Below are 115,343 nucleotides of genomic sequence, written 5' to 3'. Positions count from 1 at the left end.
CACCTTGCCCACTTCCACGGCCTGGCCGGCGTACATCACGCACACGCGCTGGGCGGTTTCGGCGACCACGGCCAGGTCGTGGGTGATCAGCACCAGGCCCATGTCCTGTTCTTTTTGCAAGGCCAGCAGCAGGTCCATGATCTGCGCCTGGATGGTCACGTCCAGGGCGGTGGTCGGTTCGTCGGCGATCAGCAGTTTCGGCTCGCCGGCAATGGCCATGGCAATCGCCACGCGCTGGCTCATGCCTCCGGACAATTGGTGGGGGTAAGCGTCCATGCGGCTTGCGGCGCCGGGGATCTCGACTTTTTCCAGCAGTTCGATGGCGCGCTTGCGGGCGGCCTTGCCGGACATCTTCAGGTGCAGGCGCAGCACTTCTTCGATCTGGAAGCCCACGGTGTAGCTGGGGTTGAGCGCGGTCATCGGGTCCTGGAAGACCATCGCCAAGTCCTTGCCGACGATCTGCCGACGCTGGCGGTTGCTCAGCTTGAGCATGTTCTTGCCGTCGAAGTTCAGCGCGTCGGCGGTGACGATGCCGGGGTGCTCGATCAGGCCCATCAGCGCCATCATGGTCACGGATTTACCCGAGCCCGATTCGCCGACGATGGCCAGCACTTCGCCTTTTTCCACGGTCAGGTCGAGGCCGTCGACCACCGGGACGGCGGTGGCGTCGCCGAAGCGAACGTTGAGATTCTTGATTTCTAGCAGTGACATGGGAATCTCCTCAGGCGGCATTCTTGAGTTTCGGGTCCAGCGCATCGCGCAAACCGTCGCCCATCAGGTTGATTGCCAGCACGCTGAGCAAAATGGTCAAGCCAGGCAGGCTCACCACCCACCAGGCGCGTTCGATGTAGTCGCGGGCCGAGGCCAGCATGGTGCCCCACTCAGGGGTCGGCGGCTGCACGCCCAGGCCGAGGAAACCCAGGGCGGCGGCGTCGAGGATCGCCGAGGAAAAGCTCAGGGTCGCCTGGACGATCAGCGGTGCCATGCAGTTGGGCAGCACGGTGATGAACATCAGGCGCGGCAGGCCGGCACCGGCCAGGCGGGCGGCGGTCACGTAGTCACGGTTCAGCTCACCCATCACCGCGGCGCGGGTCAGGCGCACGTAGGACGGCAGCGAGACGATGGCGATGGCGATCACGGTGTTGATCAGGCCAGGGCCGAGGATGGCGACAATCGCCACGGCCAGCAGCAGCGAAGGCAGGGCCAGCATGATGTCCATCAGGCGCATGATGGTCGGGCCGAGGATGCGCGGGAAGAACCCGGCGAACAGCCCCAGCAGGATGCCCGGGATCAGCGACATCACCACCGACGACAAGCCGATCAGCAGCGACAGGCGCGAACCCTGGATCAGCCGTGACAGCAAATCGCGGCCCAGTTCGTCGGTGCCCAGCAGGAACTGGATCTGCCCGCCTTCAAGCCAGGCCGGCGGCGTCAGCAGAAAGTCGCGGTACTGCTCGCTCGGGTCGTGAGGCGCGACCCACGGCGCGAAGAGCGCGCAGAACACGATCAGGATCATGAACAGCAACCCGGCCACGGCGCCCTTGTTGCGGGAAAACGCGTGCCAGAATTCTTTGTACGGGGATGGGTACAGCAGGCTTTGATCGACTGCTACCGCGGTAGTTGGAGTACTCATGGTTTTGATCTCAGCGCTGGTGACGGATGCGTGGGTTGGCAAAGCCGTAGAGGATGTCCACGACGAAGTTGACCAGAATCACCAGGCAGGCGATTAACAGGATGCCGTTCTGCACCACGGGATAGTCCCGGGCGCCGATGGCTTCGATCAGCCACTTGCCGATGCCCGGCCAGGAGAAGATCGTTTCGGTCAGGACCGCACCGGCCAGCAGCGTGCCGACCTGCAGGCCGACCACGGTCAGCACCGGGATCAGCGCATTGCGCAGGCCATGCACGAACACCACGCGCGACGGCGACAGGCCTTTGGCCTTGGCGGTGCGGATGTAGTCTTCGCGCAGCACTTCGAGCATCGAGGAGCGGGTCATGCGGGCGATCACCGCCAGCGGAATGGTGCCCAGTACGATGGCCGGCAGGATCAGGTGGTGCAGGGCATCGAGGAACGCGCCTGGCTCGTCGGCCAACAGCGTGTCGATCAGCATGAAGCCGGTTTTCGGCTCGATGTCGTAGAGCAGGTCGATCCGCCCGGACACCGGGGTCCAGCCCAGGGACACCGAGAAGAACATGATCAGGATCAGGCCCCACCAGAAGATTGGCATCGAGTAACCCGCCAGGGAGACGCCCATTACCCCATGGTCGAACAGGGATCCTCGCTTGAGTGCCGCGATCACCCCGGCCAGCAGGCCCAGGATACCGGCGAACAACAGGGCGGCCATGGACAGTTCCAGGGTCGCGGGAAACAGGGAGCTGAACTCGGTCCATACGCTTTCACGGGTACGCAGCGATTCGCCGAGATCGCCCTGGGCCAGTTTGCCGATGTAGTCCAGGTACTGGGCATACAGCGGTTTATTGAGGCCAAGGCGTTCCATTGCCTGAGCATGCATTTCGGGATCGACCCGACGTTCGCCCATCATCACTTCCACCGGGTCGCCGGGGATCATGCGAATCAACGCGAAGGTCAGCAAGGTGATGCCGAAGAACGTGGGGATCAACAATCCCAGTCGGCGGGCAATAAAACTAAACATCTTCAGGTGTACCTCATCAGCCGGTTAGGCGTGCCCGGCATCCCTCGATAAAGGATGCCGGGCGTTTTCTTATCTACTTCACCTGGGTGGTGGCGAAGTTGTTGGTGGTGAGCGGGCTAATCACATAACCCTCTACGTTGTTGCGCATTGCCGTGAACATGCGGGTGTGGGCCATGCTGATCCACGGTTGGTCCTGGTTGAAAATCACCTGGGCCTGTTCATAGAGCTTCGCGCGCTCCTCGGGGTTCACGGTGGCGCGGGCCTGGTCGATCAGCGCCTGGAATTTCTCGTTGCACCAGCGCGCGTAGTTTTCGCCGTTCTTGGCGGCCTCGCAACTGAGCATAGGCGTCAGGAAGTTATCCGGGTCGCCGTTGTCGCCCGCCCATCCGGCGGACACCATGTCGTGCTCGCCGTTTTTCGCGCGCTTGAGCATTTCGCCCCATTCCATCACGCGGATGTCGACCTTGATCCCGACCTTGGCCAGGTCCGCCTGCATCATCTGCGCGCCGAGCATCGGGTTGGGGTTGGTCGGGCCGCCGCCGTTGCGGGTGAACAGGGTGAACACGGTGCCTTCCGGCACGCCGGCTTCCTTGAGCAACTGGCGGGCTTTGTCCAGATCGCGGGTCGGATTCTTCAGATCATGGTTGAAGCCCAGCAGTGTCGGTGGGTACGGGTTGACCGCCACGGTGGCGTTGCCCTTGCCGAACAGCGCGTTGACGTAGGCTTCCTTGTCGAAGGCCAGGTCGATGGCTTTGCGCACCCGCACGTCGCTCATGTATTTGTGGCTGGTGTTCAGGGCCGTGTAGGAAACGGTCATCGCGTCCAGCTCGGTGACCTTCAGGTTCGGGTCTTTCTTGATGCTGGGGATGTCGTCGGGCTTGGGGTACAGCGCGATCTGGCACTCGTTGGTCTTGAGTTTCTGCATGCGCACGTTGTTGTCGGTGGCGATGGCCAATACCAGCGCATCGGCCGGCGGCTTGCCACGGAAGTAGTCCGGGTTGGCCTTGAAGCGAACCTGGGCGTCCTTGTTGTAGCGCTGGAAGACGAACGGGCCGGTGCCGACTGGCTTGCTGTTGAGATCGCCGGCCTTGCCGGCCTTGAGCAACTGGTCGGCGTATTCGGCCGGGTAGATCGAGGAGAAGGCCATGGCGATGTCGGCCAGGAACGGCGCTTCGCGGCGGGTCAGGCTGAACTTGACCGTGTGTTCGTCGACTTTCTCCACGCTTTTGAGCAGTTCCTTGAAGCCCATGCTCTCAAAGTAAGGGAAGCCCACGCTCGACAGTTTGTGCCACGGGTGATTCGGGTCCAGCTGGCGCTGGAAGCTCCAGACCACATCGTCGGCGTTCATGTCGCGGGTCGGCTTGAAGTATTCGGTGGTGTGGAACTTGACGCCCTTGCGCAGGTGGAAGGTGTACGTCAGGCCATCGTCACTGATGTCCCAGGATTCGGCCAGGGCCGGAATCACTTCGGTGGTGCCGGGCTTGAAATCGGCCAGGCGATTGAAAATGGTTTCCGCCACGGCGTCGGCGGTGACTGCAGTCGTGTATTGGACCATGTCGAAGCCTTCCGGGCTGGCTTCTGTGCAAACCACCAGGGGTTTGGCCGTGGCGCCAACGGCGACGCTCAGCAATGCGGCGGCGATGGCGGCGCGTAGGGGGTTCATGTTCATCGTCAATCCTCTGCAATCGGGTCAATGGCAAAAGACCGGGCGGTCAACCTTGTGAGTCGACCGCCCGGTGGCAGTTTAGAGAATGTTGAACGGGATGGTGGTGACCAGGCGGAACTCGTTGAGGTTGCCATCAGCCTGGTTTTCGCTGGCGCGGTGCGTGGTGTAGGTCGCGCGTACCGCGGTGGCTTTCAGCGGGCCGCTTTGTACGGCGTAAGACGCACCGATGCCGTATTCGTAATGATGTTCACCGTCCATGGCTCTCACATCGGTATAGCCGGTGCTGTTGTAATGCGTACCGTCGATACCCCAGCCGCGAGCCTGGTAGATGTTGAACTTCAGGCCAGGCACGCCGTATTCGGCCATGTTCAGGCCGTAGGCGATCTGGAAGGATTTCTCGTTCGGGCCGTTGAAGTCCGACAGCAGGGAGTTGGCCAGATAGATGCCGTTGGTTTCGTGCAGGTAGTCGAAGTACTCGTTACCGTCCACTTCCTGATACGAGAACGTCAGGCTGTGGGCCTGGTGAGTCAGACCAAACGACAGGGAGTAGGTGTTGTTGTCGATATCACCCAGTTTGCTTTTGCCCGAATCCACAGTCCTGTAGTAGTTCAGGCCGGTGGTCAGGCTCAGCACCGAGCTGTCGCCCAATACGTGGCTGGCGCCGAAGTAGTATTGGTTCCACAGGTCTTCGGCCTGGGTGCCCCACAGACTGGTGGTGAGGCTGGCGAACGGCTGGTAGGTGATACCGGCGGTGTTCACATGATCAGCTTCGGCCGAGGAGCTGCCGTATTCGGAGCGGAACTTGTTGAGGCTTTGCTCGGTACGGGGAGAGTTGCGGTCGAAGGTCGCGACGTCGAATGCCAGGTTTTCGAGTTCTTCGCTGTGCAGGCTCACGCCCTGGAAGCTCGAAGGCAGGGCACGGTTACCGATGACGTCGACCATCGGGCTGCTGAAGTTTTGACGACCGGCGGTCAGGGTGGTGTTGGAAACGCGTGCCTTGACGTTCGCCAGGCCCAGTTTGCTCCACTGGTCGACGGCGTCGCCGTCGGAGTGCGCCAGGGTACGGTTGGAACCGCCCATGATGTCATCGTGGTCGCCGAGCAACGCGATCGCGTTATAGGCTGCGACTTCAGTGCTGAAGCCAACGGTACCTTGGGTGAAGCCGGAGGTGTAGTTCAGGATGGTGCCCTGAACCCAGTTGGTCCGGCGCGAATCGCTGCGTGTAACGCCGTCACGTGTGTAGCTGAAGGTGCTACCGCGGCGTCGCAATTCGTTGGAATACCAGTTGCGAGTGCTGCCACTGACCGACTGGCCTTCTACGAAACCGGTGGCTTCGGATTGAGCGCTGGTGGTCTTGACGGTCACTGGATTGAACGCCTGGCTCTGCGATTCTGCGTACGCCGTGGCGGTAACGCTGCTGATGGCCAAGGCCAGTATTGCGGTGCTGCTCAGTTTCATCCGTAACGCTCCTTTTCTTGCTTTTTTATGCCGGTCTTTTTGGGTGATCCGGCTATCGGTTTACAACTCATTCACAGCTTGCAAACGTTTGCTTGGCGCCTGATCGGCGAATTGCGGCAAGACGTCGGCACGGGGCTTCCAAAGGAAGCCCGCGCTGTGTGGCTAACGGTTATGGGTTCAGGCTGACGCCCGAAAAGACATTGCGACCGAAGGGGCTGACTTTGAACCCTTCGACTTTGGCACTCAGCGGCTGGTTGACCGTCGAATGGGCAACAGGGGTGATCGGCACTTGCTGCTTGAGCAACTGCTGGGCCTGTTTGTAGAGCACGGTGCGCTGGTCGCGGTCGGTGACGACCTTGGCCTGCTTGATCAGCTTGTCGTAATCCTGGTCGCACCACATGGAGTAGTTGTTGCCGCCAATGGCATCGCAGCTGTACAGCGTGCCCAGCCAGTTGTCCGGATCACCGTTGTCGCCGGTCCAACCGATCAGGCTGACGTCATGCTCGCCGTTCTTGGTGCGCTTGATGTACTCGCCCCATTCGTAGCTGACGATCTTCACCTTCAGGCCGATCTTGGCCCAGTCGGCCTGGAGCATCTCGGCCATCAACTTGGCGTTGGGGTTGTACGGGCGCTGCACGGGCATGGCCCAGAGGGTGATTTCGGTGCCTTCCTTGACCCCGGCGGCCTTGAGCAATTCCTTGGCTTTTTCCGGGTTGTAGGGAGCGTCCTTGATGGTGTCATCGTAGGACCATTGGGTCGGCGGCATAGCGTTCTGCGCCAGTTGCCCCGCGCCCTGGTACACGGCGTTGAGAATGCCTTGCTTGTTTACCGCCATGTCCAGTGCCTGGCGCACTTCGACCTGGTCGAACGGCTTGTGGCGGGTGTTATAGGCGATGTAGCCGAGGTTGAAACCGGGCTTCTCGATCAGTTGCAACTTGGGGTCGTTCTTCAAGGCTGGTACGTCGGCCGGACGCGGATGCAGGGTGACCTGGCATTCGTTGGCCTTGAGCTTCTGCACCCGCACCGAGGCGTCGGTGTTGATGGAGAAGATCAGGTTGTTCAGCTTGACCCGCTCCGGCGCCCAGTACTGCTGGTTGGCGACGTAGCGGATGTTGGAGTCTTTCTGGTAGCTCTTGAACTCGAACGGCCCGGTGCCGATCGGCTTCTGGTTGATGTCGCTCGGCTTGCCGTTCTTGAGCAGTTGGTCGGCGTATTCGGCCGAGAGGATCGCGGCAAAACTCATGGCGATGTTCTGGATGAACGCGGCGTCCACGCTGTTGAGGGTCATGACCACGGTCAACGGCCCGGTCGCTTCCACCTTGGCGATGTTCTTGTTCAGGCTCATGCCGTTGAAGTACGGGAACTCGGTGGGGTAGGCCTTGCGGAACGGATGCTGCGGATCGAGCATGCGGTTGAAGGTGAACAGGACGTCGTCGGCGTTGAAGTCCCGGGTCGGCGTGAAGTAGTCGGTGGTGTGAAATTTCACCCCTTCGCGCAGGTGGAAGGTGTACTTCAAGCCGTCTTCGGAAATGTCCCAGCTGGTTGCCAGGCCGGGGACGACATTGGTCGCGCCTTTTTCAAACTCGGCCAGGCGGTTGTACAGCGGCTCGGCGGCATCGTTGTCGGTGGCCGTGGTGTATTGCGCGGTGTCGAAACCGGCAGGGCTGCCTTCGGAACAGAACACCAGGCTGCCGCCGGCGGCCTGGGCTGCGGATGTGGCGGCCAACAGGCCGGTGCCCAGCAATGCGGATAAAACCAAGGTATGGCGCATGACGCTCCCTCTCTCGTTCGGGGTGTTTTAACAGTGAACCGCTGTCCTTCCAGGGACCCGGAACACTGAGCTCATTCCATTGCGTCGCGATGCCGCAGGATCAGCAAGCCGTCCAGGCCCCGACGGTAGGAGTCGTGGGCCAGGCGGTAAATGCGTAATGCCTGAAAGACTTGTGGGAAAAGGCGATACGTCCTAAACCAACTGCTGTGGTATGCAGTGCTTTTGGATGTAGGCGATTTCCTGAGTCTTGGCTTAAAGCAACGGCATGCCGTGGGAGCGAGTCCTGCTCGCGATGGCGTTGTGGGTACATTGCCATCGCGCTTGCAAAAGGGGCTGCTACGCAGCCCAGCGGGAGCAAGCTCCCTCGCCACGGGTCACCTTATTTGCTGACGCTGACGCCGTAGAAGGAGTTCAAGCCAAATGGGCTGATCTTGAAGTCCTGCACGTTGGCGCGCATGGGTTGATACACCGTCGAGTGAGCGATAGGTGTCATGGGCACGGCATCCTTGAGGACGTGTTGTGCCTGTTTGTACAGTTCGGTGCGCTTGGCCTGGTCGGTGGTGCGCTTGGCTTCCTTGACCAGACCGTCGAATTTCTTGTCGCACCATTTGGAGAAGTTGTTGCCGGCCAGCGAGTCGCAGCCGAACAGCACGTTGAGCCAGTTGTCCGGGTCACCGTTGTCACCGCTCCAGCCGATGATCATCGCCTGGTTCTCACCGCCTTTGGAGCGCTTGATGTACTCGCCCCATTCGTAGCTGACGATGTTGACGTTCAGGCCGATTTTCTTCCAGTCGGACTGCAGCATCTCGGCCATCAGCTTGGCGTTCGGGTTGTACGGACGCTGGACCGGCATCGCCCACAGGGTGATGTTGGTGCCTTCCTTGACGCCGGCCTCCTTGAGCAGCTCCTTGGCTTTCTCAGGGTCGTACTTGGCGTCCTTGATGGTGGTGTCGTAGGACCATTGGGTCGGCGGCATGGCGTTGACCGCCAACTGTCCGGCGCCCTGGTAGACGGAGTCGATGATCTGTGGCTTGTTGACCGCCATGTCCAGCGCCTGGCGGACTTTCAGGTTGGCCAGCACGTTCGGCTCGTTGCTGCCCTTGATCTTGTCCATCACGTTATAGGCGATGTAGCCCAGGTTGAAGCCAGCCTGGTCAGGCATCTTCAGCGCCTTGTCTTCCTTCAGCGCCTTGAGGTCGGCCGGACGTGGGAAGAGGGTGATCTGACACTCGTTCTTCTTCAGCTTCTGCATGCGCACCGACGGGTCGGTGGTGATGGCGAAGATCAGGTTGTCGATCTTCACGTCGTCAGGCTTCCAGTAGTCCTTGTTCCCGGTGTAGCGGATGTTGGAGTCTTTCTGGTAGCTCTTGAACACGAACGGGCCAGTGCCGACCGGCTTCTGGTTGATGTCGGGGGCCTTGCCTTCCTTGAGCAACTGGGCGGCGTATTCGGCGGACTGGATCGAGGCGAAGCTCATGGCCATGTTCTGGATGAACGCGGCGTCGACATCCTTGAGGGTGAACTTGACGGTGTGGTCGTCGACTTTATCGATCTGGGTGATGTTGGTGTCCATCCCCATGTCGGTGAAGTACGGGAATTCGGTCGGGTACGCCTTACGGAACGGGTCGTCCTTGTTGATCATGCGATTGAAGGTGAACAGCACGTCGTCGGCGTTGAATTCGCGGGTCGGCTTGAAGTACGGGGTGGTGTGGAACTTGACGCCTTCACGCAGGTGGAAGGTGTAGGTCAGGCCGTCGTCGGAAATATCCCACTTGGTCGCCAGGCCAGGAATCACAGCGGTGCCGCCGCGTTCGAACTGGGTCAGGCGGTTGAACATGGTCTCTGCGGAGGCGTCGAAGTCGGTTCCGGTGGTGTACTGACCCGGGTCAAAACCGGCCGGGCTCCCTTCGGAGCAGAACACCAGGTTAGTCGCGGCTTGGGCGAAAGGTGCGCTGGCTAATAAGCTCGCGCCGACTAAAAACGGAATGACCGCTTGTTTAAGCATGTTGGCCTCATGATTTGTTGTCATTTTTGGATTTGAGGGCGACCTCGTGAGTCGTCCTGCGGATACTTATGCAGGCCCCATACCCAATGCAAGATCCAGAGCGGTTGCAAGTCTGAAACAGTGGCACGAACGTACCTTAATGTCGCATTCGTGTAACTTCTGACGCAGTTGACCGTTTGCGGGTGTTTTTTTGGCGCCAAAATCGCCCTTTGTCGGTGCGTCGCGCAGCCGCGGCGCACCGGTTTGGCTCGGGTGTTACTTCGTCAAACCCACGCCGTAGAAGGGTGTCAGGCCGAATGGGCTGAGTTTGAAATCCACCACTTTCCTGTTTACTGGCTGGAAGACCGTGGAGTTGGCGATGGGCGTGATCGGCACCTGTTGCTTGAGGATTTTCTGCGCTTGCCGGTATAAATCGATCCGTTGCTGGCGGTCGGTCGAGACTTTGGCCTGCTGGATCAGTTGGTCATACGCCGGGTCGCACCACTTGGCGTAGTTACTGCCCTTGACCGCCGCGCAGCTGTACAGCACACCCAGCCAGTTGTCCGGGTCGCCGTTGTCGCCGGTCCAGCCGTAAATCATTGCGTCATGTTCGCCATTTTTTGCGCGCTTGATGTATTCGCCCCATTCATAGCTGACGATGTTGGCTTTGATGCCGATCTTGGCCCAGTCCTGCTGGATCATCTGCGCAGACATTCGCGCATTGGGGTTGGAGGCGCGCTGCACCGTCATCGCCCATAAATCGATGGTTGTACCGGGCGCAACTCCGGCCTCCTTGAGTAGCGCCTTGGCCTTGGTCACGTCATGGGGCGCGTCCTTGATATTGGGATCGAACGACCACTGGGCCGGTGGCAAGGCGTTTTGCGCCAGTTGCCCGGCACTTTGGTAAACGGCCTTGATGATCGCCGGCTTGTCGATGGCCATGTCCAACGCCTGACGGACCTTGAGCTGATCCAGGGGCGGGTGCGTGACGTTGTAGGCCAGGAAACCCAGGTTGAACCCCGGTTGCTTGAGCACTTGCAGGTTCGGGTCTTGCTCCATCACTTCGATGTCGGCCGGGCGCGGGTAACCACTGACCTGGCATTCGCCGCGCTTGAGCTTTTGCAGGCGCACGGCGGCGTCCGGGGTGATGGAAAAAATCAGGTTGTCGAGCTTCACGTCCTCGGGTTTCCAGTACGTCGTGTTGCCGGCGTAGCGGATCTGCGAGTCCTTCTGGTAGCGCTTGAACACGAACGGCCCGGTGCCGATGGGTTTCTGGTTGAGGTCGCCGGCCTTGCCTTCCTTCAACAACTGCGCCGCGTATTCGGCGGACTGCACGGAGGCAAAACTCATCGCCAGGTTCTGCACGAAGGCCGCGTCGACGTTGTTCAGGTTGAAGCGCACGGTGTGCTCGTCGATTTTCTCGACGCTTTTGATCGTGGTGTTCAGGCCCATGTCGGTGAAGTACGGCGACTCGGTGGGGTAGGCCTGGCGGAACGGGTGCTGTGGGTCGAGCAGGCGCTGGAAGGTGAACAGCACGTCGTCGGCGTTGAAGTCGCGGCTGGGGCTGAAGTAGTCGGTGGTGTGGAATTTTACGCCTTCGCGCAGGTGGAAGGTGTAGACCAGGCCATCGGCGGATACGTCCCAACGGGTGGCCAACCCGGGTTCGACTTCGGTGCCGCCGCGCTTGAATTGGGTGAGACGGTTGAAGACGGTTTCGGCCGAGGCGTCGAAGTCGGTGCCGCTGGTGTATTGGCTGGGGTCGAACCCGGCGGGGCTGGCTTCGGAGCAGTAGACCAGGGTGGTGGCGGCTTGGGCCATTGGGGTGCTGCTGATCAGGGCTAGGGTGAGCAGGAGGGGCTTGAAGGTGGTTCTGTCCATGAAATCCCTTGGGGGTGGTGACGGTTTTCAGGAGAGTAGCGTTGCGGGTGGGGGTGTTGGAAATATCGAAAAGTGAGGGGGACCGTTGGGTTTGGGTATAGCGTTTTTGGACGAGGCGGTCTGGTTCTCCCGGTTGTACTTCGATCAAACTGTGGGAGCTTGCTCGCGAAGGCGGCCTAAATGAGATAATTGTTAGGCCCGGACTGCACAACTATCCAGGAGACGTCATCATCGACATGGAGGGGCTCAAGCATCTCGACTTCCAGTAACTTGGCCTGTGTCGCATCACTCAAGTCAGCCCAGAAGCCATCGGTTGCAAAAACCAGTTGTTCACCTTCGATGACCATCCTTGTGACTATCTCGGGATCCGGTCTATTCCGTGCTTTGAAACACCGGCTTATCCGATGTCTGCCTGGATCTTCTGCCAGTTGTCTGTGGTCGCGATCGCGCTTCCAGTTGGCAAGACAGTGCGGTGCTGTGAACCAGGTGATCGGGCCGTTTGAAAAAGCCACGCCAGCGCAGCAGTCGCCTTCGTATGCGATTGTGAGAAGTCCTGCCGCGGCTACACCGACCAGATAGCTCGCCGACCCTGTGAAGGCTGTCGAGAAGAGCAGGTCGTGTACGTCTTTCAACACCTCCTTGAGTAATGCGGCCGTTTCTTCATGGCTGTTATCTGAACAACCCTCCGCTATTTTCTCGCAATACAGTGTGAGTATTTGGTCGGCCAACGCCTGTGCAAGTTGGCCGCTACCTGGTCTTGATGTGCCATCTACGACGACAAAAAGCCCTCGTATCCCGTCAAACCTGGCTCCTACACTGTCTCGGTTCTCATCCCTTGCCCGCCCTTTGACAGACCTGGCTGAGTAAATCATTTGATGTCGCCCAGTTGTTTCAGGCGCTGATAAATCAGTCTGTCTCGGCCTGGGTTGGCGCGCACGGAATGGAAGCTTTGTATTACATAATCCAGTGAATCGAGTGCCAGCAGCCCGGTGATGCCCGCCGCAATGTACGTTCGTAGTGCCTGATCTGCCTGGCTAACCTCCTCTAGTAAACTCTCTCGGCCGTCTACAACGAGAACGATATCCTCGACATCTTTATGGTAGGCATCGCCGTTGCCGCGGCCTTTAAATGCTTCGAGTTTTGTTGCGACAAAGTAGGCGGGTTTGAACATTTTGATCGCAATCCCGCAGGGCAGGGTGAGCGTGTCTGCGTTCGCGAGGCCATCCACAAACCAGCGGTTTTCATAGCCGAGCACTTCTTTCACGGATGGCATCACGTCGACAATCACATCGTTGAACTTGAACCGGCACGTTACGTCGCTGTACTCGGCGGTAATCTTGAACCCCTTATCGGCCAGGCGCTCAGTCAGTCTTTGCCAGTCAGCGATGCCACCTAGCTCAATCACCAGGTCGACGTCGTCAGTGCTGCGGATATCGTCCAGCACAATGTCGTCTGTGCACAGAAGCCAGGTGGTAGAGCCGCCAACGAAGGCGACCTCCTTTAACAGCTCGTCACCCAATCCCTGTGCGACGGCACTCAACATCTCGTAATTGTGATCTGAGGCGATGCTCAAAGGCCCATACCTTTTTTAAGCAGTTGGATGGCGACGCTGGTTTCGCGAGGGCCGCCCAACCGTATCGAGTCCACCAAGGCTAAGTAGTGATAGAGGGTTCGATCCTTCTTCACGGCCTCAGGTACTGTTTTGTAAATCGGTTCTACGGTCTGGCCGCGCTCGGTGCCGTGCGGGTCGGGCCAGACATGGATGTTTCCTCCGGCGCTTTTAAGGTGTTTGGAAAGCACCGGCGATGCAAACCCGGTCGGAATTCCTCGTGCCAGGGCGCCAGGCTTGACGGGGAAAAAGTACTTCAGCGCGTGCTCGGTGATCTTTAAAAGCGCGAGGCGATTCACTTTGGGCAAGGAGGTTTCATAGTCGTTTGTTACCAGTCCTGCCTCCCGGCACCGGGTGATCGAGTTCGATATTTCGCTTTTGCTCAAGCCCAGGGACTCAGCCAGGGCTCGGAGGGTGTAGCGGTCTTCCCATTTGGCAGCGGCTCTTTTCTGGGAGGTATCATCGTCGGCGTCCCAGCCTTCCCACTGGAACGAGTCTGCGTCGATGATGCGTTTTATGGCGACCTCTAAGTTGTCCCAGGATTTTTCAGGCGGCGGGGAGGTGATCAATTCTGGCTCGGGGCTGTAGTCATCCGGCAGCAAGTCAATCTGAGATAAGCCGCCCCATGCCACTGTTTGGCTGCCGGTCGGAGACACTTCTTCCTGCGCGTGAAGGCTGGTCATTTTGTACATGAGTAAAATATCTTGACTTTTCATGTCCGATGAATCTCTATCTGTCCACATTCCATGAAACGTGGACAAGTGTTGCGCGCTGTTTTTTGTGATGTCAAAACTTATTTTTAGAGTCCGTTCTGAAGAAACTCCTGCGGAGGTCAAAGCACGCGCCGCCGGACACCAACCCCGTGGCGAGGGAGCTTGCTCCCGCTGGGGCGCGAAGCGGCCCTAAAAGCAGCGACTCCATTTATCTGACACAGCGCGGCGCTTGGGTTGGGTCTGCTGCGCAGCCCAGCGGGAGCAAGCTCCCTCGCCACGGGGTTTGCGGTGGGGCGGAAGGCTGCATAAATCATTCAGGTGCGTCGGAAGGATCCGCTCCTCAGAACGAAAGATCCGACAAGCTTTTAAGGTTGTCCCTCGGAAGTGGGCTCTCTAACCTTTTGCGTGTCGCTGCGAAACAGCGGCCGGGAGTGGAAACCCGAAATTAACAGGTCGTAAGCCTCACGACCGTAACGGCAAGTGATGGCTCCAATTTCATCAGGAGCATTCGCATGAACGAAGGAAAGACTGAACCGAATTTCAACAGAACACATCCATTGGCGGATTTCGACGGCATCGAAGACCTCTTAAAAGACCGCGCCGCCGCCGAGCGCGCCCTCGATCATTACCTGAATCCAAAAAAACCAGAACCAAGCACCGATCCACGCATCGAAAGCCTGTTCTCCGTCACCGCCAAAGCCGACACCGATACGCTGCTCACCAGTACCTCGGAAACCCTTGCCTCGATAAAAGCCATGGCCGAGGATCTGGCTTTCGAAGTGGAGGGCACGCGCCGGAGCGTGGCGTTGGGGATTCATCAGTTGGTGGAGCTGTGCCAGTTGCTGGTGGACAAGGCGTTGGATCAGGTCGAGGCGCCGGCCAGTTCGGCCTGCCCGCCCACCTAAGGTCGGGCACCGTCCCCGTGGCGAGGGAGCTTGCTCCCGCTGGGCTGCGAAGCGGCCCCAAAAGCAGCGACTGCATTTATCTGACACCCCGCGGTGCCAGGGTTTGGGTCTGCTGCGCAGCCCAGCGGGAGCAAGCTCCCTCGCCACGGGGAGCGCCGATGCTGGAGGTTAGCGTTCAGCCAGCAGAGAACTGGCTGAGCCGCTGCCCATCATTACTACATCGACACCTCAACCACCCCATCCGCCGTCATGGTCACCTTGCTGGTACCCGCTTCCACTTCCGGCGTCACGGATTCAGCGTCCATGGACGCGCCTTTCATCATCATTTGCGGGCGCATGAACGGTTGTGGATAACCGTTGGTATTGAAGTTCAGGTTGACGATCTTGTAACCCTTGCCGCCCAGGGCCTCGGTGGCCAACTTGGCGCGGGCCTTGAAGGCGTTGACCGCATCCTTGAGCAGGGCGTCTTCGCTGCCCTGGCGGGTGGCGGTGGCGATGGCGAAGTCCATGCCGCCCATTTTCATGTCGCCCAGCAGCTCGCCGGTGAGTTTGGACAGGGCGGCGAAGTCGGCGCTTTCCAGGCGCAGTTCGGCGCGTTCACGCCAGCCGGTGATTTTCTGGCCCTTGTTGTCGTAGATTGGGTAGCTGTTACGGCTGCCTTGGCGCAGGGTAATGCCCTTGACCTCTTTGGCCTGGCCGATGGCTTTGTTCACCGTAGTGCTGACAGCGGCGGCGAGTTTGGCCGGGTCGGTGTTCTGTTCTTCGGTGTAGAGGGTGACGATCATCAGGTCGCGGGCCACTTCCTGGCTGACTTCGGCGCGCAGGGATATCTGGTTGTAGTGCAGCTCATCGGCGGCCAGGGCCGGCAGGCTGGCGAGGGTGCCGAGGCTGAGGGCAAGCAGGGCTGCGTGGCGACTGAACGTGTGCATGAAAGCTCCTTGGGATGATGCGCAGGGGTGATGTCCGGACCTGCGTGAAGGATAAGACTCTAGCTTTAATGGGTGGGTTCGCACAGTTACAACTTCTATACAGATACCTGAAGCCAATGAAGATCCCCTGTGGCGAGGGAGCTTGCTCCCGCTGGGCTGCGCAGCAGACCCAAACCTGACACCTCGGTGTGTCAGACAGATTGAGTCGCTGCTGTTGGGGCCGCTTTGCGGCCCAGCGGGAACAAGCTCCCTCGCCACAGGGGGTATATGTAGTATTGAGAGCTGTGGCGCTTTGCCGCATAGCTGCCGCTGCAAGCCGCGCCTTGGTTATACTCCGTGCGATTCGCCTGGAGCGCTCATCAGGAGAGCTCATGCTCGCCCCTTTGCAAATGACATCCGCCTCTCGCCAGAACCTCTGGCGCCTGACATTCATCCGCATTCTGGTCCTGGCGGCCCAGGCCGGCTCGGTGGGGCTCGCCTATTGGTTCGACCTGCTGCCGCTGCCCTGGCTGCAACTGGCGATCACCCTGGTCTGTTCCAGTGTGCTCTGCGCGCTGACGGCCGTCCGCCTGCGCACCTCGTGGCCAGTGACCGAGCTTGAATACGCCGTGCAACTGGCCTGTGACCTGTTTATCCACAGCGCGCTGCTGTATTTTTCCGGCGGCTCCACCAACCCCTTCGTCTCTTATTACCTGGTGCCGCTGACCATCGCCGCGGTGACGTTGCCGTGGCGGTTTTCGCTGATTCTTTCCGGCATCGCCCTGGCGCTGTACACCTTGCTGCTGGCGCGTTTCTACCCGCTGGAAACCTTTCCCATCGCTCGGGAAAACCTGCAGATCTACGGCATGTGGCTGAGTTTCGCCCTGGCTGCGGCAGTCATTACGTTTTTTGCCGCGCGCATGGCCGAGGAACTGCGCCGCCAGGAACAACTGCGCGCCATTCGCCGTGAAGAGGGCCTGCGGGACGAGCAATTGCTGGCCGTGGCGACCCAGGCCGCCGGTGCCGCCCATGAATTGGGCACGCCGCTGGCGACCATGAGCGTGCTGCTCAAGGAGATGCGCCAGGATCATCATGATCCAGCATTGCAGGAAGATCTCAGCGTGTTGCAGGATCAGGTCAAGCTCTGCAAGGAAACGCTGCAATACTTGGTACGCGCCGCCGAGGCTAACCGCCGGCTGGACATCGACATGCAAGCAGTCACCTTCTGGCTCGACGATGCCCTGAACCGCTGGCACCTGATGCGCCCGGAAGCCAGTTATCGCTTCCAATGCCTGGGCAAGGGCGTGGTACCGCGCATGGCGCCGCCGCCGGACCTGACCCAGGCGCTGCTGAACCTGCTGAACAACGCCGCCGACGCTTGCCCCGAAGGGCTGGAAGTGGCGTTGGATTGGAATGCCTATGAGCTGACCATCAGTATTCGCGACCACGGCGCCGGTGTGCCGCTGGCGATTGCCGAGCAGATCGGCAAGCCGTTCTATACCACCAAGGGCAAAGGTTTCGGCCTGGGCCTGTTTTTGAGCAAAGCCAGCGTGACACGCGCCGGCGGCTCGGTGAAACTCTACCCCCATGAGGAAGGCGGCACGCTCACCGAGCTGCGCCTGCCCCATGCCGACCGAGGAGACGAATATGAGTGACGAGATCCAAGTCGACGGCGAAGAACTGCCGCACCTGTTGCTGGTGGATGACGACGCCACGTTCACCCGCGTGATGGCCCGGGCCATGTCCCGTCGCGGTTTTCGCGTCAGCACCGCAGGTTCTGCCGAAGAAGGCCTGACCATCGCCCAGGCCGACCTGCCGGACTACGCCGCCCTGGACTTGAAAATGGACGGCGATTCGGGATTGGTGCTGCTGCCCAAGCTGCTGGAGCTGGACCCGGAGATGCGCGTGGTGATTCTCACCGGTTATTCGAGCATCGCCACGGCAGTCGAAGCCATCAAGCGCGGCGCCTGCAATTACCTGTGCAAACCGGCGGACGCCGATGACGTACTGGCGGCGCTGTTGTCCGAGCACGCCGACCTCGACACCCTGGTGCCGGAAAACCCCATGTCGGTGGATCGCCTGCAATGGGAGCATATCCAGCGGGTGCTGACCGAACACGAAGGCAATATCTCCGCGACGGCCCGCGCCCTGGGCATGCACCGGCGGACGTTGCAGCGCAAATTGCAAAAGCGTCCTGTGCGTCGCTGAACCTGCGCTGAACGAATGCTGTCCACCCTCGCGACACATCGGGCCGTTGCTTTATGATCGGCCCCAGCGTCATGTATCACAAATACTGTTCCTTTTTGACGGCGTCTGTTGCCGTCATGCTGCGTTGCCGCTCCTCGCCATAGCGGGCTATGACTCGTCGCGGCGCCTTGCCTGACGACAACAGCCACTCGTCAAAAAGAAACGTATTTGCGAAACATGACACTAGTTCTTTTCCCTATTGAGCCTTAACCATGAATCAGAACGCTGAATATTCCGCGGTCAATGACGCGGTGCGCGGCCAGTTTTTCCGCCGTGTCTGGCAAATGACCACGCCGTACTGGCGCAGTGAGGAGAAGGGCAAGGCCTGGACGCTGTTAATTGCCGTCATCGCACTCTCGCTGTTCAGCGTGGCGATCTCGGTGTGGGTCAACAGTTGGTACAAGGATTTCTACAACGCCCTGCAGGAGAAGAACAGCGCGGCGTTCTGGCAGTTGATCCTGTACTTCTGTGGTATCGCGGCGGTGGCGATCCTGGGCGCCGTTTATCGCTTGTACCTCACGCAGATGCTCACTATCCGCTGGCGGGCCTGGCTCACCGAGCAGCATTTCGCCCGTTGGCTCAGTGACAAGAACTATTACCGGCTGGAGCAGGGCGGCTACACCGATAACCCGGACCAGCGGATTTCCGAAGACCTCAACAGTTTCACCACCAACACCCTGAGCCTGGGCTTGGGATTGCTGCGCACCGTGGTCAGCCTGGTGTCGTTCTCGATCATTTTGTGGGGCGTGTCGGGCAGCATCGAGGTGCTCGGCTACACCATCCCGGGCTACATGTTCTGGTGTGCCCTGGTGTATGCGGCGGTGGGCAGTTGGTTGACGCACCTGATCGGCCGACGCCTGATCGGTCTGAACAACAACCAGCAACGTTTCGAAGCCGACCTGCGTTTCTCCATGGTGCGGGTGCGAGAGAACGCCGAGAGCATTGCGTTGTACAACGGCGAACCGAACGAGAACCGTCGCCTGAGCGGGCGTTTCGGCCTGGTCTGGCACAACTTCTGGGACATCATGCGGGTGTCCAAGCGCTTGACGTTCTTCACCTCCGGCTACGGCCAGATCGCGATCATCTTCCCGTTCATCGTCGCCGCGCCGCGTTATTTCGCCGGTAAGATCCAATTGGGCGAGCTCATGCAGATCAACTCGGCGTTCGGCAATGTGCAGGAGAACTTCAGCTGGTTCATCAGCGCCTACGCCGACCTCGCCGCGTGGCGCGCCACCTGCGATCGTCTGCTGAGTTTCCGCCAGGCCATGAGCGACAACGAAGACCGCGTGCCGGCCATTGACGTACAAAACCAGGGCGATGGGTTGAAGGTTCAGCACTTGGGGTTGGACTTGGCCGATGGTCGCCATCTGCTCGATAACGCCGACATGACCGTGGAACCGGGCGAGCGGGTGATGCTCAGTGGCCGTTCGGGCAGCGGTAAATCGACCCTGCTGCGGGCGATGGGGCATTTGTGGCCGGCGGGGCACGGGACGATCCGGCTTCCGGCCGCGCGTTACCTGTTCCTGCCGCAGAAGCCTTATCTACCGATTGGCAGCCTGCGTGAGGTATTGAGTTATCCACAGGCCGGCGATATCTATCCCAACGAACGTTATGTCCAGGTGCTGGAAACCTGCCGCCTGCCGCACCTGATTGCGCGGCTGGATGAAAGCAACCACTGGCAGCGCATGCTCTCGCCCGGCGAGCAACAACGCCTGGCCTTTGCCCGTGCATTGCTTTATGCACCGCAATGGTTGTACATGGACGAAGCCACGTCGGCGATGGATGAAGAAGACGAAGCCACGCTGTACCAGGCGCTGATCGACCAGTTGCCGGGTTTGAGCATCGTCAGCGTTGGCCACCGAAGCAGTTTGAAACGTTTCCATCCGCGACATGTGCGTATCGAAAATGGCCAACTGGTGGAGCGCACTGTGACCGCTTGATGACCATCGCCGAACATTGTTGTGGCGAGGGGATTTATCCCCGCTGGGCTGCGTAGCAGCCCCTTGATTGGTCTGGATTGGGGCCTGTGATTTGATGGGGCGTTTTGCACCCAACGGGGATAAATCCCCTCGCCACAACGGTCATCCTCAACGAGGGCTGTCCGGTGGGACGGTGATCGTACAACCACGTTGCGCTATGATGTTGCCATTCAGCCGTTTACCGAGACACAGCCCCATGGAAAACCCGATCGAAGTACCACGCTTTCCCCGCAAGCGCCGCAGCCTGGCGCAGGAGCTGGTGACGGTGTTGACCGAGCAGATTCGCGACGGCCTGCTCAAGCGCGGCGATAAATTGCCCACCGAGTCGGCGATCATGGAAGCCCATGGCGTCAGCCGAACCGTGGTGCGCGAGGCGATTTCCCGCTTGCAGGCGGCCGGCCAGGTGGAAACCCGCCATGGCATCGGCACTTTCGTGCTGGACACGCCGAGCCCGAGCGGTTTTCGCATCGACCCGGCCACCGTGGTCACCTTGCGTGACGTGCTGGCGATCCTGGAGTTGCGCATCAGCCTGGAAGTGGAATCCGCCGGGTTGGCGGCGCAGCGACGCAGCGACGAGCAACTGGCCGCCATGCGCGCCGCCCTCGACGCCTTGAACGAAAGCGCCGCCCACGCCAGCGATGCGGTGGCCTCGGACTTCGCCTTCCACCTGGAAATCGCCCTGTCCACCGGCAACCGCTACTTCACCGACATCATGACCCACCTGGGCACCAGCATCATTCCGCGTACCCGGGTGAACTCGGCGCGCCTGGCCCACGATGACCAGCAGCGCTACATGAACCGCCTGAGCCGTGAGCACGAGGAGATCTACGACGCCATCGCCCGCCAGGACTCCGAGGCGGCGCGTGCGGCCATGCGTTTGCACCTGACCAACAGCCGTGAAAGGCTGCGCCAGGCCCATGAAGAGGCGCAGGCGCAGGGCTGAAGACGCTGGTGACAGGATGCTTTTGTGGCGAGGGAGCTTGCTCCCGCTGGGCTGCGCAGCAGCCCCTCTCAAGCCCACCCAATCAACCTGATCCACCGCGTCGCCGGGTTCTAGGGCCGCTGCGCGCCCCAGCGGGAGCAAGCTCCCTCGCCACGGGGAATTGGGCACGGTGCGGGTTAAGGGAATGCCTCGAATCAGTGTCAGTTTCAAGAGCAAATCGGTTGGTCGACCGGGATGTTTTTGTGGAGAGGGGGCTTGCTCCCGCTGGGCTGTGTAGCAGCCCCCTTTCCAAGCTCACTCAATCAACCTGATCCACCGCGTTGCCAGGTTCTAGGGCCGCTTCGCGGCCCAGCGGGAGCAAGCTCCCTCGCCACATGAAGCATCCCCTCGGCAAAGAGAGCGGTGTCCGGTTTCCGATCTGTGTGCCTGTCTGACAAATCGTCGGCGCCAGTCCTACGCGCTGATCCGCAACATTTGCGGCTCGGATATATCGCTGTCCCTACCGCTCTCGTAACTCACCACGTAACGAAGCTCAACCAATTGGCCGACGTAAGCTGTCAAGTCGGCATGGGTTAGCGTCACTGTCACACCCTTGCGTGGCGTACCTTCCTCGCCTTCGGTCAGAGATCTAAACGCGCCTACCGAAGTTGGATGTGTCGAGCCAACGCCCACAGTCAGTTGGGCGTTCGAGTACGGGGCGAAATCTGCATCCGGAATTTTCACGGTTAACGTCTTTGTCTTTGACAAGCTGACCGTGACTTCCCCGGTGGCTGGAAAATCCTTGAGCGTTGGTTTCGCATACGTCTTCGCCATGATGTCACTCCTTGTGAGACGGCCCTGATTGTCGCTTACGGGCGACTCACTTTAAAGGTTTCGGAAAAGGACCACGGCCGGGCGTCGCACGGCCACACTGCCGTTATGCCTTCGTCCCGTAACGTCGCCTACTGACAGAGTTGACAGTCGCGATGAGCGGTCCTGGGCACTCGCTCGCAAGTTTCATTGGCTTTCCAATTCCGCCAGATGGCCTGATTTACAAGGCTTTGCGAGCGCTCCCTGTGCTCTCACACCTGACAAAAGACGAAATGCAGTTGACGTGTGTATTTTAAGTTGTACGATGACCTACAACTTCTGGCCGAAGCTTAACCATTTCATACACATTTTGCGTCCCAGGGTGTTCGAATAATGAATCCACAAGAACTGAAGTCCATCCTCTCGTCTGGCCTGCTGTCTTTCCCGGTCACCGATTTCACTGCCCAAGGCGATTTCAATCGCGCCAGCTACATCAAGCGTCTCGAGTGGCTGGCTCCGTACGGCGCTTCTGCGCTGTTCGCAGCAGGCGGCACCGGTGAATTCTTCTCCCTGGCCGCCAGCGAGTATTCGCAAGTCATCAAGACCGCCGTCGATACCTGCGCCACCAGCGTGCCAATTCTTGCCGGTGTTGGCGGTGCCACTCGCCAGGCCATCGAATACGCTCAAGAAGCCGAGCGCCTGGGTGCCAAGGGCCTGTTGCTGCTGCCGCACTACCTGACCGAAGCCAGCCAGGACGGCGTCGCCGCCCACGTTGAAGCCGTGTGCAAATCGGTGAAAATCGGCGTGGTGGTGTACAACCGCAACGTCTGCCGCCTGAACGCCACTCAGCTGGAGCAACTGGCCGAGCGCTGCCCGAACCTGATCGGCTACAAGGATGGCCTGGGTGATATCGAGCTGATGGTGTCGATCCGTCGTCGCCTCGGCGATCGTTTCAGCTACCTGGGCGGCCTGCCGACCGCTGAAGTCTACGCCGCGGCCTACAAGGCCCTGGGCGTTCCGGTCTACTCCTCGGCGGTATTCAACTTCATTCCGAAAACCGCGATGGACTTCTACCACGCCATTGCCCGCGACGATCACGAGACCGTCGGCAAAATCATCGACGACTTCTTCCTGCCTTACCTGGACATCCGCAACCGCAAGGCCGGTTACGCGGTGAGCATCGTCAAGGCCGGCGCGAAAATCGTCGGCTACGACGCAGGTCCTGTGCGCACGCCGCTGACCGATCTGCTGCCAGAAGAATACGAAGCCCTGGCCGCGCTGATCGACAAGCAAGGCAAGCAATAACAGACCCGACAAGGCCGCTGAGCAATCAGCGGCTTTTGCGTAAGGCTTGATCGTTCCCACGCTCTGCGTGGGAACGCAGCCAGGGACGCTCTGCGTCCCTTAAGCCGAACGCGGAGTGTCCGTTGAGGCGTTCCCGCGCAACGCGTGGGAATGATCTTGGGACTAGACAGGCTTTTTGTTAGGAGGAGCATCCGTGGCAGATTCAAAGCGTTTCGATAACTACATCAACGGTCAGTGGGTGGCCGGTGCTGACTATTGCACCAACATCAACCCGTCTGACCTGTCCGATGTCATCGGTGAATACGCCAAGGCTGACGCAGCGCAAGTCAATGCCGCCATCGAAGCCGCCCGCGCCGCGTTTCCGGCCTGGTCGACCTCAGGCATCCAGGCCCGTCACGATGCGCTGGACAAAGTCGGTAGCGAGATCCTCGCCCGCCGTGAAGAACTCGGCCAATTGCTGGCCCGGGAAGAGGGCAAGACCCTGCCCGAAGCCATCGGCGAAGTGACCCGCGCCGGTAACATTTTCAAATTCTTCGCCGGTGAATGCCTGCGCCTGTCCGGCGATTACGTGCCGTCGGTGCGTCCGGGCGTCAACGTCGAAGTCACCCGCGAAGCCCTGGGTGTGGTCGGCCTGATCACCCCCTGGAACTTCCCGATTGCCATTCCCGCGTGGAAAATCGCCCCGGCCCTGGCCTACGGCAACTGCGTGGTGATCAAACCCGCCGAATTGGTGCCGGGCTGTGCCTGGGCCTTGGCCGAGATCATTTCCCGCGCCGGTTTCCCGGCCGGTGCGTTCAACCTGGTGATGGGTAGCGGCCGTGTGGTCGGCGACATTCTGGTCAACAGCCCGAAAGTCGACGGCATCAGCTTCACCGGCTCCGTCGGTGTAGGCCGGCAGATCGCGGTCAACTGCGTGTCGCGCCAGGCCAAGGTCCAGTTGGAAATGGGCGGCAAGAACCCGCAGATCATCCTCGACGACGCCGACCTCAAGCAGGCCGTCGAGCTGGCAGTACAGAGTGCGTTCTACTCCACCGGCCAGCGTTGCACGGCCTCGAGTCGCCTGATCGTCACCGCCGGCATCCATGACAAGTTCGTCGCGGCGATGGCCGAGCGCATGCAGTCGATCAAGGTCGGCCATGCGTTGAAGGCCGGCACCGATATCGGCCCGGTGGTTTCCGAAGCCCAGCTCAACCAGGACTTGAAGTACATCGACATCGGCCAGAGCGAAGGTGCGCGGCTGGTGAGCGGTGGTGGCTTGGTGACGTGCGACACCGAAGGTTATTTCCTGGCGCCGACCCTGTTCGCCGACAGCGAAGCCTCGATGCGCATCAGCCGCGAAGAGATCTTCGGCCCGGTGGCCAACGTCGTGCGCGTGGCCGACTACGAGGCGGCGCTGGCGATGGCCAACGACACCGAGTTCGGCTTGTCGGCCGGTATCGCCACCACCTCGCTGAAGTATGCCAACCACTTCAAGCGCCATTCCCAGGCGGGCATGGTGATGGTCAACCTGCCGACTGCCGGCGTGGATTACCACGTGCCGTTCGGCGGGCGCAAAGGTTCGTCCTATGGTTCGCGTGAGCAAGGTCGCTACGCGCAAGAGTTCTACACCGTGGTTAAAACTTCTTACATCGGATCGTAAGTGCGACACCGCCAGGGCCGGCCTTCCGGCCCTGGCGTCACAATCTGCTGACCCGCATAAAAATAAATAGTGGGAGTACCTCTACATGCAAGCGACCAAGCCGACACACGTCCGCTATTTGATCCTGCTCATGCTGTTTTTGGTGACGACGATCAACTATGCCGACCGTGCCACCATCGCCATCGCAGGCTCCAGCCTGCAAAAAGACCTCGGCATCGATGCCGTTACCCTCGGTTATATCTTCTCCGCTTTCGGCTGGGCATACGTGGCTGGGCAGATTCCTGGCGGCTGGCTGCTCGACCGTTTCGGGTCGAAAAAAATCTATGCCTTGAGCATTTTCACTTGGTCGCTGTTCACCGTGCTGCAAGGCTATGTCGGTGAATTCGGCATGTCCACGGCCGTGGTTGCGCTGTTCATGTTGCGCTTCCTGGTGGGGTTGGCCGAAGCGCCGTCCTTCCCGGGCAACGCACGGATCGTCGCCGCCTGGTTCCCCACCGCAGAACGCGGCACCGCCTCGGCGATTTTCAACTCGGCGCAGTATTTCGCCACCGTGTTGTTCGCACCGCTGATGGGCTGGATCGTCTACCGTTTCGGCTGGCAGCACGTGTTCATCGTGATGGGCGTGATCGGTATCGTGTTCTCGCTGATCTGGCTGAAAGTGATCTACAGCCCGCGCCAGCACCCGATGATCAACGAAGCCGAGTTCAATCACATCGCCGCCAACGGCGCGATGGTCGACATGGACCAGGACAAGGGCAAGGAAAAGAAAGCCGACGGTCCGAAGTGGGATTACATCCGTCAACTGCTGACCAACCGCATGATGCTCGGCGTGTACCTGGGCCAATACTGCATCAACGGCATCACGTACTTCTTCCTGACCTGGTTCCCGGTGTACCTGGTGCAGGAACGCGGCATGACCATCCTCAAGGCCGGTTTCATCGCGTCCTTGCCGGCGATCTGCGGTTTCATCGGCGGTGTCCTTGGCGGGGTGATTTCCGATTACCTGCTGCGCAAGGGCCACTCGCTGACCTTCGCCCGCAAGACGCCGATCATCGCCGGCCTGCTGGTTTCCAGCAGCATCGTGGCCTGCAACTACGTGGACATCGAATGGATGGTGGTGGGCTTCATGGCCCTGGCCTTCTTCGGTAAAGGCGTGGGCGCGCTGGGCTGGGCCGTGGTGTCCGACACCTCGCCAAAACAGATCGCCGGTCTGAGCGGTGGCCTGTTCAACACCTTCGGCAACCTGGCGTCGATCACCACGCCAATCGTCATCGGCTACATCATCAGCTCCACCGGTTCGTTCAAATGGGCATTGGTGTTCGTCGGTTGCAACGCGCTGATGGCGGTGTTCAGCTACCTGGTCATCGTTGGGCCGATCAAGCGTGTGGTGCTCAAGGAACCAACGGCCAAGGATGCCGGCATCTCCAGCCTGTCTGAAGCTAAATCCTGAAGGAGCGGCATCAATGCAACTGATTGAACATGCCGATTCGCCGCGTTACATCCGCCTGCACGAGCGGGACAATGTGGTGATCGTCGTCAATGACCAAGGCGTACCGGCCGGGACCGAGTTCCCGGACGGCCTGGTTACCGTGGACTTTGTCCCCCAGAGCCACAAGGTCACCCTGGAAGATATTCCCCAGGGTGGCGAGGTGATTCGCTACGGCCAGGTCATTGGCTACGCGTTGCAACCGATTCCCCGTGGCAGCTGGGTCAAGGAAGACCAGTTGCGCATGCCCACCGCGCCGCCGCTGGACAGCCTGCCGCTGTCCACCGATGTGCCGGTGGCCGATGCGCCGCTGGAGGGCTACACCTTCGAGGGTTATCGCAACGCCGACGGCACCGTCGGTACGCGCAATATCCTGGGTATCACCACCACGGTGCAGTGCGTGACCGGGGTGCTGGACCACGCGGTCAAGCGCATCAAGGATGAGCTGCTGCCCAAGTACCCGAACGTCGATGACGTGGTGGCGCTGACCCACAGTTACGGCTGTGGCGTGGCGATCACCGCCACCGATGCGTACATCCCGATCCGCACCGTGCGCAACCTGGCGCGCAACCCGAACCTGGGCGGCGAGGCACTGGTGATCAGCCTGGGCTGCGAGAAATTGCAGGCCGGGCAGGTGATGCACGAAAACGACAGTTCAGTGGATCTCAGCGAGCCGTGGTTGTATCGCTTGCAAGATTCCAGTCACGGTTTCACCGAAATGATCGAGCAGATCATGGAGCTGGCCGAAACCCGCCTGAAGAAACTCGACCAGCGCCGCCGCGAAACCGTGCCGGCGTCGGAGCTGATCCTGGGCATGCAGTGCGGTGGCAGCGATGCGTTTTCCGGCATCACCGCCAACCCGGCGCTGGGCTACGCTTCGGACTTGCTGCTGCGGGCCGGGGCGACGGTGATGTTTTCCGAAGTCACCGAAGTGCGCGATGCGATCTACCTGCTGACCTCCCGGGCGCAAACCCAGGAAGTCGCCCAGGAGCTGGTGCGGGAAATGGATTGGTACGACCGTTACCTGGCCAAGGGCGAAGCCGATCGCAGTGCCAACACCACGCCAGGCAACAAGAAGGGCGGGCTGTCGAACATCGTCGAAAAATCCCTGGGCTCGATCGTCAAGTCTGGCAGCAGCGCGATCAACGGCGTGCTCGGCCCGGGCGAACGCTTCAAGCAAAAGGGCCTGATCTTCTGCGCCACACCGGCCAGCGATTTTGTCTGCGGCACGTTGCAACTGGCGGCGGGGATGAACCTGCACGTGTTCACCACCGGCCGAGGCACGCCGTACGGCTTGGCGATGGCCCCGGTAGTGAAAGTCTCGACCCGCACCGAACTGGCCCAGCGCTGGCCGGACCTGATCGACATCGATGCCGGTCGCATCGCCACTGGACGCGCGACCATCGAGGAACTGGGTTGGGAGCTGTTCCACTACTACCTGGACGTGGCCAGCGGCAAGAAGCAGACCTGGGCCGAGCGGCACAAGTTGCACAACGACATCACCTTGTTCAACCCGGCGCCGATTACCTGACCTAGCGTTGTCGTTGATCGTTCCCACGCTCCGCGGGGGAATGCCTCTGCGGACGTTCCGCGTTCGGATCTTGGGACGCGGAGTGTCCTTGGCTGTATTCTCACGCAGAGCGTGGGAACGATCAGTTCACCAGACGCCAGTGCCGTGAGTGGCTTATCATTAGCCACCTAACGACACCCTTCTCAAGGTCCCCGGCATGCTGGCAATTTTCCTCGAAACCCTGAACATCACCGCACCGGTGTTTGCCATGCTGTTTCTGGGGGTGTTGCTCAAGCGCATCTATTGGATCAACGACAACTTCATCCACATCGCCTCGTCCCTGGTGTTCAACGTCACCATGCCGGCGCTGTTGTTCCTCGGCATCCTCCATGCCGACCTGCATGCGGCGTTGCAGCCCGACCTGCTGATCTATTTCTCCGTCGCTACCCTGGCAAGTTTCGCCATGGCCTGGGGCTGGGCGATCTGGCGTTGCCCGCGGGAGGATCGCGGCATCTATACCCAGGGTGCGTTTCGCGGCAACAACGGCGTGATTGGCTTGGCGTTGGCGGCGAGCATGTACGGCGACTACGGGATTTCCCTGGGGGCGATCCTCGCGGCGTTAGTGATCCTGTTCTACAACACCTTGTCGACCATCGTGCTGGCGGTCTATAGCCCGGTGATCAAGTCCGATCCGTGGAGTATCTGCAAAAGCGTGGTCAGCAACCCGCTGATCATCAGCGTGTTTGTCGCCGCGCCGTTCGCCTATTGGCAGATCGGGGTGCCGAACTGGTTCGAGACCTCGGCCAAGTACCTTTCGCAAATGACCTTGCCCCTGGCGCTGATCTGCATCGGCGGCACGCTGTCGCTGGCGGCGCTGCGCAAGAGCGGCAAGATGGCCCTGAGTTCGAGCCTGGTGAAAATGGTCGGCCTGCCGCTGCTGACCACCCTCGGTGCCTGGCTCTGGGGCTTTCGCGGCGCGGAGTTGGGCATCCTGTTCCTGTATTTCGGCAGCCCCACCGCCGCCGCGAGCTTCGTCATGGCCCGGGCGGCCGATGGCAATCATGAACTGGCGGCGGCGATCATCGTGATTACCACCTTGATGGCGGCGATTACCACCAACCTGGGGATTTTTGTGTTGCAGTGGGGGGGGTGGATCTAGACCCTCGCCTGTTCAGTGGCCAGCCAACGTCTTGCAGGCTGGCTCGATCACGGGTGGAGCGACCGTAGGGTAGCTGTCCGGCGTAATGATGACGGGTGTGGTCGAGACGAACCCATCGGCAAATGTCGCTTCGACAAACGTGGCGCTCCAACCGCTGTCTGGTGTGGCGAGCGGTACTTGCAGATGTAGCGGTTCACCGGGCTGCAATGGTTTCGATACGTAGCGGATGCCACAAGAATGGCGGAAGTCGCGGGCTAGCGGATTATGTGCCGTCCATTGAACGACCTTTGACGGTGCCTCGGAAAACTTCACATCAAGCATCGGCTTCTGCGCCACCCTAAGCTGTTCCATGCGCACGATAGGCAAGGGGCGGCCACTCTGCCAGTGTCTCAGCACTGTGATCAAGGTCTGTTTGGTGAATGCTGAAATGCCGTAGTGGCTGCTATTCGGAACCACGCGAAGGGCGGTCGGCGTGGGCAGCTTTTCGAGGTAGAAACGGGCGTTGTCCGGGACGAAGAAGTCGTCGCCGCTGGCATTGACGATGTACTTGTCGATCGACAGGCGCTCGGCATACGCGCTGTCTAGATAGGCCAGCGGGTCTTCGATTTGCCGCAGTTGGGCAAAGGCGGTGGTGTGTCGTTGCCGGGTGATGCCTTGCTCGTGATAGTCACGAAACGCCAGCGGCCAATGTTTGCCGTACGTGCGCCAAGTGTGTTCGAGGACCTGATCCATGTTCAGTATGTCTATCACGAACGGGACAATGCCGTTGATCCGTGAGTCGACGATCGCGGCCAACCATACTGCCCAGGCACGCTTCGAAGTGCCGGTGGCAACAAACGTATCTATTTGCCAGTCCTTCAGTTCCGCCTGGGCCAGGTTCATGGTCTTGACCACCGTCGCGGCCATGGGCAAATGCAGGGGCATGAATGGATTGGATTCCGGCGCCTTGAGAAAGAGTTGCCAACTGTGCGCGACACTGGAGTCCTCACGGCGAGGAACCTGGTCATCGGAGTAGGTCAGGTATTGGCTGGGCACGTCGCTGACCGAAATCACGATGGTGCGACTCTTGCGGGCAATTTCCAGCAGCGTCGCTTCCGTGAAGTCCGTCGCAGGACCGGATATCTTGCCTGAGGCGGGGATGCTGATGCCGTTATTGGCTACCAGGAGTGCGCGGTGCTTGATCGCGTCGTTGGGAATGTAGATGTCTACCGTGTGCCGCCAACGTGCGGGGCTGACCAGCTCGCGGGGGGACCAGTCCTGCGAGTTCAGGCGAAAGCTACGTTTCTCCTGGTCAGGCAAGCGCTGGGTTTCAACAAGATGGTAGTTGAGTGGGTAGCTGTCCTGAGTCTTCTTGTAACAGGCCAGTACCTCACTGAAATCTGCGGATTCTGCCCCGGGGCAGTGCTGAAAAGGTTGCGCGGCAGCAGCGCAGGCAAGCGAAGCAAGCGCTATGACGATGGCCGATACGAGGCGTAGTGGGAATTTCCACATGTGGGGCTCCTTGTGGATAGGCGTCCATGAACTGAGTCGCCAGTTTGGTCCACGACACTCCGCTAGGCACGTTCGATTGATGCCGCTATGTTGTCCGGATATGTCGTTGTCTCGTGCAGGTGTCTCTTCGCGGGCTCGGGCGGATTGAGCTCCTGCCTAATGTTCTATAGAGGAAAAATTGGTCTGAGTGATGGCATATTGATATTGTTGTGGCAGGACTTGACCGCACCGCCACAAGGATCCGTAGACGTGATGACCTTCGAAGAAGCTTTTTCATCAATCGGCGATGACAGCCGATCCATTCTCCTGGCCAATGGATTTTCCCAGGCCTGGAACAAAAATATATTCAGTTATAAAAGTCTGTTTTCAAGCGCTGAATTTGGCGAAAGGGAACAGGTTATTCGACGCATTTTCGATAATTTCAAAACGTATGACTTTGAAAAGATCATGAAGAAGCTGATTGCGACTGAAGATGTTCTCAAAATATATAATGCCGATCCTGGGCTTATACAGAAGGTTCAAACAGATCAGGAGGTCATAAAGAACGCCTTGATCGAAGTTATCTCAAAAACTCATCCCGAGTTGCCCCACGAAGTCACCGATTCGCAGTACGTATCGGTCAGGAAGTTTCTCAAGCCATTCGATGACGTGTTTACCCTCAATTACGACCTGTTGTTCTATTGGGCCAGGAATAAGGATCGTCTCGAACCCGATTATGAGACAGATGATGGTTTTCGAGCCGGCCGGATATGGGAAGGGCCCCCTACGCAGAATGTGCATTTTCTTCACGGTGGCCTGCATATCTACGACACGCAGGCCGGTGTCAAGAAACACGCTTTTAACGACCAAGGCGAGTCGATTATCGAGCAAGTGAAGTGGAACATGGAAAACAAGAGGTTCCCCACTTTCGTTTCGGAACCTTCCCATGAACGCAAGCGCGTGAGGATTCAGCATAACCCCTACCTTAGCTATTGTTTTGATCGGCTGGGCGGCTTGGATGGCGTGTTATTCATTTATGGGCATTCGTTCGACGCCAACGACAGGCATATCTTCGATCAAATAAGATGGAGCAGGGTGTATCGGGTCTTCGTGAGCGTCTATGGTGACGAGGACAGCGAAGAAAATACCTTGATGAAGGGACGGGCCCAGGCTTATCTGGGCGCTCACAAGGTCGAGTTTTTCAAAGCTGAAAGTGCTCGAATCTGGCGTTGAGCCGGATAGGTCCGGACAGGCGTGACACGTTCACGCCTGTGGTCGATTTCCCATCTATGCCGAAGGCTCGTACGCCTCGATCACTTCCTGCGCCGCCCGAAACGCATCAATCGCCGCCGGTACGCCGGCGTACACCGCGCAATGCAGCAACGCCTCGCGAATCTCTTCCACCGTGCAACCATTGTTCAGCGCGCCACGCACGTGGCCTTTCAATTCCTGCGGGCATTTGAGGGCGGTGAGGGCGGCGAGGGTGATCAAGCTGCGGGTTTTCAGCGGCAGGCCTTCGCGGCTCCAGACGCTGCCCCAGGCATGTTCGTTGACGAAGTCCTGCAACGGCTGGGTGAAGTCGGTGGCGTTGCCTAGGGCGCGGTCGACGAAGGCGTCGCCCATGACCTGGCGACGCATGTCCAGGCCGGTCTTTGGAGTGTCGGTCATGGCAAATCCCTCTTGTGGTGTTGGCGGCGCCAGGCGCGCAAGGAGGTGAACAGCAAAAACGCGAGCAAGGCCGGCAGCACATAAAACAGCATCAGCCGTTCTAACTGGCCGGCCAAGGGCATGCCGGTGGTGAACGACATCACGTGCAGCCCGTAGGCCAGGTACAAGCCCAAAAACAACAGGCCTTCGGCGCGGGTGACACGATAGCCGGAATAAAACACCGGCAGGCACAGCACGGCCACGCCGAGCATGACCGGCAGGTCGAAATCCAGAGCGTTGGGCGAGACCGAGAGTGGCGTTGGCGCAACGAGGGCCGTCACCCCCAGCACACCCAGCAAATTGAACAGGTTGCTGCCGATGACGTTGCCCACCGCGATGTCCCGTTGGCCCCGCAGGGCGGCGATCAGTGAGGTGGCGAGTTCCGGCAGCGAGGTGCTGACAGCGACGATGGTCAGGCCGATGATGCGCTCTGAAAGCCCGAGATCCGTCGCCACTTCCACCGCCGCCCCCAGCAGCAGGTGTCCGGCAAAAATCAGCATTGCCAGGCCCAGCACGATCATCGACAGGCTCGTGAACCAGGACACCTGGGCCACGTCGACGCCCACCGGATGCGGTCGTCCTGAGTGCCGCGATTGACGCAGCAACAAGCCCAGGTACACCGCCAGGGCGATGAGCAGCAGCACGCCGTCCAGTCGCGTCAGTTCCTCGTTCCAGGCCAGCACGAACACCAGCAGGGCGGCGCCGATCATCAGCGGGATATCCAAGCGCACCAACTGGCGTGAAACACGCAGCGGAATGATCAGCGCTGACAACCCGAGGGTGACGAGGATGTTGAAGATGCTGCTGCCGATTACGCTGCCCACCGCGATGTCGGCGTTCTGCGCCAGGGTCGCCTGCAGGCTGACGGCCATTTGTGGGGCGCTGCTGCCGAAGGCGACGACGCTCAGGCCGATGATCAGCGGCCGCACGTGCAAGCGTGCTGACAGGCCCACAGCGGCGCGCACCAGCAGCTCGGCGCCGGTGATCAGCAACAGCAGGCCACCGAGCAATTCGATCAGGCTGAGCAGCGGTAGGGCAGTGAGTAGGGAAATGGCCGGGCTCCGTCTATCAATCGTCGAGGGCTTGCACGCGTACCCGTGCGGTGCCGGAGCGCAGCATGCCCAGTTGCTCGGCGGCTTCGCGGGATACGTCGATCAAACGGCCTCGAGTATACGGACCGCGGTCGTTGATACGGACCACGACGCTGTCGTTGTTTTTCAGGTTGGTGACTTTCACCCGTGTGCCGAACGGCAACTGGCGGTGGGCGGCGGTCAGGCTGTGTTGGTCGAAACGCTCGCCGCTGGCGGTGCGCTTGCCATGGTGCCTGGCACCGTAATAGGAGGCGACGCCGGTCTGGTCGTAGCCGTGTGGATCGACCGTCCCGCTCTGGCTGGCGCAACCGGCCAGCAGGGACAGCAGGGCGCAGGCGCCGAGGAGACGCTTCATCAAAGGGTTTCCCACATCAGTGTGGTTGTGAGGATCATTGTGGCGAGGGAGCTTGCTCCCGCTGGGGCGCGAAGCGGCCCCCAACAATCTGCTGCCAGATACGGGGGGCTGCTGCGCAGCCCAGCGGGAGCAAGCTCCCTCGCCACAGGGGAATGAGCCAGATACAGGTACTGGCTCCATGTCCATCAGCCCTCGAGCTTGCTTTTGAGCAGTTCGTTGACCTGTTGCGGGTTGGCCTTGCCCTTGGAGGCTTTCATGGCCTGGCCGACGAAGAAGCCGAACATCTTGCCGCGCTTGGCTTCGTCTGCCGCGCGGTACTGTTCGACCTGCTCGGCGTTGGCCGCGAGCATTTCATCGAGCACGGCGGAAATGGCGCCGGTATCGGTGACCTGCTTCAGGCCGCGCTTCTCGATGATCTCGTCGGCGCTGCCCTCGCCATTGGCCATGGCTTCGAACACCATCTTGGCGATCTTGCCGGAAATGGTGTTGTCCTTGATCCGCAGCAGCATGCCGCCCAGTTGCTCGGCCGAGACCGGTGACTGGTCGATTTCCAGGCCCTGTTTGTTCAACAGGCTGCCCAGTTCCACCATCACCCAGTTGGCCGCCAGCTTGGCGTCGCCGCCGATGCTCACGACTTTCTCGAAGTAATCGGCCTGTTCGCGGCTGGTGGCCAGGACGTTGGCGTCATAGCTCGACAGCCCGAACTGGGCCTGGAAGCGCTCGCGCTTTTGCGGCGGCAGTTCCGGCAGGGTGGCGCGCACCTCGTCGAGGAACGCGTTCTCGATGACCACCGGCAGCAGGTCCGGGTCGGGGAAGTAACGGTAGTCGTTGGCTTCTTCCTTACTGCGCATCGGACGGGTCTCGTCCTTGTTCGGGTCGTACAGGCGGGTCTGCTGGATGACCTTGCCACCGTCCTCGATCAGTTCGATCTGGCGCTGGATCTCGCTGTTGATCGCCTTCTCGATGAAGCGGAACGAGTTGACGTTCTTGATCTCGCAGCGCGTGCCGAACTCAACCTGGCCTTTAGGCCGGATCGACACGTTGCAGTCGCAGCGCAGCGAGCCTTCGGCCATGTTGCCATCGCAGATGCCCAGGTAGCGCACCAGCGCATGGATCGCCTTGACGTAGGCCACGGCTTCCTTGGCGCTGCGCATGTCCGGTTCGGAGACGATCTCCAGCAGCGGCGTGCCAGCACGGTTCAGGTCGATGCCGGTGGCACCGTTGAACTCTTCGTGCAGGCTCTTGCCGGCGTCTTCTTCCAGGTGCGCCCGGGTGATGCCGACGCGCTTGACCGTGCCGTCTTCCAGGGCGATGTCCAGGTGGCCCTTGCCAACGATCGGCAGTTCCATCTGGCTGATCTGGTAGCCCTTGGGCAGGTCCGGGTAGAAGTAGTTCTTGCGGGCGAACACGTTGTGCTGGCCGATCTCGGCGTCAATCGCCAGGCCGAACATCACCGCCATGCGCACCGCTTCGGCGTTGAGCACCGGCAGCACGCCGGGCATGCCCAGGTCGACCAGGCTGGCCTGGGTGTTGGGCTCGGAGCCGAACGTGGTGGAGCTACCGGAAAAGATTTTCGACCGGGTGGTGAGCTGGGTATGAATCTCCAGCCCGATCACGACTTCCCATTGCATGTGTTTCTCCTCAGAAGCCGGTTGGGGTGCGGGTGTGCCAGTCAGTGTTCAACTGATACTGGTGAGCCACGTTGAGCAGGCGGCCTTCCTGGAAATACGGCGCGAGCAACTGCACGCCCACCGGCAGGCCATCGACGAAACCGGCCGGCATGGACAGGCCCGGCAAGCCGGCGAGGTTGGCAGTGATGGTGTAGACGTCTTCCAGGTACTCGGCGACCGGGTCGCTGTTCTTGGCGCCGAGCTTCCAGGCCGGGTTCGGCGTGGTCGGGCCGAGGATGATGTCGACCTCGTTGAAGGCCGCCATGAAGTCGTTCTTCACCAGGCGGCGGATTTTCTGCGCCTTGAGGTAGTAGGCGTCGTAGTAGCCGGCGGACAGCGCATAGGCGCCGACCATGATCCGGCGCTGCACTTCGGCACCGAAGCCTTCGCCACGGGAGCGCTTGTACAGGTCGATCAGGTTTTCCGGGTTCTCGCAGCGATAGCCGAAGCGCACGCCGTCGAAGCGTGACAGGTTCGAGGACGCTTCCGCCGGGGCGATCACGTAGTACGCGGGAATCGCGTGCTGCATGTTCGGCAGGCTGATTTCCTTGATGACCGCGCCGAGCTTCTCCAGCTCTTTGACGCTGTTATGGACCAGCTCGGCGATGCGCGGGTCGAGGCCGGCGCTGAAGTACTCCTTCGGCACACCGATGCGCAGGCCCTGCAGCGAGCCGTTGAGGCTGGCGCTGTAGTCAGGCACGGGCTCATCGATGCTGGTGGAGTCGTTCGGGTCGAAGCCGGCCATGCCTTGCAGCAGGATCGCGCAGTCTTCGGCGGTGCGGGCCAGCGGGCCGCCCTGGTCGAGGCTGGAGGCGTAGGCGATCATGCCCCAGCGCGAGACGCGACCGTAGGTCGGCTTCAGGCCGGTGAGGTTGGTAAACGCCGCTGGTTGGCGAATCGAACCGCCGGTGTCGGTGGCGGTGGCGGCCGGCAACAGGCGTGCGGCCACGGCGGCGGCGGAACCACCGGACGAACCGCCCGGTACGTGTTCCAGGTTCCACGGGTTTTTCACCGCGCCGTAGTAGCTCGACTCGTTGGCCGAGCCCATGGCGAATTCGTCCATGTTGGTCTTGCCCAGGGTCACGGTGCCGGCGGCGGCCAGCTTGGCGACCACCGTGGCATCGTACGGGGCTTTGAAGTTGTCGAGCATCTTCGAACCGCAGCTGGTGCGGATGCCCTGGGTGCAGAACAAGTCCTTGTGGGCAATCGGCGCACCGAGCAGGGCACCGGTTTCACCATTGGCGCGCCGGGCATCGGCGGCCCTGGCCTGGCTCAGGGCCAGCTCCTGGGTGAGGCTGATGAAGCTGTTGAGCTGCGGGTCAAGCTGGGCGATGCGCGCCAGCAGGACCTGGGTCAGCTCTTCGGAAGAAAACTTTTTATCGGCGAGTCCGCGGGCGATCTCGGCCAGGGTCATGTGATGCATGAGAGGCTCTTTCCCTTTAGTCGATGACTTTCGGAACCAGGTACAGGCCGTTTTCGACCGCTGGTGCGATGGACTGGTAGGCCTCGCGGTGATTGGACTCGGTCACGACGTCGGCGCGTAGGCGCTGGCTGGCTTCCAGTGGGTGTGCCAGTGGTTCGATGCCGTCGGTATTGACCGCCTGCATCTCGTCGACCAGCCCCAGAATGCTGTTCAGGGCAGAAGTGATGTGTGGAAGATCGGCTTCATTGAGGCCCAGACAGGCCAGATGAGCGATTTTTTCCACGTCGGAGCGTTCAAGCGCCATGGGATTCTCCAGTGGAAAACAAAACGGACGCAGTCTGTCCGTGTGTTAGATTGTCGGAACACTACCGCATTTCTACGGCCCTAGTGCCCTGTATCACAAGTGCTGTTCCTTTTTGACGGCGTCTATTGCCGTCATGCTGCGTTGCCGCTTCTCGCCATAGCAGGCTATGACTCGTCGCGGCGCCTTGCCTGACGACAATAGCCACTCGTCAAAGAAGGAGCGCACTTATGACACAGGGCACTGGCCGCGATTGTGGGGTTTGGTGCACAGAAAAGCGGCCAATTTAACATATTGGCGCCTTGCCCAAAATCCCTGTCGTTGTTAGAGTTTGCCGCACTTTTTTACCCACGCGTTGCCTAGGGTCCCTTTCCCATGTTCAAGAAACTGCGTGGCATGTTTTCCAGCGATCTTTCCATTGACCTGGGCACTGCCAACACCCTTATTTACGTGCGCGAGCGCGGTATCGTCCTGAATGAACCCTCGGTCGTGGCCATCCGCACCCACGGTAACCAGAAAAGTGTCGTGGCTGTCGGTACGGAAGCCAAGCGCATGCTGGGCCGTACACCGGGCAACATCGCGGCCATTCGCCCAATGAAGGATGGCGTGATCGCCGACTTCAGCGTCTGCGAAAAGATGCTGCAGTACTTCATCAACAAGGTTCACGAAAACAGCTTCCTGCAGCCCAGCCCTCGTGTGCTGATCTGCGTTCCATGCAAGTCCACCCAGGTAGAGCGACGCGCTATCCGTGAATCGGCCCTCGGCGCCGGTGCCCGTGAAGTGTTCCTGATCGAAGAGCCAATGGCCGCTGCCATCGGTGCCGGCCTGCCGGTGGAAGAAGCCCGCGGCTCGATGGTCGTCGACATCGGTGGTGGTACCACTGAAATCGCGCTGATCTCCCTCAATGGTGTGGTCTACGCCGAATCCGTACGTGTGGGCGGCGACCGTTTCGACGAAGCGATCATCACTTATGTGCGTCGCAACTACGGCAGCCTGATTGGCGAATCCACCGCCGAGCGCATCAAGCAGGAAATCGGCACGGCCTACCCGGGCGGTGAAGTGCGTGAAGTCGACGTACGTGGTCGCAACCTGGCTGAAGGCGTTCCACGGGCCTTCACCCTCAACTCCAACGAAGTGCTCGAAGCGCTGCAAGAGTCGCTGGCGACCATCGTCCAGGCGGTCAAGAGCGCCCTGGAGCAGTCGCCGCCGGAGCTGGCGTCGGACATCGCCGAGCGCGGCCTGGTGCTGACCGGTGGTGGCGCACTGTTGCGTGACCTTGACAAGTTGTTGGCCCAGGAAACCGGCCTGCCGGTGATCGTTGCCGAAGACCCGTTGACCTGCGTTGCCCGCGGCGGTGGCCGAGCATTGGAAATGATGGACAAGCACACCATGGACCTGCTCTCCAGCGAATAAGTTTTGCTGAAGTGGTCTATGTTGTTCGCTCCCGGGCAGCACTTTGCAGTGCTGCCCGTTGGCGTTTATCTTCTGTCATTCGTATCCAGGCCGGTTTGATGCCGTATGAATAAAGAAAACATTTGCCTGGGAGGAGCGGCCTATTAAACCGCTTTTCGCCAAAGGCCCCTCATTGGGTGTGCGCCTGCTGGTGCTGACCGTGCTATCGGTCGCGCTGATGGTGGTCGATGCCCGCTTCACGCTGCTCAAGCCTGTACGCAGCCAGATGTCGCTGGTGTTGATGGAATCCTACTGGATCACCGACCTGCCGCAGCGCCTGTGGCAAGGTGTCGCCAGCCAGTTTGGCAGCCGGACCGAACTGGTCGCCGAAAACGAAAAACTCAAGACCGAAAACCTGCTGTTGCAGGGGCGCATGCAGAAGCTGGCGGCCCTCACCGAGCAGAACGTTCGGCTGCGCGAGTTGCTCAATTCTTCGGCGCTGGTCAACGAGAAGGTCGAAGTGGCCGAGTTGATCGGCATGGACCCCAACCCCTTCACCCACCGTATCATCATCAACAAGGGCGAGCGCGACGGCGTGGTCCTCGGCCAGCCGGTGCTCGACGCCCGTGGCCTGATGGGCCAGGTGGTGGAGTTGATGCCCTACACGTCCCGCGTGTTGTTGCTGACCGATACCACCCACAGCATTCCGGTGCAGGTCAACCGCAACGGCCTGCGGGCGATCGCCAGCGGCACCGGTAACCCGGAACGCCTGGAGCTGCGGCATGTGGCCGATACCGCCGATATCAAGGAAGGCGACCTGCTGGTCAGTTCCGGCCTCGGCCAGCGCTTCCCGGCCGGGTATCCGGTGGCGACGGTCAAGGAAGTCATCCATGACTCCGGCCAGCCGTTTGCCATCGTTCGCGCGGTGCCGACGGCGGCATTGAATCGCAGCCGCTACCTGCTGCTGGTATTCAGCGACAACCGCACGCCCGAAGAACGTGCCAACGATGCCGCCGTGGCCCAGGAAGCCCAGGACCGCCAGGGCGGCGAGTCGGCCGCCCCAGTGACCGCAGCGCCGGCGCCTGTCCCGGCCGCGGTGCCAAAACCACCAGTGCCAGCACCCGCGACGGCGGCTCCGGCCACCGCGCCGGCGGCAACCCCGGCCACCGCGCCCGCCGCGCCTGCTGTGAAACCGACCCGCTCGGCCACCCACGCGCCCGCCGCGCAGCCTGCTCAACCAGCCCGGCCCGCCGCCAAACCGCCAGCCTCCACGCCGGCCACCGCGCCAGCCCCCAGGGGAGCACGAGAAGAATGAGCAGTACCCAATCCGGTAACGGCTGGATGGTCTGGCTGACCTTCGCCATCGGCCTGTTGCTCAGCGTTTCACCGCTGCCGCAGTTCATGGAAATCCTGCGCCCCCTGTGGCTGGCCCTGTTGCTGGCCTTCTGGGCGCTGGCCTTGCCGCACAAGGTCGGCATGGTCACCGCCTGGTGCCTGGGCCTGGCCGAGGACGTGCTTTATGGCACGTTGCTGGGGCAGAACGCGCTGATCCTGACGTTGATCACCTTCTTGGTGCTGTCGCTGCAACAACGCCTGCGGATGTTCCCTATGTGGCAGCAGTGCCTGGTGATCCTGGTGATCTTCGGCCTGGCGCAACTGGTGCAGTTGTGGCTCAGCGCGCTGACTGGCAACCGCCAGCCGACCCTGGCGCTGGTCTTGCCAGCCCTGGTCAGCGCCTTGCTCTGGCCCTGGGTCAGCTTCGGTTTGCGTGGCCTGCGCCTGCGTTTCAAAATCAACTGATTCGGTCAGGATACCTACACTTTTTCTAATGACTTACATCCCTGTGGCGAGGGAGCTTGCTCCCGCTGGGCTGCGCAGCGGCCCCAACTTTTACGGTCGCTACGCAACCGAGCGGGAGCAAGCTCCCTCGCCACAAAAGCTGTTTTTGGCTGGATGGCTGTGCTTTGAGAGGGAGATGTCTTGATGAAACCGCTTTACCTCGCCTCAGGTTCGCCGCGTCGGCGTGAACTGCTCACGCAGATCGGCGTGCCCTTTACCGCCGTCGGCGCTGACATCGACGAAACTCCCCTGGACCACGAAACCCCTTCGGCCTATGTCGAGCGCCTGGCGCGCGGCAAGGCCGAGGCGGGTCGGCGAGCCCTGGACGCCGGCATGGATGGCTGCGTGTTGGGCGCCGATACGGCTGTGGTACTGGACGGGCGAATTCTCGGCAAACCCGTGGACCAGGCCGATTCCATGGCGATGCTCTTGAGCCTGTCCGGTCGCGAACATGAAGTATTGACCGCCATTGCCATACTGGGAGGGCAGCGTTGTGAATCCCGCGTTGTGCGCAGCCTGGTGCGCTTTCGGTCGATCACGGAACAGGAAGCGGCGGCCTACTGGGCCAGCGGTGAACCCCGGGACAAGGCCGGCGGCTATGGCATTCAAGGGCTGGGTGCGGTATTCGTCTCCGGGCTTGAAGGCAGTTATTCAGCCGTGGTCGGCCTGCCGCTGTGCGAAACCGCAGAACTACTGGGCCATTTCGGCATACCCTGTTGGCAAACCTTGAGCGCGCGCTGAGCGCCGTCTGACTTGATGCGGCCATAATCGTGAACATGCCTGAACGAGACCCTGCCATGAGTGAAGAGATCCTGATCAACATCACGCCGATGGAATCGCGCGTGGCGGTGGTTGAAAACGGTGTTCTGCAAGAGGTCCACGTCGAGCGCACGCAAAAGCGTGGCATCGTCGGCAATATCTATAAAGGCAAGGTGGTGCGGGTGCTGCCGGGCATGCAGGCGGCCTTCGTCGACATCGGCCTGGACCGCGCGGCATTCATCCATGCGTCGGAAATTTCCATGCGCGAAGGGCCGGCCGTGGAGAGCATCAGCGCGCTGGTGCATGAAGGCCAGAGCCTGGTGGTGCAGGTCACCAAGGACCCCATCGGCTCCAAGGGCGCGCGCCTGACCACGCAACTGTCGATTCCGTCGCGCTACCTGGTGTACATGCCGCGCACCGCCCATGTCGGCATTTCCCTGAAGATCGAAGACGAGGCCGAGCGCGAGCGTCTCAAGCAGGTGGTCAGCGACTGCGTGGAAAAAGAAGGCATCAAGGAAGCCGGTGGGTTCATCCTGCGCACCGCCGCCGAAGGGGCCGGGGCCGATGAGATCCTCATGGACATCCGCTACCTGCGCAGGCTTTGGGACCAGATCGCCGCGCAGATCAAGACCATCGCCACCCCCAGCGTGATCTACGAAGACCTGGGCCTGGCGCTGCGGACCTTGCGCGATCTGGTCAGCCCCAAGATCGAGAAAATCCGAATCGACTCCCGGGAGACCTTTCAGAAAACCACGCAGTTCGTCGCCGAACTGATGCCGGAAATCGCCGACCGCCTCGAGCATTACCCTGGCGAACGGCCGATTTTCGACCTGTACGGCGTCGAAGACGAAATCCAGAAAGCCCTTGAACGCAAGGTCCCGCTCAAGTCCGGCGGCTACCTGGTGGTGGATCCGGCCGAGGCCATGAGCACCATCGACGTCAACACCGGGGCGTTCGTCGGCCATCGCAACCTGGAAGAAACCATCTTCAAGACCAACCTGGAAGCCGCCACCGCCATTGCCCGGCAACTGCGCCTGCGCAACCTGGGTGGGATCATCATCATCGACTTCATCGACATGGAAGATGAAGAGCACCAGCGCCAGGTGCTGCGGACCCTGGAAAAACAACTCGAACGCGACCACGCCAAGACCAACATCATCGGTATCACCGAGCTGGGCCTGGTGCAGATGACCCGCAAGCGCACCCGCGAAAGCCTCGAACAGGTGCTGTGCGAGCCGTGCAGCAGTTGCCAGGGCCGCGGCAAGCTCAAGACCCCGGAAACCGTGTGTTACGAAATCTTCCGGGAAATTCTCCGGGAGGCGCGCGCCTACCAGGCGACCGGCTATAGAGTGTTGGCGAACCAGAAAGTCGTGGACCGCCTGCTCGACGAGGAGTCAGGCAATGTCGCAGAGCTGGAAGCGTTTATTGGACGCACGATTCGCTTCCAGGTGGAAACCATGTATTCCCAGGAACAATACGACGTGGTGTTGCTCTGAAGAGCTTGGGAAGCGGCGGGCCCGCGGATTTGATTGTCTTTGCCAGGGGAGCCCACTGACATGGAGCGTCTGACACGCTTGATCGCGACGCTGACCCGTTGGGGGCTGGGGCTGTGCGCCCTGTTGCTGGTGTTGCTGGCGTTGTACGTCAGCCTCGGTCGCGAGCTGGTCCCGCTGGTGGCCGAGTACCGCGCCGAGGTCGAGACCCGCGCGGGTGCCGCCTTGGGCATGCCTGTGCACATCGGTAGCCTCGACGGCAGTTGGGACGCTTTGGCACCGATCCTGGCGGCGCGCGACGTGGTGGTCGGCGAAGGCCCCAACGCCTTGCACCTGGATCAGGTGCGAGCCGTGCCTGACCTATGGGACAGCCTGCTGGCACGTCAGGTGCGTATTGCCCACCTGGAAGTCAGCGGCCTGAAGATCAGCCTCAAGGAGGGCGCCGACGGCAAGTGGGCCCTGGAAGGCCTGCCGGTGAAGGACGAGCAGCCCCTCGATCCGCAGCAATTGCTCGAACGCATGCAGGTGGTCTCCAGGTTCTCGCTGCTCGATAGCCAGGTGACGTTGCAACCTGTCGAGCAACCACCGCTGACCCTCACCTACGTCGGTTTGAGCTTGCGCACCGGCGCCATCCGTCAACGGCTGGACGTGCGCTTGACCCTGCCTGACGGTCAGCCGGTGGCGATCAACCTGCGCACCCGTATCCGCGCCAGTGACTGGAAGAACGGCCAGGCCGATGCGTACCTGAGCCTGCCGCAAAGCGACTGGGCCAAATGGCTGCCCAAACGCCTGACCCAGCAATGGAATTTTTCCCGGATCAAGGCCGGTGGCGAGTTCTGGCTGAGTTGGGGCGGCGGTACGGTGCAAAGCGCGGCCATGCGCTTGAACGCTCCTGACATCCTGGGGGCCTACGCCGAGCGCAAGCCGGTGCAGATCCATAACCTGGCGCTCAATGGATATTTCCAGCGTGGTGACCAGGGATTTACCGCGACCTTCGATTCCCTGGCGATGAACCTGGGCGAAACCCGCTGGGAATCGCGCCTGCAACTGCAACAGAGTGCTGCCACCGAAAAGGCCGAGGAGCGCTGGCACCTGCAGGCCGATCGCCTCGACCTGACCCCGCTTACGCCTTTGCTCAACGCCCTGGCACCGTTGCCTGAAGGCCTGGCGACGACCATCGACCGTCTCAAGGTGACCGGTGGGCTGCGCAACGTGCTGCTGGACTACCGGCCGCAGAACACCGGTGACCAGAAAATCAGCTTCGCCACCAACCTGGACACCGTGGGCTTTGATGCCTATCGCGGCGCCCCGGCTGCGCGCAATGTATCGGGGAGTCTGAGCGGCGACCTCGGTGGCGGCGAGCTGCGCATGGACAGCAAGGATTTTTCCCTGCACCTGGACCCGATTTTCGCCAAGCCCTGGCAGTATCTGCAGGCCAACGCCCGGTTGACCTGGAAGCTCGACAAGCAAGGCTTCACCCTGATCGCGCCATATTTGAAGGTGCTGGGCGAGGAGGGGCGGATTGCCGGCGATTTCCTGATCCGCCTGCATTTCGACCACAGCCAGGAAGACTACATGGACCTGCGGGTTGGCCTGGTGGACGGTGACGGACGCTACACCGCCAAGTACCTGCCGGCGGTCCTCAGCCCGGCGCTGGATGAGTGGCTGCGCACGGCCATCGTCAAGGGCGCGGTGGACGAGGGTTTCTTCCAGTATCAAGGCTCGCTCAATCACGGTGCCGAAGACGCGGCACGCAGTATCAGCCTGTTTTTCAAGGTGCATGACGCCGAACTGGCGTTCCAGCCGGGCTGGCCTTCGGTCAGCAAGGTCAGCGGCGATGTCTTCGTCGAAGACAGCGGCGTGCGCATCTTCGCCAGCCAAGGACAATTGCTCGATACCCAGGTCAAGGATGTTTCGGTGAACATTCCCCATGTCCCCAGCGGGCAGAGCGTTCATCTGTTTCTGGACGGCGGGTTCGCTGGAGGACTGGGGGACGGTCTGAAAATCCTCCAGACCGCACCGATCGGGACCGCCGAGACATTTGCCGGCTGGGAAGGCGAGGGCGACCTGCAAGGCAGCGTGAAGCTCGACATCCCCCTGGTCAAAGGCGAGCAACCGAAGATCCTGGTGGATTTCGCCACCGACAAGGCCCGTCTCAAGCTCAGCGAGCCGGTACTGGAACTGACCCAACTCAAGGGCGATTTCCGCTTCGACAGCAACAAGGGCTTGAGCGGCAAGGGCATCAGTGCCCGGGCATTCGACCGGCCCGTGACCGCACAGATTTTCGCCGAAGGCCACGCCGGAGCGCTCAACACACGAGTCACGGCGTTCGGGCAGGTGGAGATCAAGAAACTCACCAGTTGGCTGAATGTCACCCAGCCGTTGCCGGTATCCGGTGTCGTGCCGTACCAGTTGCAAGTGATCCTCGACGGCGCCGACAGCCAATTGTCGGTCAGTTCCAACCTCAAGGGCGTGGCGGTGGACCTGCCGGCACCCTTCGGCATGGCCGCCGATGTCGGGCGCGACACGGTGTTTCGCATGACCCTGCAAGGGCCGGAGCGGCGTTATTGGCTCGATTATGGCGATTTGGCCAATTTCACTTACGCCGCGCCGAGCGGGAAAGTCGCCGATGGTCGTGGCGAATTGTTGCTGGGGGCCGGCGATGCCGTTCTACCCGGGGCCAAGGGACTGCGACTGCGCGGCACACTGCCTGCACTGGACGTGAGTCCCTGGCAGGACCTGGTCAACAAGTACGCCGGCCAGGATCCGGGCGGCAGTGCCAAGCAACTGCTCAGCAGCGTCGATCTGACTGTCGGCAAGCTTACGGCCATGGGTACGACCCTGGACCAGGCATCGGTGCAATTGGACCGCAGGCCGGACGCCTGGGCCTTGCGGCTCGACAGCCAGCAGGCCAAGGGCAATGTCAGCCTGCCGGACGCAAAGGCCGCCCCGATTGGTATCAAGCTTGATTATGTGCGCCTGCCGGCCACAGACCCGACGGTCCAGGCGGATGAAAACTCACCGGACCCGTTGGCGTCGGTCGATCCCGGCAAAATCCCGGCCATGGATATTGCCATCGACCAATTGTTCCAGGGCCCTGATCTCATCGGTGCGTGGTCGTTGAAAGTACGACCGACCGCCAAGGGCATCGCGCTGAACGAGCTGGACATGGGCCTCAAGGGCATGGTGTTGAACGGCAGCGGTGGTTGGGAAGGCGCGCCCGGTTCCACCAGCAGTTGGTACAAGGGCCGTATCGGCGGCAAGAACCTGGGTGACGTGCTCAAGGGCTGGGGTTATGCCCCAAGCGTGACCAGCCAGACGTTCCGCCTGGATGTCGATGGCCGCTGGCCCGGCTCGCCAGCGTGGGTCGCCACCAAGCGTTTTTCCGGCAGCCTCGACGCGTCGCTGAGCAAGGGCCAGTTTGTCGAAGTGGAAGGCAGCGCCCAGGCGTTGCGGGTATTTGGCCTGCTGAACTTCAACTCCATCGGCCGACGCTTGCGCCTGGACTTCTCCGACCTGTTCGGCAAGGGGCTGAGCTACGACCGGGTCAAGGGACTGCTGGTGGCGAGCGACGGTGTGTACGTGACCCGCGAACCCATTACCCTGACCGGGCCGTCGAGCAACCTGGAACTCAACGGCACGCTGGACATGGTGGCCGACCGGGTCGACGCCAAGTTGCTGGTGACGCTGCCGGTGACCAACAACCTGCCAATCGCCGCGCTGATCGTCGGTGCCCCGGCGGTGGGTGGGGCGCTGTTTCTGATCGACAAACTGATCGGTGACCGCGTGGCGCGCTTTGCCAGCGTAAGATACGACGTCAAGGGGCCGTGGAAAGAGCCGAAGATCAGCTTCGACAAGCCGTTTTGACAGCTTTGATCGTTCCCACGCTCTGCGTGGGAACGCCGCCCGGGACGCTCTGCGTCCCTGTGACGCGGAGCATCACTTGATGCATTCCCACGCAGAGCGTGGGAACGAGATGAGACAGGGAGGAGGCACCATGCCATTCGCCGTGATTCAAATGGTCAGTCAAAGCGATGTGCTCGCCAACCTGGCCCGTGCCCGTGTGCTGCTGGAACAGGCTGCCGCCGGCGGCGCCAGGCTGGCCGTGCTGCCGGAGAATTTCGCGGCGATGGGACGGCGGGACATTGCCGATATCGGTCGTGCCGAAGCCTTTGGTCAGGGACCGATCCTGCCCTGGTTGAAACAGGTCGCCCGAGACCTCAAGTTATGGATTGTGGCCGGCACGTTGCCGTTGCCACCGGTGGACCAGCCCGAGGCCAGGTCCCACGCCTGTTCGTTGCTGGTCGACGATCAGGGCCAGATCGTGGCGCGCTACGACAAGCTGCACTTGTTCGATGTGGATGTGGCGGACAATCGCGGGCGCTATCGCGAGTCGGATGACTATGCTTATGGCGCTAACGTGGTGGTTGCCGATACCCCCGTGGGCCGGGTCGGCCTGACGGTCTGTTACGACTTGCGGTTTCCGGAGCTCTACAGCGAGTTGCGGGCTGCCGGGGCCGAACTGATCACGGCGCCGTCGGCGTTTACCGCGGTGACCGGCGCGGCCCATTGGGAGGTATTGATTCGCGCCCGGGCCATCGAGACCCAGTGCTACATGCTGGCGGCCGCCCAGGGCGGCGTGCATCCGGGGCCGCGGGAAACCTTTGGCCATGCCGCGATTGTCGACCCGTGGGGCCGTGTGCTGGCACAGCAGGATCAAGGTGAGGCCGTGCTGCTGGCCGCACGCGACAGCAGCGAACAGGCGTCCATCCGGGCGCGCATGCCGGTGGCCAGCCATCGGCGCTTTTTCTCGCAGGGCGCTCGACAGCGACCTGTCCAAGACGACGAATTCAAGGCGTAAAACATATGAGCGGGTTGTTGTCCTCAGTCAGTGAACACCTCTTAGCCCCTGGCGGCGTAACCCTGGAGAGCCTGCAAGGCGTGCTGGGCGACCTGGCCGGCCCGGGCATCGATGCGGCCGACCTGTATTTCCAAGGGCAGATCTCCGAATCCTGGTCGCTGGAAGACGGCATCGTCAAGGAAGGCAGTTTCAACCTTGACCAGGGCGTGGGTGTGCGCGCCCAGTCCGGGGAAAAAACCGGTTTTGCCTACAGCAACGCCATTACCCTGGAGGCCCTCGGTGCCGCGGCCCGTGCGGCCCGCTCGATCTCCCGCGCCGGGCAGAACGGCACGGTCCAGGCGTTCAGCAGCCAGGACGTGGCGCAGTTGTATGCGCCGGATAACCCGCTGGAAGTCATGAGCCGCGCCGAAAAAGTCGAGCTGCTCAAGCGCATCGACGTCGCCACCCGTGCCCTCGATCCGCGTATCCAACAAGTGACGGTGAGCATGGCCGGGGTCTGGGAGCGAATCCTGGTGGCTTCCACCGACGGCGGTCTGGCGGCGGACGTGCGGCCGCTGGTGCGGTTCAACGTCAGCGTGATCGTCGAGCAGAACGGTCGCCGTGAGCGCGGCGGCCATGGCGGCGGCGGACGCACCGATTACCGTTATTTCCTCAGCGAAGACCGCGCCATGGGCTACGCCCGCGAAGCGCTGCGCCAGGCGCTGGTCAACCTCGAGGCCATTCCGGCCCCGGCCGGTACGTTGCCGGTGGTGCTGGGGTCCGGTTGGTCCGGCGTGCTGCTGCACGAAGCGGTGGGTCACGGCCTGGAAGGCGATTTCAACCGCAAGGGCAGCTCAGCCTACAGCGGGCGCATGGGGGAAATGGTCGCCTCGAAACTCTGCACCATCGTCGATGACGGCACCCTGGCCGGGCGTCGTGGCTCCCTGAGCGTCGACGATGAAGGCACCCCGACCGAATGCACCACGCTGATCGAGAACGGTGTGCTCAAGGGCTACATGCAGGACAAACTCAATGCCCGGCTGATGGGCGTGGCCCGCACGGGCAATGGTCGCCGTGAATCCTACGCGCACCTGCCCATGCCGCGCATGACCAACACCTACATGCTCGGTGGTCAAAGCGATCCGGCGGAAATTATCGCCTCGGTGAAAAAAGGTATCTATTGCGCCAACCTCGGCGGCGGCCAGGTGGACATCACCAGTGGCAAGTTCGTGTTCTCCACCAGCGAGGCCTACCTGATCGAAGACGGCAAGATCACCGCGCCGGTCAAAGGCGCGACCCTGATCGGCAACGGGCCGGAGGCGATGAGCAAGGTGTCGATGGTCGGTAACGACCTGGCGCTGGACAGCGGTGTGGGCACGTGCGGCAAGGACGGGCAATCGGTGCCGGTGGGCGTCGGCCAGCCGACCTTGAAGATCGACGCGATTACCGTGGGTGGCACGGGCGCATGAAAATATTCAGCGGCCCCCGTGGCGAGGGAGCTTGCTCCCGCTGGGCTACGCAGTAGCCCCATGCGGTCGCTGCGCAACCGAGCGGGAGCAAGCTCCCTCGCCACGGTAATGGCTACCCTGGCAAGGGATTGGTGAGCCAGTGAACGATCAGCGCAAGCCGCGTTGGGTCTCGTCCAGCTCACGGATGTACTTGAAGATTTTACGGCTCGAGGCCGGTGGCTTGTTCTGCGCCAGCTCGTGCTGGGCCTGACGGATCAGGGAGCGTAATTGCTGACGATCAGCCTCCGGGTAGTCGATGACGAATTTTTCCAGGGTGCCGTCGTCGCCTGCGATCAAGCGATCGCGCCAGCGCTCCAGGTTGTGGAAACGTTCGTTGTATTGCCGGGTGGAGGCATCGAGTTGATCGAGCAGGACCAAAATGGCGTCAGTGTCCTGATCGCGCATCAGTTTGCCGATGAATTGCAGGTGCCGTTTACGCGCGATATTCGCGGTGTGCTTGGGCGCATCGGCCAGGGCTCGGCGCAAGGCGTCGGTCAAGGGCAGTTTGGCCAGCAAGTCAGGCTTGAGTGTTGTCAGTCGCTCGCCGAGGTCAACCAGAGCATGCAGCTCGCGTTTGACCTGGGATTTGCTTTTTTCACCCTCGTAGAGGGAGTCGTCGTAAGAATCAACCATGGTGGCAGTCCGCAAAGAAACGCCGCCATGATAACCAGTCGGGGGCCGCTTGTCCGGCCCGGTCGCTCGAAGGCCATCACCGAAAGAAGAATTTGAGTGGAGAACACCATGAGTGCAGTTCAAAGCGTCGGCCCGCAAGCATTGCCGGCACTGCAGGAACAAGTCGAGCAGATCCTTGCCGAGGCCAAGCGCCAGGGCGCCAGTGCCTGTGAAGTGGCTGTATCGCTGGAGCAGGGCCTGTCGACGTCGGTGCGCCAGCGCGAGGTGGAAACCGTCGAATTCAATCGCGACCAGGGCTTTGGCATCACCTTGTACGTGGGCCAGCGCAAGGGCTCGGCCAGCACGTCGGCGAGTGGTCCGGAGGCCATTCGCGAAACCGTCGCCGCGGCACTGGCTATTGCCAAGCACACCTCCGAAGACGAAGCCTCGGGCCTGGCCGATGCTGCGCTGATGTGCAAGGAGCTGCGCGACTTCGACCTGTTTCACGCCTGGGACATCACCCCCGAGCAGGCCATCGAACAGGCACTGCGTTGCGAAGCGGCGGCATTCGAGGCCGACAGCCGGATCAAGAATGCCGACGGCACGACGCTCAATACCCACCAGGGCTGCCGGGTCTATGGCAACAGCCACGGCTTCATCGGCGGTTATGCATCGACCCGCCACAGTCTCAGTTGCGTCATGATCGCCGAAGCCGACGGTCAGATGCAGCGTGATTACTGGTACGACGTCAACCGCCAGGGCACCTTGCTGGCGGACCCGGTGAGCATTGGCCAGAAAGCCGCGCAACGGGCGGCCAGCCGCCTGGGCGCGCGGCCGGTGCCGACCTGTGAAGTGCCGGTGTTGTTTTCGGCCGAGCTGGCCGGCGGCTTGTTCGGCAGCTTCCTGTCGGCGGTGTCCGGCGGCAACCTGTACCGCAAGTCGTCGTTCCTCGAGGGCGCGCTGGGGCAGAAACTGTTCCCGGAATGGTTGACCATCGACGAGCGTCCGCACCTGATGCAGGCCATGGGCAGCTCCGCGTTCGACGGCGACGGCCTGGCCACCTACGCCAAGCCGTTCGTGGAAAAGGGCGAGTTGGTGTCCTACATCCTCGGCACCTATTCGGGCCGCAAACTCGGCATGCCGAGCACCGCCAATGCCGGTGGTGTGCATAACCTGTTCGTGACCCATGGCGAAGAAGACCAGGCCGCCTTGCTGCGGCGCATGGGGCGTGGCCTGCTGGTGACTGAACTGATGGGCCATGGCCTGAACATGGTCACCGGCGACTATTCCCGTGGCGCGGCGGGTTTTTGGGTCGAGAACGGCGAGATCCAGTTCCCGGTCCAGGAAGTGACCATCGCCGGGAACATGCGCGACATGTTCAAGCAGATCGTAGCGGTGGGCAACGATCTGGAACTGCGCAGCAACATCCGCACCGGTTCGGTGTTGATCGAGCGGATGACGGTGGCGGGTAGCTGACCTTCAATCGCAGAAACCCCTGTGGCGAGGGAGCTTGCTCCCGCTCGGCTGCGCAGCAGCCGCAAAAATCTTAGCCTCACTGAAACAGGTGAAGCTCCAGATTGCTAGGGTCTGCTTCGCAGACCAGCGGGAGCAAGCTCCCTCGCCACGGTGAAATTTGTACGGGCTTATGGTTGTGTTGCTTCTTATTATCATCTAATAATGAATCTCATTTGCCGAGTGAGCCCCGGTCATGAGTTCTGCCCTGCACGAACAACCCTACCTTGAAAGCTGGCGCTGGATGAGTCGCCAGATCCGTTGTGCGATGAGTCCGGACGAGCCGCGGCTGATCGAGCATTACCTGGCCGAAGGCCGTTATCTGGCCTGCTGCACCGCCACTTCGCCGTGGATGATTTCCGAAACCGCGTTCCGCTTGCTGCTCGACACCGCCGCCGACGTCGCGCTGCCGTGGCATTGGCGCAATCTCTGCCTCGACCAGGCCTGGCGTCCTCTGCGTGAGCTCGAACAACAATCACTGTGCCGCTGCCGCCTCAAGCGTTGGCAGAGTCATGCCTGGGCGCTGGCGACCTGCGCCCTGGAGCCGTCGATTCCTCTTATTGAACTGGTGCAAGGATCTCCCGATGAGTAATACCCGTATCGAACGCGACAGCATGGGCGAGCTGCAAGTCCCGGTGGATGCCCTCTATGGCGCCCAGACCCAGCGCGCAGTGGATAACTTTCCGGTCAGCGGCCAGCGCATGCCGGCGCAGTTCATCCGCGCCCTGATCCTGGCCAAGGCGGCTGCCGCTCGGGCCAACGTAGAGCTGGAACAAATCAGCCCTGCACAGGGCAAGGCCATTGTCGACGCCGCCCAAGGGCTACTCGAAGGCCAATTCATGGACCACTTCCCGGTGGATATCTTCCAGACCGGCTCCGGCACCAGCTCCAACATGAACGCCAACGAAGTGATCGCCACCCTCGCCAGTCGTCTGTTGGGGGAAACGGTCAATCCGAACGACCACGTCAATTGCGGCCAGAGCAGCAATGACATCATCCCTACCAGCATTCATGTCAGCGCTGCGCTGGCCTTGCATGAGCAACTGCTGCCGGCGCTGTTGCACCTAGTGCAGGTGATTGAGCGCAAGGCCGAGGAGGTGCACCCGTTCATCAAGACCGGTCGCACCCATCTGATGGATGCCATGCCGGTGCGCCTGAGCCAGGTGCTTGACGGCTGGGCGCAGCAACTCAAGGCCAATATCGGCCACTTGCAGGACCTGCTGCCGAGCCTGCAATCCCTCGCCCAGGGCGGTACGGCGGTCGGCACCGGGGTCAACGCCCATCCACGCTTCGCCGAGCTGTTCAGTCAACAACTGACGCAACTGACCCAGGTGCAGTTCACCCCAGGCCAGAATCTGTTCGCGCTGATCGGCTCCCAGGACACCGCCGTGGCGGTGTCCGGACAGCTCAAGACCACGGCGGTGTCGCTGATGAAAATCGCCAATGACCTGCGCTGGATGAACTCCGGGCCACTGGCGGGCCTGGGCGAGATCGAGCTCGAGGGCTTGCAGCCGGGCTCCTCGATCATGCCCGGCAAGGTCAACCCGGTCATTCCTGAAGCCACCGCGATGGTGGCGGCCCAAGTGATTGGCAACGACACGGTGATCACTATCGCCGGTCAATCGGGCAACTTCGAATTGAACGTGATGCTGCCGATCATCGCCCAGAACCTGCTGAGCAGCATCGCGCTGATGTCCACTGCCAGCCGCTTGCTGGCGGACAAGGCCATCGCCACCTTCAAGGTCAACGAGGCCCGGCTCAAGGAAGCATTGTCGCGCAATCCGATCCTGGTGACCGCGCTGAATCCGATCATTGGTTACCAGAAGGCCGCTGAAATCGCCAAGAAGGCTTACCAGCAAGGTCGGCCGGTCATCGATGTCGCCCTGGAGCACACCGACCTGACACGCAGCGAACTCGAAGTCCTGCTGGACCCGGAGAAACTCACCGCCGGCGGCGTGTAACCCCCGACACCTGTGTGGAGGACTCATCATGGAACACTGGAAACGTACGATTGAACGGGCCAACCGCTGTTTCATGCTGGGCGAGCTGGTAGATGCCCGCGAAGCCTACCTGCAAGCCCTGGCGCTGGCCCAGGTGCTGTTCGAGCGTTGGTCGGATGCCGACGAAGCCGTGGCCGCGTGCGTCGTCTCCCATCACAACCTGGCGGACCTGCACTTGCGCCTGAACCAGCCGGAGGAGAGCGCCGAGTACCTCTGCGCCATCCACCAGCGGTTGTTGCAGACCCTGCAGGACGAGCGCATGGCGCCGGCCCTGCGTGCTGCTGCGTTGCGTCAGAGCCACAAGACCTATGTCGAACTGCTGACGTTCATCAGCGAACACGGTGAATACCCTCGTACCCAGCGCCTGCTGGGTTGCAATGCCGCTTCGCCCCAGCAGCGCGATGCCCCTGTTCATTACGGAGTTCATTGAAAATGGCTTTTACCTTGCCTGCATTGCCCTACGCCTACGATGCCCTGGAACCGCACATCGATGCGCAAACCATGGAAATCCACTACACCAAGCATCACCAGACCTACATCAACAACCTCAACGCGGCGGTGGACGGTACCGAATACGCCGAATGGCCGGTCGAAAAACTGCTGTCCAGCATCGAGCAATTGCCGCAAAGCCTCAGGGCCGCGGTGATCAACCAGGGCGGCGGCCATGCCAACCATTCGTTGTTCTGGGAGGTCATGGCGCCCCAGGGCGGGGGGCAACCCGAGGGAGCCCTGGCCGCCGCGATCGAGGCGCAATTGGGCGGTCTCGAGCGGTTCAAGGAAGCGTTCACCAAAGCGGCGCTGACCCGTTTCGGCAGCGGTTGGGCCTGGTTGAGCGTGACGCCGCAAAAGACATTGGTGGTGGAAAGTAGCGGCAACCAGGACAGCCCGTTGATGAACGGCCATACGCCGATCCTGGGCCTGGACGTCTGGGAGCACGCGTATTACCTGCTGTACCAGAACCGTCGGCCGGAATACATCAACGCGTTCTACAACGTGATCAACTGGCCGGAAGTCGCACGCCGTTACCAGGCTGCGCTGGCCTGAGTGCCTCATAAACAATCCAAGGCTGACTATGGATACTGAAACGCTGGCGATAGGGAGCGGACGGATGTTCCGCTACGCCTTGGGATCGCTGTTATTGTTGGCCGGGATGACATTGCTGGTAGCCCAGGGCCTGGCGTGGCTGGACCTGGAGCCGAAACTGTTGCGTGCCCTGCAGGGCGGTGGGCTTTGCGCCTTGGGCACGGCGTTGGGCGCTGTGCCGGTGCTGGTGATCCGCCGCATGCCCCAGGCCGTGAGTGATTCGTTACTCGGTTTCGGGGCTGGCGTGATGCTGGCCGCGACGGCGTTTTCGCTGATCGTGCCGGGCATTGCCGCAGCCGAACAGCTGGGGCTCACGCCTTGGGCGGCCAGTGGCCTGATCAGCTTCGGTATCCTGCTGGGGGCATTCGGGCTGTACCTGGTCGACCGTAAAGTGTCAGCCAGCCCTGCAAGGCTGGTAGAGGCGCCCGGACGTCCGATCATTGCCCCGCGGATCTGGCTGTTCGTGTTTGCCATCGTGGCCCACAACATTCCTGAGGGGATGGCCGTTGGCGTATCGGCGGGTGGCGGCATGCCCGATGCCGACAGCCTGGCGATGGGGATCGCCTTGCAGGATGTCCCTGAAGGGCTGGTGATCGCGCTGGTGCTGGCGGCGGCCGGGATGTCGCGGCTCAAGGCGTTCGCGATTGGCGCTGCGTCAGGGCTGGTCGAGCCAGTGTTCGCGCTGTTGTGCGCCTGGTTGGTGAGCCTGGCCGAGATGCTGCTGCCCCTGGGGCTGGCGCTGGCGGCCGGGGCGATGCTGCTGGTGGTGACTCACGAGGTCATTCCCGAATCGCGCCGCAATGGCCATGACAAGCTGGCGAGCCTCGGGTTGCTGGTGGGGTTTTGCCTGATGATGGTGATGGATACGGCGTTGGCGTGACAGGGAAAGTCTGTGGGACAGAGATCAATCTGTGTGGCAGGGGGACAATCTGTGGGGCAGGAATCAATCTGTGTGGCAGGGGGGACAATCTGTGGGGCAGGATCAATCTGTGGCGAGGGGATTTATCCCCGCTGGGCTGCGAAGCAGCCCCAAAACCTACCCTCGCGGTGGCCCTGGTTGATTGCATGGGCTTTTTTGGGGGGGCGCTTCGCACCCCAGCGGGGATAAATCCCCTCACCACAGGGGGGTTATTCGCCTTCGTCGAAGTACCTGTTGATCAGGTCCACCAGGGCATCCATCGCTTCCTGCGCTCGATCGCCTTCAGTGTGCAGGTGGATCTTGGTGCCCTTGCCGGCGGCGAGCATCATCATCGCCATGATGCTTTTACCGTCGACCGCGGTCTCGGGTGTGCGACCCACCCTGATGGTGGTGTCCTTGAACTGGCCCGCGACTCCGACGAACTTGGCCGACGCTCGGGCATGCAAACCCAGCTTGTTGATGATTTCAATTTCCAGAGCAGGCATCGCGATGTGAATCCTTTAGCTGAGGTCGCGGTGGCGAACCTGGACGTTCTTCAGGGATTGTTGCAGGAGCTGACCCAGGCGTTCGGTCAGGTAGACAGAGCGGTGATGGCCACCAGTGCAGCCGATGGCGATCGTGACATAGGCGCGGTTGCTCGCGGCAAAGCGGGGCAGCCATTTGAGCAGGTAGCTGGAGATGTCCTGGTACATTTCTTCGACATCCGGCTGGGCGGCCAGGTAGTCGATCACCGGTTGGTCGAGCCCGGACTGAGCGCGCAACTCCGGTTTCCAATAAGGATTGGGCAGGCAGCGCACATCGAACACCAGATCGGCGTCTACGGGCATGCCACGCTTGAAACCAAACGACTCCACCAGGAACGCCGTGCCCGGCTCGGGTTGGTTGAGCAGGCGCAGCTTGATGGTGTCGCGCAACTGATACAGGTTCAGGTGCGTGGTATTGACCTTCAGGTCTGCCAGGTCGGCGATCGGCCCCAGTAGCTGGCTTTCATCCTCGATGGCTTCGGCCAGCGAACGGTTGGCATTGCTCAGTGGGTGGCGTCGGCGGGTTTCGGAAAAACGCTTGAGCAGTGTCTCTTCATCGGCATCCAGGTACAGCACGTCGCATTGGATATGTCGGCTGCGCACTTCCTCGAGCAGTTCAGGAAAGCGCGACAGGTGGCTTGGCAGGTTACGTGCATCGATGGACACCGCCACCAGCGGCTGTGCCAACTCGGTGTGGATCAGGGCGCGCTCGGCCAGTTCCGGCAGCAGGCCGGCGGGCAGGTTGTCGATGCAATAGTAGCCGCTGTCCTCAAGCACGTTGAGGGCCGTGCTTTTACCGGAGCCGGAGCGACCACTGACAATGATCATGCGCATTTTTAATGACCGTTCTGCTCGTCCAGGACAACCTGGTACAACGCTTCGTTGCTCGGTGCGCTGCGCAGTTTTTCGCGCACTTCCTTGCGGTCCAGCATGCTGGCAATCTGGCGCAGCAGCTCGAGGTGCGCATCGGTCGCCGCTTCCGGTACCAGCAATACAAACAGCAGGTCGACCGGGGCGCCGTCGATGGCGTCGAAATCTATAGCAGTTTCAAGGTGCAACAGCGCGCTGATCGGCGCGGCACAACCCTTGAGACGGCAGTGGGGAATGGCGATGCCGTTGCCAAAACCGGTGGAGCCGAGTTTTTCACGGGCAACCAAGGCCTCGAAGACGTCCTGCATTTCCAGATCCGGAACCTCGCGGTGGATCAGGTTGGCAATGTGTTCGAGGGCTTTCTTTTTACTGCCGCCCGGCGCGTTCACCTGGGAACGGCCGGGGGTCAGGATGGTTTCTAGTCGGATCATGGATTGGGGGGGTTAACGACCGGTTGCGCCCTGGAGGAGGCTCTGGGTCTTTTCCTTATGCTTTTTGAGTTGGCGATCCAGCTTGTCGGTCAGCAGGTCAATCGCGGCATACATGTCTGTGTGCTCTGCGTTGGCAACCACTTCTCCGCCGGGGATATGCAGCGTGGCTTCGATTTTCTGCAGCAGCTTCTCGACGTTCATCGTGACTTGCACGTTGGTGATCTTGTCGAAATGCCTCTCCAATCGGTCGAGTTTTTCGCCGATGTAGGTGCGCAGGGGTTCGGTCACTTCCAGTTGGTGTCCACTGATGTTGACTTGCATACAGCTTCTCCTTCGTTGCCAGTGCATAAAGCGGCAGGCAGAAATGCCTGCCACTGGAACGCTGTGGCGTGGCCTGTTACATCAACCGCTTACGTTCGCTCGAAGGCGCGATCCCGAGGGATTCGCGGTATTTGGCGACGGTGCGGCGGGCCACCTGAATGCCTTGTGCCTCCAGTAAACCAGCGATCTTGCTGTCACTCAACGGCTTTTTCTGATTTTCCGCGGCCACCAGTTTTTTGATGATCGCGCGGATGGCCGTGGACGAGCATTCGCCGCCTTCGGAGGTGCTGACGTGGCTGGAGAAAAAGTATTTCAATTCATAGATACCCCGAGGGGTATGCATGAATTTCTGGGTGGTTACCCGGGAAATCGTCGACTCGTGCATGCCCACTGCCTCGGCAATGTCATGCAGGACCAACGGTTTCATCGCTTCATCGCCGTACTCCAGGAAGCCGCGCTGATGCTCGACGATCTGGGTGGCAACTTTCATCAGGGTTTCGTTGCGGCTTTGCAGGCTCTTGATGAACCAGCGCGCTTCCTGCAACTGGTTGCGCATGAAGGTGTTGTCGGCACTGGTGTCGGCACGCTTCACAAAGCCGGCGTACTGGGCGTTGACCCGCAGCTTGGGCACCGACTCCTGGTTGAGCTCCACCAGCCAGCGATCATTGTGCTTGCGCACGATCACGTCGGGGACCACATATTCGGGCTCGGTGGATTCGATCTGCGAGCCGGGACGCGGGTTGAGGCTCTGCACCAGTTCGATGACCTGGCGCAGCTCATCTTCCTTGAGCTTCATGCGACGCATCAGTTGGCTGTAGTCGCGGCCGCCCAACAGGTCGATGTAATCGGTGACCAGCCGCTTGGCTTCGGCCAGCCACGGTGTCTTGGCGGACAACTGGCGCAGTTGCAGCAACAGGCACTCGCCCAGGTTGCGGGCGCCGATGCCGGCCGGTTCGAACTGCTGGATGCGATGAAGGACGGCTTCGATCTCGTCCAGCTCGATGTCGAGCTCGGGGTCGAAGGCTTCCAGGATTTCTTCGAGGGTCTCGTCCAGATAGCCCTGGTTGTTGATGCAGTCGATCAGGGTCACGGCGATCAGGCGATCGGTGTCGGACATCGGCGCCAGGTTCAACTGCCACAGCAGGTGGCTTTGCAGGCTTTCGCCCGCAGAGGTGCGGGTGGTGAAGTCCCACTCGTCGTCATCGCTGCTTGGCAGGCTGCTGGCGCTGGTCTGGTAGACGTCTTCCCAGGCCGTGTCCACGGGCAGTTCGTTGGGGATGCGTTCGTTCCATTCGCCGTCCTCGAGGTTGTCCACCGTCGGGGCGGTTTCCTGGTAGGTCGGTTCCGGGATTTCGGTGTTGGTCTTCTGCTCGACGTTGTCGGCCAGCGGATCGGTGTTGTCGAAGTCGTCGCCTTCTTCCTGGCGTTCGAGCATCGGATTGGACTCCAGGGCCTCCTGGATTTCCTGCTGCAGGTCCAGGGTCGACAATTGGAGCAGGCGGATGGCCTGTTGCAGCTGCGGTGTCATCGTCAGCTGCTGGCCCATTCTCAAGACTAGCGATGGTTTCATGGCAGGGGCTTAACACCTTATTAGCCGGCGCACATGCGCCATCCACTACAGGGCGCCGAAGCGCCAAACTTAAGCAAATTATATGCCTGAAACTGAAGTGTTTGCCTAGAGCGTCGCCACAATAAAATTAAACGACGCTCGGACAATTCGCCAGACACTTGTGATTACAGGCGGAACTCATGGCCCAGATACACTTCCTTGACCAGCTCATTGGCCAGGATGGCTGCGGAGTCGCCTTCGGCGATCAGTTGGCCATCGTTGACAATGTAGGCGGTTTCACAGATATCCAGCGTCTCGCGCACGTTGTGGTCAGTGATCAGCACGCCGATCCCCTTGGCCTTGAGGTGATGGATGATCTGCTTGATATCACCTACCGAGATCGGGTCCACGCCAGCGAACGGTTCGTCGAGCAGGATGAACTTCGGTGCGGTGGCCAGGGCGCGGGCAATTTCCGCGCGACGCCGCTCACCGCCGGACAGGCTCATGCCCAGGTTGTCGCGAATATGGCTGATGTGGAATTCCTGCAGCAGGCTTTCCAGCTCCTGGCGACGGCCGGCCTTGTCGAGTTCCTTGCGGGTCTCGAGGATCGCCATGATATTGTCGGCAACCGACAGTTTGCGGAAGATCGATGCTTCTTGCGGCAAATAGCCGATACCTGCCTTCGCTCGGCCGTGCATCGGCTGGTGGCTGACATCCACGTCGTCGATCAGTACGCGACCCTGATCGGCCTGGACCAGGCCGACGATCATGTAGAAGCAGGTGGTCTTGCCCGCGCCGTTGGGGCCGAGCAGGCCGACGATCTGGCCGCTGTCGATGGACAGGCTGACATCACGCACGACTTGACGGCTCTTGTAGCTCTTGGCCAGGTGCTGAGCTTTCAGAGTTGCCATTACTGGGCCTTCTGCTCGTCGGTTTTCTTTTTCGGTTGGATCACCATGTCGATCCGCGGACGCGACTCGGTCACCTTGCTGCCGGTGGCGCGACCGGCGCTGGCGAGTTTCTTGTTGGTGTCGTAGACGATTTTCTCGCCTTGGGTCACGTTGTTGTCCTTGTCGACGACCTTGGCGCGGTCGATCAGGACGACGCGATCCTGGGAGGCGTGGTACTGGATGGTTACCCCGTAACCCTGCACAGGCTTGGTATCGCCTGCGGTTTGCAACTGCTCGAAATAGGCCAGGTTGCCCACCGAGGTCACCACGTCGATGTCGCCGGACTGGGTGCGGGTGATGGTCACGGTATTGCCGGTGACCTTCATCGAGCCCTGGGTGATGATCACGTCGCCTTTATAGGTGGCGACGCCATTCTTGTCGTCGAGCTGGGCGTCGTCGGCCTGGATGCGGATAGGCTGGTTGCGGTCGTCGGGAAGAGCCCAGGCGCTCGCGCTTCCCAGTGCTGCTGCGCCCAGACTGAGCAAAATAGGGAGGGTTTTAGCGAGCTTCATACTGTCCTCTTACGTTCGATAGCAGGTGTATCCTGCTTTCCTTCAAATACGCTTTCATTCCCGTGCCGGTCGATACACCCCCGGCGCCGTCGATTCTAACGGGTTGCTCGGTCTGCGCATATTCTTGCTGTGGGAACACGGTCATGCGCGTGCTGGTGATGATGGTCGTACGGTTTTTCTCGTCGGTTCGGGCGATGCGCACCGAGTCGATCAGTTCCACTTCGGTGCCGCCGGAATTGACTTCGGCATGCTCGCTCTGCACATGCCACGGAAACTCGGTGCCGCGGAACATGTTCAGATCGGGCTTGGTGACCAGCGTAATGTCAGTGGCCTTTACGTGGTCGACCTTGTCGGACGTCATCTCGTACTGCACTTTGCCGTCGGGCAGGTATTGCAGGGTATGCGTGTTGGTCGCGTACCAGTCGATCTTTTCCTCGATCTGGGCCGCTGGCCGGTCGAGAAACCGTTCGGGGCTGATGTTCCAGTAGCCCACCGCAGCAAAAATCGCCGCGATACAGCCGAACACCACGATGGTGCGAATCTTCTTGCTCAGCATAAATGGCTCACAGGTACGCGGCGTTGGCCGCTTCGAGGTGGCCCTGGGCGCGCAGGATCAGTTCACAGAATTCGCGGGCCGCACCTTCGCCGCCTCGCGCCGTGGTGACGCCGTGGGCGTGCTCGCGGACGAAGCTGGCCGCGTTGGCGACCGCCATGCCCAGGCCGACCCGGCGAATCACCGGCAGGTCTGGCAGGTCGTCACCGAGGTAGGCCACCTGTTCATAGCTTAGGTTGAGTTGACCCAGAAGCTCGTCCAGCACCACCAGTTTGTCTTCGCGTCCCTGGTAAAGGTGCGGGATGCCGAGGTTCTTCGCGCGCCGCTCGACCACCGGGGTCTTGCGGCCGCTGATGATAGCGGTCTGCACGCCGGCGGCCATCAACATCTTGATGCCTTGGCCGTCGAGGGTGTTGAACGTCTTGAACTCGCTGCCGTCTTCAAGGAAGTACAGGCGACCATCGGTCAGCACGCCGTCCACATCGAAAACCGCCAGCTTGATGGCTTGGCCGCGTTGCAACAGGTCTGTGTTCATTTACATGACTCCCGCACGCAGCAAATCGTGCATGTTCAGGGCACCCACCGGACGGTCTTCGTCGTCGACGACCACCAGGGCGCTGATCTTGTGGTCTTCCATGATCTTCAGGGCCTCGGCGGCGAGCATCTCGGCGCGGGCGGTCTTGCCGTGGGGCGTCATGACTTGCTCGATGGTCGCACTGTGGATGTCGATGGTGCGGTCCAGGGTGCGGCGCAGGTCGCCGTCGGTGAAGATCCCGGCGAGCTTGCCGTCGGTCTCCAGGACCACCGTCATGCCCAGTCCTTTGCGGGTCATTTCCATGAGGGCGTCCTTGAGCAGCGTGCCGCGCAGCACTTGTGGCAAATCCTGGCCAGCGTGCATCACGTTTTCGACTTTCAGCAGCAGGCGACGGCCGAGGGCGCCACCGGGATGGGAAAAGGCGAAATCTTCCGCGGTGAAGCCCCGGGCTTCCAGCAGCGCCACGGCCAGGGCGTCGCCCATGACCAGGGCCGCGGTGGTGGAGGAGGTCGGTGCCAGGTTCAGCGGGCAGGCTTCGTGTTCGACATGAACATTGAGGTTGACTTCGGCGGCCTTGGCCAGCGGCGAGTCCGGGTTGCCGGTCATGCTGATCAACTGGATGCCCAGGCGCTTGATCAGCGGCAGCAGCGTTATGATCTCATTGGTGGAGCCGGAGTTGGACAGGGCCAGGATGACGTCGTCCCGGGTGATCATGCCCATGTCTCCGTGGCTGGCTTCGGCCGGATGGACAAAAAAGGCTGTGGTGCCGGTGCTGGCGAGGGTGGCGGCGATCTTGTTGCCGATGTGCCCGGACTTGCCCATGCCGACCACGACCACCCGGCCTTTGCTGGCCAGAATCATCTCGCAGGCGCGTACGAAATTAGCGTCGATATGGGGCAGCAAGCCTTGCACGGCTTCGAGCTCGAGGCGGATGGTACGTTGTGCCGATTGAATCAGGTCGCTGGATTGGCTCATGTCAGAAATCGTATAGCCCGATGAAAAGGCGGCGATTATAGCGGCAATGAACAATTCCCTCACGTAAGTTCGTCATGCTTTGTTCGAGGGGCCGCAAGGTTCGACATAAAATGTGGCTTTTAACCTTAAGCCAAGCTTAACAGGCGGGGCGTTGGCCTTGGGCGCTTGGCCGTTGCAGTGATATAGTTCGCCGCCGGTTCGCGTGCCCGGCGGTACCGGCGCTTGTCGGCTGCCCAGGGCATTCGAATGTGAGGCTGCATCGCAAGGAGTTTAGATGAGTGCCGACAACGCCTACGCGGTCGAGCTGAAGGGACTGTCCTTCAAGCGAGGGACGCGCAGCATTTTCAATGACATCGATATTCGCATTCCGCGCGGCAAGGTCACCGGCATCATGGGGCCTTCCGGGTGTGGCAAGACCACGCTGTTGCGGCTGATCGGGGCACAACTGCGCCCCAGCGCCGGCGAAGTCTGGGTCAATGGTCAGAATCTTCCCCAGTTGTCTCGCAGCGACCTGTTCGATGCGCGCAAGCACATGGGCGTGCTGTTCCAGAGTGGCGCGCTGTTTACCGATCTCGATGTGTTCGAGAACGTGGCGTTCCCGTTGCGGGTCCATACCGAGCTGCCGGAAGAGATGATCCGCGACATCGTCCTGCTCAAGTTGCAGGCCGTCGGGCTGCGGGGCGCCCTCGACCTGATGCCCGACGAGCTGTCCGGCGGCATGAAGCGGCGGGTCGCGCTGGCGCGGGCGATTGCCCTTGATCCGAAGATCCTCATGTACGACGAACCCTTCGTCGGGCAGGACCCGATCGCCATGGGTGTGCTCGTGCGCCTGATCCGCCTGCTCAACGATGCGCTGGGCATCACCAGCATCGTGGTCTCCCACGACCTGGCCGAAACCGCGAGCATTGCCGACTATATCTATGTGGTTGGCGATAGCCAGGTGCTGGGGCAGGGCACGCCTCAGGAACTGGCGGATTCTGACAATCCGCGCATTCGCCAATTCATGAAGGGTGATCCGGACGGGCCGGTGGCGTTCCATTTTCCGGCCACGGATTACCGTACCGATCTGCTGGGGAAGCGCTGATGCGCAAGAAATCACTGTTGGAAAGAATTCGCCTGTTTGGTCGCTCGGGTATGGATGTGGTGGCGGTACTGGGCCGCTCCTCGCTGTTCCTGATGCACGCCTTGCTCGGTCGCAACTCGACGGGCGGCGGATTTGGCCTGCTGGTCAAGCAGTTGCACTCGGTGGGCGTGATGTCCCTGGTGATCATCGTGGTCTCCGGGATCTTCATTGGCATGGTGCTGGCGCTGCAGGGCTTCAGCATTTTGTCCAGCTACGGTTCGGAGCAGGCGGTCGGGCAGATGGTTGCGTTGACGCTGCTGCGTGAGCTCGGCCCCGTGGTAACGGCGCTACTGTTCGCCGGGCGTGCCGGTTCGGCGCTGACGGCCGAAATCGGTAACATGAAGTCCACCGAGCAGTTGTCCAGCCTGGAAATGATTGGTGTCGACCCGCTCAAGTACATCATTGCCCCGCGCCTGTGGGCCGGTTTCATTTCCCTGCCGGTGCTGGCGATGATTTTCAGCGTCGTGGGGATCTGGGGCGGCTCGTGGGTGGCTGTCGACTGGCTGGGGGTCTATGAGGGTTCCTACTGGTCGAACATGCAAAACAGCGTCGACTTCCTCGACGATGTCCTCAATGGCGTGATCAAAAGTGCCGTATTCGCTTTCGTCGTGACCTGGATCGCCGTGTTTCAAGGCTATGACTGTGAGCCCACGTCAGAGGGGATCAGCCGTGCCACAACCAAGACCGTGGTGTACGCCTCGCTGGCGGTCCTGGGCCTCGACTTTATTCTGACCGCCTTGATGTTTGGAGATTTCTGATGCAAAACCGCACCCTGGAAATCGGTGTCGGCCTTTTCTTGCTGGCTGGCATCCTGGCTTTGCTGCTGCTGGCCCTGCGGGTCAGTGGACTGGCGCCGACGGCAAGCACCGATACTTATAAACTTTATGCCAACTTTGACAATATCGCCGGTTTGACGGTCAGAGCAAAGGTGACCATGGCCGGTGTCACTATCGGCAAGGTCACGGCAATCGATCTGAATCGCGAGGATTTCACCGGTCGGGTGACGCTGCAGTTGGAAAAGCGCGTGGATAACCTGCCGACTGATTCCACTGCATCTATCCTCACGGCTGGGCTGCTGGGTGAGAAGTACATTGGCATCAGCGTGGGTGGGGAAGACACCGTGCTCAAGGACGGTGGTGTCATCCACGACACGCAGTCGTCCCTGGTGCTCGAGGACCTGATCGGTAAATTCCTGCTCAATACCGTTAGCAAAGACGCCAAATGAGGAGCTTTTGAATGATCTCTATCTTGCGACGTGGCCTGTTGGTGCTGCTCGCCGCGCTGCCGTTGATGGCTAACGCCGTGGCTGCGCCTTCGGCCCATGACATCATCCAGGACACGACGACCCGTCTGTTGGCGGACCTTTCCGCCAACAAAGAGAAGTACAAGCAGGACCCGAGTGCGTTCTATGACGCGCTGAACGGCATCGTCGGCCCCGTGGTGGACGCTGACGGCATCTCCAAGAGCATCATGACCGTCAAGTACTCGCGCAAGGCGAGTCCGGCACAGATGACTCGTTTCCAGGAGAACTTCAAGCGCAGCCTGATGCAGTTCTATGGCAACGCCTTGCTTGAGTACAACAACCAGGGCATCACCGTTTCGCCGGCCAAGGACGAAAGCGGCACCCGCACCAGCGTCGATATGCAGGTCAAGGGTAACAACGGCGCGATCTACCCTGTCTCCTACACACTCGAGAAAATCAACGACGAGTGGAAGGTGCGCAACGTGATCATCAATGGCATCAACATCGGCAAGCTGTTCCGCGATCAGTTCGCCGACGCGATGCAGCGCAATGGCAACGATCTGGACAAGACCATCAACGGTTGGGCCGGTGAGGTCGCCAAGGCCAAGGAAGTGGCCGAAGAAGCCGAAGAGAAGCAGGCGCAATGATCGAGTCGGTGAGTGAATCGGCCGTGCGTCTGGGTGAGGCTGGCGTGCTGATGCTCAGTGGCGTGCTGGATTACCGCACGGGCCCGGCCCTGCGCAAGGAGGGCCAGGCGCTGATCAAGTCCATCAGTGCCGCCGAGGTGGTCATTGACTGCTCGGCGGTGCAGAAGTCCAGCAGCGTCGGCCTATCGTTGCTGCTGTGCTTCATGCGGGACGCCAAGGCTGCCGGCAAAACGTGGAGCATCCGTGGGATGCCCGAAGACATGCGCGAAATAGCCCAGGTCAGCGAACTGACCGAGTTGTTGGCGCACCCCTGACCCATTGTGGCGAGGGAGCTTGCTCCCGCTGGCCGCGCAGCGGCCCCTGCTTTTATTGGGATAGCTTTGCAGTCAGGCGGGAGCAAGCGCCCTCGCCATGATGATTCACGCAAGCAAGTGGCCAGCGTTACTCGTCAGAGTCCTGCTTCGCGGGGTTCGCAGGCGCGGGGCTTTTTTGTATGATGTGCGACCCGCGCGCACAGGGCGCCGATTGAGGTTGAGCATGCAGGCTGTAGAAGTGAAGAGCTTCCTAGAAGGAAAGCTGCCTGGTACGCAGGTGGAAGTTGAAGGCGAAGGCTGCAACTTCCAGCTGAACGTGATCAGCGATGAACTGGCGGCGTTGAGCCCAGTGAAGCGTCAGCAGAGCATCTATGCCCATTTGAACCCATGGATCGCCGATGGCAGCATCCACGCGGTCACGATGAAATTTTTCAGCAGCGCGGCCTGGGCCGAGCGCACCTGAGCCCAAGGGCCTCGAGATTCTTATGGATAAACTGATTATTACCGGCGGCGTTCGTCTTGATGGCGAAATCCGTATTTCCGGGGCAAAGAACTCCGCCCTGCCGATCCTGGCCGCGACCCTGCTATGCGATGGCCCGGTGACCGTGGCCAACCTGCCGCACCTGCACGACATCACCACGATGATCGAGCTGTTCGGCCGCATGGGCATTGAGCCGGTAATCGACGAGAAGCTCAGCGTCGAGATCGACCCGCGCACCATCAAGACCCTGGTCGCCCCGTACGAGCTGGTGAAGACCATGCGTGCGTCGATCCTGGTATTGGGCCCGATGGTCGCCCGTTTCGGTGAAGCCGAAGTCGCCTTGCCTGGCGGTTGCGCCATTGGCTCGCGCCCGGTGGACCTGCACATTCGCGGCCTGGAAGCCATGGGCGCGGTAATCGACGTCGAAGGCGGCTACATCAAGGCCAAGGCGCCGGAAGGCGGCTTGCGCGGCGCGCACTTCTTCTTCGATACCGTCAGTGTGACCGGGACCGAGAACATCATGATGGCCGCCGCACTGGCCAAGGGCCGTAGCGTGCTGCAAAACGCCGCACGCGAGCCTGAAGTGGTCGACCTGGCGAACTTCCTGATCGCCATGGGCGCCAAGATCAGCGGCGCTGGCACCGATACCATCACCATCGATGGCGTCGAGCGCCTGCATTCGGCCACCTACAAAGTGATGCCGGACCGGATCGAAACCGGTACCTACCTGGTGGCCGCTGCGGTCACCGGTGGCCGCGTCAAGGTCAAGGACACCGATCCGACCATCCTTGAAGCCGTCCTGGAGAAACTCAAGGAAGCCGGTGCCGAAGTCACCTGCGGCGAAGACTGGATCGAAGTGAACATGCACGGCAAGCGGCCAAAAGCCGTCAACGTGCGGACCGCTCCGTACCCGGCGTTCCCGACCGACATGCAGGCGCAGTTCATCTCCCTCAACGCCATTGCCGAAGGCACGGGTGCGGTGATCGAGACGATCTTCGAAAACCGTTTCATGCACGTCTACGAGCTGCACCGCATGGGCGCCAAGATCCAGGTGGAAGGCAATACGGCCATCGTGACCGGCACCGAGAAGCTCAAGGGCGCGCCAGTGATGGCCACCGACCTGCGGGCCTCGGCCAGCCTGGTCATCTCGGCTCTGGTTGCCGAAGGCGATACCCTGATCGATCGCATCTACCACATCGACCGTGGTTATGAGTGCATCGAAGAAAAACTGCAGATGCTCGGCGCCAAGATCCGCCGCGTGCCGGGCTAGTTCCGGCTGCATGGGCGCAGGGACGCGTCCGTTGATTTCGTTTTATCGAGGGTGGTTGCACCCTCGATGTGTGTCCGGCGCCGCTTGCGACCGGGCATGAGTACCTTGATAAGGACTGACGTTTCCCATGTTGACCATCGCACTGTCCAAGGGCCGCATCCTTGACGACACCCTGCCGCTTCTGGCTGAAGCGGGCATCGTGCCGACCGAGAATCCGGACAAGAGCCGCAAGCTGATCATCCCCACGACCCAGGCCGATGTGCGCTTGCTGATCGTGCGTGCCACCGATGTGCCGACCTACGTGGAACATGGCGCCGCCGACCTGGGCGTTGCCGGCAAGGACGTGCTGATGGAATACGGCGGCCAGGGCCTGTACGAGCCCCTGGACCTGCAGATCGCCCGCTGCAAGCTGATGACCGCCGGTAAAGTCGGCGCGCCGGAGCCCAAGGGGCGTTTGCGCGTGGCGACCAAGTTCGTCAACATTGCCAAGCGTTATTACGCCGAGCAGGGCCGTCAGGTCGATATCATCAAGTTGTACGGTTCGATGGAACTGGCGCCGCTGATCGGCCTGGCGGACAAGATCATCGACGTGGTCGACACGGGCAACACCCTGCGGGCCAATGGCCTGGAACCCCAGGATTTCATCGCCGACATCACCTCCCGGCTGATCGTCAACAAGGCTTCGATGAAAATGCAGCACGCCCGTATCCAGGCTCTGATCGATACCCTGCGCAAGGCAGTGGAATCGCGACACCGCGGCTGATTCACCTGCGCGACCTTGAGTCGCGCCCGTCTATCCGTGTCATAGCCAATTTTCTCAGGTGCCCACGCGAATGGACTGGTAGCTTAGGGCGCCTGAGCATTTGCCATTAATGAGGCCCTCGCTATGACCGCTCCCACTTCGATTCGCCGACTCAACGCTGCCGATCCGGATTTCGCACATCATCTGGATCATCTGCTGAGCTGGGAAAGTGTGTCTGACGACTCGGTCAATCAGCGGGTGCTGGACATCATCAAGGCCGTGCGCGAGCGTGGCGATGCCGCCCTGGTGGAATTCACCCAGAAATTCGACGGCCTGCAAGTGGCGTCCATGGCCGACCTGATCCTGCCGCGCGAGCGCCTGGAACTGGCCCTGACCCGGATCACCGTGCCCCAGCGCGAAGCCCTGGAAAAAGCCGCTTCCCGGGTGCGCGACTATCACGAAAGACAGAAACAGGACTCCTGGAGCTACACCGAAGCCGACGGCACGGTGCTGGGCCAGAAAGTCACGCCGCTGGACCGCGCCGGCCTGTACGTGCCGGGTGGCAAGGCGTCCTATCCGTCCTCGGTGCTGATGAACGCGATCCCGGCCAAGGTCGCCGGCGTGACCGAGGTGGTCATGGTCGTCCCGACCCCGCGGGGTGAAATCAACGAGCTGGTGCTGGCCGCCGCTTGCATTGCCGGCGTGGACCGGGTGTTCACCATTGGCGGTGCCCAGGCCGTGGCTGCGCTGGCCTATGGCACCGAAAGCGTGCCGCGGGTCGACAAGGTGGTCGGGCCGGGCAACATCTATGTCGCCACCGCCAAGCGCCACGTGTTTGGCCAGGTCGGCATCGACATGATCGCCGGCCCTTCGGAAATCCTCGTGGTGTGCGACGGCCAGACCGATCCGGACTGGATCGCCATGGACCTGTTTTCCCAGGCCGAGCACGACGAAGACGCCCAGGCGATCCTGGTCAGCCCCGACGCCGAGTTCCTCGACAAGGTCGCCGCCAGCATCGACAAGCTGCTGCCGACCATGGACCGCGCCGAAATCATCAACACCTCGATCAACGGCCGTGGGGCGCTGATCCATGTCCGCGACATGGAGCAGGCCATCGAGGTCGCCAACCGTATCGCGCCGGAACACCTGGAGTTGTCGGTCGCCGACCCGCAGGCCTGGTTGCCGCAGATCCGTCACGCCGGTGCGATCTTCATGGGCCGCCACACCAGTGAGGCCCTGGGCGATTACTGCGCAGGTCCCAACCACGTGTTGCCGACCTCCGGCACCGCGCGCTTCTCGTCGCCGCTGGGGGTGTATGACTTCCAGAAGCGTTCGTCGATCATCTTCTGCTCTGAGCAGGGCGCATCCGAACTGGGCAAGACCGCTTCGGTGCTGGCCCGTGGCGAATCGCTGAGCGCCCACGCGCGCAGTGCCGAGTACCGCATTCTTGACGAGCCTTCCATTGAAGGGCAGGGGAACTGAAATGAGTAAATTCTGGAGCCCGTTCGTCAAGAACCTGGTGCCCTACGTGCCGGGTGAACAGCCGAAGCTGACCCGCTTGGTCAAGCTCAACACCAACGAGAATCCCTACGGCCCATCGCCCAAGGCCCTGGCGGCGATGCAGACCGAGCTGAACGACAACCTGCGCCTGTATCCGGATCCCAACAGCGACCTGCTCAAAGGCGCCGTGGCCCGCTATTACGGCGTGCAGAGCAACCAGGTGTTCCTGGGGAATGGCTCGGATGAAGTGTTGGCGCACATTTTTCACGGCCTGTTGCAACATGACCAGCCGCTGTTGTTTCCGGACATCAGCTACAGCTTCTATCCGGTGTATTGCGGGCTGTACGGCATTCAGTTCGATGCGGTGCCGCTGGATGCGCAATTCCAGATCGACCCGGCAGACTACGCCAAACCCAATGGCGGGATCATTTTCCCCAACCCGAACGCGCCGACCGGCTGCCTGCTGGCGCTGGAAGCGGTCGAGCAGATCCTCAAGGCCAACCCGGATTCGGTGGTGGTGGTCGACGAGGCCTATATCGACTTCGGCGGCGAGACGGCCATCAGCCTGGTGGATCGCTATCCGAACCTGCTGGTGACCCAGACCTTGTCCAAGTCCCGCTCCCTGGCGGGGCTGCGCGTGGGCCTGGCGGTGGGCCATCCGGAGCTGATCGAAGCGCTGGAGCGGATCAAGAACAGCTTCAACTCCTACCCGCTGGATCGCCTGGCGAATGTCGGCGGCGCGGCGGCGTTCGAGGATCGCGAGTACTTCGACAAGACTTGCCGGTTAGTCATCGAGCACCGTGAATGGGTCGTGGCCCAACTGCAAGCCAAGGGCTTTGAAGTGCTGCCCTCGGCGGCCAACTTCATCTTCGCCCGCCACCCTCGGCACGATGCGGCAGGGTTGGCGGCGAAACTGCGGGAACAGGGGGTGATCGTGCGGCACTTCAAGCAGGAGCGGATTGCCCAATTCCTGCGGATCAGCATCGGTACACCGGAGCAGAACCAGGCCCTGATCGAAGCCCTCGGCGAACTCTGAAACCCTGCAAATCCCCTGTGGGAGCAGGCTTGCCCGCGAAGGCGTAGTGTCAGTCGCTTCGATGTTGGCTGAACCGACGCCATCGCGAGCAAGCTCGCTCCCACAGTTGTTTTGGGGTGTTCGCACTGTCGGCGTTCCACCGCCAATCCTCTGTGGGAGCGAGCCTGCTCGCGATGGGGCCTTCGGATCAGACCCTGAACTGATTGATCAACCGCCGCTGCTGCTCCGCCAGTTTGGTCAACCCGGCGCTGGCCGCGCTGGATTCGTCGGCGCCGCTGGCGACTTCGTTCGCCACTTGCCCGATGTTGATCACGTTACGGTTGATGTCGTCGGCTACGGCGCTTTGTTCCTCGGCGGCGCTGGCGATCTGGGTGTTCATGTCGTTGATCACCGACACGGCCTGGGTGATCGTTTCCAGGGCCTGGGCCGCTTTCGCCGCATGCTGCACGCTTTCGTCGGTGCGGGTCTGGCTGTCTTCCATCACCCGCACCACATCCCGGGTGCCTTGTTGCAACTGTTGGATCATCGTCTGGATTTCTTCGGTCGCCTGTTGCGTCTTCTGCGCCAGGTTGCGCACTTCATCGGCGACTACCGCGAAACCACGGCCCTGTTCACCGGCACGGGCGGCTTCGATGGCGGCGTTGAGGGCGAGCAGGTTGGTCTGCTCGGCGATTCCGCGAATGGCGGTGAGGATCGCGTTGATGTTCTCGCTGTCCTTGGCCAGGGTCTGTACCACGCCCACCGCCTTGCCGATTTCCACGGCCAGGGCACCGATGGAGGTGGAAGTGTCCCGCACGATCTGCATGCCCTGGCTGGCAGCCTGGTCTGCATGGCTGGCGGCCTGGGCGGCTTGGGTCGCGTTGCGGGCCACGTCCTGGGCGGTGGCGGTCATTTCGTGCACGGCGGTGGCGACTTGATCGATCTCTGACATCTGCTTGTGCACGCCCTGGTTGGTGCGGATCGCGATATCGGCGGTGTGCTCCGACGAATCGCTGACGCTCTGCACCGAGGTCACCACCTGGGTGATCATGCCCTGCAACTTGCTCAGGAAGGTATTGAAGCCCCTGGCGATCGCCCCCAGCTCATCGGCGCGGTCGCTCACCAGGCGGCGGGTCAGGTCGCCTTCGCCCTGGGCGATGTCATCGAGCATCGCCACCATTTGCTTGAGTGGTCGGGCAATGCCGTGGCCCACCAGCCAGATCACCAGCAGACCGATGCCGGCAATCACCAGGCCCACTATCGCCATGCCGAAGATGTCGGCCTGGCGCTGGTGGTCGAGGTCTTTCTGCAGCGCTTGCAGGTCGGCCATGACCGCGTTCAGTGGCAGCTGCAACATCAGCGTCCAGCGGGCGTTGGTCTCGCCGATGCCGAACGGCATGTACACCTCGATATGCCCGTGTGCTTCGTCGATGTCATAGCGCACTTCGCCGACGCCCAGCTTGGCGAGGTTATCCAGTGCGCTGGCGTCCAGCAGGTCGCTGGCCTTTTCTCCGAGTTTGCTCGGGTCCTGGGTGAAGGCCACCAGTCGATTGTTGCTGGAGAGCAAGGCCATTTCCCCGGCGCCGTCGTACAACTTGCCATCGGCGGCCACGAGCATGTCCTGGATGAAGTTCACCGACAGGTCGGCGCCGACGATGCCCTGGAACTGGCCATCGATCATGATCGGTTCGATGAACGAGGCGAGCATGGTCATCGTGCTGCCAACGCGATAGGGCGCCGGGTCGATCACGCAGGCTTTCTTGCTGTCCTGGGAGCACAGGTAGTACTCACTGGCGCGGATGCCGGTGGAAAGTAGTTTCTGGTCGGTCACGTCGGCGAGTTTTTCCAGGCCCAGGGAGCCGTCCTGGTTACGGAACCACCACGGCAGGAAACGCCCGTTGGTTTCCATGCCCACCACCTGGCTGTTCACATAGTTGGCGTCGTCGTGGTCGATGGCGTTCGGTTCCCAGGCGATGTAGGCACCGAGGATCTTCGGGTTGCGCACCACGGTTTCGCGCAACAGGCTGATCATTTGCTCGCGGGGCACCTTCAATTGCGGGTTGCCGTCCGTGCCGTTCATGCCCATCAAGGCGTTGCTGGTGGCCAGGCCGCGGGCGAGCAGCAGCGGGGCTTCCAGTTCCCGCTGGATCAGGCTCGCCTGGGTGCGGGCCAGGGCGGTGAGACGTTGTTCGATGAGCTGTTCGAACTGGGCCTTGGTCCGCTGTTGCACCATGTCTTGGGTGCGCGCGCCGACAAACAACGCGTACAGCACGAGGGCGCCCACCACGCTGAGCACGATGGCACCGGCCAGGGCGGCCACGGAAAACTGGATCGATCTGAATTTCATAAAGGCTCCGGACGCGGAAATGACGTCTGGGGCCGTTATCGGCGTTTCTGTGGCGCGGCATGAGGCGCTGTTCGTCGGGTGACTGTTTTAGCTGCGTAGGTGTCGCAAATGGACTGCGTGGGTCTGTCCGAAAAACCTGTAATCCTTCGTTATGTATCTGGCGCCGATACAGATCAAGGCCTAGGATACGCCCACGTTTCCAGGGAGCTTTTTTACATGAACAAGACATTGATGGTGAGTGCTCTGAGCGCGGCGCTGCTGCTCACCGGTTGCCAGTCGGTCAATACCACCAGCGGCGGAGCCGTGGGTGTGGAACGCAAGCAGTACATGTTCAGCATGCTGTCGACCGATCAGGTCAACCAGATGTATGCCCAGTCCTATCAAAAGACGATGGGTGAGGCGAGCGCCCAGGGCGCGCTGGACAAGACCAGTAACGATGCCAAGCGCATCCAGGTCATTGCCGATCGCTTGATTGCCCAGGCGCCGATGTTCCGCCCGGATTCGGCCCAGTGGAACTGGGAAGTGAACCTGATCAAGAGCGATGAACTCAACGCCAATTGCGGCCCTGGCGGTAAGATCATGTTCTACACCGGCCTGATCGACCAGTTGAAGCTGACCGACGCTGAAATCGCCGCGATCATGGGCCACGAAATCGCCCACGCCCTGCGCGAGCACGGGCGCGAAGCGATGTCCAAGGCCTATGGCATCGAGATGGCCAAGCAGGGCGCTGGTGCCTTGTTCGGCCTGGGCCAGGACAGCCTGGCGTTGGCCGACACCGTCGCCAACTATGGCATGACCTTGCCCAACAGCCGTGGCAACGAGAACGAAGCCGACCTGATCGGCCTCGAACTGGCCGCCCGCGCCGGCTACGACCCGAACGCGGCGATCACCTTGTGGAACAAGATGGCCAAGGCCTCGGAAGGCGCGCCACCGGAGTTCATGAGCACCCACCCGTCGTCGAGCAGCCGTATCGCTTCATTGCAGGCGGCGATTCCGAAGGTGATGCCGCTTTATCAGCAGGCCAAGAAATAAGCATCGTCATGCGGTAAAAGCTGTTTTTTGTGGCGAGGGAGCTTGCTCCCGCTCGGTCGCGTAGCGGCCGCAAAAGCTTAGGGCTGCTTCGCAACCCAGCGGGAGCAAGCTCCCTCGCCACAAGAACCTGCATCAACCTGATCAAACCCACCCGCTGCTCTGCATCGCCTTGTACACCGCCACGATCGCCAGGACGAAAAATGCCGAGGCGGCCAGGCGGCGGATCAGGGCCAGGGGCAGCTTCTCGGCGGCGAAATTGCCCGCCAGGACCACCGGCACGTTGGCAATCAACATGCCCACGGTGGTGCCGATGATGACCAACCACAACTCCGGGTATTGCGCGGCGAGCATCACCGTGGCGATTTGCGTCTTGTCGCCGATTTCCGCCAGGAAGAACGCAATCAGCGTGGTCAGGAATGGCCCGAACTTGCGGGCCGTGTTCGCTTCCTCATCGTCCAGTTTGTCCGGGACCAGGGTCCACAGCGCCGTGGCCGTGAAGCTTGCCGCCAGTATCCAGTGCAGCACCGCATCGGAGAAAAATCCGCTGACCCAGGCCCCTACTGCCCCGGCGGCTGCATGGTTGGCGAGTGTTGCGGCAATGATGCCGGCGATGATCGGCCAGGGTTTGCGAAAGCGAGCGGCCAGGATAAGTGCGAGCAATTGCGTCTTGTCGCCAATTTCGGCCAGCGCAACGATAGCGGTAGGTACGAGGAGTGAGTCCAGCATCAGGAATTCCTAAAGGGGCGGGTCGACACGGCTATGACACGTACAGCCTTCCCGCCCCGGGTAAGGTGTGCGTGTCATAGGTCTTGTCAAACCCAGCGACCATCTGCGTGGACGCTTGGGCCGCATACGCCATGGTCTGCTGACCAAGTATGTTGACGTATGCCGGGCGAGCATGGCGCTCGCGGGAGACTACTCCCCTAGGACGGAGCGGATTCTGCCTAGGCAAATCCGATTGGGCAAGTGCTGTTTTTTAAAAAAGGTTTCAGCCGCGCTTGGCCCGGTAGATGCGAAAACCCTGGCCCTCGGCCTTGATCGCACACACGCCCAGATGCTCTTCGATCAGCGGTTGGTACTTGAGGAAACTGTTCGCCACCAAACGCAGTTCGCCACCATTTTTCAGATGTTTTGCCGCTTTTCGCAGCAGGTTTTCCGTGGCGTGGTAGTCGGTATGCACGCCGACATGGAATGGCGGGTTGCTCAAAATCGCGCTCAAACCCATCGGCGCGGCGTCGATCCCATCACCAGTCAGCACCTCGGCTTCCAGACCGTTGGCAGCCAGGGTCAGGCGACTGCTGGCGGCGGCGAATGCGTCCACGTCCAACAGGGTGACGGTGTTGTGCGGGTAGCGCCGCTTGACCGCCGCCCCCAGCACCCCGGCACCGCAGCCGAAGTCCAGCAAGTGCCCGCTGGGCAGTTTATCCAGGTGTTCCAACAACAGCGCACTGCCGCGATCCAGGCGACCGTGGCTGAACACCCCCGGCAAGCTGATGACCTTCAGCGGGCCTTCGGCTAGGGGCAATTCGTAGGTCTGGGCCAGGCTTTCCAGGGGCTTGGCCTCGGGCGCGTTGGCGACGGTGACTTGCCACAGTTGGCAATGCCGCGCACTGTCGAGTTTGCGCGGCTTGCCGAACGGGTTGAGCTGCTTGGACGCGCCTTCGATGCCGCTGCGTTTTTCCCCCACCAGGTACACCTCGCGACCGGCCAGGCGCGCCGCCACGGCATTGAGGAGGTAGTCGGTCAGGTCCTTGGCCTTGGGCAGGAACACCACGGCCGTGTCGAACCCACGCTCGGGCACGGTCACGCCAAAGTGGCTGCGCTCGGGAAAGCGAGCGTCCAGCGCCGCCTGATCGCCGGCATGCCAGCACCAGCCATGGGCCTCTGGCAAACGGCCGAGCAGATCGTCGGCGGGCAGGCCGGCCAACAACACCGAACCCTGGAATAACTCGGCCTGACGAAGCAGTACTTCACTGCGCGGATCCATGGTCTGCTCCTTGATAAAGCGGGTAAAAAAAAGTGCGGCAGTTTATCAACTGACGACACGCCGCGCTGTACCGCTGAAAAAGCCCTGGGCGTTTTCACTCATTTGCCCGACGATCCGTTGCCGCGCCTCGCGGCTGCCCCAGGCGTTGTGCGGTGTGACGATCAGGCGTGGAATATCGCCGGCCAGCAGCGGGTTGCCTTGGGCCGGCGGCTCCACGCTGAGCACGTCGGTGGCGGCGCCCCCCAAGTGACCGTTGCGCAGGGCTTCGGCCAGGGCCTGTTCGTCGATCAGGCCGCCACGGGCGGTGTTGACCACGAATGCGCCGGGCTTGAGCTGCGCCAGTTCGCGAGCGCCGATGAAGTTCCGCGTGTGCTCGTTGAGCGGGCAGTGCAGGGTCAAGGCATCGACTTGCGGCAACAACTGCTCCAGCGGCAAGCGGTCGGGTCGGGTCGGGCGCCCGGGGAGCTGCCCCAGCAGCACACGCATGCCAAAGGCTTCGGCCAGCCGCCCGACGGCGCTGCCCAATTCACCATGGCCCAGCAAACCCAGGGTCTTGCCTGCCAGCTCGACAATCGGATAGTCCAGCAGGCAGAACTGCGAAGCCTGTTGCCAGCGACCTTCACCCACCGCTTTTTGATAATCGGCCAGGCGCGTCGCCAGGTTCAGCAACAGCATGATGGTGTGCTGGGCCACCGACGGTGTGCCGTAACCCTGGCAATTGCACACCGTGATCCCATGGCTGCGGGCGGCGGCCAGGTCGACATTGTTGGTGCCGGTGGCGCTGATCAGGATCAGCTTCAGTTCGGGGCTGGCCGCCATGGCCTGTGCATCGATCACGATTTTGTTGGTGATCGCCACGGTGGCGCCCTTGAGCCGCTCGATGACTTGCTCCGGCGTGGTCCGGGCGAACAGTTGCAGGTCGCTGAAGCAGTTGCGCAGCGGGGCCAGGTCCAGGTCGCCAAGGTCCAGGGAAGGGTGGTCGAGGAAGACTGCGCGGGCGGTGTTCGTCATCAGCTGTACCTTTTATCTCAAGAATCGAAGGCGTAATGTGGCGAGCCTACCAGATGAAATGCGGCTGTGGCGGTGTGTATCCGTGGCGAGGGAGCTTGCTCCCGCTGGCCTGCGAAGCAGGCCCCAGTACACGGCATGCGACTGCTATGCAGTCGAGCGGGAGCAAGCTCCCTCGCCACGGGATTTTATCCAACAAAAGATTGTCGCAAGGAGCTCCACCATGTACCTCACCGAATTCCTCACCGTCGCCCTGATCCACCTGCTGGCCGTTGCCAGCCCCGGGCCGGATTTTGCCGTGGTGGTGCGCGAAAGCGTAACCCATGGCCGGCGTGCCGGGACCTGGACGGCGCTGGGCGTCGGCACGGCGATTTTCCTGCATGTCGGGTATTCGCTGTTGGGTATCGGCCTGATCGTGTCGCAATCGATCGTGCTGTTCAACGCGCTGAAATGGGCCGCCGCTGCGTACCTGCTGTACATCGGCTTCAAGGCACTGCGGGCGCAACCGGCCAAGTCCACCGAGGACAACCTGCACAAGGAGGCCGGTGAACGTACTCCTCGCGGCGCGTTCACCTCGGGCTTCGTCACCAATGGCCTGAACCCCAAGGCGACGCTGTTTTTCCTGTCGCTGTTCACCGTGGTGATCAACCCACACACGCCGTTGGCCGTCCAGGCCGGTTACGGTGTGTACCTGGCGGTGGCGACGGCCGCCTGGTTCTGCCTGGTGGCGCTGCTGTTCAGCCAGCAACGGGTGCGCGCCGGTTTTGCGCGCATGGGCCACTGGTTCGACCGGACCATGGGCGCGGTGCTCGTCGCCATTGGGGTGAAGCTGGCGTTTACCGAAGCGCATTGACCGTTGCGCGCTGTCCTTTGATCGCTTCCACGCGGATGGAAGGGGCCACGATCGACATTTTCTGTCAAAAAGTGGTGGCATGCTGGAGACCTGCCAGGGCATTTCCCCGCAGGTTTTTGTAACAAGCGTGATACCTGTGCTCGCTGTTGGATCCCGATGAGACAAGGTTTGGTTGCGCCATGCTTGCGAAAACCTGGGGGGCAAGATGGCTCAAGGCTAGTATTTGCGCGCGGATCAAATCATTCCTTTGGCTGATTTGATCTGTGTACAAGCGCTCTAGAGTGCTTGCTTCCAGCCAAGACCGTGCAGTCAGAAAAGGGACTCTTATGTTGCAGACTCGCGTTATTCCCCCAGCCGAAGGCGCCTATCAATACCCGCTGCTGATCAAGCGGCTGCTGATGTCCGGTACGCGTTACGAGAAAACCCGCGAGATCATCTACCGCGACCAGTTGCGCTACAGCTATCCGACGCTGATCGAACGGGTCGCGCGCCTGGCCAACGTATTGACCGAGGCGGGGGTCAAGGCTGGCGATACCGTGGCGGTGATGGACTGGGACAGCCATCGTTATCTGGAATGCATGTTCGCGATCCCGATGATCGGCGCGGTGATCCACACCATCAACGTGCGCCTGTCACCGGAGCAGATCGTCTACACCATGAACCACGCCGAGGACCGCTTCGTGCTGGTCAACAGCGAGTTCGTCGGCTTGTACCAGGCGATAGCCGGGCACCTGACCACGGTGGACAAGACCCTGCTGCTGACCGACCTGCCGGAAAAAACCGCCGAGCTGCCGAACCTGGTGGGTGAGTACGAGCAATTGCTGGCCGCCGCGGCGCCCACCTACGACTTTCAGGATTTCGACGAAAACTCCGTCGCCACCACGTTCTACACCACCGGCACCACGGGCAACCCCAAGGGCGTGTACTTCACCCATCGGCAACTGGTGCTGCATACCATGGGCGTGGCGACCATCATGGGGGCCATCGACAGCGTGCGGCTGCTGGGCACCAACGACGTGTACATGCCGATCACGCCGATGTTCCATGTCCATGCCTGGGGCCTGCCCTACGTGGCGACCATGCTCGGGCTCAAGCAGGTCTACCCGGGGCGCTACGACCCCGAATTCCTGGTTCAGCTGTGGCGCAAGGAAAAGGTCACCTTTTCCCATTGCGTGCCAACCATCCTGCAAATGGTCCTCAATGCCAAGGGCGCCCAGGACACCGATTTCGGCGGCTGGAAGATCGTCATCGGCGGCAGCGCCCTGAATCGCAGCCTGTACGAAGCGGCCAAGGCGCGGGGCATTCAGCTCACTGCCGCCTATGGCATGTCGGAAACCGGCCCGCTGGTGTCTTGCGCCCACCTCAACGAGGAACTGATGGCCGGCAGCGAAGACGAGCGCACCACCTACCGGATCAAGGCCGGCGTGCCAGGCCCGCTGGTGGAAGCGGCGATCGTCGACACCGAGGGGCGCTTCCTGCCGGCCGACGGCGAGACCCAGGGCGAATTGGTACTGCGCGCGCCGTGGCTCACCGAGGGCTATTTCAACGAGCCGCAGAAGGGCGCCGAGCTCTGGGCCGGCGGCTGGCTGCACACCGGCGACGTCGCCACGCTGGACAACATGGGCTTCATCGACATCCGTGATCGCATCAAGGACGTGATCAAGACTGGTGGCGAATGGATCTCCTCCCTGGACCTGGAAGACCTCATCAGCCGTCACGTGGCGGTACGCGAAGTAGCAGTGGTCGGCATCCCCGATCCGCAGTGGGGTGAGCGGCCGTTTGCCTTGCTGGTGGTTCGAGAAGGGCATGAGATCGGGGCTCGCGAACTCAAGGAGCACCTCAAGCCGTTCGTCGAGTTGGGGCACTTGAGCAAGTGGGCGATCCCGAGCCAGATCGCCCTTGTTACGGAAATTCCCAAGACCAGCGTCGGCAAGCTCGACAAAAAGCGCATCCGCGTCGACATCACCGAATGGCAGAGCAACAACAGCACCTTCCTCTCCACGCTTTAGGCCTTTTTTGCCGTGCCCGAAAGGGCACGGCAGCCCCACCAAGCAAGCGCTTGACTTGTCAAACCGTAAATTTCAGCCATCCTTGCCGTGCCGACACCTGTCGGCCTGGCGAAAGGACTGTCCCAGAGTGGTTGAGGGCTGCAAATCACACTTTAGAGGGATCAAGCCGTACTACCTGCTGGCTATAGTCCGCTCACGGATTCTCAGGAACGGGGCGCACGCACGAAAGGGCGATGCGACCTTGATGGATGTCGGGACGCTGCCGCTCCCAGCCATCGAGGTGTTCTTGAAATGTCCACTGCCATAACAATAATGCACATGGAGTAGCGTCGATGACCTCAGCAACCACGTTCTGGCGCCGGGCAAAACTGCCTCTGGCGGTCAGTCTCGCCTCTTCGCTCGCCGGGCCAGCATTCGGCGTCAGTTTCAACATCGGTGAAATCGAAGGCCAGTTCGACTCGTCCCTGTCGGTCGGCGCGAGCTGGTCCACGGCCAACGCCAACAAGGACCTGATCGGTGTCAACAATGGCGGCAAGGGTTTGTCGCAGACCTCCGATGACGGCCACTTGAATTTCAAGCGAGGGGAAACCTTCTCGAAGATCTTCAAGGGCATCCATGACCTGGAACTGAAGTACGGCGATACCGGTGTGTTCGTGCGCGGCAAGTACTGGTACGACTTCGAACTCAAGGACGAACACCGCCTGTACAAGGACATCAGCGACAGCAACCGCAAGGAAGGCGCCAAGTCCTCCGGCGGGCAGATCCTCGATGCGTTCGTCTACCACAACTATGCCATTGCCGATCAGCCAGGCTCCGTGCGCCTGGGCAAGCAGGTGGTCAGTTGGGGTGAAAGCACGTTCATCCAGGGCGGCATCAACTCCATCAACCCGGTCGACGTGTCCGCGTTCCGTCGTCCTGGCGCCGAGATCAAGGAAGGCCTGATCCCGGTCAACATGTTCTACGTGTCCCAGAGCCTGACCGACAACCTGTCGGCCGAGGCGTTCTACCAGATTGAATGGGACCAGACCGTGGTGGATAACTGCGGTACGTTCTTCTCCCAGCCGGATGTGATTGCCGATGGGTGTACCGATAACCTGCGGGTGTTGAACAAGCGTTCAAGCATTCCGTTCCCGGGGGTCCTTCTTCCGATATTGGAAGGCCAGGGTGTCGATATCAACGAAGAAGGCGTGCTGGTACGGCGTGGCCCGGACCGTGATGCTCGCGACAGCGGCCAGTGGGGCGCGTCGTTGAAGTACATGTTCGAGCCGCTGGACACCGAGTTCGGTGCGTACTTCATGAACTACCACAGCCGTGCGCCGATCTTCAGCGCCACCGGCGCGCCTCAGTCAGTCTACGACGCGGTCACTGGCTCGCCGCTGGCGCCACTGATCGTCGCGGGTAATTCCCAATATTTCGTCGAATATCCGGAAGATATCCGTCTCTACGGCTTGAGTTTCTCCACCACCCTGCCAACCGGTACGGCGTGGAGCGGTGAGATCAGCTATCGGCCGAACGCGCCGGTGCAGTTGAGCACCACCGATATCTTGTTCGCCGGCGTTCGCCCGATCGGTGGTCCTGTGTTGGGCAATGCTTCGCTGCTCCAGGGAGTGCCAGGCCAGGATCTGCATGGTTATCGCCGCAAGGAAGTCACTCAGTTCCAGACCACCTTCACTCACTTCTTGGATCAGGTCATGGGCGCCAGTCGCCTCACACTGGTAGGTGAAGTCGGCGTGACTCATGTTGGAGGCTTGGAAAGCAAGTCGGATGTTCGCTACGGTCGTGACCCTGTCTTTGGTCCGGGTCAACTGCCCAGCGGAGCCTGTAACGCGCTCAACAGCTCTACCGCCACAGGCGGCGGCCAGACCATCAACGACGTGAACAGCAACTGCAACAACGACGGCTTCACCACCTCCACCTCCTGGGGCTACCGCGCTCGCGCCATCTGGGAATACCCGGACGTGTTCGCTGGCGTGAACCTCAAGCCCAACGTGGCCTGGTCCCATGACGTCAAAGGCTACTCGCCAGGCCCTGGCGGCAACTTCGAGGAAGGCCGCAAAGCCGTCAGCCTCGGACTCGATGCCGAGTACCAGAACACCTACAACGCCAGCCTGGCCTACACCAACTTCTTTGGTGGCGACTTCAGCACCGTAGACGATCGCGACTTCCTGGCGCTCAGCGTCGGCGTGACCTTCTAAGCACCGTATTTCAGGACGACACACTATGAAAATAACAAAGAATCTGTTGCAGGCCGGTGTTCTGGGGCTCTCCCTGCTGGCCGCCAGCGTCATGGCGGCAGTGCCTGCGGCTGAGGCCGATAAACTGGGCAAGAGCCTGACGCCGATGGGCGCCGAGATGGCCGGCAATGCCGACGGCTCGATCTCGGCCTGGAAACCCATGGCCAAGAATGCCGGTTCCGTGGACAGCAAGGGCTTCCTCGCCGACCCATACGCCAGTGAAAAACCGCTGTTCACCATCACCGCGCAGAACGTCGACCAGTACAAGGACAAGCTCGCGCCGGGTCAGTACGCGATGTTCAAGCGTTACCCGGAAACCTTCAAGATGCCGGTCTACCCGACCCACCGCGGTGCCACCGTGCCGGACGCGGTGTTCGCCTCCATCAAGAAGAACGCGGTCAACACCAAGCTGGTTTCCGGCGGTAACGGCCTGGAAAACTTCGAGACGGCCGTGCCGTTCCCGATTCCCCAGAGCGGTGTGGAAGTCATCTGGAACCACATCACCCGCTATCGTGGTGGCAGCGTAACGCGCCTGGTCACCCAGGCCACCCCGCAGCCCAACGGTTCGTACAGCCTGGTGTACTTCCGCGACCAGTTCGTGTTTCGCGACAAGATGAAGGATTTCGATCCGGCCAACCCTGGCAACATCCTGTTCTACTTCAAGCAGCAAGTGACCGCGCCGGCGCGCCTGGCCGGTGGTGTGCTGCTGGTGCACGAAACCCTCGACCAGGTGAAAGAACCGCGTTCGGCGTGGGTCTACAACGCTGGTCAGCGCCGTGTGCGCCGTGCCCCGCAGGTGTCCTACGACGGCCCGGGCACCGCCGCCGACGGCCTGCGTACCTCCGACAACCTGGACATGTACAACGGCGCGCCGGATCGCTACGACTGGAAGCTGGAAGGCAAGAAAGAGCTGTACATCGCCTCCAACAGCTACAAGATCGATTCGCCGCAACTCAAGTACGCCGACATCCTCAAGGCCGGCCACATCAATCAGGACCTGGCACGCTACGAGCTGCGTCGTGTCTGGCACGTGACCGCGACGCTGAAGGAAGGCCAGCGCCACATCTATGCCAAGCGTGACTTCTTCATCGATGAAGACACCTGGCAAGCGGCGGTAATCGACCATTACGACGGCCGTGGCCAACTGTGGCGCGTGGCCGAGGCCCATGCCGAGAACTACTACGACAAGCAAGTGCCGTGGTACGCCTTGGAAACCCTCTACGACCTGCAGTCCGGCCGCTACCTGGCGCTGGGCATGAAGAACGAAGAGAAATCGGCCTACGACTTCGGCTTCACCGCCACCACCGCCGATTTCACCCCGAACGCCCTGCGTCAGGACGGCATCCGCTAAACCGCTGCACCCGAGGCCGCATCCTCGAAACTACGCCCCGACTGGTTCGGGGCGTTGTTTTTTGTTCGATCAGTCAACACAAAACCCTGTGGCGAGGGAGCTTGCTCCCGCTGGGCTGCGCAGCAGCCCCAAACCAGCCTTCTCATTCTGTCAGGTACAACGCAGTCGCTGCCTTGCGGGTTGCTTCGCAACCCAGCGGGAGCAAGCTCCCTCGCCACAAGAGCGGTGGCTGCCTGAATTTTTTCAAGTCGGTCGGCTTGTAGTCTTTTTGTAGCCATTTGTAGCACTCCCTTCAATACCTCCTCGTTTACCGCTAGTCTGCGGACATCTGCAACGCCGCCACCCGCATTCCTACAAGAGCCGGCCATGACTGATTTGTCTTCACTTCCGGATTCTGCCCGCGCAGCCATCGCGGTACAGGACGGGCGTTTCTACCGCCCGCCCTTGCCCGACGGCCATGTTATGCGGCCGCGGTTGTGCGAGCGTTTGAGCGCAGGGCTCGGAGGCAGGTTGCTGTTGGTCAGTGCCCCGGCGGGGTTCGGTAAAAGCTCCCTGGCGGTGGAGTTCTGCCAGAGCCTGCCGGCCCATTGGCAAAGCCTCTGGCTGGGGCTCAGCGCCCGGGACAACGATCCAGGCCGCTTCCTTGAACGGTTGCTCGAAGGGCTCCAGGCCTTTTTCCCGCAACTGGGCGGTCGGGCGCTGGGGTTGCTGAAAATGCGCCAACGTCATCAACCCTTTGCCTTCGAAGAATGGCTCGACGGCTTGCTGGACGAACTGTCCACGCACTTATCGCCCCACGAGCCCTTGCTGCTGGTGCTCGACGATTACCACCTGGCCCAAAGCCCGGTGCTGGATCGCTGCCTGCAGTTTTTCCTCAATCACCTGCCCGACGGGTTGCTGGTCCTTGTCACCAGCCGCCAGCGCCCGGACTGGCATTTGGCGCGCCTGCGCCTGTCGCGGCAACTGCTCGAACTCAATGAGCAGGACCTGCGCCTGACCCATGAAGAAGCCTTGACCCTGCTCCAGCATCACAGCAGTTCGTTGCGCGGTGAGGCGCTGGAAAATCTTATCCAGCGCAGTGAAGGTTGGGTGGCCGGGCTGCGTTTCTGGTTGCTGGCCGCCTCCGAAGCCGGTACCGAAGGCCTGCTGCCCCAGGCCTTGCACGGCGGCGAAGGGCTGATTCGCGATTATCTGCTTGAAGAGGTCATCGACTGCCTGCCCGCCGAGGTGCAGGCATTTCTCTACGACACGGCCCCTCAGGAACGCTTTTGCAGCGAACTGTGCGACGCCGTGCGCGAGGCCCATGACAGCGCCGAAATCCTGCGTTACCTGGCGGCCCACCAGGTGTTCCTGGTACCGCTGGACGAGCACGGCCATTGGTACCGATATCACCACCTGTTTTCCGACCTGCTGCGCAGTCGCCCCAGCGCACCGGCCATGGTCCCGGCCGCGACCCTGCACCTGCGGGCCTGTCGCTGGTTCAACGCCCAGGGCCTGATCGACGAAGCCGTGGAGCAGGCGCTGCGGGCCGGGCACCTGGACGTGGCGGCGAACCTGGTGCAGAACCTCTCGGAGGAGCAACTGCTGGCCGAGCAGAACGTCGGCATGTTGCTGCGCTGGAAAATGGACTTGCCCGACAGCCTGCTCATCAGCACCCCGCGGCTGATCGTGCTCTACAGCTGGGCGTTGGGGCTGGCCTGCCAGTTGGACGCTGCCGAAGAGCTGGCGGCGCACTTGAGTCGTTTCCTGCCGGCCCCCTCGGCCACTGCGCAAAAATCCATGCTCGCCCAATGGCTGGCCCTGAGCGGGATCATCGCCCGTGGCCGGGGGGATCGCGAGACCACCGTGCGGTATTGCAGCGAAGCTTTGGAGAGCCTGCCGCAAAAACGCTACGGCCAGCGCCTGATGTGCCTGTCCACACTGTCGAACCTGGCGATTGCCGACGGCGACCTGTGGCGCGCCCGGAACCTGAACCGTGATTCCCTGGAGCTGGCGCAGCGGGTCGGCAATCCACTGTTCGAGGCCCTGGCCCATTACGATCGTGCCCGGGTCCTGCAGGCGCGGGGAGAGATCCTGCGGGCGCTGGATGAAGTGCACCAGGGCCTGCAACGTTTGCACAAACTGTCGCCCCAGCGGCTTTATGCGGTGCGGGCACGCTTGATCATGTACGAAGGTTTTTTGCTGACCTTGCGCATGCAACCCCAAGTCGGCCTGGCGCGGCTGCAGGCGGGCCTCACCGAAGCCCGCGCCTGCCGCGACATCAGTGTGCTGATCGGCCATTGCGTGATCGCCCGTATCGAAGGCTACAGCGGCGAGTTCGCCCGGGCCTTCGCCGAACTGGCGGAAGCCGAGCGCCTGATGCACATCTGGGACGTTCCGCCGATCTACTATCTGGCGATGATCACCCTGGTCAAGTGCGAACTCTGGTTGGCCCAGGGTCGCACCGACCTGGCCGAAGCCTGGCTGGCCCGGCTGGGCCAGACCTACACGGGCGAACGGGCCGCCGCGCCACCGGAATTCCACCCGCAACTGCCGCTGCATGTCGAGTTGCAACAGGCGGTGCTGGAGTCCATCCGGGGCCAACCGATGCTCGCGCAAGGACGGCTCGATGCCTTGCTTGAACACGGTCAGCAAAGTGGCCGGCAGATGCTCAGCGTGATGGCGCTCAACCAGAAAGTCGCCTTGCTGCTGAGCATCGGGCGTGAAGCCGAAGCCCGTCGCACCCTGGCCCAGGCTTTCGAAGCTGCCAGCGGCGGGGTGTTGCAGCCCTTCGAATGGTTGTTCGGCGAGCACCGTGAATGGTTGCGCGAACAGCTGCTGCAGGCACCGCCCAGTACCTTGCGTGAGCATCTGCTCGAACGCCTGCCCTCGACGGTGGCCCAGCCTGCCGACCCGGCGGCGCCGGTCGAAACCCTCAGCAGTCGCGAGCGGGCGGTGTTGCAACTGATTGCCCAAGGCTGTTCGAACCAAGAGATCAGCGAGCAATTGTTCATCTCGCTGCACACGGTCAAGACCCACGCCAGCCATATCAACAGCAAGCTCGGTGTGGAGCGTCGCACCCAAGCAGTGGCGCGGGCGAAGGCGTTGGGGTTGTTGGGCTGAGTAAGATATTGCGGTCGGTGAGATCCCTGTGGCGAGGGAGCTTGCTCCCGCTGGGCTGCGAAGCAGCCCCAACTGATAATCTGACACACCGCGGTGCCACGTGTAGGGTCGCTTCGCAACCCAGCGGGAGCAAGCTCCCTCGCCACAAAGGCTTTGACAAGGAATGCCTCGATGTTGCCTCTGTACAAAACCATCCAATCCCCTGTCGGCCAACTGATCCTCGTCGCCCGACAGACACGGCTGGCGGCCATCCTCTGGGAAAACGAGCGGCTCAATCGGGTGCGCCTGGGGCCTTTGGAGGAGGACACCCAGCATCCGGTCCTCAAGGAAACCGAGCGTCAGTTGCTGGAATACTTCGCTGGCCAGCGCCGTCGTTTCGAGCTGGAGCTGGACTTCGCGGGCACTGATTTCCAGATCCGGGTCTGGCAAGCCCTGTTGACCATCCCCTTTGGCGAAACCCGCAGCTACCGCGACATCGCCATCCAGGTGGGGCAACCCACGGCGGTCCGGGCGGTCGGCGCCGCCAATGGCCGCAACCCCATCTCGATCATCGCCCCGTGCCACCGGGTCATCGGCAGCTCCGGCAGCCTTACCGGCTTCGCTGGTGGCCTGGCGGCCAAACAGTTCCTCCTGAGCCTTGAAGGTCAGCAGTCGCTGCAATTGGCGTTCTGACTGCCACTTCCCTGTGGGAGCGAGCTTGCTCGCGATAGCGGATTGTCAGCTTGCGTAGGCGCTGGCTGTGCCAGCGCTTTCAGGTCGGTGGTGATTTTGGGGGCAGCATCCGCGTCGGCGGTTGGCCGTTGGCATTGTGCTGGTAGATCTGCGCGGGCTGGCCCTGTTCATTGAAAAACACTTGTCCGATACCTGCGCTGTTCCACAACCGTTCGCCCGCTTCGGCGTGTTCCGGGGTGTGGGGGACGATGCGCATGCTGCGGCGCTTGGTGAACCAGTTCAGGGGCGAGCGTGGCGAGTAGAGCCAGCGGTTCAGGCGATCGAACCATTCCAGCAGCGCAGGGGGAAATTCATTCTTGATGCCGCTGCTGGTGATCTGCCAGATGCGCGGGCCGCCCTTGCGGTGCGGGATCAACACTTCGTATACGAAGCAATAGTGCACGTCCCCGGACAGCACCACGTAATTACCGGGCGTACGTGAGTGGCGGAAAATGTTCAGGATCACCTGGGCAGCGCCGCGATGGGCCATCCAGTTTTCCGCATCCACCAGCAGTGGATAACCGCACCAACTGAACACCCGCTGCACGGTCTCGATCAGCTTCACACCGAAGATCGGCGCCGGTGAGACGATAATCGCCGACGGGTGATCCAGCAACTCCTGCTGCAACTCGCTCAGGGCTTCCCAATCCAGCAGGCCGGAAGGTTGCTTGAGGTTGTTCTCGCTGCGCCAGCGGCGGGTGCGGGTGTCAAGCACCACCAGGGCCGGGGTACTCGGCAGCACGTAATGCCATTGCTGGAAACCCAGCAGAGTGTCGATCAGTTGGTCCTGGGGTTCGCTGTCGAGGTAACGGTCTCGGGCGGTGTCGCTCAGGGCCAGGGTTTGCGGGAGCACGTCAGCGAAGGCATCGGGGTTGTTACCCCAGCCCTGGCAGAGCATGTAGGCGATCAACGCATTGCCGATGATGCGTTTGGAGAACGGATGGCCGTAGGCCGTTTCCTCCCACTGCGCAGACAGGTTCCAGTCATCGGTAATGTCGTGGTCGTCGAAAATCATCAGGCACGACAGGTGCGCAAACACTCGCGCCACGCCGCCCAGCCCGGTCTTGAACGCATCGATGCGCTGCTGTTCCAGGTCGTAGCGCTGGCGCCGTTCGACGGTCAGTTCGGGCGGCTGCACGGTGATCAGCGTCCAAGGCACGGGCGACCACACTAGCAGGTACATCGCCATGACCTCGGCGAAGGTCACCAGGTGATTGTCGGCACTGCTGCTGGTGAAAATCGGCTTGCGGGCCCCGCCGAAAAATCGCTCGCGCAGGGTTTCGTTACTCTCAAGTGCGGGCAACAAATCGGCACGATGGTAATAACTGGCCGGGTGCCGATAGAGCTTGGCGCTGTCTTCCACCACGGCACCTTCCAGGCATTCCTCGAACAACCCCAGGCATTCGATCAGCGCATGAATCGCCCGCAACATGGGCCCGGCGACGTCGTCGGCATAGACCTGGTCGCCGCTCATCATCAGCAATGCCGGGCGATGCTCAGGGGCTTGCGCCAACAGCCGGTCGACGCAGAGCAGGCCGTCGTTGGCTGGGTAATGGGGTTTGCGGCAAGAGCCGTGGACCAGTTGCTCGATGCGCGAATGCAGTATGAAATTCGGGCACTGTGCGCCGTCATACAGCAGGTGCGGCGCCCATTCGGCGATGGGCGCGCCGTCCACCAGCAAGTCGTAGTCAATCGTCACGTCCCGGGGCAGGGGGCTGGCGAGCCGTACATCGATCAAGTGTACAAACGCCCGCTGTCCCACCGGCACCACGGTGCAGCGTGTCGCATCCAGTGCAAGATCACCCACGCCGGCCACGCGCAACGTCATCGCCAATGCTCGCGTGCCCACCAGCCACATCACCAGCCGCGTGGGCTCCAGCCGTCGCAACAGTGGGCCGACCAGGACGGCGGGCAGGGCGGTGATATCAGAGGTGGATGGCAGCATTCGCGGGTAAAAGCTCTGTTCAGGGAGAGGCGGGGGATCATAACGCAATGTGCCGGGTTGCTGGGGACAGGGAGGCCTTGTGGTAACCCTGTGGCGAGGGAGCTTGCTCCCGCTGGGCTGCGCAGCAGCCCCCAAATGTTTGCCTGACACACCGCGGTGTCAGGTTTTGGGGGTGCTTCACGCCCCAGCGGGAGCAAGCTCCCTCGCCACAACAGAAGTGTTCAGCCAGGGGCTTCAAGTTATCCCCCGCCTTGTTACATCACTGGGCCTTGTTGGACGCCTGCGCCGCCTTGATCAGATCGGGCCCGATCTCCTGTTCGAACTTGGTCCACACCGGCTTCATTTTTTCGCGCCAGGCATTACGTTGCTCTGGTGTGAGGGTAATGATCTCGGTGGTCTTGGCGTCCAGCACATGCTGCTTGTCCTGTTGGTTGAACCGCTCCGCTTCTTGGTTGGCATAGGCGGTGGACTCAACCACGATCTTGTCCAGTTCGCTGCGGATATCCGGTGGCAGGCCTTTCCAGAAGTCCGAGGGGGTGATCAACATGTAGTCGAGTATGCCGTGGTTGGACTCGGTGACATATTTCTGCACTTCATTGAGTTTCTGGTTGTAGAAGTTCGAATAGGTGTTTTCCGTGCCGTTGACCAAACCGGTGCGCAAACCCTGGTATACCACTGAGAAAATCATCGGTTTAGCCTTGGCATCCACCGCCTTGAACTGTTCCTCCAGCACTGCGGAGGTCTGGATCCGGAACGTCAGGTCGCGGGCGTCCTCGGGTGTGCGCAACGGCTTGTTGGCCGATAGCTGCTTCATGCCGTTATGCCAATAGGCCAGGCCGGTGATGTTCTTGCTTTCCATGGACTTGAGCAGCTTCTGGCCCTCGGGGCTGCGCTGAAAACGGTCCACGGCGGCGATGTCGTTGAACAGGAAGGGCAGGTCGAACAACTGTACCGACTTGGTGTACTGATCGAACTTGGCCAACGACCGCGCAATGATCTGCACTTCCCCGAGGAGCAAGGCTTCCAACTCCTTGTCATCGCCATACAGCGTGGAGTTGGGGTACACCTCCACCTTCACCTTGCCCGCCAGCCGTTCATCCACGAGCTTCTTGAACATCAAAGCGCCCTGGCCCTTGGGCGTTTGTTCGCCGACGACGTGGGAGAATTTGATGACGATCGGCTCAGCCGCCATGACCATGCCCCACGCCCCGAAAGCCAGGGTGCAGGCGAGCGCTTTCCACATAGGTTTTAGCATTGCGAGGTCCCTTTCAGTGTCCGAAGGCACAGGGCCGACAGGTCGGCCCCATCCCTCTGTGACGGACAAGTTGTCCCGTGCCCGTCACGGAGTGTGTTTATCGGGTTTAACTCATTCCCAACCAGTTCGGTAGCACCAGCGAGATCCACGGCACATAGGTAATCAGCACCAGGAACGCCAGCAGAATCATCAACCACGGCATGGCCGCGCGGATGGTGGCGGGCAGGGACATGCCGGTCACCGCCGAGGTGACGAACAGGTTCAACCCCACCGGTGGTGTGATCAGGCCGATCTCCAGGTTCACCACCATGATGATGCCCAGGTGGATCGGGTCGATGCCCAGTTTCATGGCGATGGGGAACAGGATCGGCGCCAGGATCAGGATGATCGCCGAGGGCTCCATGAACGCGCCGGCAATCAGCAGCACGATGTTCACCACCAGCAGGAACGTCATCGGTGTCAACCCGGCATCGATCACCCATGCCGTGATTTGCTGCGGCAGTTGCTCGGTGGTCAGCACATGGGCGAAGAGCATGGCGTTGGCGATGATGAACATCAGCATGATGCTGAGCTTGGCCGACTCCAGCAGCACTTTCGGCGTCTCACGGAACGTGAGGTCCTTGTAGACGAACAACGCGATAAACGCCGAATACACCGCCGCCACTGCCGCTGCTTCGGTGGGGGTGAACATCCCGGAGTAAATCCCGCCGAGGATGATGAACATCAGCAGCAGGCCCCAGATGGCCTGGCGTGCCGTGCTCAACCATTCACGGAGCGTCGCCCGGGGCAGGGCTGGGAGGTTTTTCTTCACCGCGACGATGTAGATCGCCACCATCAGGAAAAAACCCAACAGCAAGCCGGGAATCACACCGGCCATGAACAGCTTGCCCACCGAGGTTTCGGTCGCCGCGGCATACACCACCATCACGATCGAGGGCGGAATCAGGATGCCCAGGGTCCCGGCGTTGCAGACGATGCCTGCGCCAAACGCCTGTGGATAACCCGAGCGCACCATCCCGGCAATGGCAATGGAGCCGACCGCCGCCACTGTTGCGGGGCTTGAGCCCGACAACGCCGCAAACAGCATGCAAGCCAGCACCGCCGCAATCGCCAGGCCGCCACGGATATGCCCGACGCAGGCGTTGGCAAAGTCGATCAGCCGCCGCGCCACACCGCCAGTGGTCATGAACGCCCCGGCCAGCAGGAAGAACGGAATCGCCAGCAGCGTGTAGTGCTCGGAGGTTTCGAACAGTTTGATCGCCAGGGAACGCACCGAGTCGGGACTGAAGAAAATGATGGTCAACGAGCCGGCCAACCCCAGCGATATGGCGATGGGCACGCCGATGAACATCAGCACGAACAGTGCTATGAACAGGAAGGCAATGGTCATGGCTTGTCTTCCTCATGTTCGGTCAATTTGATGGCTTCGGCCGCTTCATCGGCCAGCCCCAGGCCGGTCTGGCGATTGCGCAGGATTCGCACGAGAATTTCCGCGAAACGGATAAACACCAGGGCAAAACCGACCGGTACGATCAACCCGATATGCCACTGCATGATGCCGAAATGACCGAGATCCTCGGCGCCGATCTGGGCAATCATCAACGTGTTGATCCATTCGAAACTCGCCACCGCCAGCAGCCCGGCATAGCCAAGGCAGCACAGGCAAGCGATGACGCCGATGAAGCGCTGCACCGGTTTGCTCGCCAATTTCACTAGCGCATCGACGCCGATATGTCCGGCTGTGCGCACGCCGTACGACAGCCCGAAAAAGATCAGCCAGCCAAACAGGGCCTTGGTCAGCGAGCTGCTCCAGGTCATCGCCTGGGCCATGGCCATGATGCTGTCGCCCGCGGCGAACAGTGGCTCGCTGGCGGCTGACCAGTGGTCGCCAAGGCTGTAGAACACGCTGTAGAGGTTGTTGAGCACCACGTAGACGAATGTAACCAGCGTCATGGCGGCCAGAAGGAAGGCAATGAAACCTTCCTCGAAGTGTTCCCAAATGCGCCGAAGGGCGTTCATGGACGACATCTCCTGTAGGGGGACGACTGGCCGGTGCTACCAGAACAGCGGCACCGGCCAATCCATCACTGGGCCTTGTTGGAGGCTTCGGCGGCTTTGATCAGGTCAGTGCCGATATCACCTTCGAACTTGCTCCATACGGGCTTCATTTTGTCGCGCCACGCGTTACGTTCTTCAGGCGTGAGGGTCATGATTTCGGTGGTCTTGGCGTCGAGGATGCGTTGCTTGTCGTGCTGGTTGAGCTGCGCCGCTTCCTGGTTTACATGGGTGGTGACTTGCGCGACGATCTTTTCCAGTTCGCTGCGGATATCCGGCGGCAGGCCGTTCCAGAAGGTGGTGTTGGTAATCAGCATGTAGTCGAGTACACCGTGATTGGATTCGGTGATGTACTTTTGCACTTCATGCAACTTCTGGCTGTAGATGTTCGAGTAGGGATTTTCCGCACCGTTGACTACGCCGGTCTGCAAACCCTGATAGACCTCGGCGAAACTCATCTTGCGCGGATTGGCGTTCACCGCCTTGAATTGTTCTTCCAGCACCGCTGACGCCTGTACCCGGAACTTCAGGCCGCGAGCATCCTTGGGTTCACGCAGGGGTTTGTTCGCCGACAGCTGCTTCATGCCGTTGTGCCAATAAGCCAGGCCGGTGATGTTCTTGCTTTCCATGGATTTGAGCAGTTTCTGGCCTTCAGGGCTCAACTGGAAACGGTCCACGGCGGAGATGTCATCGAACAGGAACGGCAAGTCAAACAGCTGTACGGTCTTGGTGTATTGCTCGAACTTGGCCAGCGATGGCGCAATCATCTGCACGTCGCCCAGCAGCAAGGCTTCCATCTCCTTACCATCGCCGAACAACGAAGAGTTGGGGTAGACCTCGACCTTCACTTTGCCTGGCAACCGTTCTTCCACCAGTTTCTTGAACAACAGTGCGCCTTGGCCTTTTGGTGTTTGCTCGGCGACCACATGGGAGAACTTGATCACCACCGGATCTGCCGCCATGGCCGTGCTCATCGCGCTCAGGGCCAATGTGCAAGCGAGCGCTTTCCAGATAGGTTTGAACATTAGGGGCTTTCCTCTTGTTTTTAGTATTTTCGTGCGAGCTCATTCAAAACACAGCGTACGGCGGAACAATGATGAGTCTAGGCAGAAAAACAACTTGCGGGGACGGTTAACGGGAAAAACCGTCCTTTGGCCATACGTCTCGACAGGTTGCGTTAGAGTCTTCCTTGTGTCGGGCTGAAACATCACAAACGGGTCGAATACTGGGCCGGAAACCGTGAAGGGGTGGTAATGACTGGCTCTCAATCTCACGCCAGCGCTTATCGAATTCATGGGGCGAGGGGGGCTGCTAGGCTATGCGTCCAGGATGAAAAACCTCATGGAGAGGACAGATGTTTACATTCGACACGTTGTGGAAAAGCCATCCGCAGATATTTGAACAAATGGGTTTTTCGATCGAAGGCACGTTCTCGGACTTTCACGATTCCAAGGACATCTGGTTCTGGAAAGTCATATGAACGTCATCAAGGAAATTTTCTTCGTGCTCCTGATCATTGTGCTGGCGGTCGGCACATTTAACTTGGCGTTCATGGCCGTTGGTAGTTATTTCGGACCGTTCTACGAGAGCGACGCAGACCAGAGCCGCAACTTTGCGATCTGGTTGTTTGGCAATGTCGGGGTGGTGGTCATGGCTGCGGCGCTGGGCATTGCCTGGAGACGACGGCGCAAACCTCGAATCTAGCCAGGCGGCCAAAGTCTGCACAAAACCTGTGACAGGGCGTTCACCTTCCGCAGCCATCGCCTCCCACAGTTTTGATCCCAGGTGTTCACTAATTCTGCGTCCACCACAGTCCCCCGTGTGGGAGCGAGCCTGCTCGCGAAGACGCCGGCCCAGCCAACATCACCCTCTCAGACCGCATTCGCGAGCAAGCTCCCACCGTGGAATGGTGGCCTGCACGAATCTGCCAATCGACACCGATCCCGTGTGGCGAGGGAGCTTGCTCCCGCTGGGGCGCGAAGCGGCCCTGAAGCCTGACGACTCGGTGTCTCAGGCAAAGGCTTGGGTCTGCTGCGCAGCCCAGCGGGAGCAAGCTCCCTCGCCACACGGGATGTGGCTGCACCTGACCAATAGCCGTGATCGGTTTGGTGCGCGGACCTGACGGTTCACCGTCGCCTGAAGCCACCGCCATCGCGAGCAAGCTCGCACACAGTTTGATTGCGGCTGTTCAACAAATTCGGCGTCCGCCAGAGATCCCCTGTGGGAGCTTGCTCGCGATGGCGGCGGCACATCCAACATCACCGCCTCTGATACACCGCTATCGCGAGCAAGCCCGCTCCCCCAGTCGCCCATCTCCTGCCCACGTCTTCAGCCTTCAAGGCGTTACGTCGTCTGCGGCAAGTGGTCTCTCTTCACGCTGCGTGGTATGACGACATTTTAAAGTTTTGCTCATGGTAATGACCTCTTCTTCGCGAAAAGCCTCGTTAGCGTGTAAGTTTTATTGCGTTTAAGGGGTTGACAGCTCACCAGAAACGTCAGAATAATCCGACACGTTGTATGACGACATACAAATAAACAATAACAACATTTGGTGTTCCTCCCCATGAGAATCACAGGCGTTCACGTCGACGTTTTTTCCACCCCTTCGCGCCGTGCCCAGGACAGCGCCGGCCATGCCCATCCAGGCGATGAGGTCATGATCAAAATGGCTTTGCTGCGAATCGGTTGCGACGATGGCTCCGAGGGCTATGCCTTCGGCCCGCCTGAGTTGATTCGTCCGCACATCATCGAATCCTTCGTGCGCAAGGTGCTGATCGGTCGCGATCCGATGGATCGTGAAAGCATCTGGCAAGACCTTGCACACTGGCAGCGCGGCAGTGCCGGGCAGTTCACTGATCGGGCGTTGGCCCTGGTGGAGCAAGCGCTGTGGGACTTGGCCGGGCGCAAACTCAAGCTGCCGGTGCACAAGTTGATTGGTGGCTATCGCGATAAGGTTCCGGCCTACGGCTCGACGATGTGTGGCGACGATTTGCCGGGCGGGTTGTCCACGCCGGACGAGTACGGCCAGTTCGCCGAAAAGCTGGTCCAGCGCGGCTACAAGGCCATCAAGCTGCACACCTGGATGCCGCCGATTTCTTTCGCGCCGAACCCGCAAATGGACATCCAGGCCTGCGCTGCCGTGCGTGAGGCGGTGGGGCCGGACATCGCGCTGATGCTCGACGGTTATCACTGGTACAGCCGCATGGATGCGCTGACCATCGGCAAGGCCCTGCAAAAGCTGAATTTTGCCTGGTTCGAAGAGCCGATGATGGAAGACTCGGCGGAGTCCTATGCCTGGCTGGCCGCCAACCTGGACATCCCGGTGTTGGGCCCGGAAAGCATCGCCGGCAAGTTCCACAGCCGCGCCAGTTGGGTGACCCAGAAATCCTGTGACATCCTGCGCGCTGGTGTGGCCGGGGTCGGGGGCATCGGGCCGTGCCTGAAGGTGGCGCACCTGGCCGAGTCGTTCGGCATGGACTGCGAAGTGCACGGCAACGGCGCGGCGAACCTGGCGGTGGTCGGGGCGATCAGCAATTGCCGCTGGTACGAGCGCGGCCTGCTGCACCCATTTCTCGACTATGAAGAAGTCCCGGCGCACCTCAACAGCATTGTCGACCCGATGGACGCCGATGGTTTTGTGCACCTGTCCGACCGACCGGGGTTGGGCGAGGACATCAACTTCGCGTATATCGAAGCCAACACCCTGTCTCGACATTGATCCTGTTCCACGCCTGAGGTCGATGGCTGCCCGGGCGACAAGTCTTTATAAATATAAGAAAGGACTGAACCATGAATCTCTGGCCCAAGCGCCTGACCAGGCTGCTGTGTGTCGCCGTGGCCCTGTACGCAGTGCAGGTGCCCGTCAGCCTGGCCCAAGGCGAAACGCCCCCCGACCAATTGGTGGTGGGCATGAGCATGATCAACCTGTTGTCCCTGGACCCTGCCGCGGCGACGGGGCTGGAGGTCGCCGAGGTCAACGCCAACGTCTACGACATGCTTCTGGAGCAGGATGCGGCGCAGCCGGACACGCTGATTCCGGCCCTGGCGAAAACCTGGGACGTCAGCCCCGACCGCATGCGCCTGACCTTCCAATTGCGCGATGACGTGCGTTTTCACTCCGGCGCACCGCTCACTGCCCAAGACGTCGCCTGGTCATTGCAGCGTGTGGTCACCCTCAACCGCGCCCTGGCTTCGACCTGGAAAGCCTACGGTTTCACCGCCGACAACGTCGTCAAGTTGATGCGTGCCGAAGGGCCGCACACCTTTGTCATGGAGCTGCCACGCGTCACGGACCCGATGCTGGTGCTCAACACCCTGGCGACTTCTCCCAGCGCCTTCATCATCGATCGCAGCGTCGCCTTGCAGCATCAGGTCGGCGACGATCAGGGCGCGGCCTGGCTGGCGACTCACACAGCCGGCTCCGGCGCGTTCAAGCTCGATATATGGCGGGCCAACGACGTGATCCTGATGAGTCGCAATGACGACTATTGGCGCGGCGCGGCGAAGTTGCGCCGAGTGATCATGCGCAACATGACTGAGTCCCAGGCCCTACGGCTGATGGTCGAGCGCGGTGACCTGGACGTCGCCCGGGGCATGGCGGCCACGGACATCAAGGCGCTGGGCAAGGTCGATGAGGTGCGCATCCAGAGCATCGCCCGGGGCACGTTGTACTACGTGGCGATGAGCATGCAACAGCCGTTGTTCCAGGACATCCGGGTGCGCCAGGCTATTCGCCTGTTGATCGACTACCAGGGCATCAACGATGTGGTGATGCCGCACTACGGTGTGATCAATCAGCGGCCCTTGCAGTTGGGGCTGCCGGCACGCCTGGAAGATCCGGGCTATCGCCTGGACGTGGCCGAGGCCAAGCGCCTGTTGGCGGCGGCCGGTCACGCCGACGGCTTCAAAGTGACCATTCGTTCGCTCACCGATCCACCGTTCATCAACATCGCCACCAGCCTGCAAGCGACGCTGGCCCAGGCCGGTATCCAGGCGACGATCATCACCGGCACCGGCAACCAGATCTATGGGGCGATGCGCGACCGTCAGTTCGACATCCTCGTCGGACGTGGCGGTGGTGGGGCGGAGCGTCACCCGCATTCGAGCCTGCGTGCCCTGGTGTACAACCCGGACAACCGCACCGAAGCCAAGCTGAGCAACTTCCAGGGCTGGCGCACCTCGTTCTTCGACCCGCAGCTCAATCAGTTGATCGAGCAGGCCGAGCGCGAGCGTGATCCCGAGCGCCAGCGCGAAATCTACGCACGGATCCAGACCCTCTACGACCAACAGGCTGGGGCGATCATGCCGGTCTCACAGATGGTGGATGAAGTGGTGATCCATGCGGATGTGCGCAACTACATCGGCCACACCGCCGCCACCACGCGTCTTCGGGACGTCTACAAGCAGCGCTGAAATCGACGGCCACAGGGCCAAGGCAGGAATGAACATGTCGACTGCATCCTTTTCAATCTGGACCACCCGGGCCTCTTCGGCGACCCGGCGCGGCGGCTCGGTGGCGGTGACGCTGCTGGGGTTGCTGCTACTGACCTTTTTCATCGGGCGAGTGATGCCCCTGGACCCGGTGCTGGCCATCGTCGGCCCGGACGCCGACGCCTCGGCCTACGCCCAGGTCTACAAAGAGCTGGGCCTGGACAAACCGTTGTGGACCCAGTTCGCGATCTACCTCGGCGACCTGCTGCACGGTGACTTCGGCATGGCCTTGCTGACCGGCAACCCGGTCATCACCGACATTGCCCGGGTCTTCCCGGCCACCTTGGAACTGGCGACCCTGGCTATTCTGTTCGGCGTGTTGGCGGGCTTGCCGCTGGGTGTCTACGCCGCGACGCATCAGGGCCGTGCCGGTGATCATGTCGCCCGGCTGATCACGCTGTTCGGTTACTCCACGCCTATTTTCTGGATCGGCATGATGGCCTTCCTGGTGTTCTACGCCTGGCTGGGTTGGGCCGGTGGCGTCGGGCGCATTGGCCTGGCTTATGACGGGCTGATCCCGAAACACACCGGGCTGTTGTTGATCGACACCGCCTGGTCCGGCGACTGGGAGGCCTTTCGCAGCGCCCTGCGGCACATCCTGTTGCCGGCGGTGATCCTCAGCTTCAACTCGGTGGCCTACATCAGCCGCATGACCCGCAGCTTCATGCTTGAGCAACTGTCCCAGGAGTACATCATCACCGCCCGGGTCAAGGGTTTGTCCCAGCGGCGGATCGTTTGGGGGCATGCCTTCGGCAACATTCGCGTGCAGTTGTTGACCATCGTCGCGTTGGCCTATGGCGGCCTGCTGGAAGGCGCGGTGCTGATCGAAACCGTGTTCGCCTGGCCGGGTTTCGGCCAGTACCTGACCAGCAGCTTGCTGCTCGGTGACATGAACGCGGTGATGGCTTGCGTGCTGCTGATCGGCCTCATCTTCGTGACGCTGAACCTGATCAGCGACGCGTTGTACAAGATCTTCGACCCGAGGACTCGCTAATGAACCTGCCCCTGGCTTCCAGCGCACCCGCCGCGCTGCCCGCCTCCAGTACCGCAGCGATGGCCGCCAGTACCTTGCGCCTGCTGCGTTTCCTGCTGCGCAACCCGATGACCTTCGCCGGCCTGATCGTCGTCGCGACCCTGATGCTGGTCGCGGTCTTCGCGCCCTGGATCGCCGGCCACGATCCGCTGTTGCAGAACCTCGCCGGGGCCTTGCAGGCACCCAGCGGCGCGCACTGGTTCGGCACGGACGAATACGGTCGCGATGTCTTCGCGCGGCTGGTGTATGGCTCGCGCATCACCCTGTACATCGTCTTGCTGGTGACGGTGATTGTCGGCCCCATCGGCCTGCTGGTCGGCACGGTTTCCGGCTACTTCGGCGGTTGGGTCGACAGCCTGTTCATGCGCATCACCGACATCTTCATCTCGTTCCCCAGCCTGGTCCTGGCGCTGGCCTTCATCGCCGCCCTCGGCCCGGGCCTGGAACATGCGGTGATCGCCATCGCGCTGACGGCCTGGCCGCCGATTGCCCGGCTTGCCCGCGCCGAAACACTGCCACTGCGCAACGCTGACTTCGTTGTTGCGGTGCAGCTCCAGGGCGCGTCGAGCACCCGCATCATCCTGCGCCACATCATCCCGATGTGCCTGTCGTCGGTGATCATCCGCCTGACCATGAACATGGCGAGCATCATCCTCACCGCCGCCGCCCTGGGCTTTCTCGGCCTCGGCGCCCAGGCACCGCTGCCGGAGTGGGGCGCGATGATCTCCACCGGGCGGCGCTACATGCTCGAAAGCTGGTGGCTGGTGGCGGCACCCGGCGCGGCGATCATGCTGGTCAGCCTGGCCTTCAACCTGTTGGGCGACGGCTTGCGCGACGTCCTCGACCCACGCAGCCAATCCTGAGGAACAGGCCATGACTGAGATAAAACTTGCGGTACAGGACTTGTGCGTCGAATTTCGCAACGCCGGCAAAACTTCCCTGGCGGTGCGCGACGTGTCGTTCACCCTGGGCCGGGAAAAACTCGCCATCGTCGGTGAATCCGGCTCGGGAAAATCCACCGTTGGCCGCAGCCTTTTACGCCTGCATCCGCCGACCGCGCGGGTCACCGCCAAGACCTTGCGCTTCGCCGATATCGACCTGTTGGCCGCCAGCGAAAAGCAGATCCAGGCGATTCGCGGCGCGCGCATGTCGATGATCATGCAAGACCCCAAGTACTCGTTGAACCCGGTGGTGCGCGTCGGCGAACAAATCGCCGAGGCCTACCTGGCCCATCACAAGGTGCCCCATCGCGAAGCCCGCGAGCGCGCCTTGGACATGCTCGCCAAGGTGCATATCCGCGACCCACGGCGGGTCTATGATCTGTACCCGCACGAGGTCTCGGGCGGCATGGGCCAGCGGATCATGATCGCCATGATGGTGATCACCGATCCCCAGGTGATCATCGCCGACGAACCGACTTCGGCGTTGGACGTGTCGGTGCGTCGCCAGGTGCTCAACGTGCTGGAAGAGTTGGTCAGCGAACGTGACCTGGGGCTGATTTTCATCAGTCACGATTTGAATCTGGTACGGCATTTCTGTGATCGCGTGCTGGTGATGTACGCCGGTCGCGTGGTCGAGTCGATTGCCGCCGCCGACCTGGATAACGCCACCCATCCCTACACCCAAGGCCTGTTGGCCGCATTGCCGAGCCTGGACCATCCGCGCGCCACCTTGCCGGTGTTGCAGCGTGACCCACAGTGGTTGAATGCTTGAGGAGCCTGTCATGAGCATGATTGAAATCGCCGGCCTGAACCTCAGTTTTGGCACGGGCGCGGCACTGAACGCGGTATTGCACGACGTCGATTTGAGTGTCGCCGAAGGTGAGGCATTCGGCCTGGTGGGGGAGTCCGGTTCGGGCAAGACCACCGTGCTGCGCTGCCTGGCCGGGCAGTACCAGCATTGGAGCGGACAACTGCGGGTCGCCGGCCAAGCCGTGACGCGCAACCTGCCGCTGAATCACTATCGCACGGTGCAGATGGTGTTCCAGGACCCGTATGCCTCGTTGCATCCGCGCTACACCATCGATGCCGCGCTGCAAGAGCCGCTGCGCATCCACGGCATCGATGGGCGTGCGCAGAGGGTCAGCGAGATCCTGCGCAAGGTCGGCTTGAACGACAGCTTCCGCTTCCGTTACCCGCACCAGTTGTCCGGTGGCCAGCGCCAACGCGTGGCGATCGCCCGCGCGCTGATCCTGCGGCCCCGGGTGCTGTTGCTGGACGAGCCGACCTCGGCGCTGGACGTCTCGGTGCAGGCGGAAATCCTCAACCTGCTGGCTGACTTGCGTCGCCAGGAAGGGCTGACCTACCTGATGGTCACCCATGATCTGGCGGTGGTGGCGCATTTGTGTGATCGGCTGGCGGTGATGCAGCAGGGCCGGGTGGTGGAGACGCTCGACAGTCATCTGCTGGCGAGCGATGGCGCCACGCACGCGTATACCCGTTTGTTGGTGCAAGCCAGTCGGGACATACAACGCGTGCCCATCGCTGTTTGAGGTTCTATTAATTAGTTGTACTTGTTTTAACCCGTAAAAAACGTTGGAGCCCAGGTATCAATGCCGCGCACGCGCTCGCCTGTGATTTAGCGTCTGCCCTAACTAACCTTTCAACCAACAAGAATAAAAAACATGAAAAAGACACTTGTATTAGTTTCCCTCGCTGCATTGTTCACTTCGGTTGTTGCAGTGGCCGATACCGGCTACATCAATGTGCGTCACCAATATGCGGAGAAAACTCGCATGCACGCCGACCGCGCCAAGTTCGGTATACGACTGGACAACGGCGTGGGCCTGGAAGGTGAACTCAAATACAAGACCGCCGGTGATCGGCAAGACGTCGCCTTCGACAATACCGTTGGCAGTGGTCATGAATTCACCGTCAACTACCAGCACAAGATCGATGACCGCTGGACGCTGACGCCTTCGCTGGCCCTGGATAGCGACGAGGAGTCCACCACCTATAAATTGGGCCTGCGCCTGGGTTACCGCGTGACCAAAGAACTGAGCATCGCCGGGCGCTACCGTTTTGATTCAGCCAAGCTTGACCGCGACCAGATCGACCGTGACGTGCCGCATAATGGCCAGGACGATCAGAAGGTCAACCGTTACGATGTTTATATCAACTATGGCCCTCAAGGACCGTGGGCCTATGAATATCAATTGACTTATTTCGATGCCGACTACATTCGCTATAACGGCGGTACCGACGACTATGAACAGAATGCCGTGGTTAAATACCAGTGGGACAAACGCTGGGCGCCGTTCTTTGAAGTGGGCGATATCAAAGTCAACTCGGTCGACAGTGATCGCCAGTTGCGACTGCGGGTCGGTGTTAAATACAGCTTCTTCTAAATTGTGAGAGCAAGCGCCCCCAGACAGCACTGCTCGTTCAAGGGGGCGATGAATCCGTGGCGAGGGAGCTTGCTCCCGCTTGAGTGCGAAGCGCTCACAAAAATGGGCCTGCTGCGCAGTCCAGCGGGAGCAAGCTCCCTCGCCACAGTGAGTCACGCAAAACTTAAGTGAACAGCATTGGGCTTACTCGTTGTAGAACGCCTGGCGCTGTTGCGTTTCACACAGGCGCATGCGGCTATTGCTCAAATGCAAGTACATGGCCGCCCGCGCTGCATCGACATGACCACTGGCGATGGCATCGAAGATCTGCTGGTGTTCGGCGTTGATCCCTTGTAGGTAAGCGCTGCGATCACTTTGCCCGGAGTAGGCGGAGTTCATGCGGGTACGCGGGATCAGCTTCGTGCCCAGGTGCTTCATGATGTCGATCAGGTAGTAATTGCCGGCTGCCTTGGCGATTTTCAGATGGAACTGAAAATCGGCATTGATGGTGGTGCCGGACTTTTCCGGCCCTTGCAGCAACGCCTCCAGCGCCTGGGCCAGTTCGGCCAGGGCCTCGGGCGTTGCGCGTTCGGCGGCCATGCCGGCGGCCTGGACTTCCAGGCTCAGGCGAAACTCCAGCAGGTTGAGCACATCCGACAACGTGGCAATCGTCGCCGGCCCCAGGGTGAAGCCCTCCGGCGCCGGCATGTCGAGGACAAAGGTGCCGACGCCATGGCGCGTCTCCACCAGCCCCGCGGCCTGCAAGCGCGACAGCGCCTCACGTACCACCGAACGACTGACGCCCTCGGCCTCCATGATATGCACTTCGGTGGGGAGCTTTTCGCCGCACTTGAGAATGCCGTCGCGCATGCGCTGGGCAAAGCGGTCGACCAGGGTTTCGGCGAGGCGGCGCGGCTTGTTCAGTGGAGATAACGCTTGATCCGTCATCGGCGTGCTCTTGGGTGATCAGCGGGCATTATAGTGAGTTTTAGCGCAAGGTCGCGGCTATAATGCCGCGATCGTCTGGCTTTAATGGATAGGTGCAATGGACCGTGTCACACCCGATCGACGCCTGAGCATGACCCAGCAACTGGTGGTCGACCTGACGCAGCAGATACTGGCCGGCGAACTGCCTGCGGGCAGCAAGTTACCCACCGAACAGGTCATCATCAAGGAGCGCGGCGTCAGTCGGACGGTGGTTCGCGAAGCCATGTCGCGGCTTCAGGCCGAAGGTCTGGTGGAGACCCGCCACGGCATCGGCACCTTCGTGGTCGACACCGCTCGCCCAGGAGATTTCCAGGGCAGCAAACACGTCAAGGGTGGCGCCTACGACGCGCTGGCCGTGATCGAACTGCGCCTGAGCCTGGAAGTGGAAGCCGCCGGCATCGCCGCACAACGGGCCACGCCGCAACAGTTGCAGGCGATGCGCGAAGCGCTCGACGCGGCGAATGCCCTTGAGGCGGCCAATGATGAAAGCGCCCGGACGGATTTTGAATTTCATCTGCAGATCGCCCGGTGCACGGGCAACAGTTTTTTCATCGACGCCATGGCCCATGTGGGCAATAGCTTGATCGCGGTCGTGCAACAGGCCGGACCGGCAGTGACGGGGCAAAATCGGGCGTTGGTGGTGCGTGAGCGCGAGCAGATCTACGCGGCGTTGGCGCGGCGTGATGCCGAAGCGGCGCGGGCTTCGATGCGCCTGCATTTGATCAATATGCTGCAGCGGGTTCGGGGTGTGGTCGAGTTGACGGCGCAATAACCTCCACCGCAGTTTTGATCCCAGGTGCCCACGGTTTCTGCGTCCACCACCGAGCCCCTGTGGGAGCGAGCCCGCTCGCGATGACGGTGGCCTATCCTCTTGCTAGTTGCGCTTCCAGCATTCCGCAAACTTTGCACATACCCCGTAACGCTCATCCATCTGCGCCATCCTCTCCAGGTGATGACCTACCGCTTCGACCGTCACCCCATTCCCGATTCGGAAGTACTCCACCATCATCGCGACGTCCAGGTCGATCTCGGCTTTTTCCGGCTTGGCATCGGCGGTTTTGGGCAACGCCCACTGTTCCAACTGCTCGTCCTTCAACTGCCGCAGGCGCACCTGGTATTCGTCCCTGAAGCGTTCCATCGAGCGCGCCTTGTTCTGCGCCATGTCATCGCTAAACGTTTTCAGGTTTTCCCGGTACAGCGTCCAGTAGTCAGCCGGCAGCTCGAAGCCGAGCTTGGCCTTGCGTTCGCTGATCAGGGTATCCAGCTTCTCTGGCGAATAACTCTCGACTTTTTCCTTGGCCGGATCGCTCTTCACAGTGACGACCAGACTTTTATCGATGACTCGATTCATCAGCTCCAGGCGATGGGGCGTGTCCGGGTAGATCTTGGGGAACAGCGCATTGCGACCGGCGCAGGCGGGAAAGTCTTTTTTCAGGATCGGGATCGGTGTGCGCACGTCCTTGCCGTCGACCCGTTGCAAGCGTTGCAACTGAGTCAGGCAGAAGTTCTTTTCGGACTTGAAGGTCACCTCGTATTCGGCATTGGCTTCGGGGGTAAAGTTGAAGCCTTTGCCACACACGGCATAACCGCTGTTCATGTTGGTGCGCAAGTGAATCTGTTCACCGGGCTTGAGCTTGACCTCCAAATAACCCCTGGCATCCTTGGGCGCCGGAACGCTCATCCCCACCCGCCGCGCGGTATCGCTCAGCAGCATATTATTGAGGATGCCAGTGGTTTGCCCGTCGCAATGGGCCGCGTCGAAATAGTCCAGCGTGGCGTTGCTGGTATTGGCGACGAACCGCAACTTGGCGGCGTCCGGTTCGATGGCATCGGGGTAACTGCCATTGACGCTGCAACCGCCGAGCAATACACAGAACGCTAACAGCGAGGAAGAACCGCGGGGCAGGGTAGGCATGGGGCATCCTTGAAGGAACGACAAAATCGGCGAATGCTACTGAAGTGCCATTATTGCGTCCATCACCTGCTGAGCGGGCTCGCTCCTACAGAGGGAGTGCCCGCCTTATTGAAACTCAGGGCTCCTGCGCCGGCCCTTTCAACTCGATCTGGTTGCCGTCCGGATCGAAGCAGTAGACCGACCAGCCTTTTCCTTCCGCGCCATAGCGCATCTGGGCTTTCTCAACGCTCAAGCCGGCTGAAGTCAAATGAGCGAGGAGGGCTTGTTCATCAAACGGCTCGATACGCAGGCAGAGGTGATCGACGTTGTGCCCTTGCTTCCCGGCCGCCGGTCCACCCTGGCGACCGAGCGGACCATCAACCGCCACCAGGTCAATCATCGAAACACCGGTGCCCAGATGAAGCATGCCAAGATCGTCCCGGCGCTTCTTGAGCTCGCAACCGAGCACCGACGTGTAGAAAGCGAGGCTGCGTTCGATGTCTTTTACGCGCAGGACGATGTGGTCGATACGTTGAATCGTGAAGTTCCGCATACAGGCCTCCTGGTTCGGTGGTGGGCGTTACGGGTTACTTCACCTTAGCTATTCATGCTGGAATGTCATAGCGACACAAAGCTCTGTGCGAGCTTGCTCGCGATGACGCCATCTTGGCCACCACCAATGCCCGGACATGCCACCTCATGATGAAATGGTTCAAAACCCTCACCCGGACAGATGCCATTGCAACACTGGCTCTGATCGTCTCCTTCGCCTCTGCCTTTTTCAGCTACCAGCAATACCAGGACAGTGTCGCCAGTCGCAAAACCCCGATCATCATCCGGGTCGGCGCCGAACACAGCACGGTATCTTTCTACAAACCGTTCGCCGATTTTCCGTTCGTACTTTTCAAACAGCGCTACAAAATCATCCTCACCAACAACAGTTTTAACCCGGAAAGTGTCATCGACTGGCGAATATGGGAGCGCAGGGAAAATGGCGGCGGAGAGTACGCCGGTATGAAATCCAAACTCCTCGATTCGACGGGAACGCCGATAACCTTGCCCTTCCTGATCGCTGCGAAAGAAAGCAAGGTGGTCTTCCTGGATGTTGGGCAGAAAGTCACGCCAGAGGCCTGGGCGGCGGTGGGCTCAAGCGTGAAGCTTGATAACGAGATGGCCTGGTTCGAGGCTGACCGGACTTTTTCCGATGCAGGCTTTCCGCTGTTCGGGCAACTCACGCCCGGGGAGAGCTCCAAGTATCAGGACCTGCAAGTCAACCGCTGGCTGGCCGGGCCGGCCTATCAGGAGTTTCAATTGAGCTTCAGCAAGGCCGACGGCTATGAAGTGGCGGCGCAGTTGTCGTTGAATGTCAGTGATGTTTATCCACAGGGGGAGGCGCAGCGGTAGTTCCAGTACCGCGCTGAGGCCTCCAGTCAGACTTTTAAACAATATTTCCACACGCTATCAAGGTGGCTGATAGCGTGCAGAAAACCTGATTCAATCGAGACTGAAAGCTTCTTGAATGGTTTTGATCAAACGGTCGCCATTCACACCTTTGTAAGCTTGAGGATTTGACGCGAGCTCAGCGGGTACTTGATTAAGAAACGCCTTCAAATCGAGCGCCAATCGTTCAGGTAGCTGGGCCATTCCTTCAGTAAGGCCGACAGCCAGTACAATCACATCCCTGAAGTGCTTTTTGATATCGCGACTGTCCACGGCAATGCCTTGTTCAAGCAGCGCCTTCTTGTTAAGCCAGGCATGGGCTTTGAGGGGGACTAGCCGGTCGGCACCGATGTGGCTGATTTCCTGGGTGTGATCCACGCCGGCCAGGAGAAAGGCGTAGTACTCATCATCAAGAATGATCGCAGACAGGCTGGCGGCTTGTTCCTCCACGGGAATCTTGGTCATTCTGGCCGCTTCTTCATGCTCCAGGCCATCCGGCACTCGGGAAAACAGCTCGACCTGAATGGGAAAGGATTTGTCCTCAGGATTCTGGAAACGATAAAAAACCGGCGAGTCTCCACTGCTGTCACCATTCTGGCGAATGGCATAGCCGCCGTCCTTGATGAACTTCCAGAACTGCCCGACGAACGCACGATCCAGTGCCTCGACGACCAGGACGATATCCAGATCCTTGGTCAGTCGAAACTCCTCACCCAGTTCCTCCATGGCAATCGAGGCGGCCACCCCGCCGATCAGCACGTAGCTGCCCTGGAAGTCCCTGAAATACTCTCGAAACCGATCGACACCCACTATCATTTCACGTTCTCCATCATTTCATCCAGGCACATTTGCACGCGCTCGTCATGGTCATCCTTGAGGCTCAGATAGAGAGAGAATGGGTCTACCGTACCCGTGGCGATGTTGCTGCGTAGTGGCTCATAACTCCAAAACTGAATGCAGCACGCGGCATGGTTTGGCGGCACTTCAAGGTAGGGGGCCGTGCTCTCGAGTTTCGACTTGGCCGTTTTTGAAGTTGAGCCCCAAGCACCGAATTCTTCCCCGTAGGCCGCAGTCGTTTCAGACTGCGCGCGCGCTCGAATCTGATCGAACTGCGTCGCGGTCATTGCAACGCAAGGGACTTTTGGGCTGGCAAGAAGGCTCATCTCTGCCAAGGCCGTTTCTCCCGCTAGCAGCATTGGGGTGTCAAACGCCTCAGGAACAACATTGAGCCAAAGGGTTTTCTTGACCGGAGTGCGCATGGATCCCTTTACCATTTCCCAAGTCTCCTTGGGAGATAAGTGAAACAGGATCGCGGCTTCACCCATTTCCTTTCCAGGCTTAACAATGTCCAAGTCGGTCAATTCCTTGATCGCTCGGGTGATGGTCATTTTTGCGTAGGTAAAGGATTGCTCGAAGGCTGCGCGCGTGATCAGGAAGGGGGGATGCCATCCTCTGATCAGGTATTGAATCAGCATGGATTGGGTGGCGGGGCTCAGGACCTGGGGTTTTTCCAGGCGCTGGCGGTAGTACTCACGCAAATCCATGCCAAAGGCCGGAAGAAAAAGCTGATTGCCCGGCACGATGAACTGTACGCCTTTCTCCACCAGCCGCTTGCGGTCATAACTCGGGAGTGTGTCTGTGACGAAGATCATCAGGTCGCCGGCCTCGGGCAGTTTTTTGTATGCCTGAAAGTTGTGAATGGCCTGAATATGCTTGGCGACATCCGCAACGCTGGCTTCACGCTGTGGACGTTCCTTGAGAATGAGGCAGCCGGCCCCGAAGATTTCCGTGACGAAAAACTCGTAGCGGTCACGCAACGCATACGGAAGGATCTTGACGTGCTCCCACGGCTTCAGGCGCAGCTTCAGGCCAAGCACGCTTTCTACGTAGACTTTGAGCTCGATCAGATCAGGTCTTTCCGGGAGGTCTTGATCTTGGCGGATAGCTGTCATGGTCGTTCTTCCGTATCAGGATTTCAGCACGGTATCAGAGCTTGTGATAGCGTGCAAAATTCTTGATATTCCTGGATGGATATTGGTTTCTGACCTCACGCCTCAATGGGGTTGCTACGCTGGTACTGCCAAGATTTGGAACCGGCCACCAACGGACCCAAAACCATGAAAAAACAAGACCAGGAAAACCTTCTCCAAACGTTGAAAGCCCGCTTCGAACAAAACCCCCATCGTCACCCCGGTATCCCATGGGCCGACGTCCAGGCTAGGTTGGAAGGCAACCTTAACGTCCTGAAGTCGCTCCAGGCAATGGAAGCCACCGGCGGCGAGCCAGACGTGATCGGCCTCGATCCGAAAACCGGTGTTGTCACCTTCTGCGATTGCGCCAAAGAAAGCCCGACCGGTCGCCGAAGCCTCTGCTACGACCGCGCCGCCTTGGACGCACGCAAGGAGAACAAGCCCAAAGGCAGTGCCGTCGAAATGGCCGAAGAAATGGGCATCGCCCTGCTGACGGAAGAGCAGTACCGAGCCCTGCAAACGCTCGGCGAGTTTGATGCCAAGACATCCAGTTGGCTGGCAACCCCTCCAGAGCTTCGCTCGCTCGATGGGGCGATTTTCGGTGACTTTCGTTATGGCCGGGTGTTCGTTTACCACAATGGCGTGCAGTCGTATTACGCGGCGCGGGGCTTTCGTGGGTTGCTGCGGGTCTGAGCCCTCGAAATCACCGCGAACCCCGTGGCGAGGGAGCTTGCTCCCGCTGGGCTGCGCAGCAGCCCCAAGGCCATCCACCACGGTGCATCAGGAAAAACGGCGCCGGCAGGTTTTACGACTGCTGCGCAGCCGAGCGGGAGCAAGCTCCCTCGCCACAGACCGCAGCGGGGCAACCTGCTGCGGTGTTTCTGAGCGCGGAAAGGTCCCTCACTCAAAAACCAAAACCTCGCCCCCCTTCGCCTCAACCATCTCACTGAACGCCGGCAACCTCGCCACGAACTCCGTCTCGAACGCCAGGTACCGATCCTGCGCCGGCACATAACGAACATCCGGTTTGATACGCGGGATGTCCTTGGAAGACAGCTTCACCACCTCATGGCTGTCCTGATTCCAAAACCAGGCCAGGGTGTGTGTACCAAACGTATTGGCGCTGTAGTTCCACACCCACCAATCCCCATGCCCCCGGGCAACATGAAGCTGCCCATGAAAGGTGCGCAACGTAATGACCTGCTTGGGCTGCGTGACAAGCAGGCGCGTGTCCTGGCGCAGCTCACTGCCGAAACCGTCCAACAGCGCCTTCGTCGAAGCGCCGGTCACGAAGTTGAAGCGCCACGCCAACAGCACCGTCTCCTGATACCCCGAATGCTCGACGTTCTGCCGCGCGCCTTCGCTGAACAGCAAAATTTCATCGCCCCCCAGATACGCGCTTGCCGCCCTGAGTTTATAAGCCTCGACGGGCATTGGTTTGGCGGCGATGGTTTGCTGGGGAGCGTCCTGATTCCAGATCCAGCACAACGGCCCGTTGTGCTGCATGAACAGCAAGCGGCGCGGGCCGACGGGCAGGATCGTCAGTTCATCCGCGTGCTCGAAAATCACCTCGCTGCTGTCGGCGGTGATCCGCCAGATCCGCGTCAAATGCTCGGGTTCGTAGATGCGCTGACGTTCGAATATCTCCGAGCCCACCACCACGCAGGGCTGTTCAAATTCCGGCCACTGCACCCCGGCAGGTCCGAACGCCGCGATCTCATCGTCGTGACGAATTTCGTATTGATAACGGTCGTCCGCACTGTAATCGCCGCGTATGACCTGACGTTTCCACAGGCTGCGCCGGGCGTCGGCATCGATGAGCTGCAAGTCCGCGCCGTCCACGCCATCGGTCCGCTGTTCGAGCATGTCCTGCTCGATGGGCGGCCACTGGTTGTAATCGATCAGAAAGCACAGCCACTGGTCTTCGTCCTGCTCGGTAATGGCGGCCCAACCGTTGCGGTAGTTGTATTCATGCACATAGGTGGCGCCGGGATAGTCATGGACTTCCTGCAGCCACTTCACCTTGCCGCGCTTGGCTTTGGCCGGTTTGCGTTCAACGGCGGCAGGCTTGGGCGGCTCGATCAAACTCGCGGTGAACCTCGGCTCGCCGCGCTGGCCCTGCCAATGCCGGGTAAACGCCTCGCGTTGAGCGACCGGGACAATCACCGGCCGATAATCATCGCCACCGGCGTCCAGGTTCCACAAGTCATAACCCTGGCCCGCCAACACCGGCGCCAGTGCCTCGAAACAGACCTCGGGCATCTCGTTGGACAGCTCATCCAACAACGCCTCGAACCCCGGACCGGCAAACACACCGATATCGGGATAGTAATGCTGCAACAGCCCGAGCAGGTCGCCGCCCGGTGTTTTCCAATCGATATGAACCAACGGATCGAATTGCGCTTGCATCACGCCTGTCTTCCTTGTGATTTCCCTGCGCGTCATCTTAGCCGCACCCCTACCGAAAAGGACAATCACCCCCCCACCATCCGATCGTTCCCACGCTCTGCTGGGAATGCATCCCGTGACGCTCTGCGTCGCCACCGGAAGCGGAACGCGGAGCGTCCCTGGCGGCATTCCCACGCCGAGTGTGAGGAACGATCGAACGCTGCCGAACTTCCGGTCGAAATGGGAGCGTTCCAGCATAGCTCGCCCACGAAGGCGACCAGCCTCCACCCGATGCACGTTACCCACCCATCGTGAAAAAAGTTCATTCGATCCCTTCAATCAAAAGCCGCGGGCGCTCAAGCAAAAGCGCGATCGGCAAGCCGCAGAGATGATGGCACGGAGCATTGTGGGATTTTCAAGCCGTCATCCGTCCGGATGCGGTTTTCCATTGATTTGTCGACGCGAACCGCCTGGTCGTCATGGCACGACCCGTCGTATTAAGGATGAGTGAACAAAAATGAATAGAGTTTACCGAGTCGTCTGGAATGCCGTGATGGGCGCGTGGCAGGTAGCATCCGAGTTGGTCAAGAGTCACGGCAAAGACAAAAGCCGTACATCGCTCAGCCTCGTCATCGGCGTAGGCGGCAGTGTCTTCGCCTCGGTCGCCGCGGCGGGGGCGTTGCCTTCCGGCGGCAACATCGTGGCGGGTAACGGCAGCATTCATCAGAACGGCAACAACCTGGCCATTCATCAGGGCAGCGATAAGCTCGCGATTGACTGGCAAAGCTTCTCCATCGGCAAAGGCAACACCGTCCAGTTCGTCCAGCCGGGCGCGGCGTCTGTCGCATTGAACCGTGTGTTGGGCTCGGATGTATCGGTGATTCAGGGCGCGCTGAAAGCCAACGGCCAGGTGTTCCTGGTCAACCCCAACGGCGTCCTGTTCACACCCAGTGCTCAGGTTGATGTAGGCGGCCTGGTCGCGTCCACGCTCAACATGACCACGGAAGACTTCCTCGCGGGCAACTACCGTTTCAGTGGCACCAGCGCCGCCTCGGTGGTCAACCAGGGCAACATCAATGCCGCGCAAGGCGGCACCATTGCCCTGATCGCCGCAAAAATCGTCAACGAAGGCAGCATCACCGCGAACAAGGGTAATGTGCTGCTGGGCGCCGGCAGTGTCGTGACGCTCGATCTGGGCGGGCCGGTGCAGTTGGAAGTGAAAGAAGGTGCGCTTCAAGCGCTGATCGAAAACGGCGGCGCCATTCGTGCCGATGCCGGCCGGATCCTACTGACCGCCCGTGCGGCGGAAACCCTGGCGAGCACGGTGATCAACAACACCGGTTTGATCGAAGCCCGTTCCCTGGATATCGGTGAAAACGGCGTGGTGACGCTGATGGGGGATCAGGGCGGTGTGCAAGTCGCCGGGCGAATCGATGTGTCCTCCGAGACCGGCAAGGGCGGCAAGATTGTCGTGACCGGTGAGCGTGTCGCGATCAACGGCGGCGCTGAGCTCGACGCCACCGGCGCCAAGGGCGGCGGCGACATTTATGTGGGCGGTAGCTGGCAAGGCAAGGACCCGGCGATCAAACAGGCCAGCCAGACCACCATCGCCGCCGGTGCCGTGCTCGATGCATCGGCGACCGACAACGGCAAGGGCGGTACCGTGGTGGCCTGGTCGGATACCAAGAAGCCGGGCAGCGTGACGCGGGTGGATGGCACGCTGAAAGCCACCGGCGGTGCCAAGGGCGGCGACGGCGGCAAGATCGAGACCAGCGGTGCCAAGTTGGCGGTGAGCAAAGCCGCCGATGCTTCGGCCAAGAACGGCAAGGGTGGCTTGTGGTTGCTCGACCCGGACAGTGTCACCGTGGGGCCGGGTAATGGAGGGCTGACGGGCGGCGCCAACGGCCAAGCCGCCACGGTCGGTTTCGACGCGATCGACACCGCCCTGGCCGGCGGCACCGATGTGGCAATCAAGGCCGACAATACCATTCACTGGAACGGCGACTACACACCGCAGAGCGTCAGCGGTGACCGGACGCTGACGTTGCAGTCGGGACACGACGACGGCGCAACAGGCCGTTATGTCTTCGGCAATATCTTCCTCAACGGTGACATCGACGCCAGCGGCGCAGGCAATGGCAACAGCCTGGCGTTGATTCTCAACGGCAAAATCGCGCTCAACACCGACGTCAGTTTGAAGAGCAACGGCGGCAATGTCGTATTTGCCGGCGTGGTGGACTCCGATGCGGTGGCCAACAACCGCCAACTGCGCGTCGATGCCGGTTCGGGCTCGATCATCTTCAGCGACATGGTCGGCGGTAACAGCGCGCTGGGCGCCCTGTATGCGACCACCAGTGGCACCGGCAAGACGTTTATCAACGGCGCAAAAGTCTTCACCCGCGGCGAGCAGGTCTACACCGGTGCGGTTGAGCTGGGCACTTCACAATTCCTGAACGCCGACTTCGAAAATGGCCTGGTCGGTTGGAAGACGTCCATCGACCAGTTCTTCACGGGCGTCACCGTGGTGGATGGCGTGGTCTCGCCGAATGATCCGACGTTGCCGACGACCTCGCCAACGAACGGCAATGCGCCGAGCGTTTCCCCTGGCGACCAGGGCGACATGAATTACAAACCCCTCACTCCGGTCGCTGCCGTTGGCCAAGGCGAGGATGGCGGCGCCGCGCTGCTGCTGGGGACCGAGAATACCTCCAACTGCCTCAACGCCCCCGCCGGCTGCATCATGCGTGGCCCTTCGGTCGTGAGCGAGGGCACGGTCTCCCTGGCCGCCGGGGAAAAGGTCAGCTTCGATTACAAACCGGTCGCGGGCGGCGATACCTACGATGTCTTCGGCTACCTGTTGAACGTCAATACCGGCGAATACCAGATCATCCTGAATGAAACGGGTAACGGCACGGGGGCGGTGAACTGGCAAAGCCACACGGCTACGGCGGACAAGGCCGGCACGTACAAATTCGTCTTCGTCTCGGGCAGTTTCGACCAGACCGCCGGCAAGCAGGTCGGTGGCTCGCTGTACGTTGACAACATCAAGACCGACACCTCGGGCAGCAAGGGCCTGCAAGGCAGTTCCATTACGTTCAATGGCAGCCTCAACAGCACCGACAACAACCTGGCCATCAAGGCGGACGACATCAACTTCAACGGCGGCGTCGGCAGTGTCACCGGCAATGGGAACATCACCCTTGAGACCAACACGCCGAGCAAAGACATCGCAGTGGGCGGCAGCACGGGCGATGCCCCCGGTTCGTTGGAACTGACCGGCACCGACATCGGCGCACTGGGCGACGGGTTCACCTCCGTCAACATCGGCGGCGCAGACATGACCGGTGACATCAACATCATCGAAGCGACCCGCATCAACGACAACCTCGTCCTCAATGCCGGCACCGGCAATATCCATATCAATGACCAATTGACCGTGGCCGACGCCCCGGGCACTGGTAACGATGACACCAAGCCGGCCCCCGTCCTGGTGTTGCAGAGCAACGGTGGCAAGGTCGACCAGACCGCCGGTGGTGCCCTTGTCGCCGATGGCCTGGTGTTGCTGGGTGACGGCGCTACCCATGATCTCGACAACGCGGCCAACGACGTCAACACCATCTCCAGCGACACCGGCACGGTCAGCTTTGCCGATGTCGATGACCTGACCGTCGGCGTTGTAACCATTCCCGATAGCCAGACCCCGACAAACCCGCAAGGCGTGCCGGTCGCTGGCATGACCCAGACCGGCGACCTGAACCTTGTCGCGGACACGCTCACGGTCGGCCAGGCCTTGCTCACCCAAGGCGATACAAGCCTGACCGCCGACGAAATCGATCTCGCCGCGAGCGTTTCCGGTAGTGGCAGTCTCACTCTGCAGCAGAAGACCGATGGCCTGGACATCCACCTGGGCGGCAGCGACGACCCGGAGGTGACCGGGCCTAACGATCCGTTGGTGCTGTCCGACGCTGACCTGGCCAACATCCAGGATGGCTTCGACAAGGTCGTCATCGGCAACGACAAGACGCGCAACATCACCGTCGACGATGAAGGCGCGACGTTCAAGGACGATCTGGCCCTGGTCGCCAACGGCGTCCTGGATTTGCTGGGCGATCTGATGCTCAAGGATCCCGAAGGCACCGACGAAGACGGCACCACCGGCAAGGGACTGACGCTGAGCGTCGACGCGGGCAAAGGTGCGACTCAGGGAACTGGCGCGACCATTACCGCAGACGAATTGGCCTTGCGTGGCGAAGGTGACTTCCAACTGGGCAAGGGCGGGCATGACGTGGGTGTCATTGCCGCCGATGTCGGCAGCCTGGCATTTGCCGGCAATGGCAACCTGACGGTGGGCACCGTGGACGGTACCGTGGGGATTACCTCCGATGAGGCGGTCACCCTGAAAACCGATCACGACCTGACGTTGGTAAAAGGCATCACCATAGAAAACGGCCCTCGAGACGATGCCAGCCAGGGCCAGACCCGTGCCGACGACATCATTACCTTGGAAGTGGCGGGCAACACCACCCAGTCCGGCGACGCCGGGGCCAAGCTGGATGCCAGCGGCCTGGTGCTGCTGGGCGGCAATTACGCGCTGGGCAACACCGGCAACGTGATTGGCGACATCGCCAGCGCGGCGGGCAAGGTCCAATTCAACAACAGCGCAGACCTCAAGGTGGGTTCGCTGACCGCGACCCATGCCGACGGCACGCAGACAACCATCACCGGGGTGAACAACACCGGCGATGTGAGCATCGGCACCCAAGGTAACTTGGCGATCAACGAAGGACTGGCCACT

At 61.1% G+C, this 115,343-nt stretch carries 101 protein-coding genes, 1 pseudogene and 1 riboswitch (1 of these 103 running past the window's edge); of the genes and pseudogenes, 55 read left to right on the top strand and 47 right to left on the bottom strand.

All coding sequences use genetic code 11. The features are described from left to right. The 11 genes from V7773_RS15485 to V7773_RS15435 form a co-directional block, all read right to left on the bottom strand. Positions 1-711: the 5' portion of an ABC transporter ATP-binding protein gene (locus V7773_RS15485; protein ID WP_092146076.1), read on the bottom strand. 258 nt of this gene lie to the left of the window's left edge; the window shows 711 of its 969 coding nt (coding positions 1-711); its start codon is at positions 709-711; its stop codon lies off the left edge, out of view. 10 nt (positions 712-721) lie between these two features. Then, positions 722-1,633 (bottom strand): ABC transporter permease subunit, encoded by a 912-nt coding sequence (locus tag V7773_RS15480; RefSeq protein ID WP_063322948.1) that lies wholly within the window; start codon positions 1,631-1,633, stop codon positions 722-724. A 10-nt stretch (positions 1,634-1,643) separates the two neighbouring features. After that, the gene (locus tag V7773_RS15475) at positions 1,644-2,654 is read right to left on the bottom strand and encodes an ABC transporter permease subunit (protein WP_063322947.1); all 1,011 of its coding nucleotides are present in this window, start codon (positions 2,652-2,654) and stop codon (positions 1,644-1,646) included. A 73-nt stretch (positions 2,655-2,727) separates the two neighbouring features. Then, on the bottom strand, positions 2,728-4,323 hold the full coding sequence (locus V7773_RS15470) for an ABC transporter substrate-binding protein (RefSeq protein ID WP_092146074.1): 1,596 nt from the start codon (positions 4,321-4,323) through the stop codon (positions 2,728-2,730). A 75-nt stretch (positions 4,324-4,398) separates the two neighbouring features. Continuing rightward, positions 4,399-5,778, bottom strand: coding sequence for an OprD family porin (locus V7773_RS15465; protein WP_336074071.1), 1,380 nt, complete (start codon positions 5,776-5,778; stop codon positions 4,399-4,401). 169 nt (positions 5,779-5,947) lie between these two features. After that, positions 5,948-7,549, bottom strand: a complete 1,602-nt coding sequence (locus V7773_RS15460; protein WP_092146070.1) for an ABC transporter substrate-binding protein — start codon at positions 7,547-7,549, stop codon at positions 5,948-5,950. Between the two features lie 379 nt (positions 7,550-7,928). Further along, entirely contained in the window at positions 7,929-9,554 is a 1,626-nt protein-coding gene (locus V7773_RS15455) for an ABC transporter substrate-binding protein (RefSeq protein WP_092348321.1), read from the bottom strand. Positions 9,555-9,809: 255 nt separating this feature from the next. Continuing rightward, positions 9,810-11,411, bottom strand: a complete 1,602-nt coding sequence (locus V7773_RS15450) for an ABC transporter substrate-binding protein (RefSeq protein WP_336074070.1) — start codon at positions 11,409-11,411, stop codon at positions 9,810-9,812. A 176-nt stretch (positions 11,412-11,587) separates the two neighbouring features. After that, positions 11,588-12,283, bottom strand: a complete 696-nt coding sequence (locus V7773_RS15445) for a PP2C family protein-serine/threonine phosphatase (protein WP_336074069.1) — start codon at positions 12,281-12,283, stop codon at positions 11,588-11,590. Further along, positions 12,280-12,984: a hypothetical protein gene (locus tag V7773_RS15440; protein ID WP_336074068.1), complete on the bottom strand. Its 705-nt coding sequence runs from the start codon at positions 12,982-12,984 to the stop codon at positions 12,280-12,282. The genes V7773_RS15445 and V7773_RS15440 overlap by 4 nt, the downstream gene beginning before the upstream one ends. After that, positions 12,981-13,763 (bottom strand): MarR family transcriptional regulator, encoded by a 783-nt coding sequence (locus tag V7773_RS15435; RefSeq protein ID WP_336074080.1) that lies wholly within the window; start codon positions 13,761-13,763, stop codon positions 12,981-12,983. The genes V7773_RS15440 and V7773_RS15435 overlap by 4 nt, the downstream gene beginning before the upstream one ends. Positions 13,764-14,245: 482 nt before the next feature. On the opposite strand from V7773_RS15435, the gene V7773_RS15430 reads away from it, so the two are divergent. Next, a complete protein-coding gene (locus V7773_RS15430; RefSeq protein ID WP_336074067.1) occupies positions 14,246-14,638 on the top strand; it encodes a DUF6124 family protein in 393 nt (130 codons plus the stop codon). Positions 14,639-14,853: 215 nt separating this feature from the next. Here the strand turns inward: V7773_RS15430 and V7773_RS15425 are convergent, their stop codons facing one another. Then, entirely contained in the window at positions 14,854-15,567 is a 714-nt protein-coding gene (locus tag V7773_RS15425) for an SIMPL domain-containing protein (RefSeq protein WP_336074065.1), read from the bottom strand. A gap of 371 nt (positions 15,568-15,938) precedes the next feature. Between V7773_RS15425 and V7773_RS15420 the strand changes: the two genes are divergently transcribed. The 4 genes from V7773_RS15420 to V7773_RS15405 all read left to right on the top strand — a co-directional run bounded on the left by V7773_RS15420 (position 15,939) and on the right by V7773_RS15405 (position 20,715). Next, complete coding sequence (locus V7773_RS15420) at positions 15,939-17,201, top strand: ATP-binding protein (RefSeq protein WP_336074064.1); 1,263 nt, start codon at positions 15,939-15,941, stop codon at positions 17,199-17,201. Beyond that, positions 17,194-17,754 carry a response regulator transcription factor gene (locus tag V7773_RS15415; RefSeq protein ID WP_003177957.1) on the top strand — a complete coding sequence of 187 codons (561 nt, stop codon included), beginning with the start codon at positions 17,194-17,196 and terminating at the stop codon, positions 17,752-17,754. The genes V7773_RS15420 and V7773_RS15415 overlap by 8 nt, the downstream gene beginning before the upstream one ends. Before the next feature lie 251 nt (positions 17,755-18,005). After that, positions 18,006-19,733: an ABC transporter ATP-binding protein/permease gene (locus V7773_RS15410; RefSeq protein ID WP_063322938.1), complete on the top strand. Its 1,728-nt coding sequence runs from the start codon at positions 18,006-18,008 to the stop codon at positions 19,731-19,733. Positions 19,734-19,968: 235 nt separating this feature from the next. After that, on the top strand, positions 19,969-20,715 hold the full coding sequence (locus tag V7773_RS15405) for a FadR/GntR family transcriptional regulator (protein WP_003197797.1): 747 nt from the start codon (positions 19,969-19,971) through the stop codon (positions 20,713-20,715). Between the two features lie 453 nt (positions 20,716-21,168). On the opposite strand, the gene V7773_RS15400 is transcribed toward V7773_RS15405, so the two are convergent. Beyond that, the gene (locus tag V7773_RS15400; RefSeq protein WP_336074063.1) at positions 21,169-21,528 is read right to left on the bottom strand and encodes a hypothetical protein; all 360 of its coding nucleotides are present in this window, start codon (positions 21,526-21,528) and stop codon (positions 21,169-21,171) included. Positions 21,529-21,897: 369 nt separating this feature from the next. Between V7773_RS15400 and kdgD the strand changes: the two genes are divergently transcribed. From kdgD to V7773_RS15375, 5 genes are all read left to right on the top strand, one after another. Further along, complete coding sequence (gene kdgD, locus V7773_RS15395; RefSeq protein ID WP_025211830.1) at positions 21,898-22,809, top strand: 5-dehydro-4-deoxyglucarate dehydratase; 912 nt, start codon at positions 21,898-21,900, stop codon at positions 22,807-22,809. Positions 22,810-23,002: 193 nt separating this feature from the next. Further along, complete coding sequence (locus V7773_RS15390; protein ID WP_336074062.1) at positions 23,003-24,448, top strand: aldehyde dehydrogenase family protein; 1,446 nt, start codon at positions 23,003-23,005, stop codon at positions 24,446-24,448. An 85-nt stretch (positions 24,449-24,533) separates the two neighbouring features. Continuing rightward, positions 24,534-25,898, top strand: a complete 1,365-nt coding sequence (locus V7773_RS15385) for an MFS transporter (RefSeq protein WP_063322934.1) — start codon at positions 24,534-24,536, stop codon at positions 25,896-25,898. 13 nt (positions 25,899-25,911) lie between these two features. Further along, positions 25,912-27,465: a galactarate dehydratase gene (gene garD, locus V7773_RS15380; RefSeq protein ID WP_063322933.1), complete on the top strand. Its 1,554-nt coding sequence runs from the start codon at positions 25,912-25,914 to the stop codon at positions 27,463-27,465. Between the two features lie 196 nt (positions 27,466-27,661). Further along, positions 27,662-28,603, top strand: coding sequence for an AEC family transporter (locus V7773_RS15375; RefSeq protein ID WP_336074061.1), 942 nt, complete (start codon positions 27,662-27,664; stop codon positions 28,601-28,603). A gap of 12 nt (positions 28,604-28,615) precedes the next feature. On the opposite strand, the gene V7773_RS15370 is transcribed toward V7773_RS15375, so the two are convergent. Next, positions 28,616-30,094: a PhoPQ-activated pathogenicity-related family protein gene (locus tag V7773_RS15370; protein WP_336074059.1), complete on the bottom strand. Its 1,479-nt coding sequence runs from the start codon at positions 30,092-30,094 to the stop codon at positions 28,616-28,618. A 252-nt stretch (positions 30,095-30,346) separates the two neighbouring features. Here V7773_RS15370 and V7773_RS15365 point away from each other — a divergent pair, with 252 nt between their 5' ends. After that, positions 30,347-31,306 carry a DUF4917 family protein gene (locus V7773_RS15365; protein ID WP_336074079.1) on the top strand — a complete coding sequence of 320 codons (960 nt, stop codon included), beginning with the start codon at positions 30,347-30,349 and terminating at the stop codon, positions 31,304-31,306. A 54-nt stretch (positions 31,307-31,360) separates the two neighbouring features. Here V7773_RS15365 and V7773_RS15360 read toward each other — a convergent pair whose 3' ends face one another. From V7773_RS15360 to gatC, 6 genes are all read right to left on the bottom strand, one after another. Beyond that, entirely contained in the window at positions 31,361-31,741 is a 381-nt protein-coding gene (locus tag V7773_RS15360; RefSeq protein ID WP_336074058.1) for a carboxymuconolactone decarboxylase family protein, read from the bottom strand. Further along, positions 31,738-32,799 carry a calcium/sodium antiporter gene (locus V7773_RS15355; RefSeq protein WP_336074078.1) on the bottom strand — a complete coding sequence of 354 codons (1,062 nt, stop codon included), beginning with the start codon at positions 32,797-32,799 and terminating at the stop codon, positions 31,738-31,740. The genes V7773_RS15360 and V7773_RS15355 overlap by 4 nt, the downstream gene beginning before the upstream one ends. 49 nt (positions 32,800-32,848) lie before the next feature. Beyond that, the gene (locus tag V7773_RS15350) at positions 32,849-33,226 is read right to left on the bottom strand and encodes a septal ring lytic transglycosylase RlpA family protein (protein WP_336074056.1); all 378 of its coding nucleotides are present in this window, start codon (positions 33,224-33,226) and stop codon (positions 32,849-32,851) included. Between the two features lie 185 nt (positions 33,227-33,411). Beyond that, positions 33,412-34,857, bottom strand: coding sequence for an Asp-tRNA(Asn)/Glu-tRNA(Gln) amidotransferase subunit GatB (gene gatB, locus V7773_RS15345; protein ID WP_063322927.1), 1,446 nt, complete (start codon positions 34,855-34,857; stop codon positions 33,412-33,414). Between the two features lie 10 nt (positions 34,858-34,867). Next, positions 34,868-36,319 (bottom strand): Asp-tRNA(Asn)/Glu-tRNA(Gln) amidotransferase subunit GatA, encoded by a 1,452-nt coding sequence (gatA, locus tag V7773_RS15340; RefSeq protein WP_063322926.1) that lies wholly within the window; start codon positions 36,317-36,319, stop codon positions 34,868-34,870. Between the two features lie 16 nt (positions 36,320-36,335). Next, positions 36,336-36,623, bottom strand: a complete 288-nt coding sequence (gene gatC, locus V7773_RS15335) for an Asp-tRNA(Asn)/Glu-tRNA(Gln) amidotransferase subunit GatC (RefSeq protein WP_003197816.1) — start codon at positions 36,621-36,623, stop codon at positions 36,336-36,338. Positions 36,624-36,995: 372 nt separating this feature from the next. Here gatC and mreB point away from each other — a divergent pair, with 372 nt between their 5' ends. The 8 genes from mreB (at position 36,996) to tldD (ending at position 48,412) form a co-directional block, all read left to right on the top strand. Then, the gene (gene mreB, locus V7773_RS15330; RefSeq protein WP_002555108.1) at positions 36,996-38,033 is read left to right on the top strand and encodes a rod shape-determining protein MreB; all 1,038 of its coding nucleotides are present in this window, start codon (positions 36,996-36,998) and stop codon (positions 38,031-38,033) included. A 142-nt stretch (positions 38,034-38,175) separates the two neighbouring features. Next, positions 38,176-39,327: a rod shape-determining protein MreC gene (gene mreC / locus V7773_RS15325; RefSeq protein WP_336074077.1), complete on the top strand. Its 1,152-nt coding sequence runs from the start codon at positions 38,176-38,178 to the stop codon at positions 39,325-39,327. Beyond that, positions 39,324-39,812 carry a rod shape-determining protein MreD gene (gene mreD, locus V7773_RS15320; RefSeq protein WP_003197820.1) on the top strand — a complete coding sequence of 163 codons (489 nt, stop codon included), beginning with the start codon at positions 39,324-39,326 and terminating at the stop codon, positions 39,810-39,812. The genes mreC and mreD overlap by 4 nt, the downstream gene beginning before the upstream one ends. Positions 39,813-39,995: 183 nt before the next feature. Beyond that, positions 39,996-40,592, top strand: coding sequence for a Maf family protein (locus tag V7773_RS15315; RefSeq protein WP_336074054.1), 597 nt, complete (start codon positions 39,996-39,998; stop codon positions 40,590-40,592). A gap of 56 nt (positions 40,593-40,648) precedes the next feature. Beyond that, entirely contained in the window at positions 40,649-42,106 is a 1,458-nt protein-coding gene (rng, locus tag V7773_RS15310; RefSeq protein ID WP_018613976.1) for a ribonuclease G, read from the top strand. Between the two features lie 60 nt (positions 42,107-42,166). Next, positions 42,167-45,970: a YhdP family protein gene (locus tag V7773_RS15305; protein ID WP_336074053.1), complete on the top strand. Its 3,804-nt coding sequence runs from the start codon at positions 42,167-42,169 to the stop codon at positions 45,968-45,970. Between the two features lie 130 nt (positions 45,971-46,100). Then, positions 46,101-46,964 (top strand): carbon-nitrogen hydrolase family protein, encoded by an 864-nt coding sequence (locus V7773_RS15300; RefSeq protein WP_092149027.1) that lies wholly within the window; start codon positions 46,101-46,103, stop codon positions 46,962-46,964. Between the two features lie 5 nt (positions 46,965-46,969). Next, entirely contained in the window at positions 46,970-48,412 is a 1,443-nt protein-coding gene (tldD, locus tag V7773_RS15295; RefSeq protein ID WP_072341241.1) for a metalloprotease TldD, read from the top strand. 147 nt (positions 48,413-48,559) lie between these two features. Here tldD and yjgA read toward each other — a convergent pair whose 3' ends face one another. Beyond that, the gene (gene yjgA, locus V7773_RS15290; RefSeq protein WP_014336624.1) at positions 48,560-49,084 is read right to left on the bottom strand and encodes a ribosome biogenesis factor YjgA; all 525 of its coding nucleotides are present in this window, start codon (positions 49,082-49,084) and stop codon (positions 48,560-48,562) included. Positions 49,085-49,192: 108 nt separating this feature from the next. Between yjgA and pmbA the strand changes: the two genes are divergently transcribed. The 6 genes from pmbA to V7773_RS15260 all read left to right on the top strand — a co-directional run bounded on the left by pmbA (position 49,193) and on the right by V7773_RS15260 (position 54,538). Continuing rightward, positions 49,193-50,539 (top strand): metalloprotease PmbA, encoded by a 1,347-nt coding sequence (gene pmbA / locus V7773_RS15285; RefSeq protein ID WP_336074052.1) that lies wholly within the window; start codon positions 49,193-49,195, stop codon positions 50,537-50,539. Positions 50,540-50,771: 232 nt separating this feature from the next. Continuing rightward, positions 50,772-51,167 carry a hypothetical protein gene (locus tag V7773_RS15280; RefSeq protein WP_063322919.1) on the top strand — a complete coding sequence of 132 codons (396 nt, stop codon included), beginning with the start codon at positions 50,772-50,774 and terminating at the stop codon, positions 51,165-51,167. Next, complete coding sequence (locus V7773_RS15275; RefSeq protein ID WP_063322918.1) at positions 51,160-52,536, top strand: class II fumarate hydratase; 1,377 nt, start codon at positions 51,160-51,162, stop codon at positions 52,534-52,536. The genes V7773_RS15280 and V7773_RS15275 overlap by 8 nt, the downstream gene beginning before the upstream one ends. A 28-nt stretch (positions 52,537-52,564) precedes the next feature. Next, positions 52,565-53,005 (top strand): hypothetical protein, encoded by a 441-nt coding sequence (locus tag V7773_RS15270; protein WP_063322917.1) that lies wholly within the window; start codon positions 52,565-52,567, stop codon positions 53,003-53,005. Positions 53,006-53,007: 2 nt separating this feature from the next. Then, positions 53,008-53,619, top strand: coding sequence for a superoxide dismutase (locus V7773_RS15265; protein ID WP_336074050.1), 612 nt, complete (start codon positions 53,008-53,010; stop codon positions 53,617-53,619). Positions 53,620-53,647: 28 nt separating this feature from the next. Next, positions 53,648-54,538, top strand: coding sequence for a ZIP family metal transporter (locus V7773_RS15260; protein WP_092149021.1), 891 nt, complete (start codon positions 53,648-53,650; stop codon positions 54,536-54,538). Positions 54,539-54,786: 248 nt separating this feature from the next. Here V7773_RS15260 and V7773_RS15255 read toward each other — a convergent pair whose 3' ends face one another. The 10 genes from V7773_RS15255 to V7773_RS15210 form a co-directional block, all read right to left on the bottom strand. Then, a complete protein-coding gene (locus V7773_RS15255) occupies positions 54,787-55,062 on the bottom strand; it encodes an HPr family phosphocarrier protein (RefSeq protein WP_336074049.1) in 276 nt (91 codons plus the stop codon). 15 nt (positions 55,063-55,077) lie between these two features. Next, positions 55,078-55,935, bottom strand: a complete 858-nt coding sequence (rapZ, locus tag V7773_RS15250; RefSeq protein WP_003197845.1) for an RNase adapter RapZ — start codon at positions 55,933-55,935, stop codon at positions 55,078-55,080. Positions 55,936-55,937: 2 nt separating this feature from the next. After that, complete coding sequence (gene ptsN / locus V7773_RS15245; RefSeq protein ID WP_003197847.1) at positions 55,938-56,402, bottom strand: PTS IIA-like nitrogen regulatory protein PtsN; 465 nt, start codon at positions 56,400-56,402, stop codon at positions 55,938-55,940. 12 nt (positions 56,403-56,414) lie between these two features. After that, positions 56,415-56,723, bottom strand: coding sequence for a ribosome hibernation-promoting factor, HPF/YfiA family (hpf, locus tag V7773_RS15240; protein ID WP_003178005.1), 309 nt, complete (start codon positions 56,721-56,723; stop codon positions 56,415-56,417). A 76-nt stretch (positions 56,724-56,799) separates the two neighbouring features. Further along, positions 56,800-58,293, bottom strand: a complete 1,494-nt coding sequence (locus V7773_RS15235) for an RNA polymerase factor sigma-54 (RefSeq protein WP_063322914.1) — start codon at positions 58,291-58,293, stop codon at positions 56,800-56,802. A 164-nt stretch (positions 58,294-58,457) separates the two neighbouring features. Further along, positions 58,458-59,183, bottom strand: a complete 726-nt coding sequence (lptB, locus tag V7773_RS15230; protein WP_063322913.1) for an LPS export ABC transporter ATP-binding protein — start codon at positions 59,181-59,183, stop codon at positions 58,458-58,460. Beyond that, positions 59,183-59,734 carry a lipopolysaccharide transport periplasmic protein LptA gene (lptA, locus tag V7773_RS15225; protein ID WP_063322912.1) on the bottom strand — a complete coding sequence of 184 codons (552 nt, stop codon included), beginning with the start codon at positions 59,732-59,734 and terminating at the stop codon, positions 59,183-59,185. Before lptA ends, lptB begins: the two co-directional genes overlap by 1 nt. After that, entirely contained in the window at positions 59,721-60,290 is a 570-nt protein-coding gene (lptC, locus tag V7773_RS15220; protein WP_063322911.1) for an LPS export ABC transporter periplasmic protein LptC, read from the bottom strand. The genes lptA and lptC overlap by 14 nt, the downstream gene beginning before the upstream one ends. Before the next feature lie 7 nt (positions 60,291-60,297). Next, entirely contained in the window at positions 60,298-60,822 is a 525-nt protein-coding gene (locus V7773_RS15215) for a KdsC family phosphatase (protein WP_063322910.1), read from the bottom strand. Continuing rightward, on the bottom strand, positions 60,823-61,797 hold the full coding sequence (locus V7773_RS15210; protein WP_336074048.1) for a KpsF/GutQ family sugar-phosphate isomerase: 975 nt from the start codon (positions 61,795-61,797) through the stop codon (positions 60,823-60,825). Between the two features lie 274 nt (positions 61,798-62,071). Between V7773_RS15210 and V7773_RS15205 the strand changes: the two genes are divergently transcribed. The 10 genes from V7773_RS15205 (at position 62,072) to hisC (ending at position 70,153) form a co-directional block, all read left to right on the top strand. Continuing rightward, positions 62,072-62,881, top strand: coding sequence for an ATP-binding cassette domain-containing protein (locus V7773_RS15205; RefSeq protein WP_072346979.1), 810 nt, complete (start codon positions 62,072-62,074; stop codon positions 62,879-62,881). Further along, on the top strand, positions 62,881-63,678 hold the full coding sequence (gene mlaE, locus V7773_RS15200; protein WP_336074047.1) for a lipid asymmetry maintenance ABC transporter permease subunit MlaE: 798 nt from the start codon (positions 62,881-62,883) through the stop codon (positions 63,676-63,678). The genes V7773_RS15205 and mlaE overlap by 1 nt, the downstream gene beginning before the upstream one ends. After that, positions 63,678-64,145 (top strand): outer membrane lipid asymmetry maintenance protein MlaD, encoded by a 468-nt coding sequence (mlaD, locus tag V7773_RS15195; protein ID WP_003178020.1) that lies wholly within the window; start codon positions 63,678-63,680, stop codon positions 64,143-64,145. The genes mlaE and mlaD overlap by 1 nt, the downstream gene beginning before the upstream one ends. A gap of 11 nt (positions 64,146-64,156) precedes the next feature. Next, positions 64,157-64,810: an MlaC/ttg2D family ABC transporter substrate-binding protein gene (locus V7773_RS15190; protein ID WP_336074046.1), complete on the top strand. Its 654-nt coding sequence runs from the start codon at positions 64,157-64,159 to the stop codon at positions 64,808-64,810. A gap of 8 nt (positions 64,811-64,818) precedes the next feature. Further along, entirely contained in the window at positions 64,819-65,124 is a 306-nt protein-coding gene (locus tag V7773_RS15185; RefSeq protein ID WP_063325164.1) for an STAS domain-containing protein, read from the top strand. Positions 65,125-65,347: 223 nt separating this feature from the next. Beyond that, the gene (locus V7773_RS15180) at positions 65,348-65,587 is read left to right on the top strand and encodes a BolA family protein (protein ID WP_007953556.1); all 240 of its coding nucleotides are present in this window, start codon (positions 65,348-65,350) and stop codon (positions 65,585-65,587) included. A 22-nt stretch (positions 65,588-65,609) separates the two neighbouring features. Beyond that, on the top strand, positions 65,610-66,875 hold the full coding sequence (gene murA / locus V7773_RS15175) for a UDP-N-acetylglucosamine 1-carboxyvinyltransferase (RefSeq protein WP_003197868.1): 1,266 nt from the start codon (positions 65,610-65,612) through the stop codon (positions 66,873-66,875). Between the two features lie 127 nt (positions 66,876-67,002). Next, positions 67,003-67,638, top strand: coding sequence for an ATP phosphoribosyltransferase (hisG, locus tag V7773_RS15170; RefSeq protein ID WP_003197870.1), 636 nt, complete (start codon positions 67,003-67,005; stop codon positions 67,636-67,638). Between the two features lie 123 nt (positions 67,639-67,761). Further along, on the top strand, positions 67,762-69,099 hold the full coding sequence (hisD, locus tag V7773_RS15165; RefSeq protein WP_336074044.1) for a histidinol dehydrogenase: 1,338 nt from the start codon (positions 67,762-67,764) through the stop codon (positions 69,097-69,099). A gap of 1 nt (position 69,100) precedes the next feature. Beyond that, the gene (gene hisC / locus V7773_RS15160; protein WP_336074043.1) at positions 69,101-70,153 is read left to right on the top strand and encodes a histidinol-phosphate transaminase; all 1,053 of its coding nucleotides are present in this window, start codon (positions 69,101-69,103) and stop codon (positions 70,151-70,153) included. A gap of 187 nt (positions 70,154-70,340) precedes the next feature. Here hisC and V7773_RS30490 read toward each other — a convergent pair whose 3' ends face one another. Then, the gene (locus V7773_RS30490) at positions 70,341-71,084 is read right to left on the bottom strand and encodes a methyl-accepting chemotaxis protein (protein WP_371856178.1); all 744 of its coding nucleotides are present in this window, start codon (positions 71,082-71,084) and stop codon (positions 70,341-70,343) included. Between the two features lie 114 nt (positions 71,085-71,198). Continuing rightward, positions 71,199-71,399: pseudogene (locus V7773_RS30485) on the bottom strand (HAMP domain-containing protein); the annotation flags it as partial. 1,296 nt (positions 71,400-72,695) lie between these two features. On the opposite strand from V7773_RS30485, the gene V7773_RS15150 reads away from it, so the two are divergent. Then, complete coding sequence (locus V7773_RS15150; RefSeq protein WP_063322902.1) at positions 72,696-73,511, top strand: M48 family metallopeptidase; 816 nt, start codon at positions 72,696-72,698, stop codon at positions 73,509-73,511. A 141-nt stretch (positions 73,512-73,652) separates the two neighbouring features. Here V7773_RS15150 and V7773_RS15145 read toward each other — a convergent pair whose 3' ends face one another. The 3 genes from V7773_RS15145 to V7773_RS15135 form a co-directional block, all read right to left on the bottom strand. Continuing rightward, complete coding sequence (locus V7773_RS15145) at positions 73,653-74,237, bottom strand: TMEM165/GDT1 family protein (protein ID WP_063322901.1); 585 nt, start codon at positions 74,235-74,237, stop codon at positions 73,653-73,655. An 88-nt stretch (positions 74,238-74,325) separates the two neighbouring features. Further along, positions 74,326-74,448, bottom strand: a riboswitch (yybP-ykoY riboswitch). A gap of 51 nt (positions 74,449-74,499) precedes the next feature. Beyond that, positions 74,500-75,498, bottom strand: a complete 999-nt coding sequence (locus V7773_RS15140; protein WP_336074041.1) for a class I SAM-dependent methyltransferase — start codon at positions 75,496-75,498, stop codon at positions 74,500-74,502. Between the two features lie 45 nt (positions 75,499-75,543). Further along, on the bottom strand, positions 75,544-76,509 hold the full coding sequence (locus tag V7773_RS15135; protein WP_336074040.1) for a 2-hydroxyacid dehydrogenase: 966 nt from the start codon (positions 76,507-76,509) through the stop codon (positions 75,544-75,546). 220 nt (positions 76,510-76,729) lie between these two features. Between V7773_RS15135 and V7773_RS15130 the strand changes: the two genes are divergently transcribed. The 6 genes from V7773_RS15130 to V7773_RS15105 all read left to right on the top strand — a co-directional run bounded on the left by V7773_RS15130 (position 76,730) and on the right by V7773_RS15105 (position 86,727). Continuing rightward, positions 76,730-77,359: a LysE family translocator gene (locus V7773_RS15130; protein WP_336074039.1), complete on the top strand. Its 630-nt coding sequence runs from the start codon at positions 76,730-76,732 to the stop codon at positions 77,357-77,359. Between the two features lie 326 nt (positions 77,360-77,685). Beyond that, the gene (locus V7773_RS15125; RefSeq protein WP_063322897.1) at positions 77,686-79,368 is read left to right on the top strand and encodes a fatty acid--CoA ligase; all 1,683 of its coding nucleotides are present in this window, start codon (positions 77,686-77,688) and stop codon (positions 79,366-79,368) included. 332 nt (positions 79,369-79,700) lie between these two features. Next, positions 79,701-81,563 (top strand): DUF1302 domain-containing protein, encoded by a 1,863-nt coding sequence (locus V7773_RS15120; RefSeq protein ID WP_072346956.1) that lies wholly within the window; start codon positions 79,701-79,703, stop codon positions 81,561-81,563. A 25-nt stretch (positions 81,564-81,588) separates the two neighbouring features. Next, positions 81,589-82,953 carry a DUF1329 domain-containing protein gene (locus V7773_RS15115; RefSeq protein ID WP_063322895.1) on the top strand — a complete coding sequence of 455 codons (1,365 nt, stop codon included), beginning with the start codon at positions 81,589-81,591 and terminating at the stop codon, positions 82,951-82,953. Between the two features lie 366 nt (positions 82,954-83,319). Beyond that, positions 83,320-86,055, top strand: a complete 2,736-nt coding sequence (locus V7773_RS15110) for a LuxR C-terminal-related transcriptional regulator (RefSeq protein ID WP_336074038.1) — start codon at positions 83,320-83,322, stop codon at positions 86,053-86,055. Positions 86,056-86,226: 171 nt separating this feature from the next. After that, positions 86,227-86,727, top strand: a complete 501-nt coding sequence (locus V7773_RS15105) for a methylated-DNA--[protein]-cysteine S-methyltransferase (RefSeq protein ID WP_336074037.1) — start codon at positions 86,227-86,229, stop codon at positions 86,725-86,727. 79 nt (positions 86,728-86,806) lie between these two features. Here the strand turns inward: V7773_RS15105 and V7773_RS15100 are convergent, their stop codons facing one another. The 5 genes from V7773_RS15100 to V7773_RS15080 all read right to left on the bottom strand — a co-directional run bounded on the left by V7773_RS15100 (position 86,807) and on the right by V7773_RS15080 (position 93,046). Further along, a complete protein-coding gene (locus tag V7773_RS15100; RefSeq protein ID WP_336074036.1) occupies positions 86,807-88,711 on the bottom strand; it encodes an alkaline phosphatase D family protein in 1,905 nt (634 codons plus the stop codon). Positions 88,712-88,970: 259 nt separating this feature from the next. Further along, on the bottom strand, positions 88,971-89,966 hold the full coding sequence (locus V7773_RS15095; protein ID WP_336074035.1) for a TRAP transporter substrate-binding protein: 996 nt from the start codon (positions 89,964-89,966) through the stop codon (positions 88,971-88,973). 106 nt (positions 89,967-90,072) lie between these two features. Beyond that, complete coding sequence (dctM, locus tag V7773_RS15090; protein ID WP_336074034.1) at positions 90,073-91,356, bottom strand: C4-dicarboxylate TRAP transporter large permease protein DctM; 1,284 nt, start codon at positions 91,354-91,356, stop codon at positions 90,073-90,075. Continuing rightward, entirely contained in the window at positions 91,353-91,985 is a 633-nt protein-coding gene (locus V7773_RS15085; protein WP_336074032.1) for a TRAP transporter small permease, read from the bottom strand. Before V7773_RS15085 ends, dctM begins: the two co-directional genes overlap by 4 nt. Before the next feature lie 65 nt (positions 91,986-92,050). Further along, positions 92,051-93,046: a TRAP transporter substrate-binding protein gene (locus V7773_RS15080; RefSeq protein ID WP_053185742.1), complete on the bottom strand. Its 996-nt coding sequence runs from the start codon at positions 93,044-93,046 to the stop codon at positions 92,051-92,053. Between the two features lie 329 nt (positions 93,047-93,375). On the opposite strand from V7773_RS15080, the gene V7773_RS15075 reads away from it, so the two are divergent. From V7773_RS15075 to V7773_RS15035, 9 genes are all read left to right on the top strand, one after another. Next, positions 93,376-93,501 carry a hypothetical protein gene (locus V7773_RS15075; RefSeq protein WP_336074031.1) on the top strand — a complete coding sequence of 42 codons (126 nt, stop codon included), beginning with the start codon at positions 93,376-93,378 and terminating at the stop codon, positions 93,499-93,501. Continuing rightward, positions 93,498-93,725 (top strand): hypothetical protein, encoded by a 228-nt coding sequence (locus V7773_RS15070; RefSeq protein ID WP_336074030.1) that lies wholly within the window; start codon positions 93,498-93,500, stop codon positions 93,723-93,725. The genes V7773_RS15075 and V7773_RS15070 overlap by 4 nt, the downstream gene beginning before the upstream one ends. An 859-nt stretch (positions 93,726-94,584) precedes the next feature. Then, positions 94,585-95,739, top strand: coding sequence for a mandelate racemase family protein (locus tag V7773_RS15065; protein WP_170867330.1), 1,155 nt, complete (start codon positions 94,585-94,587; stop codon positions 95,737-95,739). A gap of 71 nt (positions 95,740-95,810) precedes the next feature. Then, positions 95,811-97,433, top strand: a complete 1,623-nt coding sequence (locus V7773_RS15060; protein ID WP_336074029.1) for an ABC transporter substrate-binding protein — start codon at positions 95,811-95,813, stop codon at positions 97,431-97,433. Positions 97,434-97,467: 34 nt separating this feature from the next. Then, the gene (locus V7773_RS15055) at positions 97,468-98,505 is read left to right on the top strand and encodes an ABC transporter permease (RefSeq protein WP_336074028.1); all 1,038 of its coding nucleotides are present in this window, start codon (positions 97,468-97,470) and stop codon (positions 98,503-98,505) included. Further along, complete coding sequence (locus tag V7773_RS15050) at positions 98,505-99,407, top strand: ABC transporter permease (protein ID WP_336074026.1); 903 nt, start codon at positions 98,505-98,507, stop codon at positions 99,405-99,407. Before V7773_RS15055 ends, V7773_RS15050 begins: the two co-directional genes overlap by 1 nt. A gap of 10 nt (positions 99,408-99,417) precedes the next feature. Beyond that, a complete protein-coding gene (locus V7773_RS15045) occupies positions 99,418-100,257 on the top strand; it encodes an ABC transporter ATP-binding protein (protein ID WP_210642935.1) in 840 nt (279 codons plus the stop codon). A gap of 10 nt (positions 100,258-100,267) precedes the next feature. Beyond that, complete coding sequence (locus tag V7773_RS15040) at positions 100,268-101,035, top strand: ABC transporter ATP-binding protein (protein WP_336074024.1); 768 nt, start codon at positions 100,268-100,270, stop codon at positions 101,033-101,035. A gap of 132 nt (positions 101,036-101,167) precedes the next feature. Then, positions 101,168-101,890, top strand: a complete 723-nt coding sequence (locus tag V7773_RS15035; protein WP_072346940.1) for an oligogalacturonate-specific porin KdgM family protein — start codon at positions 101,168-101,170, stop codon at positions 101,888-101,890. A 183-nt stretch (positions 101,891-102,073) separates the two neighbouring features. Here the strand turns inward: V7773_RS15035 and V7773_RS15030 are convergent, their stop codons facing one another. Further along, on the bottom strand, positions 102,074-102,817 hold the full coding sequence (locus V7773_RS15030; protein ID WP_024616248.1) for a FadR/GntR family transcriptional regulator: 744 nt from the start codon (positions 102,815-102,817) through the stop codon (positions 102,074-102,076). 97 nt (positions 102,818-102,914) lie between these two features. Between V7773_RS15030 and V7773_RS15025 the strand changes: the two genes are divergently transcribed. Further along, entirely contained in the window at positions 102,915-103,628 is a 714-nt protein-coding gene (locus V7773_RS15025) for a FadR/GntR family transcriptional regulator (protein WP_336074023.1), read from the top strand. Between the two features lie 102 nt (positions 103,629-103,730). Here the strand turns inward: V7773_RS15025 and V7773_RS15020 are convergent, their stop codons facing one another. Beyond that, on the bottom strand, positions 103,731-104,771 hold the full coding sequence (locus tag V7773_RS15020; RefSeq protein ID WP_336074022.1) for a hypothetical protein: 1,041 nt from the start codon (positions 104,769-104,771) through the stop codon (positions 103,731-103,733). Between the two features lie 115 nt (positions 104,772-104,886). Then, positions 104,887-105,303, bottom strand: coding sequence for a VOC family protein (locus V7773_RS15015; RefSeq protein WP_336074021.1), 417 nt, complete (start codon positions 105,301-105,303; stop codon positions 104,887-104,889). A 113-nt stretch (positions 105,304-105,416) separates the two neighbouring features. On the opposite strand from V7773_RS15015, the gene V7773_RS15010 reads away from it, so the two are divergent. Continuing rightward, entirely contained in the window at positions 105,417-106,154 is a 738-nt protein-coding gene (locus tag V7773_RS15010) for a hypothetical protein (protein ID WP_336074020.1), read from the top strand. Between the two features lie 90 nt (positions 106,155-106,244). On the opposite strand, the gene V7773_RS15005 is transcribed toward V7773_RS15010, so the two are convergent. Beyond that, positions 106,245-107,006 (bottom strand): hypothetical protein, encoded by a 762-nt coding sequence (locus tag V7773_RS15005; RefSeq protein ID WP_336074019.1) that lies wholly within the window; start codon positions 107,004-107,006, stop codon positions 106,245-106,247. Beyond that, complete coding sequence (locus V7773_RS15000) at positions 107,003-108,142, bottom strand: hypothetical protein (RefSeq protein WP_336074018.1); 1,140 nt, start codon at positions 108,140-108,142, stop codon at positions 107,003-107,005. Before V7773_RS15000 ends, V7773_RS15005 begins: the two co-directional genes overlap by 4 nt. A gap of 165 nt (positions 108,143-108,307) precedes the next feature. Here V7773_RS15000 and V7773_RS14995 point away from each other — a divergent pair, with 165 nt between their 5' ends. Beyond that, complete coding sequence (locus V7773_RS14995) at positions 108,308-108,853, top strand: DUF4256 domain-containing protein (RefSeq protein WP_336074017.1); 546 nt, start codon at positions 108,308-108,310, stop codon at positions 108,851-108,853. A 207-nt stretch (positions 108,854-109,060) separates the two neighbouring features. Here V7773_RS14995 and V7773_RS14990 read toward each other — a convergent pair whose 3' ends face one another. After that, positions 109,061-110,569, bottom strand: a complete 1,509-nt coding sequence (locus tag V7773_RS14990) for a hypothetical protein (RefSeq protein ID WP_336074076.1) — start codon at positions 110,567-110,569, stop codon at positions 109,061-109,063. A gap of 496 nt (positions 110,570-111,065) precedes the next feature. Here V7773_RS14990 and V7773_RS14985 point away from each other — a divergent pair. Further along, the coding region (locus tag V7773_RS14985; RefSeq protein WP_336074016.1) for a two-partner secretion domain-containing protein at positions 111,066-115,343 on the top strand (4,278 nt) is incomplete at its 3' end.

It is taken from the genome of Pseudomonas sp. 3JA, from assembly GCF_036961705.1.
Lineage (GTDB): Bacteria > Pseudomonadota > Gammaproteobacteria > Pseudomonadales > Pseudomonadaceae > Aquipseudomonas > Aquipseudomonas fluorescens_Q.
Note: the sequence above shows the minus strand (reverse complement) of the source record. Positions and strands in the feature narration are given on the sequence as shown.

Bases quoted from the DNA above. Each gene is read 5' to 3' on its own strand.
- V7773_RS15070 (WP_336074030.1), top strand. From the start codon at position 93,498: ATGAACGTCATCAAGGAAATTTTCTTCGTGCTCCTGATCATTGTGCTG.
- V7773_RS15180 (WP_007953556.1), top strand. From the start codon at position 65,348: ATGCAGGCTGTAGAAGTGAAGAGCTTCCTAGAAGGAAAGCTGCCTGGT.
- mlaD (WP_003178020.1), top strand. From the start codon at position 63,678: ATGCAAAACCGCACCCTGGAAATCGGTGTCGGCCTTTTCTTGCTGGCT.
- V7773_RS15410 (WP_063322938.1), top strand. From the start codon at position 18,006: ATGAATCAGAACGCTGAATATTCCGCGGTCAATGACGCGGTGCGCGGC.
- V7773_RS15050 (WP_336074026.1), top strand. From the start codon at position 98,505: ATGAACCTGCCCCTGGCTTCCAGCGCACCCGCCGCGCTGCCCGCCTCC.
- V7773_RS15465 (WP_336074071.1), bottom strand. From the start codon at position 5,778: ATGAAACTGAGCAGCACCGCAATACTGGCCTTGGCCATCAGCAGCGTT.
- V7773_RS15030 (WP_024616248.1), bottom strand. From the start codon at position 102,817: ATGACGGATCAAGCGTTATCTCCACTGAACAAGCCGCGCCGCCTCGCC.
- V7773_RS15365 (WP_336074079.1), top strand. From the start codon at position 30,347: ATGACCTTCGAAGAAGCTTTTTCATCAATCGGCGATGACAGCCGATCC.
- V7773_RS15115 (WP_063322895.1), top strand. From the start codon at position 81,589: ATGAAAATAACAAAGAATCTGTTGCAGGCCGGTGTTCTGGGGCTCTCC.
- V7773_RS15005 (WP_336074019.1), bottom strand. From the start codon at position 107,006: ATGATAGTGGGTGTCGATCGGTTTCGAGAGTATTTCAGGGACTTCCAG.
- V7773_RS15370 (WP_336074059.1), bottom strand. From the start codon at position 30,094: ATGTGGAAATTCCCACTACGCCTCGTATCGGCCATCGTCATAGCGCTT.
- V7773_RS15445 (WP_336074069.1), bottom strand. From the start codon at position 12,283: ATGATTTACTCAGCCAGGTCTGTCAAAGGGCGGGCAAGGGATGAGAAC.
- V7773_RS15135 (WP_336074040.1), bottom strand. From the start codon at position 76,509: ATGACGAACACCGCCCGCGCAGTCTTCCTCGACCACCCTTCCCTGGAC.
- V7773_RS15210 (WP_336074048.1), bottom strand. From the start codon at position 61,797: ATGAGCCAATCCAGCGACCTGATTCAATCGGCACAACGTACCATCCGC.
- hisG (WP_003197870.1), top strand. From the start codon at position 67,003: ATGTTGACCATCGCACTGTCCAAGGGCCGCATCCTTGACGACACCCTG.
- V7773_RS15235 (WP_063322914.1), bottom strand. From the start codon at position 58,293: ATGAAACCATCGCTAGTCTTGAGAATGGGCCAGCAGCTGACGATGACA.
- lptC (WP_063322911.1), bottom strand. From the start codon at position 60,290: ATGCTGAGCAAGAAGATTCGCACCATCGTGGTGTTCGGCTGTATCGCG.
- V7773_RS15125 (WP_063322897.1), top strand. From the start codon at position 77,686: ATGTTGCAGACTCGCGTTATTCCCCCAGCCGAAGGCGCCTATCAATAC.
- V7773_RS15475 (WP_063322947.1), bottom strand. From the start codon at position 2,654: ATGTTTAGTTTTATTGCCCGCCGACTGGGATTGTTGATCCCCACGTTC.
- ptsN (WP_003197847.1), bottom strand. From the start codon at position 56,402: ATGATCCGACTAGAAACCATCCTGACCCCCGGCCGTTCCCAGGTGAAC.
- kdgD (WP_025211830.1), top strand. From the start codon at position 21,898: ATGAATCCACAAGAACTGAAGTCCATCCTCTCGTCTGGCCTGCTGTCT.
- V7773_RS14990 (WP_336074076.1), bottom strand. From the start codon at position 110,569: ATGCAAGCGCAATTCGATCCGTTGGTTCATATCGATTGGAAAACACCG.
- V7773_RS15085 (WP_336074032.1), bottom strand. From the start codon at position 91,985: ATGAACGCCCTTCGGCGCATTTGGGAACACTTCGAGGAAGGTTTCATT.
- V7773_RS15315 (WP_336074054.1), top strand. From the start codon at position 39,996: ATGAAACCGCTTTACCTCGCCTCAGGTTCGCCGCGTCGGCGTGAACTG.
- V7773_RS15000 (WP_336074018.1), bottom strand. From the start codon at position 108,142: ATGACAGCTATCCGCCAAGATCAAGACCTCCCGGAAAGACCTGATCTG.
- V7773_RS15110 (WP_336074038.1), top strand. From the start codon at position 83,320: ATGACTGATTTGTCTTCACTTCCGGATTCTGCCCGCGCAGCCATCGCG.
- V7773_RS15270 (WP_063322917.1), top strand. From the start codon at position 52,565: ATGGAACACTGGAAACGTACGATTGAACGGGCCAACCGCTGTTTCATG.
- V7773_RS15430 (WP_336074067.1), top strand. From the start codon at position 14,246: ATGAACGAAGGAAAGACTGAACCGAATTTCAACAGAACACATCCATTG.
- V7773_RS15455 (WP_092348321.1), bottom strand. From the start codon at position 9,554: ATGCTTAAACAAGCGGTCATTCCGTTTTTAGTCGGCGCGAGCTTATTA.
- V7773_RS15480 (WP_063322948.1), bottom strand. From the start codon at position 1,633: ATGAGTACTCCAACTACCGCGGTAGCAGTCGATCAAAGCCTGCTGTAC.
- V7773_RS15025 (WP_336074023.1), top strand. From the start codon at position 102,915: ATGGACCGTGTCACACCCGATCGACGCCTGAGCATGACCCAGCAACTG.
- lptB (WP_063322913.1), bottom strand. From the start codon at position 59,183: ATGGCAACTCTGAAAGCTCAGCACCTGGCCAAGAGCTACAAGAGCCGT.
- V7773_RS15075 (WP_336074031.1), top strand. From the start codon at position 93,376: ATGTTTACATTCGACACGTTGTGGAAAAGCCATCCGCAGATATTTGAA.
- V7773_RS15140 (WP_336074041.1), bottom strand. From the start codon at position 75,498: ATGGATCCGCGCAGTGAAGTACTGCTTCGTCAGGCCGAGTTATTCCAG.
- V7773_RS15040 (WP_336074024.1), top strand. From the start codon at position 100,268: ATGAGCATGATTGAAATCGCCGGCCTGAACCTCAGTTTTGGCACGGGC.
- V7773_RS15065 (WP_170867330.1), top strand. From the start codon at position 94,585: ATGAGAATCACAGGCGTTCACGTCGACGTTTTTTCCACCCCTTCGCGC.
- V7773_RS15460 (WP_092146070.1), bottom strand. From the start codon at position 7,549: ATGCGCCATACCTTGGTTTTATCCGCATTGCTGGGCACCGGCCTGTTG.
- hisC (WP_336074043.1), top strand. From the start codon at position 69,101: ATGAGTAAATTCTGGAGCCCGTTCGTCAAGAACCTGGTGCCCTACGTG.
- V7773_RS15375 (WP_336074061.1), top strand. From the start codon at position 27,662: ATGCTGGCAATTTTCCTCGAAACCCTGAACATCACCGCACCGGTGTTT.
- V7773_RS15060 (WP_336074029.1), top strand. From the start codon at position 95,811: ATGAATCTCTGGCCCAAGCGCCTGACCAGGCTGCTGTGTGTCGCCGTG.
- V7773_RS15415 (WP_003177957.1), top strand. From the start codon at position 17,194: ATGAGTGACGAGATCCAAGTCGACGGCGAAGAACTGCCGCACCTGTTG.
- V7773_RS15145 (WP_063322901.1), bottom strand. From the start codon at position 74,237: ATGCTGGACTCACTCCTCGTACCTACCGCTATCGTTGCGCTGGCCGAA.
- hpf (WP_003178005.1), bottom strand. From the start codon at position 56,723: ATGCAAGTCAACATCAGTGGACACCAACTGGAAGTGACCGAACCCCTG.
- mreD (WP_003197820.1), top strand. From the start codon at position 39,324: ATGAGCAGTACCCAATCCGGTAACGGCTGGATGGTCTGGCTGACCTTC.
- gatB (WP_063322927.1), bottom strand. From the start codon at position 34,857: ATGCAATGGGAAGTCGTGATCGGGCTGGAGATTCATACCCAGCTCACC.
- tldD (WP_072341241.1), top strand. From the start codon at position 46,970: ATGAGCGGGTTGTTGTCCTCAGTCAGTGAACACCTCTTAGCCCCTGGC.
- gatA (WP_063322926.1), bottom strand. From the start codon at position 36,319: ATGCATCACATGACCCTGGCCGAGATCGCCCGCGGACTCGCCGATAAA.
- V7773_RS15055 (WP_336074028.1), top strand. From the start codon at position 97,468: ATGTCGACTGCATCCTTTTCAATCTGGACCACCCGGGCCTCTTCGGCG.
- V7773_RS15275 (WP_063322918.1), top strand. From the start codon at position 51,160: ATGAGTAATACCCGTATCGAACGCGACAGCATGGGCGAGCTGCAAGTC.
- lptA (WP_063322912.1), bottom strand. From the start codon at position 59,734: ATGAAGCTCGCTAAAACCCTCCCTATTTTGCTCAGTCTGGGCGCAGCA.
- V7773_RS15045 (WP_210642935.1), top strand. From the start codon at position 99,418: ATGACTGAGATAAAACTTGCGGTACAGGACTTGTGCGTCGAATTTCGC.
- V7773_RS15095 (WP_336074035.1), bottom strand. From the start codon at position 89,966: ATGCTAAAACCTATGTGGAAAGCGCTCGCCTGCACCCTGGCTTTCGGG.
- hisD (WP_336074044.1), top strand. From the start codon at position 67,762: ATGACCGCTCCCACTTCGATTCGCCGACTCAACGCTGCCGATCCGGAT.
- V7773_RS30490 (WP_371856178.1), bottom strand. From the start codon at position 71,084: ATGTCAGAGATCGATCAAGTCGCCACCGCCGTGCACGAAATGACCGCC.
- V7773_RS15130 (WP_336074039.1), top strand. From the start codon at position 76,730: ATGTACCTCACCGAATTCCTCACCGTCGCCCTGATCCACCTGCTGGCC.
- mreB (WP_002555108.1), top strand. From the start codon at position 36,996: ATGTTCAAGAAACTGCGTGGCATGTTTTCCAGCGATCTTTCCATTGAC.
- yjgA (WP_014336624.1), bottom strand. From the start codon at position 49,084: ATGGTTGATTCTTACGACGACTCCCTCTACGAGGGTGAAAAAAGCAAA.
- pmbA (WP_336074052.1), top strand. From the start codon at position 49,193: ATGAGTGCAGTTCAAAGCGTCGGCCCGCAAGCATTGCCGGCACTGCAG.
- V7773_RS15400 (WP_336074063.1), bottom strand. From the start codon at position 21,528: ATGGCGAAGACGTATGCGAAACCAACGCTCAAGGATTTTCCAGCCACC.
- gatC (WP_003197816.1), bottom strand. From the start codon at position 36,623: ATGGCGCTTGAACGCTCCGACGTGGAAAAAATCGCTCATCTGGCCTGT.
- V7773_RS15120 (WP_072346956.1), top strand. From the start codon at position 79,701: ATGACCTCAGCAACCACGTTCTGGCGCCGGGCAAAACTGCCTCTGGCG.
- murA (WP_003197868.1), top strand. From the start codon at position 65,610: ATGGATAAACTGATTATTACCGGCGGCGTTCGTCTTGATGGCGAAATC.
- V7773_RS15300 (WP_092149027.1), top strand. From the start codon at position 46,101: ATGCCATTCGCCGTGATTCAAATGGTCAGTCAAAGCGATGTGCTCGCC.
- V7773_RS15280 (WP_063322919.1), top strand. From the start codon at position 50,772: ATGAGTTCTGCCCTGCACGAACAACCCTACCTTGAAAGCTGGCGCTGG.
- V7773_RS15425 (WP_336074065.1), bottom strand. From the start codon at position 15,567: ATGCACACGTTCAGTCGCCACGCAGCCCTGCTTGCCCTCAGCCTCGGC.
- V7773_RS15215 (WP_063322910.1), bottom strand. From the start codon at position 60,822: ATGAACACAGACCTGTTGCAACGCGGCCAAGCCATCAAGCTGGCGGTT.
- V7773_RS15080 (WP_053185742.1), bottom strand. From the start codon at position 93,046: ATGTTCAAACCTATCTGGAAAGCGCTCGCTTGCACATTGGCCCTGAGC.
- V7773_RS15385 (WP_063322934.1), top strand. From the start codon at position 24,534: ATGCAAGCGACCAAGCCGACACACGTCCGCTATTTGATCCTGCTCATG.
- V7773_RS15450 (WP_336074070.1), bottom strand. From the start codon at position 11,411: ATGGACAGAACCACCTTCAAGCCCCTCCTGCTCACCCTAGCCCTGATC.
- mlaE (WP_336074047.1), top strand. From the start codon at position 62,881: ATGCGCAAGAAATCACTGTTGGAAAGAATTCGCCTGTTTGGTCGCTCG.
- V7773_RS15360 (WP_336074058.1), bottom strand. From the start codon at position 31,741: ATGACCGACACTCCAAAGACCGGCCTGGACATGCGTCGCCAGGTCATG.
- V7773_RS15255 (WP_336074049.1), bottom strand. From the start codon at position 55,062: ATGCCTGCTCTGGAAATTGAAATCATCAACAAGCTGGGTTTGCATGCC.
- garD (WP_063322933.1), top strand. From the start codon at position 25,912: ATGCAACTGATTGAACATGCCGATTCGCCGCGTTACATCCGCCTGCAC.
- V7773_RS15015 (WP_336074021.1), bottom strand. From the start codon at position 105,303: ATGCGGAACTTCACGATTCAACGTATCGACCACATCGTCCTGCGCGTA.
- V7773_RS15020 (WP_336074022.1), bottom strand. From the start codon at position 104,771: ATGCCTACCCTGCCCCGCGGTTCTTCCTCGCTGTTAGCGTTCTGTGTA.
- V7773_RS15150 (WP_063322902.1), top strand. From the start codon at position 72,696: ATGAACAAGACATTGATGGTGAGTGCTCTGAGCGCGGCGCTGCTGCTC.
- V7773_RS15105 (WP_336074037.1), top strand. From the start codon at position 86,227: ATGTTGCCTCTGTACAAAACCATCCAATCCCCTGTCGGCCAACTGATC.
- V7773_RS15100 (WP_336074036.1), bottom strand. From the start codon at position 88,711: ATGCTGCCATCCACCTCTGATATCACCGCCCTGCCCGCCGTCCTGGTC.
- V7773_RS15265 (WP_336074050.1), top strand. From the start codon at position 53,008: ATGGCTTTTACCTTGCCTGCATTGCCCTACGCCTACGATGCCCTGGAA.
- V7773_RS15470 (WP_092146074.1), bottom strand. From the start codon at position 4,323: ATGAACATGAACCCCCTACGCGCCGCCATCGCCGCCGCATTGCTGAGC.
- V7773_RS15190 (WP_336074046.1), top strand. From the start codon at position 64,157: ATGATCTCTATCTTGCGACGTGGCCTGTTGGTGCTGCTCGCCGCGCTG.
- V7773_RS15435 (WP_336074080.1), bottom strand. From the start codon at position 13,763: ATGTGGACAGATAGAGATTCATCGGACATGAAAAGTCAAGATATTTTA.
- V7773_RS15405 (WP_003197797.1), top strand. From the start codon at position 19,969: ATGGAAAACCCGATCGAAGTACCACGCTTTCCCCGCAAGCGCCGCAGC.
- V7773_RS15205 (WP_072346979.1), top strand. From the start codon at position 62,072: ATGAGTGCCGACAACGCCTACGCGGTCGAGCTGAAGGGACTGTCCTTC.
- rapZ (WP_003197845.1), bottom strand. From the start codon at position 55,935: ATGCGCATGATCATTGTCAGTGGTCGCTCCGGCTCCGGTAAAAGCACG.
- V7773_RS14995 (WP_336074017.1), top strand. From the start codon at position 108,308: ATGAAAAAACAAGACCAGGAAAACCTTCTCCAAACGTTGAAAGCCCGC.
- V7773_RS15420 (WP_336074064.1), top strand. From the start codon at position 15,939: ATGCTCGCCCCTTTGCAAATGACATCCGCCTCTCGCCAGAACCTCTGG.
- rng (WP_018613976.1), top strand. From the start codon at position 40,649: ATGAGTGAAGAGATCCTGATCAACATCACGCCGATGGAATCGCGCGTG.
- V7773_RS15260 (WP_092149021.1), top strand. From the start codon at position 53,648: ATGGATACTGAAACGCTGGCGATAGGGAGCGGACGGATGTTCCGCTAC.
- V7773_RS15350 (WP_336074056.1), bottom strand. From the start codon at position 33,226: ATGAAGCGTCTCCTCGGCGCCTGCGCCCTGCTGTCCCTGCTGGCCGGT.
- V7773_RS15035 (WP_072346940.1), top strand. From the start codon at position 101,168: ATGAAAAAGACACTTGTATTAGTTTCCCTCGCTGCATTGTTCACTTCG.
- dctM (WP_336074034.1), bottom strand. From the start codon at position 91,356: ATGACCATTGCCTTCCTGTTCATAGCACTGTTCGTGCTGATGTTCATC.
- V7773_RS15305 (WP_336074053.1), top strand. From the start codon at position 42,167: ATGGAGCGTCTGACACGCTTGATCGCGACGCTGACCCGTTGGGGGCTG.